This window comes from Pseudonocardia sp. DSM 110487 (genome assembly GCF_019468565.1).
Lineage (GTDB): Bacteria > Actinomycetota > Actinomycetes > Mycobacteriales > Pseudonocardiaceae > Pseudonocardia.
The window spans coordinates 5,157,021-5,269,884 of sequence record NZ_CP080521.1; the positions used below are offsets into that span (position 1 = coordinate 5,157,021).

The following is a 112,864-nucleotide window of genomic DNA, read 5'->3' on the forward strand; positions in this document are numbered from 1 at the left end:
GCGTTCCGGGTGCGGGCACTGCCGTCCTACAAGGCGCACCGGGTGCCCGGCGAGCCGGACGTGGCGCCCGCCGGGCTGCCGGAGATCGTGCCCGACACCCTCGAACCGCAGATCCCGGTGCTGCTCGAGGTCCTCGCCGCCGCGGGCATCGCCACCGCGGGCGCGGAGGGCTACGAGGCCGACGACGTGATCGGCGCGCTCGCCGCGGGCGAGCGCACCGACCCGGTGATCGCGGTGAGCGGCGACCGCGACCTCATGCAGATCGTGCGTGACGAGCCGGTGCCGGTGCGGCTGCTCTACGTCGGGCGCGGGCTGGCCAAAGCCGAGCACCTCGGGCCGATCGAGGTCGCCGCGAAGTACGGGGTGCCGGTGGAGCGTGCCGGCGACGCCTACGCCGAGATGGCGATGCTGCGCGGCGACCCCTCCGACGGGCTCCCGGGCGTGCCCGGGATCGGCGCCAAGACCGCTGCCACCCTCGTCGGCCGCTTCGGTTCGTGGGCCGAACTGCGGGGCGCCGTGATCGACAAGGCCGACGGCAGGCTGAGCCCGCCGGTCCGCAGCAAGCTGGCCGCGGCCGCGCCCTACCTCGCCGTCGTCGAGCCGGTGGTGCGCGTGGCCGTCGACGCGCCGGTCGAGCTGGACCGCCCCGACACCCTCCCGGCAGGCCCGGCCGACCTGGACCGCCTGGCTGCGCTCGGGGAACGCTGGGGAGTGGGGAGCTCGATCGAACGCCTCTGCGTGGCGCTGGTGAAGAACGCGCGCTGACAGGCAATGCGCGTCGTCGACTGGCGTGGCAAACGAGGAAGGGAACCTGCCGCATTCGTTCGTAGCGTTGCTCCCATGACCGAGATCAAGCCCTTCCGCATCCACGTCCCGCAAGCCGACCTCGACGACCTGCACGACCGGCTCGCCCGCACCCGCTGGCCGCACGAGATCGCGGGCATCATCGGCTGGGAGCGCGGGATCCCGCTGGGCTACCTCCGGAAGCTCGCCACGTACTGGGCCGAAGGCTACGACTGGCGCGCCCATGAGGCGCGGCTGAACGAGATCCCGCAGTTCACCACCGACATCGACGGCCAGCGCGTCCACTTCCTGCACGTCCGCTCGCCCGAACCCGACGCCCGCCCGCTCGTCCTCACGCACGGCTGGCCGAGCTCGTCGGTGGAGTTCCTGCGGGTCATCAACCCGCTCACCGACCCACGCTCCCATGGTGGCGATCCGGCGCACGCATTCCACGTGGTCGTCCCCACCTTGCCCGGCTACGGGTTCTCCACACCGATGCGCGAGACGGGATGGGGCAACCTGTTCCGCGTCGCCACGGCGTGGGCCGAACTGATGACCCGGCTCGGGTACGAGCGCTACGCGGTGCACGGCACGGACGCCGGGTCCGGACTCGCCTTGCTGCTGGGCATGGTCGACGCGGCCCGCGTCATCGGCATCCACGTCAGCGGCACGTCCGCGGCGTTCCCGTTCGGGCCCCCGATCGAGCTGGACGGCCTCGAGGGCACCGACCGGGAGCGCGCGGAACGCTTCAACCAGCTCCAGCAGGACGGGCTCGGGTACCTGCACATCCAGGCCACCCGCCCGCAGACGATCGGCTACGGCCTGCACGACTCCCCGGTGGCACAGCTGGCCTGGATCGCCGAGAAGTTCCGCGACTGGACCGACCCCACGCACGACCTGCCCGAGGACGCGGTCGACCTCGACCAGATGCTGACGACGATCAGCATCTTCTGGTTCACCGGGGCAGGCGCGTCCGCGGCGCACGCCGTCTACGAAGGCATGCAGGCGTACCGTGCGATCGTCGGCCAGCAGCAGAGCCGCGACCAGGAGAGCGGCGACCAGGACTGGCCTGCTGGCCCGCCCACCGGGTACGCGGTCTTCGCCGGTGACACCGCCATCCGCGGCCTCGTCGATCCGGCCGGCCGGCTACGGCACTGGTCGGAGTTCGAACGCGGCGGGCATTTCCCGGCCATGGAGGTGCCGGACCTGCTCACCGCCGACATCAGGGCGTTCTTCGCCGACCTGGGCTGAGACTCAGAAGTAGGTGCCGCACCACGGAGTCCCGGCCGTCGCGAACGCCGCGTCGGCCCGGGACACCGCTTCGGGGTCCGGCGCGCTCCACCAGCCGGTCGCCACGAGCTCGGACGGGCGGCGGTCACCCAGGTAGGCCATCGCGAGCGCGTCCACCGTGCACTCCAGCTCGGGTCGCACCTGGCCACCGAGCGGGCCCACGCGTTCCGCGGAACCGTCGGCGATCCGGTACACGCCCGAGTTCGCCTCCAGGAGGCCGTCGTGCACGGCGAGCAGCACCGGTTCCGCGGCGCCGTAGCTGCGAGCCGCGAGCGCAACGGGCACGTCCACCAGCCGCAGCCAGGTCTCGTCCTCGTTGCCGGTCACGACGGACGCCCGCGGATCGGCCAGCAGCAGCTCCATGGGCTCGTCCAACGGGCGAAGGTGCGCCTGCACGCTCTCGACCAGGTCGACGCCCATCAGGAACCGCCACAGCGACGCGGTGGCGCCGACATCACCGTGCAGGTCGACCACGTCGAGCGAACGTCCGCTGACACCGTTCGCGTCGGCGAGGTAGGCGATCGCGAACCCGTCGTCACCCTGCTGGCCGGTGTGCACGGCGGCGAGGACGTGCTCACGCTCCACGTCCACGCGCCTGCCCGTTCCCACCGCCCACCAACCCTCGGTGCGGGTGATCCCGCCGGGTCGCCGCAGCGCGATGCGCGCGTGGATCTCCCGCAGCACCGGCACGATCTCTCCGCGCTCCAGCAGCCGCACGGCCCCGCGGGGAGCCTCGGGGCGGAACAGGGTCGCGTCGGCGCGCACCCGCACCGACCGGCCGCGGGTCGCGACCCCGTAGCCGAAACGGCCGTAGATCCGGGCCTCGCTGGCCCGCAAGGTCGCGACCGGCTCGCCGCGGGCCGCCGTGTCGTCGAGCTGCGCCCGCATCATCGCGGTCAGCAGGCCGCGCCGGGTATGGTCCGCGCGCACGCCGACCCGGGTGACCGCGGCCATCGGGAGCACCGCCCCGCCGGGCACCGCCAGGTCGCTCGGGAACGAGGTGGCCGTGGCGACGAGCATGTCGCCCGCGTGCACCCCGAACGTCCGGCCGGGCGAGTAGAGGCGCGCGGACGCCGCCCAGCCGGCGTCGTTCGCGGGCGGGCGGTGGATCGCCGCGGCGAACAGCGTGTGCGCGGCGCGCAGCTCGTCGGCCTCGAGTCGGTGGACGGCGAGCGTCACCGTCAAGCCGGCCGCCCGACCTCGTAGTTGCCGTCGGTGCTGGTGATCCTGATCGGAACGGTGACCTGGTCGCCGTCGACCAGTGCGGTGCACTCGAATGTGGTGTCAGGCACGACCTGCTGCCCCGCAGGGCAGGTGACCGACTGGACCTCGAGGTCGTAGTCCTGCGTGAGGACCTGCTGCACCCCGTTCTGGACGGCGGCCGAGTCGAGCACCCGGGTGTTGAAGAAGCCGGGGCTGACGAAACCCAGCACCCCAACCAGGGCGAGCACGACCACCGCGGCCACCGCACCGATGATCAGCGGCAACCGGTTCTTCGCACCGCCTCGTGCCTCCGGCGACGGGTAACCCTGCGCCCACGGCTGCTGGGCGTCCTGAGGGCCACCCCACTGCTGGGCGGGCTGCTGGCCGGCACCGGGCTGCCCCCACGCGCCCTGCTGGCCCGCCCACGGCGCCTGCTGCCCCGCCTGCTGCCCGAAGGCGGCCTGCCCGTACGGCTGCTGGCCGGGCTGGCCGTGTTGCGCCTGCCCGTGTTGGGCCTGCTGGCCCTGCTGCCCGTACTGCGGCTGCCCGAACTGCTGCGTGGGCTGCTGGCCGTACGCCTGGCCCGGCTGGGCGCCGTACGGCTGCCCGTAGGGCTGCTGACCGTAGCCCGGCTGGCCCGGCTGCGCCGCCCCGTACGGACCCTGCTGGCCGGCGTAGGGCTGCTGGCCGGGAGGCGCGTACGGCGAGGCCTGCTGGCCATGGTGCGCCTGCTGCGGCTGCGTGTGCTGAGCCGTGTCCTGCTGCCCGGGATACTGCTGGCCCGGCTGGGACTGCTGGACGCCGTAGTGCTGCTCTGGCGACGCGTAGGGTGCGGCGACCTGCGTCTGGTCAGCGGGCCCCCACGCCTGCTGCTGGGCAGCATCACCCTGCTGTGCGCCGTGCGCCGGGACCGCGGTTGTGGCCTGGTCGGCATCGTCCGCCTGCTGCTTCTCCGGTGCCTGCTCCTCGGCGGGGGACTTGAACAGGTCGGCCCCGCCACCATCCCCATCGCCCTCGCCCTCGGCCTGCTGGGCAGCAGGCGGCGCGGCGTCTTGCTGGGGCACCTCGCTCGTTTCGGGCGCGTTCCACTCCTGCTGCGGGACAGCGCGGGTCTCCTCGCCGGGCCGCTGCTGCCCCTCCGGCGGGGCCCCCCACCCGCCTTGCGGCTGCTGCTGGCCCCAGGCGGGCTGCTCGGCAGGCTGCTGAGGCGCACCATGTGGTGGCTGCGGTCCCTGTGGCGTACTCATCGCGGGCCTTCCCCCTGGAGACGTGCGGTCGGGCGATCAAAGCACAGGCGGCGCGGCGGGCACAGAGCCGGTCGGCCCTTCGCCCACTCACGCGGTACCGACGGCTACCACCCCGCGGCGAATCGTCGAGATCGCCGTGGCCGCGGCCCTTCCGACGCCGCTCCCCCGTCCCGCGACCGCTGCGACCTGGTCGAGGAGGTCCAGAACCTGCCGGCACCAGCGCACGAAGTCCCCCGCCGAGAGCTCCACACCGTTCTGCTCGGCGGCGGTGAGCACGGCGGCGAGGGACTCCCCGCGCGCCCAGCGGTGCATCGGCCACGCGAAGCCGAGGTCCGGTTCGCGGGTGCGCTCGACCTTGTGCCTGCGCTCGTCCCCCTCGAGCTCGGCCCACAGGCGCACGGTGGTGGCCAGCGCATCGGACACCACGCCCGATGGCACGCGCGGCATCGACCCGTGGTCGCGACGCGACTCGTACACCAGCGCCGACACGACCGCGGCCAGCTCGGCCGGCTCGAGGCCGTCCCACGCGCCGTGGCGCAGGCACTCCGCCGTCAGCAGGTCGGACTCGCCCCACAGCCGGGCCAGACTCTCGCCGTACCCGGTGACCTGCTCCCCGTCGAGGTAGCCGCGCTCCGCGAGGAGCGCCCGGATCCGGTCGAACGCGCGGGCGAGGGAGTGGGTGGTGGCGCGCACCTTCTGGCGCAGCTGCTCGGTGTCGCGCTCCAGCCGCGCGTACCGGTCGGCCCACCGGGCATGGGCCTCGCGGTCGGTGCAGCCGTGGCACGGATGGGCGCGCAGCGCGCGGCGCAGCGTGGCCAGCTCCGGGTCTTCTGCGGCACCGCCGCGCGATCGCCTGCGCTGGGTCGGCGGCGCGACGATCCCCGTGCTGCGCAGCGACGAGGCCAGGTCGCGCCGCACCCGCGGGGCGCGGTGGTCCACCCGCTTGGGCAGCCGCATGCGGCCCAGCGGCTCGACGGGCGCCGGGAAGTCGGCCGCCGAGAGCCGGCCCGCCCAGCGGTCCTCGTTGAGCACGAGCGGCCGCGGGTCGCCGTCGGTCCCGATCCCGGGATCGAGCACCACGGCGAGCCCGGCGCGACGCCCGCCGGGCACGGCGATCACGTCTCCTGGACGCAGCGTGCGCAGCGAGTCGACAGCGGCCTCGCGCCGCTGTGCCACCCCCTGCCGCGACAGCGACTTCTCCCGCTCCGCCACCCGCCGGCGCAGCCCGGCGTACTCCCGGAAGTCGCCCAGGTGGCATTCCAGGGACTTCGCATACCCCTCGAGCGCCTCCTCGTTGCGCTCGATCCGCCGGGCGAGTCCCACGACCGACCGGTCGGCCTGGAACTGCCCGAACGACAGCTCCAGGAGCTCCCGCGCGTTCTCCGTGCCCAGGCGGCCCACGAGGTTGACGGCCATGTTGTAGCCGGGCCGGAACGAGCTGCGCAGCGGGTAGGTGCGGGTGGAGGCGAGCCCGGCCACCTGCTCGGGATCCACCCCCGGCTGCCAGACGACGACCGCGTGGCCCTCGACGTCGATGCCGCGGCGGCCCGCCCGGCCCGTCAGCTGCGTGTACTCGCCGGGTGTGAGCTCGGCATGGGACTCGCCGTTGTACTTGACCAGCCGCTCCAGCACGACCGTGCGGGCAGGCATGTTGATCCCCAGTGCGAGGGTCTCCGTGGCGAACACCGCGCGGACGAGCCCGCGGACGAACAGCTCCTCCACGGTCTCCTTGAACGCGGGCAGCATCCCGGCGTGGTGGGCGGCGATGCCGCGCTCGAGGGCGTCGCGCCATTCCCAGTACCCCAGCACGGCGAGGTCGGCCTGGGGGAGCTCGGCGGTGCGCCGCTCCACCGTGCGCCGGATCTCCTCGGCCTCCTGCTCGGTGGTCAGCCGCAGCCCCGAGCGCACGCACTGGCCGACCGCGGCGTCGCACCCGGCGCGGCTGAACACGAACGTGATCGCCGGGAGCAGGCCCGCTCGGTCGAGCCGGTCGATCACGGTCGTGCGCGACGGCGGGCGGAACCCGGACCGCCGTGGCGGCCCGGTGCGTCCCCGCCCGCGGCCACCGCGATCCCACTGGGTCATCGAGCTCTGGCGGTCCAGCTCGCGGGTGTGACGCACGAGGTCCGGGTCGACCTCGAGCTCGCCTGCGGAGGTCTCGCCCGCGAACAGGTCGAGCAGCCGGTTGCCCACCATCATGTGCTGCCACAGCGGCACCGGCCGATGCTCGTCCACGACGACGGTGGTGTCCCCGCGCACGGTGACCAGCCAGTCACCGAACTCCTCGGCGTTGCTGACGGTGGCCGACAGGCTCACGAGCGAGACGTGCTCCGGGAGCTGGAGGATGACCTCCTCCCACACCGCGCCGCGGAAGCGGTCGGCGAGGTAGTGCACCTCGTCCATGACCACGAAGCCGAGGTGCTCCAGCTGCCGGGACCCCGCGTAGATCATGTTGCGCAGCACCTCGGTGGTCATCACCACCACCTGCGCGTCGCCGTTGATCGCCTGGTCGCCGGTGAGCAACCCGACAGCGGACGCCCCGTGCCGCTCCACGAAGTCGGCGTACTTCTGGTTGGACAGCGCCTTGATCGGCGTCGTGTAGAAGCACTTCTGCCCCTGCGCGAGCGCGAGGTGCACCGCGAACTCGCCCACGACGGTCTTGCCGGCACCGGTCGGGGCGCACACGAGCACGCCGTGACCGTCCTCGAGGGCGGCACAGGCGGTGTGCTGGAACCCGTCGAGCTCGAACGGAAGCGTCTGCGCGAACTCGGCGAGCCGGGGACGGGCGGCGCGGCTCCGCGCGGCGGCATATGCGTCCGCGGGAGCAGACTTGCTGCTGGCCACGATGCCAGGCTTCCATACGGCCGCCGCACCGACCGGAGTGCCTGCTCACAACGGTAGCCCGAGCACGTGACGAGGCCCCCGGCGTCGCGGACCGGGAGCGCATCGACACCGCGACTGCTTACCTCCGACGTCATCGACCAGCCGCACCCGGCGGGCGAGGGTTGCGACATGACCACCTACGCCGTCGCCCACGTGCAGACCGTCGACATCGGACCCGCGATCGTCGAGTACCTGCAGCGGATCGACGCCACACTGGCGCCGTACGAGGGCCGGTTCGTCGTCCACGGGGCAACGCCTGACGTGCTGGAAGGCGAGTTCCCCGGCCATCTCATCGTGATCGCATTCCCGACCCGCGAGCAGGCCGAGAGCTGGTACGGCTCGCCCGCCTACCGGGAGATCCTCCCGCTGCGGCTGGAGCACTCGACCGGCGCGGCGTTCCTCGTGGACGGGGTCGGGGCCGACCACCGGGCCACCGACATACTCGGATGACGGAGGGCTGGGCTCGGCCAACATTTCCATTCCGACCCGATTGCGCCTCGTTCCTGCCTAACCTGCTGCGTACGAACGTTACGAGGGCGACCGAACGGGGCGGGTTGGTGAATCTCGTGGTCCAGGTGCTCACGACAGCTGGGATCGGACTGGTTCTGCTCATCGTGCTGTGGCCGCGTCCCGCGCGCGCAGCCCTGCTGCTGGAACGGTGGGGCGTTTCGGAGCCGGACCCGCTCGAGACGAACGAGGCGCTGCGCTACCTCAAGCTGCGGCGGATCCTGTACCCGGGGCTGGTCGTGACGATCTCGCTCGGTACCTCGCTGTACCACCTGCCGGGAGACGCACCGTTGTCGTCGACGGTGCTCGCCAGTTTGCTTGTCGGTGGCCTACTCGCGGAGACGGCCGCCGACAGCCCATGGCGGCCGGCAAGACGTGAAGCGTCTGTTGTTCGACGACGGATGCGTGATCTGGTCCCGGTGTGGTCGATCTGGATGGCGGGCCTGCTGCTGGGCGCACTCGTGGTCCTGGCAGCGGTGGCTGGGGACGAGTCCGAACGCGGACTGCCGCTCTGGTCGGCGCTGCTTCTCGGGTTCGGATCCGCCGCAGCGGCGGCAACGATCGTGTGGTTGGCCGGGCGGCGACCATCGCCTCGCCGAAGCCGGGCGGACGAGGCGCTGCGTCTGCGGAGCGCTCGGGTCGGGATCGGGCTCGCGATGGCTGCCTTCGGCGCGATCGCTGCCTCTGTCGGTGCAGCAGTCGGGCTGGCCCTCGGCGTGCTGGGAATCGTCGGCTGGCTCGCCGTGACCGCCCCGGTGCGGGCCCGTGCCCGGCCCGCCCGGGGCACCGACGTGCTGACGTGAACGAGTCGTCAGGTCACGTCGTCCAACCGCTTGGCATCGGCCGCGGGCGCCGGGTCGAGCCGGCTGGGGCTGGCATCGATGTCGCTGGGCGCGGTGTCGATCGCGCTCGGGGTGGTGTCGATCGGGCTCGGGGCGTCGGGGTCCCAGTCGTCCCAGCCCTCGGCGGCCCGCCGTCGGGTGCGGCGCCGGTCGTTCAGGCGGCTGATCTGGATCGCCAGCTCGAACAGGAGCACCAGCGCGACGGCGAGGGCGATCATCGAGATCGGGTCCTGGCCGGGCGTGGCGATCGCGGCGAACACGAAGAGACCGAAGGTCAGCCCACGCCGCCAGGCCTTGAGCTTGGCGTAGCTGATCACGCCTGCGATGTTGAGCATCACCACGAGCAGGGGCAGCTCGAAGCTCACGCCGAAGATCAGCAGCAGCGCGATGACGAACGAGAAGTACAGGTCACCCGACAGCGCGGTGGTTTGGATCTCCGAGCCGATGGTGAGCAGGAAGGCGAGGCCCTGGGTGATCACCGCGTACGCGAGCACGGCGCCGGCGACGAAGAGCACCGACGCGACCGAGACGAAGGACATCGCGTAGCGCCGCTCGTTCGCGTGCAGTCCGGGAACGATGAACGCCCAGATCTGGTAGAGCCAGATCGGGCAGGCCAGCACGACACCCGCGGTGGCGCCGACCTTGAGGCGCAGCGAGAACTGGTCGAACGGCCCGGTGCCGAGCAGCGTGCAGGATCCGTCCGCGGTGAACACCGCGCGGGACGACGCGGGCAGCGCACAGTAGGGGGCCTTCAGCACGTCGCCGAGGCTGGGCAGGCCGAAGAACGGGACCGCGAACCAGATGTAGCCGAAGACCGTCGTGATCAGTATCGCGACCAGCGCAATCGTGAGCCGGTTGCGCAGCTCGTACATGTGCTCGACGAGCGACATCGTGCCGTCGGGGTTCTTCGGCCTCTTGCCGGCCCGACGGAGCGGGATTCGAGCCACCGCGCCGGGACTACTGGGCCGAGGTGCTGCCCGAGCCCGGCTGGGAGGCACGGGTCGTCTCAGGGGCCTTTTCGGTGGCCTTGGCCTGCCCCTCGGGAAGCGACTTCGGCTCCGGCGAGGCGGGCTGGTCGGCCGGCGCGTCGCTCTTGGCGGCCTCGTCGTTCTTCATGCCCTTCATCTCGCCCCTGAACACCCGGGCGGACTGACCGATGGACCGGGCCATGTCCGGCAGGCGCTTGGCACCGAACAGGAGCACCAGGATCCCGATGAGGATCACAAGCTCCCAGCCGCCGAGGTTCGGCATGGTTATCGTCCTTCCGCCGTGAGCAGTCGTGGGAAGTCTACGCGGACCCCGCTCAGGCCGATCCGTCTCGTCGCTCGCCCGCCAGTGCGCGAAGCACGGCCACCCGCTCCGCCACCCCAGCTCGCAGCGCAGCTCCCTCGCGCGCGAACCGCCGCACGGGTGGCAGCGCGAGGACGAGCAGCACCACGAGCAGCACGACCCCCACCCCGGCCGTCAGCATCACCAGCAGCACGTCACCCATCCCCTCGCTCCCGATCGACCGCGTCGAGCGCCTCGCGCGCCCTCGTCGCCACGGATTCCACCAGATCCGGCGGCTCCAGCAGCCGCGCCCCGCCGCCGAGGCCCAGCACGAGCCGGACCAGCCACGCGGGATCGGCGTAGCGCATGAGCACCTGTACCCGCTCGTCGCCGAGCTCCACGACCTCGTCGACGGGGTAGTACTCGGCCACCCAGCGCGCCTCGCGCTCCAGCAGCAGCACCGCCGACCGGTGCTCCGCGCTGGGCCGGAACAACCCCTCGGACACGTCCGTCGGCTCCGCGTCCGGCGGCGGCGCCGCCGGCTCGTCGAGCACCGCGACGTCCTCGACGCGGTCGAGCCGGAACAGCCGCACCCCTTCCGCCCGCCGGCACCAGGCCTCCAGGTAGCCGCGGCCGTCGACGATGAGCAGCCGCATCGGGTCGATCGTGCGCTGCGAGACCGCGTCGCGGCCCGCCGTGTAGTAGACGATCCGCATGGCTCGCCCCGCCACGAGCGCGTCGCGCACTGCGGCCGTGGTGGCGGCCTCTTCCCGCGTCGGGCCGTCCATCGCGACGCCCGCGAGCCCGGCGTCGCCCACGGCGCGCTCCACCTTCGCCGCAGCCCGGCGCACGGCCTCGGTGTCGGCGACGCCCGGTACGTCGGCGAGCGTGCGCAGCGCCATCAGCAGCGCCGTGGCCTCCGCGGTGGTGAGCCGCAACGGCCGGCGCATACCCGCATCGTGGGTGACGGTGACGGTGTCGCCGGAGAAGGACAGGTCGACCAGGTCGCCAGGGCCGTAACCGGGCAGCCCGCACATCCAGAGCAGCTCGAGGTCGCGGCGCAGCTGCTTCTCGGAGATGCCGAAGTCGGCCGCCGCCTCGGCGACCGGGATGCCGGGGCGGGCCAGCAGGTAGGGCACCAGGGAGAGCAGCCGCGGCAGGCGCTCGGTGACGCCGCCCGTACTCACTGCCGGCCCCGCTGCGCTCGGATGAAGGTCAGTACGGACTGCGGCGACATCGATGTGCTCGCAGGTTCGCTCATGTGCGCGCCAGCGGCTCGGTGTGGGCCGCCACCGCCGCCGCCCAGTTCGCCCGCACGGCATCGGCGAGGCGCTGCGGGCCCAGCACGGCGACGTCCGGGCCGTGGCCCGCGACCCAGCGGGCGAGGGTCTCCACGTTGCGCAGATCAAGCTCCACCGCATCGCCCGCGCGTCCGGCGTGGGCGTGCCGTCCGACGACGCGGCCGAGGCGGCGCAGCCCGTGGGCGCGACCGTCGGCGATCCAGACACGCGCGGTGTCGGTGGCCGGGGGCGGGTCGACGCCCATGCGGACCATCTCCATCAGGTCGACGCCCTCTGGCACCCGCACCGCTCCGGCCGGCCCGACCGGGGTGACCGGCTCCATGATCCGGGAGATGCGGAAGCAGCGCGGGGCCTCGCGGTCGCGGTCGTAGCAGCACAGGTACCAGCGCCCGCGCCACGACACCACACCCCACGGCTCCACCGTGCGCCGCTGGACGGGCCCGCCCACGCCGCCCCGCTGGTGGTCGAACGTGACGGCACGACCGGCCCGCACCGCGGCGAGCAGCGGCGCGAAGGCCGGGTCGGCGGCGCGCACCCGCGGCTGCACGCGTCCCTGTTCCTCGTCGACCTCGACACCGGCGGCGCGCAGCTTGACCAGCGCGCTGTGGGCGGGCATCGCCAGCTCGGGCGAATCCCACAGCCGCGCGGCCAGCGCGACGGCCGCGGCCTCGTCCGGTTCGAGGTCGATCTCACCGAGCTCGTAGTCCTGGCGGGCGATCCGGTAGCCGTCCACCGTGTCGAAGGTGGACAGCCGCCCGGTCTCGAGCGGAACGCCGAGCTCGCGCAGCTCGGCCTTGTCGCGCTCGAACATCCGGAAGAACGCCTCGTCGCCGCGCGCGTCGGCGTACCCCGGCACGATCTGCCGGATCCGTTCTGCGGTGAGGTACTGCCGGGTGGACAGCAGGCAGAGGACCAGGTTCACCAGCCGCTCGGCCCGGGCAGAGGACACCACGGCATCGTACGACCGGGCGGCCGTGCTTCGTGGCCGACCGGCGCAAACCCCGGCCCGGACGCTCGGTTACAGCGACGCGATCAGGCGCTCCACCCGCTCGTCCACGGCCCGGAACGGGTCCTTGCACAGCACGGTGCGCTGGGCCTGGTCGTTGAGCTTGAGGTGCACCCAGTCGACGGTGAAGTCGCGGCCTGCGGCCTGGGCGGCGGCGATGAAGTCGCCACGCAGCTTGGCGCGGGTGGTCTGGGGCGGGGTGTCCTTGGCCGCCTCGATCTCGCCGTCGTCGGTGACGCGGTCGACCATGCCCTTGCGTTGCAGCAGGTCGAACAGCCCGCGCCCGCGGCGGATGTCGTGGTAGGCGAGGTCGAGCTGGGCCACCCGGGGGCTCGCGAGGTCGAGGCCGTTGCGCTCGCGGTACCGCTCGACGAGCCGGTGCTTGATGGCCCAGTCGATCTCGCGGTCGATGCGCGACAGGTTCCCGCTCTCGACGGCGTCGAGCGTGCGCCCCCACAGGTCGAGCACGCGCGGGATGGTGGGGTCGGCGCTGCCGCGCGTGCGGACGTGCTCGACGGCCTTGGCGTGGTACTCGCGCTGGATGTCCAGCGCGCTGGCCTCGCGCCCGCCCGCGAGGCGGACGGTGCGGCGGCCGGTGAGGTCGTGGCTGATCTCCCGGATGGCGCGGATCGGGTTGTCCAGCGTGAAGTCCTTGAACTGGACGCCCGCCTCGATCATCTCGAGCACGAGGGTGGCCGACCCGACCTTGAGCAGGGTGGTGACCTCGGACATGTTGGAGTCGCCGACGATGACGTGCAGCCGCCGGTAGCGCTCGGCGTCGGCGTGCGGCTCGTCGCGGGTGTTGATGATCGGCCGCGACCGGGTGGTGGCGCTGGAGACGCCCTCCCAGATGTGCTCGGCCCGCTGCGACAGGCAGTACACGGCGCCGCGCGGCGTCTGCAGGACCTTGCCCGCGCCGCAGATGAGCTGCCGGGTGACGAGGAAGGGCAGCAGCACGTCGGCGATCCGGGAGAACTCCCCGGCCCGTGCCACCAGGTAGTTCTCGTGACAGCCGTAGGAGTTGCCCGCGGAGTCGGTGTTGTTCTTGAACAGGTAGATGTCGCCACCGATGCCCTCGTCGACCAGCCTGCGTTCGGCGTCGACGAGGAGGTCCTCGAGGATCCGCTCCCCCGCCTTGTCGTGGGAGACGAGCTGGGCGAGCGAGTCGCACTCCGCGGTGGCGTACTCGGGATGGCTGCCCACATCCAGGTAGAGCCGGGCGCCGTTGCGGAGGAACACGTTCGACGAGCGCCCCCACGACACCACCCGGCGGAACAAATAGCGTGCCACTTCGTCGGGCGACAGGCGTCGCTGCCCGTGGAAGGTGCACGTGACCCCGAACTCGGTCTCGACGCCGTAGATCCGCCGCTGCATCCAGCAAGCGTAAGCGGAGAGAGCCGAGTCGTGTTACGCCTGTGACCGACTGGCCGTGTCGTGTCCTTCCTCCGGCCGTCGTCACTCGGCCATGTGCGTACTGTCAAGTCGTGCTGCCCTGGATTCGGCGGGCCACCGACGAGGTGGTCGACGCCGATCGCGCGATCTCGCGCAGGATCTCGGCGATCCCGCCGAGCCCGTTCGACACCGCCATGAAGATGGTGTCGGTCGCCGCCAACCACAGCGTTCTGTGGTTCACCATCGCCGCGATCCTCGCGGCGCGGCGCGGGGCGAGCCGCAAGGCCGCCGCGCGCGGCGTGCTGGCCATCGCGGGCGCGAGCGCCACGGCCAACAGCCTGCTGAAGCCGATGCTGCCGCGCAGGCGCCCCGCCGCGGCCGAGCTGCCCGCCTATCAGACCCTGCGCAACCCGCCGAAGTCGTCGTCGTTCCCGTCCGGGCACGCCGCATCGGCGGCCGCGTTCGCCACCGCCGTGGCCCTGGAGAGCCCGAAACTGGGGCTCGCCGTCGCGCCGCTCGCGGTGTCCGTTGCCTACTCGCGGGTACACGTCGGCGTCCACTGGACCACCGACGTGCTGGTGGGTGCCGCCGTCGGCAGCGGGATCGCGCACGCCACGCGGCGGTGGTGGCCGGTCCGGCGCTCCGACGAGGCGAGGGCCCGCCCGCTGGACACCGTGCCCGAGCTGCCGGACGGCGAGGGCCTCGTGCTGATCTCCAACCAGCGCTCCGGCGACGCGGCCTACGACCCGGCGGACGACCTCGAGAAGGCGCTGCCGGCCGCCGTCGTGCTGCGCGCAACACCTGACCAGGACATCGACGCCCAGCTCGAGGCCGCCGTCGCCGAATGCGACGGGTGGGCGCGGGCGATCGGCGTCGCGGGCGGCGACGGGTCGGTGGCCGCGGCCGCGACGGTGGCGGGCCGGCGGAACCTGCCGCTCGTGGTGGTGCCGACGGGCACGCTCAACCACTTTGCGCGGGACGTCGGCGTGTACGACATGCAGGAGGCGGTGGACGCCACCGGCGCGGGCGAGGCCGTCGCCGTCGACCTGGGTGTGGTGGACGTCCACCCGGGCCACGGCGCCGACCCGGCGAGTGAGGCCGTGATGCGCCAGCGCTACTTCCTCAACACCGCGAGCCTCGGCTCCTACCCCGACCTGGTGCGGCTGCGGGAGAAGTGGCAGGGCCGCTGGGGCAAGTGGCCCGCGTTCGCCGCGGCTCTCGTGGTGGTGCTGCGTCGGGCGGAGCCGGTCCGCATCAAGGTGGACGGGCGCTGGCTCGCGGTCTGGCTGCTCTTCATCGGCAACGGGCCCTACCACCCCCGCGGCATGGTGCCGGCCTGGCGGCCTTCGCTCGACTCCGGCCTGCTCGACGTGCGGTGGCTGCGCGCCGACATCCGGTTCTCGCGCCTGCGGGCCGTGGTCGCGCTCGTACTGGGCGCGCTCGGGCACAGCCACGTCTACCACCAGCGTGAGGTCGGTGAGCTGGACGTCGAGCTGGCGGTGCCCGGCATGCTCGCCACCGACGGCGAGGTGGTCGAGGAGGCCGGGCGCTTCACGTTCCGGGTGGCCGAGCAGCGGGTGCCGGTCTACCGCCGCCACGAGGACAACTGGAGCGGCAGGGACCGGCCCTTCCTCGGCTGAGGGCAGGATGAGGGCACGAACGGGCGGCGGTGTGGCCGTCCGCGTGTCGACGGGGGATGACGACGGTGCGTGCACTCGCGGTGACGGTGGCGGTCATGTGCCTCGGTGCCGGCTCGGCCGCCCCGGCGGCTGCCCAGCCAGCCGGGCCGGACGCGGCGGCGATCGCGGCGGTCGTACAGGCCCACGTCGGCGCCACCCGGCTGCCGGGCGTGGCGGTCGCGATGATCAAGGACGACAGGGTTCTGCACCTCGCCGGGTACGGTCACGACTCCCGCGGCGAGCGCGTCACCGAGAAGACGCCGATGTGGCTCGGCGGGGTGTCGGAGTCGTTCACCGCGATGGTGTTGTCGCAGCTGGCGGGACCGGGGTTCGTCCCGCTGGACGATCCGGTCGTCGCACACCTGCCCGAGTTCACGACGGCCGACCCGCGCTCCGCGCAGATCACCGTGCGCCAGCTGCTGAACCACACCTCGGGCCTGCCCGCCACCCACGACGGGTCGGAGGGCCGCCCGCGATCGCTGCAGGAGGCCGTGGCCGGGCTGCGCGGCGTCACGCTCGCGTCCGTGCCCGGGGAGCGACGGGTGCGCAGCGAGGTCGGCTACCAGGTCGCGGCCCGGCTCGTGGAGGTGGCGACGCGGCGTCCGTTCGACACGGTTCTCTGGGACCGCGTGCTGTTCCAGGTGGGCATGGCCGCCACCACGGCCGTCGCAGGCACCCGGGACCTCGTGCCGGGCCTCGTGGACGGGCACGACCGGTTCCTCGGCGTGAGCCGGCCGCAGGCGGAGCCCGACCGGTTCGTCGACGGATCCGGCGGCATCGTGAGCCCCGCGGAGGACGTCGCCACCTGGCTGCAGTTCAACGCGGGCTGGGGCCTGCGCACGGTCATGGCGGGCGACGGGCTGCGCGAGGTGCAGCGGATCGGTTGGGAGGAGCGCACTGGCGGGGAGCTGGTACTGCGCGGGCGCACGGCCACCGCGTCGGCCACGCTGGTGCTGATGCCCGGGCCGACGCCGGAGGAGCGCTACGGCGTCGCGGTGCTCGCGAACAGCCGCGAGCCCCTCGACGGCGGGGACGGGACGGGGCCGAGCGATGTGGACGACCTCGCGGACGAGCTCGTCGCCCTCGTCCGCGGGACGACGCCACCCGCTCCCGCCCTGCCACTGGCGTTCCTCGCCGAGCTGCTCCTCGTCGCCGCCGCGGTGGGGGCGATGGTCGTCGCGGCCGTGGCGGTGCCGCGGTCCCGGAGGTGGGCGCTGCGTCGGCCGGGCAGCCGAGCGCTGCGGCTCGTCCCGTACGCCCTGCCGCTGCTGCTGCTCGCGGCTTTGCCGCGCGCCGCGGGGCCGCTCGTCGGCGGCGTCACGTTCCGCGACCTCGCCGAGGGGTGGCCGACGGCGCTCGTCGCGGCCGAAGTGGTCGCCGCCGCCGGTGCGGTGGTGCTGGCCTCGCGGCTCTCTCTACGCGCTGGCCCGCGTGCGCTCCGTCAGCCCCCGTACGGAACCGTGAGCACCTCCAGGTTGTGGCCTTCCGGCGAGTCGAAGTAGAGCCCGCGCCCGCCGTCGTTCGTGTTGAAGCCGGGGCTGCGCCGGCCCGGGTCCGCCCAGGTGGGCAGCCCGCGCTCCCGTAGGCGTTCCGCGACGGCGTCGAACTCGTCCTCGCTGATCAGGAACGCGTAGTGCTGGCTGACGATCTCGCCGTCGACGTCCATGAAGTCGAGGCTCACGCCGTTGGCCAGCTCCACGACGGCGAACGGACCGAACGTCCCCGGCTCGGGCAGGCCGAGCACGTCGCTGACGAAGCGGGCGCCGGCGCGCTTGTCGTGGGTGTAGACGATGGTGTGGTTCAGCTCGATGGCCATGCGCCCAGGATGAAACCTGAAGCGGGGTTCACGTCAAGGCCGGCGGGTGCGGCGGCCACGAACTCAGGAACCGGACGCCGGGCTGTCCCCGTTCACCGCTCCACTGCCCGCCGGGGCCTCGTCGCCACCCGCCTCGGCCCCGCGGCCGCCGCTCACGGCCCGGTTGGCCTCGGGGAGCAGGTCGCGCAGCACGTTGCCGGTGATGCGGCGGAAGGTTCGCCGCGAGCGGGTGCGGTCGAGCACTGCGACCTCCAGCGTGCCGGCCCCGAGCACCTCGTGGGCGCCCCCGTTCGCGGTGGTCCCCGACTGCAGCGCCTCCACCGCGATCGCGATGGCCTCCCCCAGCTCCAGCCCGCTGCGGTAGGTCTCCTTGAGCTTGGTGCTGATCGGCTCCGTGGTGCCGCCCATCACGACGAACTGCGGCTCGTCGGTGATGGAGCCGTCGTAGGTGATCCGGTAGAGCTGGTCGGACCCGGGGTCGGGGCCGACCTCGGCGAGACACAGCTCCACCTCGTAGGGCTTCTGCTGCTCGACGAACGATGTGCCCAGCAGCTGGGCGTAGCCGTTGGCGAGCCCGCGCCCGGTGACGTCGCGGCGGTCGTAGGTGTAGCCGCGCAGGTCGGCGTGGCGGATGCCGGCGGTGCGCAGGTTGTCGAACTCGTTGTAGCGGCCCACCGCGGCGAACCCGATGCGGTCGTAGATCTCCGACACCTTGTGCAGCGCGGTGGAGCGGTTCTCGGCGACGAACAGCACGCCGCCGGTGTAGGTGAGCACGACGACGCTGCGGCCGCGGGCGATGCCCTTGCGCGCCAGCTCCGACCGGTCGCGCAGCAGCTGGTCGACCGACGAGTAGAACGGCATCGTCACGGCAGGGACTCCTGGTACGTCGAGGGGGAGCGGATCACGGGGATGATCGTCATCCTCCAGGGTTCTCGGTGCGGGCCGCCACGACGTCGCGCGCGATCGCCTCGATCTCCTCCTCGGGCCGGCGCACGGCACCGTCCGGGCCGGTGATGGTCGCGACCACGGGGAAGATCCGGCGGGTGAGGTCGGGCCCACCCGTGGCGGTGTCGTCGTCGGCGGCGTCGTAGAGCGCCTCGACGGCGGTGCGGACGGCGCCGGCGAGGTCGGCGGTGGGGTCGTGGCGCTTCTTCAGCGCGGACTTCGCGTACACGGAGCCGGACCCGATGGCGTGGTAGCCCAGCAGCTCGTCGTAGCGCCCGCCCGCGGCGTCGTAGGTGATGATCCGGCCGGCTTTCGCCGGCTCGGCGTCGACGTCGTAGCCGACGAGGATCGGCACCACGACGAACCCCTGCATCGCCGCGGGGAGATTGGCCTGGACCATGCCGGCCAGCTTGTTGGCCTTGCCGTCGAGGGAGAGGGACACGCCCTCGGTCTTCTCGTAGTGCTCGAGGTCGACGCTGAACAGGCGTACCAGCTGCAGGCCGTTGGCGGCCGTGCCGGCGAAGCCGACCGCGGAGTAGGTGTCGGTGATGAACACCTTCTCGATGTCGCGCTGGGCGATCACGTTGCCCTGGGTGGCGCGCCGGTCACCGGCGATCACGACGCCCTCCGAGAACGTGAGCGCGACGATCGTGGTGCCGTGCGGGACGTCGAGCGTGCTCGCCGCGCCCGCGCCTGCGGCCGGCACAGCGCCCGGCGGTACCCGGCCGGGCATCAGGTGCGGCGCGGTGGCGGCGACGAAGTCGGTGAACGACGTGACGCCGGGCGCGAGGTACGCGCCAAGGCCGGTGGGCACGCCGAGGGGCGGACGCTCGGGGAACGTCATGGTCAGGTGAGAGCCTCTCTCCGGGCGGGTGCGGTACGGGTGTGGCGACTGCGGTGCTCGGGGCGGCTACTCGCCACCCTTCTGCACGTAGGCCCGGACGAAGTCCTCGGCGTTCTCCTCGAGCACGTCGTCGATCTCGTCGAGGATCGTGTCCACGTCCTCGCCGAGCTTCTCACGCCGCTCCTGGCCTGCCGCAGCGGCGTCGGCACCCTCTTCGTCGTCGCCGCCGCCACCGCCCTGGCGCTTGGTCTGCTCCTGGGACATGGTGAATCCTCCTCGCGCCTGCCCGACCACCGCTGCCGTCCTGCATGCGGCGTGCCGGATCGGTGTAGATGAACACTACCTAGCGGATGGGCGACACGCCCGGGTTTGCGGCCGGGTCGGTGGGCGCGTCGGGCGCGCCTCGCCCGATCAGCCGCGGGTGAGTGCCTCGACGAGCTCCTCGGCGGTGCGGGATCGATCCAGAAGCTCCCCGACGTGGCGGCGCGTGCCGCGCAGGGGCTCGAGCGTGGGGATCCGCACCAGCGACTCGCGGCCGAGGTCGAAGATCACCGAGTCCCACGACGCGGCGGCGACCTCGGCCGGATAGCGCTCCAGGCAACGACCGCGGAAGTACGCCCTGGTGTCCTCGGGCGGACGTCGCATCGCCGCCACGACGTCGTCCTCGGACACGAGGCGCTTCATCGACCCGCGCGTCACCAGGCGGTTGTAGAGGCCCTTGGCCATGCGCACGTCGGTGTACTGGAGGTCGACCAGCGCGAGGCGCCCGGAGTTCCAGTTCAGGCCGTCGCGCTCGCGGTAGCCCTCGAGCAGCCGCAGCTTCGCCGTCCAGTCCAGGCGGTCGGCCGTGCTCATCGGGTCGCGGGTGAGGTCGTCGAGCACCTCGCCCCACAGCGTCAGCACCTCGGCCGTGGCGTCGTCGACGTCGGCGCCGAGGGTGTTCTCGACGTGCTTCTGCGCCTTCTCGAAGTACGCCCGCTGCACGTCGAGGGCGGTCATCTTCCGGCCGTCGGTGAGGTCGAGCAGCGTCTTGAGCGAGGGGTCGTGGCTGATCCGGTGGACCGAGCGCACCGGCTCGGACAGGCGCAGCTCGTCGAACCGGACCCCGGACTCGATCATGTCCAGCACGAGCGCCGTGGTGCCGACCTTGAGCAGCGTGGAGTACTCGCTCATGTTGGCGTCGCCGATGATGACGTGCAGGCGGCGGTACTTGTCGGCGTCGGCGTGTGGCTCGTCGCGGGTGTTGATGATGCCGCGCTTGAGCGTGGTCTCCAGCCCGACCTCGACCTCGATGTAGTCGCTGCGCTGGGAGAGCTGGTAGCCCGCCTCGTCGCCGGTGGCCCCGAGCCCGACCCGGCCCGCCCCGCAGATCACCTGGCGCGTGGCGAAGAACGGCATCAGGCCGGCCACGATCGACGGGAACGTGGTCTGGCGCGACATCAGGTAGTTCTCGTGCGAGCCGTAGCTCGCGCCCTTGCCGTCGACGTTGTTCTTGTACAGCTGGATCCGGGGCGCCCCTGGCACGGTGGCTGCGCGTTCCGCGGCCTCCTCCATCACCCGCTCCCCCGCCTTGTCCCAGACCACGACGTCGCGTGGAGTGGTGACCTCCGGCGTGGAGAACTCGGGGTGGGCGTGGTCGACGTAGAGCCGTGCGCCGTTGGTGAGGATGACGTTGGCGGCGCCCAGGTCGTCCAGCTCGGACTCGGCGGGGTTGTGCATCGTGGGCGCCGAGAGGTCGAATCCGCGGGCGTCGCGCAGGGGCGACTCCACCTCGTAGTCCCATCGGGCGCGCCGGGATCGCGGGATGTCGGCGGCCGCCGCGTAGGCGAGCACCACCTGCGTTGAGGTGATCACCGGGTTGGCGGTCGAATCGCCCGGGACCGAGATCCCGTACTCGACCTCGGTGCCCATGATCCGGCGGGCGGTCATCGGCCGACCTCGACGTGCGTCATGGGGGCGAGCGTAGCCGCGTGCAGAGGTCATGATGAGGGGGTGCGGCCAGTCGATGAACCCGTGGCGATCTACGACGAGGGCGGCCGGGTCGTCGGCGTGGCGCCCCGCGGTGTCGTGTACCGGGAGGGTCTCTGGCACGCCAGCACCGGCGTGCTCGTGCGCAGCGGGGACGGCGAGCGGGTCTACCTGCACCGCCGTTCGCCCGACAAGCTGATCTTCCCAGGGTGCTATGACTGTTGGGCGGGCGGCGTACTGGGGCCAGGAGAGACGCCCGACGACGCCGCCGCCCGCGAGCTCGACGAGGAGCTGGGCGTGCGCGGCGTCCCGCTGACGCCGATCGACCGCTTCGCCTACGACGACGGAAACGTGCGCTACCACGTCTTCCTCTACGAGGCGCGGTGGGACGGGCCGATGCGCCACCAGCCGGAGGAGGTCGTGTGGGGCGGTTGGGTGACGGTGGCGGAGCTGCGTGATGTGCTCGCCGACCCGGCACGCCCGTTCGCCCCGGACGGGCGGGCCGGGATCGAGCGATGGTTGGCGGGGGACGCTTTGGAGGTGGGAGATGGGTGAACGGTCCTATCGGAGCGCGACGGAGCTCGTCGGCGCGATGGCAGGGGGCGAGGTCTCGGCGGTGGAGCTCGCGGAGGAGGCGATCGCGCGGATCGAGCGGTACGAGCCGACGCTGAACGCGGTGTGCGTGCGGGACTTCGAGCGAGCCCTCGACGCCGCGCGCGCCGCCGACGCGGCGCGCGCCCGGGGCGACGGCCGGCCGCTGCTCGGGGTGCCGATGACCGTCAAGGAGTCCTTCCACGTGGCAGGCCTGCCCACGACGTGGGGAATCCCGGAGTTCACGGACTTCGTGGCCGACGAGGACGCCGTCGCGGTGGAGCGGGTCAAGGAGGCAGGCGCCGTCGTCCTCGGCAAGACGAACGTGCCGCTCGTCCTCGGCGACATGCAGAGCTACAACGCGATATACGGGACCACCGGCAACCCGTGGGACCCGGAGCGGATCCCCGGCGGGTCGTCGGGCGGGTCGTCCGCGGCGCTTGCGGCCGGGTACGGCGCCCTGTCCATCGGCTCGGACATCGGCGGCTCCCTGCGCAACCCGGCGCACTACTGCGGCGTCTACGCCCACAAGCCCACGCTCGGGCTGCTCCCGCTGCGCGGGCACACGGCACCGGGGATGCCCGTGCTGCCGGTCGAGAGCGACCTGGCGGTGATCGGCCCGATGGCGCGCACCGCGTCGGACCTGGCGCTCCTGCTGGACGTCCTCGCCGGGCCCGACCCGCTCGGCAGCGGCATCGCCTACCGGCTCGCGCTGCCGGCGCCACGGCACACGGTGCTGGCCGACTTCCGGGTGCTGGTCGTCGACACCCACCTGCTGATCCCGTCGGCGGAGAGCGTGCGCACCGCGATCGGCAACTTCGCCGACGCGCTGACCGAGTCGGGCGCGAAGGTGGAGCGGGACAGCCGGCTGCTGCCGGACCAGGCCGACAACGCCCGGCTGTACATGCACCTGCTGATGTCGACGCTCGGCGCGCGGTTCCCGGCGGAGATCTACGAGCACACCCGAGCGGCCGCCGCGCAGCTGGATCCCGCCGACACGAGCCTCGACGCCGAACGGACCCGCGGCACGGTGCTCAGCCACCGCGACTGGCTCGCGGCCGACGGCAGGCGCGCGGTGCTGCGGCAGCGCTGGAGCGAGCTCTTCACCGAGTTCGACGTGGTGGTCTACCCGGTCATGCCGACCCCGGCGTTCCCGCACGACCACAGCCCCATGGGAGGCCGGACGATCAGCATCGACGGGGCCGACCACGACTACCTGGACCAGCTCGCGCTCGCCGGCGCGGCGACGGTCCCCGGCCTCCCGGCCACCGCGCTGCCCATCGGCCGCTCCGACGAGGGACTGCCGATCGGCGTGCAGGCCATCGGGCCGATGTTCGGGGACCGCACCACGATCCGGTTCGCCGAGCTCGCCGAGCGCGAGTTCGGCGGCTTCACACCACCCCCGCTGGACAGCTGACGCGCGATCCCTCTCGGCCTGCAACAGGCGACTTCACACACCCAGTAGCCACTTCACACAAGGCCGGCCTTGTGTGAAGTCCGTACCAGGTGTGTGAAGTCGCCTGTTGGCGGCGAGACACCCGCGCGCCGGGGCGCTAGAGGTTGATCATGTGCCCGGTCAGGCCGTGGAACGCCTCCTGCAGGCCCTCGGACAGCGTGGGGTGGGCGTGCACGTTGCGGGCGAGCTCGTGGGCGGTGAGGTCCCACTTCTGGGCCAGGGTGAGCTCGGGCAGCAGCTCGGTGACCTCGGGACCGATGAGGTGGCCGCCGAGCAGCTCACCGTACGTCTCGTCGGCCACCAGCTTGACGAACCCACCCGGCTCGCCGAGGCCCTGCGCCTTGCCGTTGGCGGTGAAGGGGAACTGGGCGACGGTGACCTTCCAGCCCTTCTCGTCGGCCAGCTCACGGGCCTGTGCCTCGGTGTAGCCGAAGCTCGCGACCTGGGGGTTGCAGAAGGTGGCCCGCGGCATCATCACGTACTCGAGGGGCATGGTCTCGGCACCGGCGATCGTCTCCGCCGCCACAACGCCCTGCGCCTCGCCGACGTGGGCGAGCATCAGCTTGGCCGTGACGTCACCGATCGCGTAGATGTTCGGCACGTTGGTGCGCATGTGGTCGTCGATGGCGATCGCGCCGCGATCGGTGAGCTGCACGCCGGTGTTCTCGAGGCCGTAGCCCTTCACGCGGGGGGTGAACCCGATGGCCTGCAGCACCTTGTCGGCGTACAGCTCGCGGGTCTGCCCGTCCTTGCCGGTGACGGTGACGGTGACCTGGTCGCCCGAGTCGTCGATCGACTCGACGCGCGTGGAGGTGAGCACCTGCACGCCCAGCTTGCGGTAGCGCTTGGCGAGCTCCTTGGACACGTCGATGTCCTCGAGCGGGAGCAGCCGGTCCAGGAACTCGACGATCGTGACCTCGACGCCGTAGTTGCGCAGGACGTAGGCGAACTCGACGCCGATCGCGCCCGCCCCGGCGATGATGATGCTGCGCGGGAGATCCCGCGTGAGGATCTGCTCCTCGTAGGTCACCACGCGCTCGGAGAGTGACGTGCCGGGCAGCAGCTTGGTCTCCGCCCCGGCGGCGATGATCGCGTTGTCGAACGTGATCCGCTCGCTGCTGCCGTCGCTGCGCTTCACCTCGATCGTGTTGGCGTCGACGAACGAGCCCCACCCGTCCACCTCGGTGATCTTGTTCTTCTTCATGAGGTAGTGCACGCCCTTGACCCGGCCGTCGGCCACGGTGCGGCTGCGGTCGAAGGCGGCGCCGAAGTCGACCGAGATGTCGCCGGAGATGCCGAACGTCTTCGCCTCGGCCGTGACGATGTGGGCGAGCTCGGCGTTGCGCAGGAGCGCCTTCGACGGGATGCAGCCGACGTTCAGGCACACCCCGCCCCAGTACTTCTCCTCCACCACCGCGACGCTGCGGCCGAGCTGGGCCGCGCGGATCGCCGCCACATACCCACCCGGACCCGCTCCGAGGACCACGACATCGACGTGAGTTGCCATGGGAACGACTCTAGGAGTCCGAAGTTCCCGTGCGCTTACCGGACGGCCACCGCGACGAACTGGGTGACCTGTGTCTCGGAGAAGTTGTCGTCGCTGACCAGCACCAGCGTTCGGGAGCCGTCGGGGCGGTCGGGGCCCCACGCCATTCCCTCGATGTTGTCGACCGACGCGAGCGGGAGATCCGCCAGGTCGAGGAGCAGCCGCTTGGTGACGGGGGTGGCGCCGCTGACCTGCTGCCCGCCCGCGATGTCGGTGGCACCTGCCGTGTCCACCTCGTAGAGACGGATCTTGTTCCCGACGCCCGTCACGAACGACCGTTCGACGACCAGGTAGTGGGCTGGGTCGGCGTCGTCGACGGCGAGCACGGCGGTCACGCCGCTGTTCGCGAACCCGTCCGCGGGCACCGGGTCGGCGAAGATCGGCTCCTGCGGGTAGACGAACTCGGAGACGATCTCACCGGCCCTGGTCTGCAGCACGATCCGGGACAGGGCGCCGACCGTGCGGGTCGGCAGCGGGCCGTCTTGCAGCAGCGGACCTTCCAGCGCGGTGACGACGAGGTTGCCGCGGTCGGCGAGGGTCAGGCCTTCCGGACCCTGGTTCTGCCGGATGCCGCGATCGCCCGCATCCGCCCGTTGCTCCGGCGGCACCGCCAGCTCGGCGCCGACGCGTCCGTCGCGCTGTGCGAATCGGACGCCGGGGTCGATCAGCGTGGGTGCCGTGCCGTCGCCCGGCACGAGGCGCTCGCCCTCCTGGCTCCAGATGAGCTGGTGGGTGGCCGGGTCGACGCGGATGTCCTCCGGGTCGACGGTGGTGCCGTCGCCGCCTTCCAGCGGCGGGTACGGAGTGCCGTCGGGGCGCAGGAACGGGGTGGTGCCGGTGAGTTCGACGGCCGAGAGCGCCGCGTCCGGGCCGTCGAACCGCAGGTTCGCCGTGTAGAACCGGGCAGGCTGCAGCGACGAGCGGTCGTCGCTGACGATGACCCAGCTCTCGCTCTCCGGATCGCGGTCCAGACCCGAGAACCCACCGACGGTGGTGCCGCCGTACTGCGTGCCGGGCGGTATGCGGTGTTCACCGAGGAAGGCGCCGACCTCGAGCGTCGTCGAGGCCGGTGGCGCCTCGGGCGGGGATGCGGTGGGCCCGCACGCGGCAACCGTCAGGACGAGAGCCGGCGTTGCCATGGCGGCGAGCAGGCGGGGGACGGCCGGGCGGCGACGAAACGACATGGGCCGCATCCCACCCGGACGGGACGACCGAAAGGTGACACCGAGGTGACCGGACGGCGACCCGCACACAGCGACGGGGCCGCTATTCGCCCGTCGCCGCCTCGGAGCCGGAATCGTCTGCCGCCGGCCACACCGGTTCGTTCGACAGGTGCGCGACGAGGGTGTCACTGACGTCACGCAGGGCCGCCACCTGCTCAGGGGAGAGCGCGTCGAACAGGCCCCGCCGCACGGCCTCGACGTGCCCGGGAGCGGCCGCCTCAAGGCCTGCCATGCCCGATTCGGTGAGCTCGGCGAGCTGGCCGCGCTTGTCGTGCTCGCACGGCCGCCGCCGTACCCAGCCGGACTCCTCCAGCCGGGCCACCGCGTGCGAGATGCGGCTGCGGGAGGACAGCGAGGTACTGGCGAGCTCGCTCATCCGCAGCGTGCGCTCTGGCGCCTCGGACAGCCGCACGAGGATCTCGTAGTAGGTGTGCGGAATGCTGGAGTCCTGCTGCAGCTGCCGCTCGATGCCGTCGAAGAGCAGCCGCTGGGCGGTCAGGAAGCTGCGCCACGTGTGCTGCTCGTGCTCGTCGAGCCATCGCGTGTCGGACACCACACCTCCGGAATAGTTGAACGCTCATGCGCCTTACGCTAGTGTCCCTCTCAACAAGTGAGAGTTCAACTAACCCTGGGAGCTCCGATGACCAGCGCAACCACCACCTCGATCCCGGGCTACCTCGCGGGAACCTGGGACATCGACACGAGCCACTCCGATGTCTCCTTCACGGTCCGCCACATGATGGTGAGCAAGGTACGCGGCCGTTTCGGCGCGTTCTCCGGCGAGATCGTCACCGGCGAGAACCTGGCCGACTCCTCCGTCGTCGCGACGATCGACGCCACCTCGATCGACACGAACAACGAGCAGCGCGACGGGCACATCCGCTCGGCCGACTTCTTCGACGTCGAGAACCACCCGGAGTGGACCTTCCGCTCCACGGGCGTGCGCGCCAGCGGCGATGACCTCGTGGTCGACGGCGAGCTGACGATCAAGGGCGTGACCAAGCCGGTGTCCCTGGCACTCGAGGTCAACGGCTTCGGTCCGGACGCATGGGGCGGCACCCGCGCCGGGTTCTCCGCCTCCACCACGATCGACCGCAACGACTTCGGCGTCGACATCAAGATGCCGCTCGACGGCGGCGGCGTGGTCCTGAGCGACAAGGTGCAGATCCACCTCGAGATCGAGGGCGTGCTCCGCCAGGCGTGAGCCACCCGTGAACTACGGCCCGGCCCATTCCCGTGGGGCCGGGCCGTTCCGCATTCAGGTCGCGTCCAGCCAGCGCGCCTGCTCCGGCAACTCGGGCCGCGTCAGCGCGGGATCGGTGAGCGCCGCGACGAACGCCGTCGCGATGGGCGAGAGCGGGCGCGCGGCGGCCCGCACGACCGCCATCGTCCGGTGGGCGGCCGGCTCGTCCAGCACGACGTGGCGCACCCCGGCGAACCTCATCAGCGGGAGGACGAGGCCGGGCACCACCGAGACGCCGAGGTCGGCCGCCACCAGGCCCGCGACCGCGGCGATGTTGCGGGCCGCCACCACCTGCCGCGGCGTGACGCCCGCCGCGGCGAGGGAGGCATCGACGTGCTGGCGGATGCTCGTGGTGCGGTCGAAGGCGATGAACGCCTCCCCGGCGAGCTCGCTCCACGAGAGCACGTCCCGGCCGGCGAACCGATGCGCGGGTGGCACCACGCAGCAGAACCGGTCGGTGGCCACCGGCGTGACCGTGAGGCCGTCCAGGGGGTCGGGCGTCTGCGACACCACCGTGACCGCCAGGTCGACGAGGCCGCCGCGGACCCGTTCGAGGACCTCGTCCGACAGCGCGTCCTCGATCGAGAGCTCCACCTGCGGGTGCTCGGCCCGGAACGCCGAGACCACCCCGGGCAGCAGGATCGCGGCGAGCGAGGGCAGCGTCGCGATGCGCACCCGCCCCGTTCGCCCCGCGAGGTAGCCCTCGACGTGGCGCATCTCGGCGTCCACCGCATCGACCGCGCGCCGGGCCGCGGCCACGATCTCCCGACCGGCCGGGGTCGGCTCCAACCGCCGGGTGGTCCGTTCGAAGAGCGGCGCGCCCAGCCGCCGCTCCACCTCGGCCACCGTCCGGCTGAGCGAGGACTGCGCCACCAGTAGCTGCTCGGCCGCCGCCGTGAAGCTGCCGGCCTCGTGCACCGCGACCACCACGCGCAACTGCTGGAGCGTCAGATTCGTGCTCACAGTTATGACTTTAGGGCATGAATCTATCGGAAATTGGTGTTTGACCTGCATTGCTCCTGTCGCGGAGGGTGACCGGAACTCGACGCCGGAGGTCAACGATGCTCGCCGCGACCGGTTTCCTGACGATCGCCGCCTTCCTGGTGGCCGTGCTGTCCCAACGTGTGTCGGTGTTCGTCGCGCTCACCGTGCTGCCGATCCTCGCGGCCATCGTGGTCGGCGCGGGAGGCCGGCTCGGTGAGCTGATCCTCGGCGGGTTCGAGACCGTGGCCCCGGTCGCGATCATGATCACGTTCGCGGTGCTCTACTTCTGCCTGATGGTCGACGCCGGGCTCTTCGACCCGGCGGTGCGCCGCGTGGTGCGCTGGGCGGGCGGCGACCCACTGAAGATCACCGTGGGGACGGCGGTGCTCACGCTCCTCGTCGCGCTCGACGGGGACGGCGCGTCCACCTTCCTGATCATGGTGTCCGCCATGCTGCCGATCTACCGACGGCTCGGCATGCGCCCGCTCGTGCTCACCGCGGTGATCTGCCTCGCCGCCGGCGTGATGAACATGATCCCGTGGGGCGGGCCAACCGCACGCGCGATGGCCGCCCTCGACCTGACCAGCGGCGACGTCTTCGTGCCGGTGCTGCCCGCGATGGGCGCCGGCATCGTGTGGGTGCTGGTGGCGGCCGTGCTGATCGGGCGCGCCGAACGCAAGCGGATCGGGACGGTCACCGAGCCCGGCGCCGCCGTACCCGCCGATGCGCCGGGCGCGGCTCACGCGCCCGCGGAGGCGCCGGTCGACCGCATCCGGTTCTGGCTCAACGTCGCGCTCACCCTCGCGCTCGTGGTGGTCCTGCTGGCCCAGCTGGCCGAGCTGCCCGTCGTGTTCGTCGTCGCGTTCGTGCTGGCGCTGCTGGTGAACCGGCCCGGCTGGGAGGCCCAGAAGGACCTGTTCACCCGGCACGGCCACAGCGTGGTGCTCGTCACCACGATGATCTTCGCCGCCGGGGTGTTCACCGGCGTGCTCGGCGGCACCGGGATGATCGAGGCGATGGCCAGGGCGGTCGTCGGTCTCGTGCCCGAGGGCGCAGGCGGCGCACTCCCGACGCTCGTGGCCGTGACCAGCATGCCGCTGAGCCTCGTGTTCACGCCGGACGCGTACTACTTCGGCGTGCTCCCGGTGCTCGCCGAGACCTCGGCCGCGCTCGGCGGCGACCCGGCCGAGGTCGCTCGAGCCGCGATCCTGGGCCAGATGACCACGGGCTTCCCGCTCAGCCCGCTCACCGCATCGACGTTCATCCTGGTCGGGATGGCCGGGGTGCAGCTGGGCGCCCACCAGCGGTTCGTGTTCGGCTGGGCGTTCGGCACCACGCTCGTCATGACGGCGGTCGCGCTCGCCACCGGGGCGATCGTATGAGGACCGTCCGGATCGGAGCAGGCGCCGGGTTCGCGGGCGACCGGCTCGAACCCGCCGTCGAGCTGGCCGAGCGGGCCGGGCTCGCCGACATCGTGCTGGAGTGCCTCGCCGAGCGCACGATCGCGCTCGGGCAGCAACGTCGCCTCGCCGACCCCGCCGCGGGCTACGACCCGCGGCTCGTCGCCCGGTTCGAACGGCTGCTGCCGGTGGCTCTCGCGCGCGGCGTGCGGGTGATCACGAACATGGGTGCGGCCAACCCGCTGCGCGCAGGCGAGGTCACCAGGGACCTGCTGGCCCGGCTGGGCTCGACCGCGCGCATCGCCGTCGTGACCGGCGACGACGTCCTCGACCGGCTCGATCTCGACACCCCCGCACTCGAGGACGGGCGGCCGCTGGTCGCCCACGGCGAGGTGGTCGCCGCGAACGCGTACCTGGGGGCCGACGCCGTGCTGCCCGCGCTCGAGGCGGGGGCCCACGTCGTCGTCACGGGGCGGGTGGCCGACCCCTCGCTGTTCCTCGCGCCCCTCGCCCACCGCCTCGACCGCGACCTCGCCGACCCGGGCTTCGCGGCGGCCGGCACGCTCGTCGGGCACCTGCTCGAATGCGCGGGCCAGCTCACCGGCGGATACTTCGCCGACCCTGGCGTCAAGGACGTGCCGGGCCTCGCCGACCTCGGCTTCCCGTACGCGGACGTCGCGGCGGACGGCACCGCCGAGTACGCCAAGCTGCCCGGCACCGGCGGTGTGCTCGACCGGGCCACGGTGCGGGAGCAGCTGCTCTACGAGATCACCGATCCCACCGGCTACCGCACCCCCGACGTCGTACTCGACCTGCGCGGCGTGACCGCCGTGCAGGTGGGGCCGGATCGGGTGCGGGTGGCGGGCGCGCTGGGGCGGCCGCGCCCGGACCAGCTCAAGGTGAGCGTGGGCTACCGGGCGGGGCACAAGGTCGAGGCCGAGATCTCCTACTCCGGCCCGCGGGCCGACCGGCGCGCCGCGCTCGCCGCCGACGTCCTCGCCGCACGGCTCACAGGCCTGCCGGTGCGCCCGCGGATCGACGTGCTCGGCGTCGCACCCCCGGACGGCGACGAGCACGCGGAGTGCCGGGTGCGGGTGGCGGCGCTGGCAACCGAGAGGTCCGTGCTCGACGTCATCGGGCACGAGGTCGAGGCCCTCTACACCAACGGACCGTCGGGAGGCGGTGGCGTGCGCGTGTTCACCGGGGAGGTCATCGGGGTGGTGTCCACGCTCGTCCCGCGGGCGGCGGTCGCGCCGACCGTCACGATCGTGGAGGCCTCGGATGCCCGTCCGGCTGCATGAGCTCGCCCACTGCCGGGCGGGCGACAAGGGCAACGTCGCCACCCTCTCGGTGATCCCCTACTCCGACGGGGACTACCCGCTACTCGTCCGCGAGCTCACCGCGGAGCGGGTGCGCGCTCACCTCGCCGGCCACGTGGGCGGGCAGGTGCGCCGTTACGAGCTCCCGCTGCTGCAGGCACTGCAGTTCGTCTGCACCGAGGTCCACGACGGCGGCGTGACGACGTCGCTGGCCCTCGACACGCACGGGAAGTCGCTGAGCTCGCGGCTGCTCGCGCTGGAGCTGCCGGAGGGGTGAGAGCGTGCCCAGCCGATGTCGGGGGGTGGAGCTACCGTTGATGACGTGGGCTACCGGGAGATCCCGCCACCCCGTCAGCTGCGGGGTGAGATCGAGTGCGCGTGGACGGCCGGGGTCGCCGCCGGTTCCCCCGCTGAGTCCGTGCACGTGCTGCCGGACGGGTGCATGGACCTGGTCTGGACGGGGCAGGAGCTCCTCGTCGCCGGGCCCGACACCGGGCCGCAACCGGCTCGCCGGCAGCCCGGCGTCCTGAGTGCCGGCCTGCGCTTCGCCCCCGGCCGGCTCCCGGCACTGCTCGGGATCCCGGCGGCTGAGGTACGCGACCAGCGGGTGCCGCTTGCCGACCTGCAGCCCGCCCTCGCGCGGCGAGCGCTCGCCCGCCTCGAACAGGGCGAGCGTCCCCTTCCGGTACTCCTCGGCCTCACGCTCGCGCTGCCGGGCGACCCGGCCGAGCTCGCTGTCCGCACGGTCGCGGCGCAGCTGGCCGACGGCGCATCCGCCAGGGCCACGGCCGACCGGCTCGGCTGGACCGAGCGCTCCCTGCACCGCCGCTGCCTCACCGCCTTCGGGTACGGGCCCGCGGTGCTGCGCCGAGTGCTGCGTTTTCGGCGGGCCGCACTCCTGCTCTACGACGGCGTCCCGATCGCGGAGGCCGCCGCCGTCGCCGGCTACGCCGACCAGCCGCACCTGTCCCGGGAGATGCGGGCGCTGGCCGGCGTCGCCCCGAGCCAGATCTACGGCGGTCAGCGATCCAACGGCGCGTAGAGGTCCACGCCGTTGCCGTCCGGGTCGTTCATGCTGGCGTAGCGCTGCCCCCACGGAGCGTCGAACGGCTCCAGCTCACCGTGGTGGCCTGCGGCGGTCAGCTTCGCGTACATCGCGTCCACCGCGGCCGCGTCCGGGAGCGACACGGCGAGGCCGATCCGCCCGGCACCGACGGCAGGGCTCCACGACGGGTGGAACGAGCGCACCGTCTCCTCGGTGTCGAACATCAGCCGCATGCCGCCGCCGAGCTGCACTTCGACGTGCGGCTCGTTCTCGGCGCCGTCGGGCACGGCGAGCCCGAGCGCGCGGTAGAAGGCCAGTGACTTCGCCAGGTCGGCCGCGACGATGCCGATGGCGTCCAGCTTCGCTTCGATCGTCATGGGCGAGACGCTAGGCGCGGTGCCGGCGTCGGGTCGTGAACGAATCGGACAGGTGCGTGCCGGGGGTGTGGCCGTACGCGCGGCGGAAGACGTCGATGAACGCGCTGGTGGACGACCAGCCGCAGGCGTGGGCCACGGTCGTGACCTGGGAACCGTCGGCGAGCATGCGCAGCGCGTTGTAGAGGCGCAGCTGGGTGCGCCACTGCGGGAAGGTCATCCCGAGCTCGGCGCGGAACAGGCGCGTGAGCGTGCGCTCGCTGACCCCGGCGTCGGCGGCGAGGGCGGCGAGCGTGCGGGCGTCGGCGGGATCGCGGCGAAGGGCCGCGCACACGGCCGCAAGCCGCGGGTCGGTGGGCTCTGGAAGGTGGACCGGTCGCTGCGGGGACGCGTGCAGCTCGTCGAGCAGTACGGCACGGAGCCTGCGGCGCTCGGGGCCGTCGTCGTGCGGGGCCCCGGTGTACGCGCGGATCAGCTCGCGCAGGAGCGGGCTCACCACCAGCACGGTGGGGCGGTCCAGGCCGAGCGGGTTGGTGGCCGCCGGCAGGCCCAGCATGTGGAGCTCGAGATCGCCGTATGCGCGGTGGGCGTGCACGGTGCCGGCCGGGACCCAGATCGCGCGGGTTCCGGGGGCGAACCAGGTGCCGGCGTCGGTGGTGATCGCCAGGACACCGGAGCCCGCGTAGAGGATCTGGTGGTCGTCGTGCCGGTGTGGGTCGATGCTCTCGCCGCTGGCAAGGGGCTGCTGCCGGGTCGGCGCCACCGGGTCGTGGCGGATGTTCGGCATGTGTCGGCACTTTATCGGAAGCGGGACACGCCACGTCGCGGCGACGATCGAGGCGTGACCCGACAGCTCGTCAACCGCACCGGACCGATCGCCCTCATGGCCGCCGGGCACGCCTGTGTCGACGTCTACCAGGGTGCCGTGGCCGCCCTGGTGCCGTTCTTCGTGTCCGAACGCGCCTACACCTACGCCGCGGCGGCAGGCCTCGTCCTCGCCGCGTCTCTGCTGTCGTCGGTGGTGCAGCCCGTGTTCGGCGCGCTCACCGACAGGTGGCCGATGCCGTGGCTGCTGCCGGTGAGCACACTCCTCGGCGGCGTCGGTGTCGCCTTATGCGGCGTCACCGACTCCTACGCCATGACGCTGGCGCTCGTGGCGCTGTCCGGTATCGGGGTCGCGGCCTACCACCCCGAGTCCGCCCGCGTGGCGCGCGCCGCGAGCGGTGGGAGCCACACCGCGATGAGCTGGTTCTCACTCGGCGGCAACCTCGGCTTCGCGTTCGCACCGCTCATGGTCGCCGGGGTCGTCGCGCTCGGCGGCCTCGCCGCGTCGCCGCTGTTGATCCTGCCGGCCGTGGTGGGCAGCGTGCTCTGCGTGGCGGCGGTGCGGGCGATCCCGGCGCCCCGGCCCACCGCCGGCCACGCCGCCTCCGCGGCTGGCTCCGACGACTGGGCGTCGTTCGGCAGGCTCTCCGGCTCGATCGTCTGCCGCTCGATCGTCTTCGTCGGGCTGAGCGCGTTCATCTCCCTCTACGCCGCGGAGCGCACCGGCGGTGGCGCCGCCGCGGGCACCGCCGCGCTGTTCGTGCTGTACCTCGGCGGCGCCGTCGGCACCGTGCTCGGCGGGACGCTGGCCAACCGGTTCGGCCGCGTCACGGTGGTGCGCTGGTCGGGCGCCCTCGGCGTGCTCGCCGTCGCGGGCGTGGTGTTCGTCCCCGGCCCGCTCCTGCTCGTCTGCGTGGCCCTGACCTCGGCCTGCCTGTACGTCCCGTTCTCGCTCAGCATCACGCTGGGCCAGGACTACCTGCCCCGTCGCGTCGGTACCGCGAGCGGCGTCACCCTCGGCCTCACCGTCAGCGTCGGCGGCATCGCGAGCCCGCTCATCGGTGCGGCCGCCGACCACACGTCCCTGCAGGTGGCACTCGCACCGCTGATCGCGCTCCCGGGCGTGAGCTGGCTGCTGCTGCGGACGTTGCGAGAACCGTGATCAGGGGGGCCTGGGGGCCATCCCGGATGGCGCGGTGCGTCCGTCGCGGCACGCTTCGGGGGTGATCTCACGTGATCTCGGATCCGACCGCAGGACCCGGCTGCTCGTCGGCGGCGGCGCTGCCATCGGCACGGCGGCGGTGCTGGGTGCCGTCGTGCGTGACCGGTGGTCCCCCCTCGACACGTGGTTCGTGCGCGAGTTCCGGCCGCCGGTGGCCGCGCCGGTCGTCGAGGCGGCCGCCGGGGTGGGGATGCTGCTCGCGGTGGCCGGTCTCCTCCTCGCCGTCGCCGCGGCGTTGCGCCGGCCCGCCGTTCGGGCAGGGCTCTGGCGCCACGGCATCCTGCTCGTCGCCTGCGCCGCCGTCGCCGGCACGCAGGTGCTCTTCCAGCGGCCCGGCCCACCGGGCGCTGGGCAGGACTGGACCTACCCGAGTGGGCACGCCGCCGTCATCACCGCCGTCGCGGTCACCGCGGTGGTCCTGTGCCGCCGGTCGGCGCCGACGTGGGGGCGAGCCGTGCTGGTGGCCGAGGTGCTCGCCGTGGCCGTCGCGACGGCGAGCCGGGTGGTGCTCGGCGAGCACTTCCCGACCGACGTCGTGGGCGCGGTGGCCGCGGTCGTCGGCGTCGGGCTCGTCGTGACGGCGTTGATCGACACCGCGTTGATCGACACACGCGAACGGCCCGCCGATCCGGTGTGATCGGTGGGCCGCTTCGCGATGAGGGCTACAGGTACTGGCCGGTGTTCGACGCGGTGTCGATCGCGCGGCCCGTCTCGGCGTTCTTGCCGGTGACGAGGGTGCGGATGTAGACGATCCGCTCCCCCTTCTTGCCGGAGATACGCGCCCAGTCGTCGGGGTTGGTGGTGTTGGGGAGGTCCTCGTTCTCGGCGAACTCGTCGACGATCGCGTCCAGCAGGTGCTGCACGCGCAGCCCCGGCTGGCCGGTCTCGAGCACCGACTTGATCGCGGCCTTCTTCGACCGGTCGACGATGTTCTGGATCATCGCGCCCGAGTTGAAGTCCTTGAAGTACAGGGTCTCCTTGTCACCGTTGGCGTAGGTGACCTCGAGGAACCGGTTCTCCTCCGTCTCGTCGTACATCCGCTCGGTGACTCGCTGGATCATCGCGTCGATGCACGCCTTGCGGTTGCCGCCGAACTCCGCCATGTCGTCGGCGTGGATCGGCAACGTGTCGGTGAGGTACTTGGAGAAGATGTCCTGCGCCGCCTCGGCGTCCGGCCGCTCGATCTTGATCTTCACGTCGAGCCGGCCCGGCCGCAGGATCGCGGGGTCGATCATGTCCTCGCGGTTGGAGGCGCCGATGACGATGACGTTCTCCAGGCCCTCGACACCGTCGATCTCCGCAAGCAGCTGCGGCACGATCGTGGTCTCGACGTCGGAGGACACGCCCGAACCGCGGGTGCGGAAGATCGAGTCCATCTCGTCGAAGAACACGATCACCGGGGTGCCGGCCGAGGCCTTCTCCCTGGCCCGCTGGAAGATCAGGCGGATGTGCCGCTCGGTCTCGCCGACGAACTTGTTGAGCAGCTCGGGGCCCTTGATGTTGAGGAAGAACGCGCGGCCGTCCTCGGGGTTGTCGCCGCGGACGGCGGCCACCTTCTTGGCCAGCGAGTTGGCCACCGCCTTGGCGATGAGCGTCTTGCCGCAGCCGGGAGGGCCGTAGAGCAGGACACCCTTCGGTGGGCGCAGCTCGTACTCCTTGAACAGCTCGGCGTGCAGGAACGGCAGCTCCACGGCGTCGCGGATCTGCTCGATCTGCCGGAACAGGCCGCCGATGTCCTCGTACTCGACGTCGGGCACCTCCTCCAGCACGAGGTCCTCGACCTCGGCCTTCGGCACCCGCTCGTAGGCGTAGCCGGCCTTGGTGTCGACCAGGAGGGAGTCTCCGGGCTTGAGCGCGACGCCGTCAGGGTCGTCCGGGCCGGGGAACAGCGGCGCGGCGAGCCACACCACGCGCTCCTCGTCGGCGTGCCCGATCACCAACGCCCGGCCGGCGAGGCCGTCCTCGGTGGGCTCGGACAGCACCTCGCGCAGCCCGCAGACCTCCCCGATGCGCTCGTAGTCGCCCGCCTCGACGACGGTGAGCGCCTCGTTGAGCCGCACGGTCTGGCCGCTGCTCAGGTCAGCGGTGTCGACCGCGGGGGACACGGCGACGCGCATCCGCCGCCCGGACGTGAACACGTCGACCGTCTCGTCTGGGTAACGAGAGAGGAAGACGCCATAGCCGCTCGGTGGCTGCGCCAGCCGGTCGACCTCCTCACGGAGCGCCACGAGCTGGCCGCGGGCCTCCTTGAGGGTCTCGGTGAGCTTCTCGTTGCGGGCCGAGAGCTGCGCGAGCCGGCTTGCCGACTCCGCCAGGCGCTGCTCGAGGACACGTGCGTGCCGCGGGGACTCGGTGAGCTTGCGGCGGAGCAGAGCGACTTCCTCTTCGAGGAACCGGATCTGCGCGGCGGCCTCACTGGGGCTGAGTTCGCCACGATCACCTGGTTCGCGCCTGCCGGGACCGTCGTAGGGGTTCACGGCATCCTCCCTCCGTGTTCCGTTTCCATACGGTACCTGCCAATGGGCGGTTCCCACCTTGCGGCGAACCGGTGATCCACCACTCCACCGGACGGCACCTTGACGCCAGGCGATCGTCCTGATCCGGTTACCAGCGGGCCGTACCCCGTTAAGCCGGTCGAGGTCATCGCTCGTCCGCGCTGACGCTCGGACAGCACTTCGCGAGCGCTGCGTCGATTTTCGCTCGCTGACGCTCGCTCATCGACTGGTCGGTCTGCGCTGCGGGCGGGGCGGAACGACACCCTCCGCGAGACGGCGCGCCGTCACGAGGAACGCCGTGTGACCCTGCATGCGGTGTTCCGGACGTACGGCGAGGCCCACGACGTGCCACGGGCGCATGAGCGTCTCCCACGCCTGCGGCTCCGTCCAGCACTGCTGGGAGCGCAGGTCCTCCACGAGCCGGGACAGCTGGGTGGTGGTCGCGACGTAGCCCACGAGGACACCGCCGGGCACGAGCGCCTTCGCGACGGTGTCCAGGTGCTCCCATGGAGCGAGCATGTCCAGGACCACGCGATCGAAACACTCGGCGAGCGGCTGCTCGGCGAGCGCGGCGAGATCAGCGACGCGCAGGCTCCAGTGCTCCGGGAGCTCGCCGAAGAACTGCCGCACGTTGCGTTCGGCGTGCTCGGCGTGGTCGGCGCGGACCTCGTAGGACACGACCCGGCCTTCCGGCCCGACCGCCTGCAGCAACGAGCACGCGAGTGCCCCCGACCCCGCGCCCGCCTCCAGCACGCGGGCCCCCGGGAACACATCGCCCCACATCAGGATCTGCGCGGCGTCCTTCGGGTAGATCACCTGAGCCCCGCGCGGCATCGACAGCACGTAGTCCGCCAGCCGCGGCCGCAGCGCCAGGTAGGGCGTGCCGACCGGCGAGACGATCAGGCTGCCCTCCGGCTTGCCGATCAGGTCGTCGTGGGCGAGTCCGCCGCGGTGCGTGTGGTACTCGGCGCCCGCCTGCAACGTGATCGAGTAGTGCCGGCCCTTCGGGTCGGTGAGCTGCACCCGGTCCCCCGCACGGAACGGGCCGCCGCGGGCGGGCAGGTCGATCTCGGCGGGTCGGGGCTCGGGCACGAGGCGTAACGCTAACGGTCCCGGTCGGACGGCCCGCACGGCGGTCGGCGGCCGCGGCGCCGCCTCTTCCGTGTTGCAAAACGGACATTCGGCATGTTTTGGCCCACTTGGGCCGATCGGGTGATCGGGCGAGCCGGATTACTCCATCCGATCGAGGACCGTCTCCGCGTCGGCCTCCGCGGCCGGCTCCGGCCAGCCGGGATACTCGGGCGGAGTGCCGTCCCATGCGGGGCAGAACGCCTTGTGGCTGCACCAGTCGCACATGCGGGTGCGGTTGGGGCGGAAGTCGCCCGTCTCCCCCGCCGTGCGGATGGCCGCCCAGATGGCCTCGAGAGTGCGCTCGAAGCGGCGCAGCTCGGGCTCGTCGGGCTCGTAGGTGAGGTACTCGCCGTCGGACAGGTAGAGCAGCCGCAGCTGGGTGGGCACCACACCGCGCTCCTGCAGGAGCGCGAGCGCGTAGAACTTCATCTGGAACATCGCCGCGACCTCGCCCGCCTCACCGGGCGCCGAGCCTGTCTTGTAATCGATCACCCGAATCTCACCCGATGGAGTGATGTCGAGGCGGTCGATGTAGCCGCGCAACAACAGGCCAGAGCCCAGCTCCGTCTCGACCAGCAGTTCACGGGCGGCGGGCTCGAGCCGGCGCGGGTCCTCGAGCCGGAAGTACGCATCGAGCAGCCCGCCCGCGGACTCCAGCCACACCGGCAGCTCGGGGTCGTCCGCGCCCTCGAACAGCTGCCCGACCAGCTCGGGCAGCTCGGCGCACAGCTCCTCCCAGACCGGCCCGACGAGCCCGCGGGCGCCTTCGGGAGACCGTTGCGCCGCGGGCAGGTCGTAGAGCCGCTCCAGCACCGCGTGCACCAGCGTGCCGCGCACCTGGGCGCGGGAGGGCTGCTCGGGCAGCCGGTCGATGGCGCGGAAGCGGTACAGCAGCGGGCACTGCTTGAAGTCACCGGCCCGCGAGGGCGACAGCGCAGGGCGGCGCCGCGGGGCCAGTTCGACCGCGGGCGCGCCTGCGGTTTCCATGCCCGCGGTGTCCGTCACGCTCCGTAGAGTAGGCGAGACCCCTGACACTCCCGGGCGGCGCGGCCGGCACGGAAGCGGCTGCTCTAGGTTGAACCCGGTGAAGACGATCCGCACCGCGGTGGCCGCCGCCGCGCTGGTCGCCGCCCTCGCCGGGTGCGGCAACCCGGTCGCCGGGATGCCTGCCGCGCAACCAGCCCCTCCTCCGGCCCCGACGACGCCTCCGCCCGACCCGGCCGCCGACCGGCAGGCGATCGAGACCGTGTTCCACGACTACTACCGCGCCCTCCGCGCACGGGACTTCACCGCGGCGTGCGGCTACAACGCACCGGAGACGACCAGCAGGCTGCTGGCCGACCTCGGCGCCCGCGGCGTCGACGCCAACACCTGCGAAGAAGGCATGACCGCGGTCTACGCGATCCCGGAGAACGCGCGGATCGTGGAGCAGGTCGGGCAGAACGCCACGATCGACGACGTCACGGTGAACGGCAACGAGGCCACCCTCAACTGGACCTCCAAGGTGAACGGCAGGAGTGGGCAGGGCGCCACCCACCTGCGTCGGGTCGACGGCCGGTGGTTGCTGTCCGGCACGGGCACCGCGACGGGCATCAACTCGCGCGCCGGCACATGAGCGAGTTTGCGAGCGAATCAACGGCACAGCACCCGCGCCCAGCGACGCCGGCCGAGCTCGAGCCGTTCTACCTGCCGCTCGACGGGCCCGACAGCGCCCGCTTCCAGGCCACGTCGTCGACGACGGGGCCGTGGTTCGCCGACGCCCAGCACGTGGGGCCGCCGTCGGCACTGCTGGTCAGGGCCCTCGAGCGGCTGCCCGACGGGCCTGCCGTGCAGCTCACCCGCATCACCGTCGAGGTGCTCGGGCCGGTTCCGGCGGGCGAGGTGCAGGTGTCCGCCGCGGTGGAGCGCCCTGGCCGGTCGATCGAACTGGTAGCGGCGGAGATGACCGCGGCCGGCCGCCCGGTGCTGCGTGCCCGTGGCTGGCGGGTCGCCGCGGGCGACACGACGGCCGTGGCCGTCGGCGGGACGGAGACCATGCCGCCGCCCGAGCAGGGCACGTTGCAGACGAGCTGGAGCGAAGGATGGCTCCCCGGCTTCATCGATGCCGTCGAGTGGCGTTGGGTGGCAGGCGGGCCGCCGGGTGCGGGCCCGGGAACGGCGTGGCTCCGGCAGCGGGTGCCGCTGGTGGCGGGCGAGAAACCCACCTCCGTGCAGCGGCTCATGGTGGCGGCCGACTGCGCGAACGGCGTCGGCGCGCCGCTGGACCTGCGTGACTGGCTCTTCGTCAACACTGAGCTCACCGTCCACCTGCACCGCCAGCCGGTGGGCGAGTGGATCGGGGTCGACGCCACCACGGTGGTGGGCCCCGCCGGTGCCGGCACGGTGTCGGCACTCCTGTACGACGAGGACGGCCACACCGCCCGCGGCGCGCAGGCCCTGATCGTGCGCCCGCGCCGTCCGGTGGTCGAGTAGGGCCGCCGCTCGCCGGCCTGTGGCCTAGCTCGGGTACGGCTGGATCGCAGCCCCGTCGACGGCGCGGCAGGAGCGGATCTCGGAGGTGAGGATCGCGCGCACGCCCAAATCGGCGAGGTCGTCCATCACCTTGTTGGCCACGGTGCGGCGCACCATCGACCGCACCGCCGACCAGCCGGGCTCGGTGAGCGGGGAAACCGTTGGTGCCTGCATGCCGGGCGTGATCCGCTTCGCCTGCTCGAGCACGCGGTCGGGGCAGTCGTAGTCGAGCATCAGGTACTGCCGCGCGTAGACGACACCCTGCAAGCGGCCGGTGAACACGACCTTGGCCGCCTTGGTCTCGGCCGTCTCGGGGCGGTCGGGGCGCGGCTCGCGCTCGATCAGGGTGGCCTGCGAGACCGCGATAGCGTCGTCGAAGGCGACGAGGCCGTGCTGGCGCAGTGTGCGGCCGGAGGACACGACGTCGGCGATGGCGTCGGCAAGGCCCAGCTGCACGGAGATCTCGACGGCACCGTCGAGCTTGATGATGTCGGCGCGGACGCGGTTGCGCGCGAGGTGGGCGCGGACCAGGCGGGGGTAGGAGGTGGCGATCTTCTTGCCCTCGAGGTGCTTGATCGTCCACTCCTCCCCGGTCTCGGTGAGCGGAGGTGCGGCGAAGCGGAACTTGGAGGCCCCGAAGCCCAGCTCGATGACGCGCTTGACCTGGCTGCCCGACTCCTCCATGAGGTCGGCGCCCGTGATGCCGAGGTGCAGGTCGCCGGAGCCGACGTAGGTGGCGATGTCCTTGGGGCGCAGGTAGAAGAACTCGACCTCGTTGTCCTCGTCCAGCATGCTGAGGTCGCGCGAGTCCGTGCGCTGCCGGTACCCCGCTTCTCGCATCATGGTCGCGGCGGGCTCGGCCAGCGTTCCCTTGTTCGGGAGTGCGACGCGGAGCATGGGGCTCTCCTCAAAAGCTACGTGCAGTGCCGTTCACAAATGCAGTGCCGTGCAAGATGCACTGTGGTTCAGAGATGCACAGGGGTTCAAAGGTACTTGTAGACGTCCTCGAGCGTGATCTTGCGCCCGATCATGAGGACCTGGATCCGGTAGAGCAACTGGGAGACCTCCTCGGCCAGCGCGTCGTCGGCCTCGTGCTCGGCCGCGAGCCAGACTTCCCCGGCCTCCTCGAGGACCTTCTTGCCCTGCTCGTGGACCCCGGCGTCGAGCGCGGCGACCGTGCCCGAGCCCTCTGGCCTGGTGGCGGCGCGCTCGAGCAGCTCGGCGTACAGCCCGTCGAAGGTCTTCACGTGCCCTTCTCCTCTCCTGGTCAGTGTCATATCTTCCTCGAGAGCGACGCGAACGGGACCCGGCCTGGTGCTGCGCCCGGTCAGCGCGGTGCGCCGGACGGTCTCAAGCCTCGCATCACTGGTGGCGGCCCCGGCGACCGGACCCCGGCCGCGACGAGCGGTCACGCCACGCGCTCGCCCCGTGCCTGCGCGTAGCTGAGACGTACGTCATCCGATGTGAGCCCGAGTAGCGAGCCTCGATGGACCCGCCGCGGTCCGGCCGGCACCGCCACGTCGCACGGCACGACGAGCACGGCGCATCCGGCCCGCTCCGCCGCGATGGCACCCGTCGGCGAGTCCTCCACTGCGAGGCAGGACTCGGGGGCGACGCCGAGCAGCTCGGCGGCCCGCAGGTAGGGGTCGGGGTCGGGCTTGCCGCGCGGGACCTCGTCTCCGCAGACCGTGACGGTGAAGTGCTCACGCCCGATGCTGTCCAGCGCGTTCTCGGTGAGCGAGCGCAGCGTGTTGGTGACGAGCGCGGTGGGCCAGCATGCGGCGCGAACCATGCGCAACGCGTCGAGGGCACCCGGTCGCCACTCCAGCCCGGCCGCGAACAGTTCGCCGGTGCGGTCGGTCAGGTACTGCTCGGCTTGCGCCATCCGCATCGCGTCCCGCTCCAGGCCGAGGTCGTCGAACATCAGCCCGAGCGAGCGCGCCATGTTCGAGCCGACCATCGCTTCGCGTGCCTCGGCGGAGAGCTCGCCACCCAGCCACCGGCTGGTGTCGGCGAGGGAGATCGTCCAGACCTTCTCGGAGTCGACGAGGGTGCCGTCCATGTCCCACAGGACCGCGGCCGGACCGGACGGGTTAGCCAGCATTGAAGTACTTCGCCTCCGGGTGGTGGGCCACGAGCGCGTCGGTCGACTGCTCGGGATGCAGCTGCAGCTCATCGGACAGCTGCACGCCGATCCGGCCGGGTTCGAGCAGCTCCACGATCTTGCTGCGGTCCTCGAGGTTCGGGCAGGCGCCGTAGCCGAGCGAGTACCGCGCGCCCCGGTAGCCGAGCTTGAAGAACTCCTCGACGTCGTCCGGGTCCTCGGCGGCGACCACACCGCCCTCTGCGAACACCAGCTCCTCGCGGATGCGCCGGTGCCAGTACTCGGCAAGCGCCTCGGTGAGCTGCACGCCGAGGCCGTGCACCTCGAGGTAGTCGCGGTAGGCGTCCTTGGCGAAGAGCTCGTTCGCGAAGTCGGCGATGGGCTGGCCCATCGTCACCAGGTGCAGCGGCAGCACGTCGACCTCGGCCTCGGCGATCGCCCGGTCGCGGGGCCGCCAGAAGTCGGCGAGGCACAGGTGCCGGTCGCGGCGCTGGCGTGGGAAGGTGAACCGGAAGCGCTCGTCGGCGTCCGGTTTCGGCTCGGCGAGCACGACCAGCGAGTCGCCCTCGGCGACGGCCGGGAAGTACCCGTAGACGACGGCGGCGTGCGCGAGGACCCCCTCTGTGTGCAGCCGCTCCAGCCAGTACCGCAGCCGCGGGCGCCCCTCCGTCTCCACCAGCTCCTCGTAGCTGGGGCCGGCACCGGCCTTCGCACCGCGCAGGCCCCACTGGCCCAGGAACAGCGCGCGCTCGTCGACCATGCCGGAGTACTCGGCCACGGCCACGCCCTTGACCACCCGGGTGCCCCAGAACGGCGGGGTGGGGATCGGGTTGTCCAGCGCGACGTCCGAACGTGCCGGCAGCGGACCCGCCACCTCCGCCTCGGCGGCCCGGCGCTTGGCCGCTATGCGCTGTGACCGCTCGTGGCGCGCCTTGCGCTCGGCCTGCTTCGCTTCCTCTTCCGGGTCGACGGCCGGGGCGAGCCCGCGGGCGCGGGCCATCGTGGCGTCCATCAGCCGCAGGCCCTCGAACGCGTCGCGGGCGTAGGAGACCCGGCCCTCGTAGACCTCGGTGAGGTCGTTCTCCACGTAGGAGCGGGTGAGTGCGGCGCCGCCGAGCAGCACGGGGAGCTTCTTCGCCACCCCGCGCGCGTTCATCTCCTGCAGGTTCTCCTTCATCACCACCGTGGACTTCACCAGCAGCCCGGACATGCCGACGGCATGCGCTCGGTGCTCCTCCGCGGCGGAGACGATCGTGGAGATCGGCTGCTTGATGCCCAGGTTCACGACCGTGTAGCCGTTGTTGGTGAGGATGATGTCCACGAGGTTCTTGCCGATGTCGTGGACGTCGCCCTTGACGGTGGCGAGCACGATGGTGCCCTTGCCGTCGGAGTCGGTCTTCTCCATGTGCGGCTCGAGGTGGGCCACCGCGGCCTTCATCACCTCGGCGGAGGCGAGCACGAACGGCAGCTGCATCTGCCCCGAGCCGAACAGCTCGCCGACCGTCTTCATCCCGGACAGCAGCGTGTCGTTGATGATCTCCAGGGCCGGCCGCGACTTCAGCGCCTCGTCCAGGTCCTCGGCCAGGCCGTTGCGTTCGCCGTCGACGATCCGCCGCTCCAGCCGTTCGAACAGCGGCAGGCCGGCCAGCTCCTCGGCGCGCCCAGCCCTTGCCGAGCTCGCGGTAACCCCTTCGAACAGCTCCATGAACCTGTTCAGCGGGTCGTAGCCGGGGCGGCGGCGGTCGTAGACGAGGTCGAGCGCCACCGAGCGCTGCTCGTCCGGGATCTTCGACATCGGCAGGATCTTCGCCGCCGAGACGATCGCGGTGTCCAGGCCTGCGTTCACCGCCTCGTGCAGGAACACCGAGTTGAGCACCTGGCGCGCCGCGGCGTTCAGCCCGAAGGAGATGTTGGAGACGCCCAGCGTGGTCTGCACGTCCGGGAAGCGGCGCTTGAGCTCGCGGATGGCCTCGATCGTCTCCAGGCCGTCGCGGCGCACCTCCTCCTGCCCGGTGGTGATCGGGAAGGTGAGCGTGTCGACCACGATGTCCTCGACGTGCATGCCGTGGTTCTCGGTGAGGTCGCGGATGAGCCGCTCGGCCACCCGCACCTTCCACTCCGCGGTGCGGGCCTGGCCCTCCTCGTCGATGCACAGCGCGACGACGGCGCAGCCGTGCTCGCGGACCAGCTCCATCGCGCGCTGGAACCGCGACCCGGGACCGTCGCCGTCCTCGTAGTTGACCGAGTTGATGATGCAGCGGCCGCCGAGGCGCTCCAGCCCGGCGCGCAGCACGGCGGGCTCCGTGGAGTCCAGCATGATCGGCAGCGTCGACGCCGTGGCGAGCCGCCCGGCCAGCTCGTTCATGTCGGCGACGCCGTCGCGGCCGACGTAGTCGACGCACAGGTCGATGAGGTGGGCGCCGTCGCGGGTCTGTTCGCGGGCGATCGCGACGCAGTCCTCCCACGCCTCCGCGAGCATCGCCTCGCGGAACTTCTTGGACCCGTTGGCGTTGGTGCGCTCGCCGACCATCAGCACGGAGGTGTCCTGCCGGAACGGCACCGCGGCGTAGAGCGAGGAGACGCCCGGCTCGGGGCGCGGTGCTCGCCGCGCGGGCCGCAGGTCGCGGATCGCGTCGGCGACGGTGCTGATGTGTTCCGGCGTGGTGCCGCAGCAGCCGCCCACGAGGCTCAGCCCGTAGTCGCGGACGAACGTGGCGAGCGCCTCGGCGAGCTCGTCGGGCGTGAGCGGGTACTCCGCGCCCTTCGGGCCGAGCCGCGGCAGGCCGGCGTTCGGCATCACCGAGAGCGGGATCCGCGCGTGCTTGCTCAATGTGCGCAGGTGCTCGCTCATCTCGGCGGGGCCGGTGGCGCAGTTGAGCCCGATGAGGTCGACCCCGAGCGGCTCGATGGCCGAGAGGGCGGCGCCGATCTCGCTGCCGAGCAGCATCGTGCCGGTGGTCTCCACCGTGACCTGGGTGATCAGCGGGATGCGCCTGCCCTCGGCCGCCATCGCCCGCTGCATGCCGTGGACCGCGGCCTTCACCTGCAGCAGGTCCTGGCACGTCTCCACGACGAATGCGTCGGCGCCTCCGGCGAGCAGCCCGCGGCCGCACTCGGTGTAGGCGTCGCGGAGCCTGCCGAAGGTCTCGTGGCCGAGCGTGGGCAGCTTCGTGCCCGGCCCGACCGAGCCGAGGACGAACCGGGGCCGGTCCGGGGTGGACAGCTCGTCGGCGACCTCCCTGGCCAGCGCCGCCCCCTTCTCCGCCAGCTCGCGGATCCGGTGGGCGATGTCGTACTCGGCGAGGTTGGGCAGGTTGGTGCCGAACGTGTTGGTCTCGACGGCGTCGGCGCCCGCCTCCAGGTACGCGCGGTGGATGTGGCGCACGACGTCGGGCCGGGTGTCGTTGAGGATCTCGTTGCAGCCCTCGAGGCCGTCGAAGTCATCGAGGGCCAGGTCGGCCGCCTGCAGCATCGTGCCCATGGCGCCGTCGGCGAGCACCACGCGCTCGGCGAGCGTGTCGAGGAACGTCGAGTGGAGATCGGACCGCACCCGTCCACGGTAGCCGCCCGCGGGGGATACACCGGTGGGGCCGCAGCGCGGGCCGTAGGCTGGACCGATGACCGATCGCGATCCGCGAACCGGAGCGTCGGGCGACCTGCCGCGTCTGGTCGATCCGGTGATGATCGCCGCCTTCGAGGGGTGGAACGACGCAGGGGAAGCCGCCAGCACCGCGCTGGAGCACCTCGAGCTGAGCTGGGACGCCGCGCCGCTGGCGTCGATCGACCCCGAGGAGTACTACGACTTCCAGGTCACGCGCCCGCACGTCCGGCTGACCGACGGGGTCACCCGGAAGATCGAGTGGCAGACCACCCGGCTCTCGGTGGCCCAGCTACCGGGCACCGAGAGGCACGTCGTGCTCATCAACGGCATCGAGCCCAACCTGCGCTGGCGCAGCTTCTGCCGCGAGCTCCTCGGCTACGTCGAGAAGCTCGGCGTGACGAAGGTCATCACGCTCGGTGCGCTGCTCACCGACACCCCGCACACCCGCCCCACCCCGGTGAGCGGCATCTCATACGACAAGTCCTCGGCAGGCGAGCTGCGGGTGGAGCCGTCGAGCTACCAGGGCCCCACCGGCATCGTCGGCGTCTTCCAGAACGCGTGCGTCGAGGCAGGGATCCCGGCGGTGTCGTTCTGGGCGTCCGTGCCCCACTACGTGTCGCAGGCCCGCGTGCCGAAGGCCGCCGTCGCGCTACTGCACCGCGTGGAGGAGGTCCTCGACGTCGAGGTGCCCCTCGGCGGGCTGCCGGAACAGGCCGAGGAGTGGGAGCGCACCGTCTCGGAGATGGCCGAAGCCGACGACGAGGTGCGCGAGTACGTGCGCCAGCTCGAGGAACAGGCGGAGGCCGAGGGCGACGCGCTGCCCGAGGCCGACGGGGACGCGATCGCCGCCGACTTCGAGCGCTACCTCCGCCGCCGCGGCACAGGGGGTTCGGGCAACTGAGTCCGCCGCTCGCGCGAGCGGGGCTTTACGCGGGAGCGTTCCTCGGGCCGTTCGGGGCCGGGATCACCGTCGCGATGCTGCCCGAGCTCGGGGCGTCGTACGGCGTGTCGCCGGGGTCGGCGTCGCTGTCGGTCACGGCCTACTTCCTGCCGTTTGCGGCGGTCATGCTCTTCTCGGGCACCCTCGGCGAGCGCTGGGGTCGGCGGCGGACGGTCGTCGTCGGCTACGCCGGTTACGTGCTGGCGTCGCTGGCGTGCGTCCTCGCGCCGACGTTCCCGCTGTTCCTCGTGGCGCGAGCGCTCCAGGGCGTTGCCAACGCCTTCACCACGCCGCTGCTGCTGTCCGCCCTCGGGGCCGCGGCGCCTCGGGACCGGCTGGGGCGCGCGCTCGGCTGGTTCGGGTCGCTGCAGGCGGCAGGGCAGACGTCCGCCCCGTTGCTCGGGGGCATCGCCGCGGAGGCCGACTGGCGGTTGGCGTTCGGCGGTGTCGCGGTCGTCGCCGCTGCGCTCGCCCTGATCGGGATCCCCGCCGACGAGACCGCCGACGGTGCGCGGCACGAGCGGCTGGCCACCGCGTTGCGCGCCGCGCTGCGGCCCGAGGTCCTTCGCGTCGGCACGGCCGCCGCACTCGGCTGGGGCTGCCTCACCGGGCTGAGCTTCATGGTCGCGCTGCGGCTGGAGGAAGGGTTCGCGCTCGGCGCAGGGCCGCGCGGGCTCGTGCTCACCGCCGCGGGCGTCGCGGGTCTGCTCACCGCACGGCTCGTCGGTGGCAGCGTCGACCGGATCGGGCGGCGCCGCAGCGTGCTCATCGGTGCGGCAGGCGGCGCGCTCGTCGTCGTGGGCGTCGGGACGCTGCCCGCCGTCTGGACGGTTGCGCTCGCGTGGGCGCTCGGCGGGGTCGCCACCCAGTTCCTGCTCGTCGGCGTCAACGCGCTCGTGCTGGGATCTGAGCGCAACCGCAGCGGGGCGGTGTCGGTGGTGCAGTCGCTGCGCTTCGGCGGTGGCGCCCTGAGCCCGGTGGCTTTCACCCCGCTGTACCACGCCGACCCCGTGGCCGGCTTCCTGGTGCCCGCGGCGCTCCTGGCCGTCGCGGTCCCGGCGGTCCTCCCCCGCCACCCCTCAGGTTCAGGAACGCCACGTTCATGAACCTGCAGGACAGAAACGCCACGTTCCTGAACTTGCAGGTGCCGCTGCCTACCGGGTCAGGAGCGTGAGGAGGGCGCGGGCGTAGGCGCGTTCGGCGTCCACGTCCACGTGGCGCTCCTCCGAGCCGTCCGCGCCCTCGATCACCACCGCGAAGCCGTCACCGATCGGCTCGAGGCGCCGGAACCGGGCGCCGAGCGCCGCGCGCAGCTGGCCTTCGCGCGGCAGCCAGACGACCGCTTCCTGCGGCACGCTGTCGAGCGCCCACTCCGTGGTGCCGTTGAAGCGGATCAGGGGGCCGGTGGGCGCCTGGTGCACGTCGATCGTCAGCTCGCTCACCACGAACACGTCGGCGTCCATCTCCCGGGCAGGGATGACGAAGCGGTCGCCGGATGCGGGCGTCCACTCCAGCCCAGCGGCCCGCAGCCGCAACGCCAGCTCGACAGAGATCATTTCGCCGCGATCACGTGCCGGATCGCACGGCGTGCTCGCGCAGGTCGGCGAGGTCCACCCAGTCCAGGGTGCGGGCGTGCGTCGCCTCCAGCACGATCGGCGGCGCGACCCCGGCCGCGAGCGCCTCCGCCCAGCGGTCGGCGCACAAGCACCACCGGTCCCCCGGCTGCAGCCCGGAGAAGCCGTACTCCGGTCGCGGGGTGGACAGGTCGTTGCCCCGCTCGACGCTGAACTCCAGGAACTCGGCTGTGACCTGCGCGCAGACCGTGTGCACGCCCGCGTCCTCGGCGCCGGTGTCGCAGCAGCCGGTGCGATAGAAGCCGGTCATCGGGTCGGTGCCGCAGGTCTGCAGCTCACCCCCCAGGACGTTGCGCGCCATGTGCTCCACCCAACCAGAACGGGTAGCCCGCGCGCATGACCGAGCCAACCGCGATGCCGCCCGATCCGGAGCCGCCGCCCGGCACGCCCGACCTGGACGTCGACCTGCCCGCAGACGAGGGCGACGACGATCAGCCGGGCAACGTGCCCGCGGACGACGACGTGGACCCGGACGCCGGAGCCATGGAGCCACCCGACTGATCCGGCACGCGCTCACCCCGCCGGTTCGGCTCCCGACTGCTGTCGTGTCGGTGTTCCACGCGGCCGGACGACGGCGCTTTGGGAGCGCCAACCGACCGGGGCGTTCGCTACGGGGATCCGGGTCCTGTCCCGCAAGGGCGACCGTTTGCACCAGAGGGCTGGCTCCGGGGCCGGGAGGGTAGCCAGTGGTGGTCGTTCGAGGAGTGCCGTGGCGCCACGATCCACCCGCGTCCTTCCGGGAGGTGAGGCACGGCACCGACCCGGAGATCAGTCGTGGAGGTATGTGAGACGCCACGACTCCCCGATGTGGTTCATCGTGTTCATTCGCTTTTCCGGCGGGTAGAGCGGGGCGTACCCTGTACCGACGCTCCAGTTCCCCGGCGCCAACGACGTGAGCGCGGTCTGACCACCGAGGCTCGTCACCCGCCAGAGCTGATGGTCGTCACCGGTCTTGCACGGATCGATGTCGGTCACTGCATTCCCGTGCCTGTCGACCATCCAGCTGAGGCAGAAGTGGCCCTTTAGGGCCAAATTCTGGAGCTGCAGCACGGAATCACCCTGAACGCGGTTGATCCGCCATCGATCCAATTCTCTCTTCGGCTCGTGGCACCCGGAGCTCGAAGGGTAGAGATCCGGTACAAGTTGCCCATTGATAGACACCATCCGCGTCACCATGTGCAGGCAGCCTTGCCCGCCATCGATGCCGTAGACGCCGCCGGGGGCCGCCGACGCTGACCCGGTACCGACGGTCATCGCAATCAGTGCAAGGCCCACCGCCGTGAGCGCCCCGGCCAGCTTTATCCGCAGGCACGACCCGCCTCGCCGTGACGACTTCATCGCTGTCCACCCCGTTCCGATCCGCAATATCCCTCCCGGCGGGAGGAACGGCCGCCAGCATCGGAGCTTGACGTTTCACCAGCCTTTCAGCTGCGCTTCGCCCGGTCAGGCGGGTGCGGCGCCGCAATTTGGCAACCAACACAATCGCTGGTCGGCTACCGCGAGAACCGTAGCGGCACCGACCCGCCGCCGAGCCCTAGCGACATCCCGTTCGTCGGCAGTCGCGCCCAACACCCATAGACGGTCTACTCGGTGCATTGCCCCTTCCTCGGCTATGTACAGCACGTCGGTGGACCGTCGCGAGCGCGGTCGGCCCCGGAGGTTCTGCCACGGCGTGGGCCGTTCGTCGCGGCGCGGGTTGGTGTTCGACGCGACCGGCCGGCCGCTGAGAGCTGAATCGGCTTTGCCGCGTGTCCATCGTCACCGGATGGGAAGAGAGACCCCGTAGCAATGCTTCGCCGCCGAAGGCCTGCAACAGCCGCCTCGGCTCATGCCCGCTCGCCGCCCATACCGACTGTTTCCGCTGGTAGAGAGCCTGGTCCCCGGTGTTACAAGAACAGCCCGTGCTGCAGTCGGTGTGGGGTAGCAGATGTCGATGCGAGCGGGCCGGCGGCGCTAGAGCACCACTCCGAGCAGCGCGTCGGCCGCGTCGCGGGCGAGCGCCGGGGCCCTCTCGTCGCGGCCGCGGCGGTCGAGGGCCTCCCCCGCCCACGCGTCGACGGCGGCGAGCGCGGCGGGTGTGTCCAGGTCGTCGGCGAGGTGGGTGCGCAGCCGGGCCACCATGTCGTCGGCGGGCGGGGCGGCGGGGAGCGCCACGGCGGCGCGCCAGCGGGCGAGCCGGGCCTCGGCGGTGGCGAGCAGGTCGGCGGTCCACGCGCGGTCGGTGCGGTAGTGGCCGGCCAGCAGCGCGAGCCGCACCGCGTTGGGGTCGACGTCCTGCGCGCGGAGCTTGGAGACGAACACGAGGTTGCCGCGCGACTTCGACATCTTCTCGCCGTCGAGGCCGATCATGCCGGTGTGCACGTAGTGCCGGGCGAACGGGTGCACGCCGGTGAACGCCTCGGCGTGGGCGGCGCCGAACTCGTGGTGCGGGAACACCAGGTCGGATCCGCCGCCGTTCAGGTCGATCTGGTTACCGAGCCGGTTGAGCGCGATCGCCGTGCACTCGACGTGCCAGCCCGGGCGGCCCGCTCCGAGGTCGGACTCCCACTGCGGCTCCCCCGGCCGCGCCATCCGCCACAGCAGGGCATCGGCCGGGTGGCGCTTGCCCGGGCGGTCCGGGTCGCCGCCGCGCTCCCGCGACAGCGCGATCATCGTGGCCTCGTCGTAGTTCGACTCGTAGCCGAAGTGGCCGCTCGCGCTCGAGTCGAAGTAGACGTCGGGGTACTGCGGGTCGGGCACCCGGTACGCGGCGCCTGCCGCGAGCAGCTTGCCCACCAGCTCCGCGATCTCCCCCATCGCCTCCACCGCGCCGACGAACTGGCGCGGCGGCAGCACCCGCAGCGCCTCCATGTCCTCCCGGAACAGCGCCGTCTCGCGCATGCCGAGCACCACCCAGTCGTCGTGGTCGCGGGCGGCGCGCTCGAGCAGCGGGTCGTCGATGTCGGTGACGTTCTGCACGTAGTGGACGTCGTGGCCCAGGTCGCGCCACACGCGGTGGACCAGGTCGAAGGCCAGGTAGGTGGCGGCGTGGCCGAGGTGGGTGGCGTCGTAGGGGGTGATGCCGCAGACGTACATCGTGGCGGTGCTGCCCGGCGCCGTGGGGCGGATCCGGCCGGATGCGGTGTCGTGCAGCCGAAGCGGCGGGCCCCCGCCTTCGAGCCGAGGGACGTCGACGGATGCCCAGGTCTGCATACCCAACAACTTACGTGATGCTATCCTTTGGGCAATCGCCCAAGGCGAACGCCCTAGAGAGGTGCACGTGGCCGAGACAGCGGCGGCCAGGGGTCGTGAGGTGCGGCTCCGGCTGATGCGCGCAGCACGGGAGCTCGTGCCCGCGCGCGGGTGGACGGCCGTGAGCACGCGCACCCTTGCCGAGCATGCGGGCGTCGCGCCCGGACTCGTGCACTACCACTTCGCCTCACTGCAGGCGCTGCTCGTCGAGGCGGCCGTCGGCGCGCTCCGGGACGCGCTCGGTGGCGTCGACGCGCTGCTGCGCCAGGCCGCTACGGCCGGCGAGCTCGTCGAGCTCCTCGTCGCCGAGGTGGACCGCTACACCGGCACCGACCCGGCGTCGCTGCTCGCCACGGAGACGTACCTGGCCGCCACCCGCGACCAGGACCTGCGCCGTGAGCTGGTTGTCGTCCTGGAGGACTTCCGGGACCGGATCGCCCGCGGGTTGCGCGAGCACGGCGTACCCGATCCCGACGCGACGGCGGCCGTGCTGGCCGCCGTGATCGACGGGGTGTTGCTGCACCGCGCGCTCACCCCGCTACCCGGCGGTGCGGTGGCTCCTGTCCTGCGCAGGATCGTCGAGGGGGGAGGACGGTGATGAAGGTCGCGATCTGCGGTGCCGGGATCTCCGGGCTCGCGCTGGCACACCAGATGCACGCCCACGGCTGGGACGTCGTCGTGCTGGAGCGTGCGGCGGGCCCGCGCGAGCAGGGCTACATGATCGACTTCTTCGGCCCCGGCTTCGACGCGGCCGAGGCGATGGGGTTGCTGCCTGCGCTGCGCGAGCGGGCCCATCCGATCGACGAGGCGAGCTACGTGGACTCCTCCGGGCGCACGACGGCCCGGCTCACCTTCGCCCGGTTCGCCGCCACGGAGAACGGCGGACTGCTGAGCCTGTTGCGTTCCGAGCTGGAGGCGGTGTTACGGGAACAGCTGCCCGATGCGGTCGAGCTGCGGTTCGGAGCGGGTGTGGCGGAGGTGCGCAATGGGCCCGATGCCGTGGACGTCGGGCTCACCGACGGCACCCGGGTCACCGCCGACCTCCTCGTCGGCGCGGACGGGATCCACTCCACCGTGCGGCGGCTGGTCTTCGGGGAGGAGCAGCGGTTCCTGCGCTACCTCGGGTTCCACACGGCGGCCTACCAGTTCCACGACCCGGTCGTGGAGGAGGTGACCCGCCGCCGCATCTGCCTGACCGACACCCCGCGGCGCCAGATGGGGATCTACGGCCTTGGCGCCGGCCGGGTCGCGACGTTCACCGTGCACCGCACGCCCGACCCCACGCTCCCCGCCGACGCACGGGAGGCGGTCCAGGAGGAGTACGGCTCGCTCGGATGGCTCGTCCCCCGCGCGCTCGCGGCCTGCCCGCCGTCGCCCGAGGTCTTCTACGACCAGGTGGCGCAGATCGAGATGCCGCGGTGGAGCCGTGGGCGGGTGACCCTGCTGGGCGACGCGTGCGCCGCCGTGTCGCTACTGGCCGGTCAGGGCGCATCGCTCGCCGTCGGCGGCGCGTACGTCCTCGCCGAGGAGCTCACCGCCGCCCCGACGCTCGAGTCGGGCCTCGAGCGGTACGAGCGGGCATGGCGCCCGGTCGTCACCGATCGGCAGGAGGCCGGACGGCGAGCGGCGCGGTGGTTCCTGCCTGCCTCGCGGCGGCAGGTTCTCCTGCGCAGGGCCGTGCTGAAGCTGGGCCGCCTGCCCTGGCTGGATCGCGCGATCGTCAGGACCGTCGCGGGCGACCCGACGCCGGTGCTCGCGCGGTTGACCGCTCGATAACCGCGGCGTCAGGCCCACCACTCGTGCGGCAGCTTCGCCTCGATGTCACGCACGTGCCGGCGCGCGCAGGCCGGGCACAGCCAGTGCTCCCGGCCGTCGGGGTCGCGTTCCCGCACCCAGGCGATGGCGTCCGCCACGCCGGCATCACGGTGGGTATCGCAGTGCCGGCAGGTGTCCACGCGCACAGCATGACGAACACCATGGCGACTTGCCCGCGCCCCTGCCGCGTGACAACCTGAGTCAAGTCATCTAGACCAAACGTCTACTGTGAGGGTGCGCGTGCGGACCGTCATCGGGGTCGACATCGGCGGCTCCAAGACGCACGGGATCCGGGCCGTCGGCGGCGAGCCGGTCGCCGAGGCGGTGGCCGGCAGCGCCAACGTCGCCGCCGTGGGCCTCGCAGAGGCCGGGCGCCAGCTCGACGCCCTGTTCGCCCAGCTGGACGTCCGCGGGGTCGACGCCGTGTGCGCGGGGGCTGCGGGCGCCGACGGCACCGAGTCGATCGCCGCCGTCACGCGCCTGTTCGCCGACCGGGTGCCGGGCGCGCAGGTGAGCGTGGTGCACGATGCGCGGCTCGTGCTCGGGGCCGAGGGCCTCGACGAGGGTGTCTCCCTGATCGCCGGCACCGGCTCGGTGGCGTGGGGCAGGCGCGTCGACGGCACGGAGGCGCGCGCCGGCGGATGGGGCCACCTGCTCGGCGACGAGGGCAGTGGCTACCGCGTGGCGATCGACGCCGTGCGGCACGCGCTGGATCGGATGGACGCGGGCGCGCCCGTCGACGCGCTCACCGCCGCGCTGCTGTCGAGCTGCGGCCTCGCCGACCGCACAGAGCTGATCGACTTCGTCTACGTCCGCCAGGACCGCCGGTACTGGGCGGAGCGCGCCGCCGTCGTCACCGGGCTGGCCGCACGGGGCGACCCGGCCGCGGCCGGGATCATCGACGTCGCCGCCGACGCCCTCGCCGCGCTCGCAACGCGTGTCCTCGACCGGCTGGACCTGCCGGGCCCCGTGGTGCTCGGCGGCGGGTTCGCCGTGCACCAGCCGCTGCTGCAGCGGGCCGTGCGCGAGCGGCTCGACGGCAGCGAGGTGCGGCTGCTGACCCACGCCCCCGCCGTCGGTGCGGTGCGACTCGCCACCGCCCTCCCCGAGATGGAGATCCTGTGACACCCGCTCTCACGTCCCGGCCGGGCCACCTGATGGCGGCGGAGATCCGCGAGCAGCCCGCCATCTGGCGCAGCCTGCTCGCCCATGCCGGGGAGGCGGGCATCGACGCGGCCGCCGAGATGATCCGCGCCAGGCGCCCTCGCGCCGTGCTGTTCGTCGCCCGCGGCACGAGCGACCACGCCGCGCTCTACGCGAAGTACCTCGTGGAGATCCGCCACGGCCTGCCGGCGGGGCTCGTCTCCCCCTCCACGATGACCGCCTACGGCGCCCGCCCGGACCTGCGCGACGTGCTGATGATCGGCGTGAGCCAGTCGGGCGGCTCGCCCGACCTCGTCCGCTCGCTCGCGGTGGCACGGGAGCAGGGCGCGCTCACCGTGGCTGTCACCAACGACGTGTCCTCGCCGTTGGCCCAGGTCGCGCACGCGCACGTCAACGTGCTCGCGGGCCCCGAACGCTCGGTGGCGGCCACCAAGTCCTACACCGCACAACTGCTGGCGCTGTACCTGCTGCTGGAGCGGGTGCGCGACGTCGACGGCCGCGTGGCAGCCGCGCCGCTGCCGGACCTCGGCGACGCGCTGCTCGCGCGGGGTGACGAGATCACGGCGCTCGCGCAGCGCTACCGGTTCGCGCAGCGGATGATCACCACGGCGCGTGGCTACTCCTACCCCACCGCGCGCGAGGCCGCGTTGAAGCTGATGGAGACCTCGTACGTGTCGGCGCAGGCGTTCTCCGGCGCCGACCTGCTGCACGGCCCGCTCGCGCTCGTCGACCCGCAGGTGCCGGTGCTCGCCGTCGTGGCGTCGGGGGTGGGCGGCGCGGCGATGGGCGACGTGCTGCCGCGGCTCGCCGAGCGCAGCGCTGACGTGTGCTGCGTGGGCCACCGGGCCGCGGTGGCCGACGCGGCGGTCGGTTTCACGCTGCCCGATGGGGCGCCCGAGGAGCTGTCGCCGCTGCTGGAGATCCTGCCGTTCCAGCTGCTCGCGCTGCACGTGGCGGTCGGGCGCGGCGGCGACCCGGACGCCCCGAGGGGGCTGAGCAAGATCACGGAAACCCTGTAGATGGGCACTGGGATCCTCGCGGCGCGCACGCTCGTCGCCGACGGCCTCCCCGTCGGGCCGGGCTGGGTGCAGATCACCGGCGACCGGATCATCGCGACCGGGACCGGTCTGCCCGCCACGCCTGATGTCGATCTCGGAGATGCCGTGCTCGTCCCCGGCTTCGTCGACATGCACGTGCACGGTGGCGCGGGTGCCGCCTTCCCGGACGGCGACACGGAGGCGGCCATGCGGGCCGTCGCGTTCCACCGCGGGCACGGCAGCACGACGATGGTCGCGAGCCTCGTCGCCGCCGGGCCGGACGAGCTGCTGAAGACCGTCGACGCGCTCGCCGACCTGGTGACCGACGGTGAGCTGGCCGGCGTGCACCTGGAGGGCCCGTGGCTCGCCGAGGGCCGCTGCGGCGCGCACGACCCCCGCCAGCTGCGCGACCCCGACGCGAGCGAGCTCGACCGCCTGCTGGGGGCCGGGAACGGCGCGGTCCGGATGGTGACGCTCGCCCCCGAACGGCCCGGCGGCCTGGACGCGGTGCGCCGGATCGTCGGCGCGGGGGCGGTCGCCGCGCTCGGGCACACAGACGCCAGCTACGCGCTCACCCGCGAGGCGATCGACGTCGGCGCGCGCGTCGGCACGCACCTGTTCAACGCCATGGCGCCGGTGCACCACCGCGAGCCCGGCCCCGCCGTCGCGCTGCTGGAGGACGACCGCGTGACGGTCGAGCTCGTGACCGACGGCCTGCACGTGCACCCGGCCCTGTGGGAGCACGTCGTCCGGACCGCCGGCACCGGGCGAGTCGCGGCGGTCACCGACGCGATGGCCGCGGCCGGCATGCCCGACGGCGACTACCACCTCGGCGCGATGCGCGTGACCGTGGCCGGCGGGGTGGCCCGGCTCGCAGCGGGCGGCGACGGCAGGGTGGGGGCGATCGCGGGCAGCACGGCCACCACGGACGCCCTCTTCGCGAAGGTCGTGCGGCACGCGGCGGTACCGCGGGCCGAGGCGCTGCGGCGGGCCGTCGCGCTGACCGCCACCTCCCCCGCGCGGGCGCTCGGCCTCACCGACGTCGGAGTGATCGCGGCGGGTCGGCGCGCCGACCTCGTGGTGCTCGACCCGCAGCTGCGAGTTCGCGAGGTCTACCGGGCAGGTACGCCACTCGCGGGTTGAGGAGGACGCCTCAGCGCTTGCGGGTGCGTAGGTAATCGCTCACCACCTCGGCACCCAGGCCGTCCAGCGTCGGGGCCACCACCCTTCCGCTGCAGCGTCTCGCCACGTCGTCGACGAACATCGCCAGGCGCGGGTCGTCGCCGAGCATGAAGAAGGTGATCGACGGCCGGAGGGTCGTGATCTTGTCAAGGGCGCCGATGGTGGCCCGCAGGGTCTCCGGGCTCGGCGGCCAGTCGAACACCGACTCGCCGTCGGGCTCCAGGTGAGCCGTGGGCTCGCCGTCGGTGACGATCAGGACGACGGGCTGCGCGTCCGGGTTGTGGCGCAGGTGCTCGCCCGCCAGCAGGAGCGCGTGGTGCAGGTTGGTGCCCTGCTCCCACACCCCCTCCAGGCCGACCAGCTCCCCCAGCTCCACGGTCCGGGCGTGGCGGCCGAACGTGATCAGCTTCAGGTCGTCGCCGCGGAACCGCGTGGAGATCAGCTGGTGCAGCGCCAGCGCCGTGCGCTTCATCGGCACCCAGCGCCCGTCCTGCACCATCGACCATGAGGTGTCGACGAGCAAAGCCACCGCCGCGCGGGAGCGCTGCTCGGTCTCGACGATCTCCACGTCGGTGACGTCGAGCGGGCGGTCGTCCCCACCTGCCCTGCGCAGCTGGGCGTTGAGCAGCGTGCGCGGCACGCTCCACGCCTCCGTGTCGCCGAACGCCCACGGACGGGTGGCCCCGGTGGCCTCGCCCGCGGGCCCGGACCTGCGGTCCTCCCGCTCGCCGCGCCGCGCACCGACCTTGTCGACGATGTCGCCGAGCGCCGACTCCCCGAGGCGCCGCAGCGCCTTGGGCGACAGCTGCAGCGACCCGTCCGGCGCCCGCTCGAACAGGCCCTGCCGCTCCAGTTCGCGCTGCAGCTCGGCCAGCGCACGGGCGTCGACTCGCGCCTGGTCGCCCAGGTGCTCGCCGAGCGCGTCGAGGTCGATGTCCTCCATGCGCGCGCCGGGGTAGCTCTGCGACAGCTGCTCGGCCAGCGCGTCGAGCTGCCCGAGCTGCTCCATCGCGCGGGTGGCCTCGCCCATGCCGAGCGGGTTGTCGCCGCGGAAGCGGCCCTGGCCCTCCCAGTCCTCGCCGGGCCGCAGGCCCTGCAGCTGGGCGTCCAGCTGGGAGAGGGCCTGCGCCAGCCGGGGATCACCGAACGCCTGCTGCGCGAGCTCCATCAGCTCGGCCCGCTGCTCGGCCGACATCGAGTTGAGCATCCGCTGCGCCGCGGCGGCCCGCTGGGCGAGCAGGTCGATCAGTTCCTCGGTGTTCTGCGGGTTCTCCGGGAAGAAATCGCCATGCTGCTGCATGAACTGCTGGAACTGCTCGGTGGTGTCCTGCCCCGCCGCATGGTTGGCGAGCAGGTTGTTCAGGTCGTCGAGCATCTCCCGGATCCGCTCGACGTCCTCCGGGGTGGCGTTCTCCATCGCCTGCTTCATCCCGGCGAAACGCTGGTCCAGCATTTCCCGGCCGAGCAGGTCGCGGATCTCCTCGTACGCCTCGCGAGCGTCGGAGGACTGCCAGTCGTATTCGTTGAGTTCCCGGACGGCTCCGCCGGTGTCCGACGGCAGCGCGTCGAGCTGCATCTCCCGGAACCGGGCGTCGTCGGTGTCCTCGCGGCCCAGCAGGTCCCGCTCGGCGTCGAGCGCACGTTGCAGCAGCTCGCGGACCTGCTGCAACGTGCCGTCGAGCCGGTTCTCCCGCTGCAGCCTGCTGCGGCGCTGCCAGATCTCGCGGGTCAGCTCGTCGAGGCCGCGTCGCTCGCGCGTGCCCTGGCGCAACAGCTCCTGCAGCGCCGACCGCGGGGAGGAGCCCTCCATGACATCGCGGCCGATCGAGTCGAGGGCCTCCCGGATGTCGACGGGCGGGGCGAGCGGATCGGGCCCGTCGACATAGGGCCCGTATGCGAAACGGCGACTACGTCGCGCCACGACGCCCTCCTTCCCGGCGTTGATTCCGACGAACGGCGCGTTCGTCGGATAGGTACCGACGAACGCGCCGTTCGTCGGAATGGGGGCGGCTCATTCGTAGATCACCTTGTCGTCGTCCGACTCGCTCTTCGTCAGGCGCCTCGTCAGGTACAGGAGCTCCAGGGCCAGTTCTGCTGCGCTCGCCATCGGGCCCGGGTCCTCGGTGCCGGCGGCGTCGAGGCGCTTGGCCACCTCGGTGAGCTCCTCGACGGCCGGCAGGGCGGCCACCACCTCCACCGCGGGCACCCGCTCACCGGTACGCACCGGCGACTCGGCCACGGCCTCGGCGAGGGGGTTGAGGTCGATCCCGCGCAGGCGGGCGCGGGCGGTGTCGGCGGTGGCGCGGCGCAGCAGGTGGTCGAGGTGCTCCATCTCGCGCCCCTCCTCACCGGAGGCGAACTCCAGCTTGCCGCGCAGCACGGCCGCCACCGACTCGAGGTCGATCGGCCGGGCGACCGGGCGCTCCTCGCCGGTGATCGCGGCTCGGCGCAGCGCCGCCGCGGCGACGGTCTCGGCGGCCGCAACAGCGAACCGCGCCGAGACGCCCGATCCCTGGTCGACCGCGCTGGACTCGCGCAGCGACCGGGTGAACCGGGCGACCACCTCGACCAGGTGGCGCGGGACGTCGGCGACGAGCTCGGCCTCCTGCTGCACGAGCGCGATCTCGTCGGACAGCTCGAGCGGGTAGTGGGTACGGACCTCGGCGCCGAACCGGTCCTTGAGCGGGGTGATGATCCGCCCGCGGTTGGTGTAGTCCTCCGGGTTGGCGCTCGCCACGAGCAGTACATCGAGGGGCAGCCGCAGCGTGTAGCCGCGGACCTGGATGTCGCGCTCCTCCATGACGTTGAGCAGCGCCACCTGGATGCGCTCGGCCAGGTCGGGCAGCTCGTTGATCGTGACGATGCCGCGGTGAGCGCGCGGCACCAGGCCGTAGTGGATGGTCTCGGGGTCGCCGAGCGAGCGGCCCTCGGCCACCTTGACGGGGTCGACGTCGCCGATCAGGTCGGCGACGGCGGTGTCGGGGGTGGCGAGCTTCTCGGTGTAGCGCTCGTCGCGGTGCCGCCAGGCCACCGGCAGGTCGTCGCCCAGCTCGGCGGCGCGGCGGCGGGAGGCGGGGGTGATCGGGTCGTAGGGGTGCTCGCCGAGCTCGGAGCCCTCGATGACGGGGGTCCACTCGTCGAGCAGGTTGACCAGGGTGCGCAGCAGCCGGGTCTTGCCCTGGCCGCGCTCGCCGAGCAGCACGACGTCGTGCCCGGCGATCAGTGCGCGCTCCAGCTGCGGGAGCACGGTGGACTCGAACCCGACGATGCCGGGCCACGGGTCGCGTCCCTCGCGGAGCGCGGCGATGAGGTTGAAGCGGATCTCGTCCTTGACACCACGGAGCTCGTGGCCGGACGCGCGGAGCGCGCCCAAGGTTCGGGGGAATCCAGAAGGCACGTAATCAACGTTACGCCGGGCACCCCGCCACGGCGCGAGCGAGATCCATTGACCTCGACCTGACTTCAACTCTTAACGTGCCGTCGACAAGGTCGACACCAGCGAGGAGAACGACGTGAAGGCGATCCGGCAGTACGAGTTCGGGCCCGCGGAGACGCTGCGCTACGAGGAGGTCCCGGACCCGGTCCCCGGCGAGGGTCAGGTGCTGATCGAGGTCGCCGCGGCGGGCGTGCACCTGCTCGACACCACGATCCGGAACGGGACGAGCGGCGGGCCGTTCCCGCTCCCCCAGCTGCCGATGACGCCCGGCCGGGAAGTGGCGGGCACCGTCACCGCGACGGGGCCCGGCGCCGACCCGAGCTGGACGGGCAAGCGCGTGGTCGCCCACCTGGGCATGGCGAGCGGCGGGTACGCCTCCCTTGCGGTCGCCGCCGAGACCTCGCTGCACGAGATCCCCGGCTCGCTCACCGCGGAGGCCGCCGTCGCGATGATCGGCACGGGCCGCACCGCGGTCGGGATCCTCGACGCCGCCGGGATCGAGGCGGGCGACGTCGTGCTCGTGCCGGCGGCGGCGGGTGGGCTCGGGAGCCTGTTCGTGCAGGCGGCGCGCGGAGCGGGCGCCGTGGCCGTCGGGCTCGCGGGCGGGCCGGAGAAGGTGCGGCAGGTACAGGCGCTCGGCGCCGACATCGCCGTCGACTACCGCGAACCGGGCTGGCCGGACCGCGTCCTCGCCGCGCTCGACGGGCGCAAGCCCACCGTCCTGCTCGACGGCGTCGGCGGCGAGGTCGGGCGCGCCGGGGTCGAGATGCTCGACATCGGCGGGCGCATCGTGATGTTCGGTTGGACCTCTGGTGAGGTCACGCCGTTCACGAGCGCCGACATCGCCGCTGGTTCGCTGTCGGTCGTGTGGATCACCGGGCCGCGGATGCTGAAGCGCTACGGCGGCCTGCGCGGTCTCGAGACGCAGTCGCTCGCCGAGGCCGCCGCGGGACGGCTGACGCCGCTCGTCCACCCGCCGTTCCCGCTCGCCGACGCCGGGGCGGCGCACCGGGCACTGGAGAGCCGGGCGACGACGGGCAAGGTCGTCCTGGTGCCCTGACCGGCGCGGTCCACGCGATGTCCGAATACCGCAAGACCGCGGCCGGCAGCGTGAGCAACGGTGGCCGCATGCGATCGTCGGGAATTCCCCGCGCCGCCGCGCGGTTCCCCGTTCACGTGCGGTCTCCCGGGCGGTCTGCCGCCCTGCTCGGTCTCCTGTTCGGGCTCGCCGGCATGTCGACGTCGGCGGTCACCGTCGCGCTGCCGGAGCTCGCGAGCGAGCTCGACATCAGCGCGCACACGGCCGCCTGGATGGTGAGCGGCTACACGGTCGCGCTGGCCGTCGCCACTCCTGCGCACGGGCGGATCGCCGACATGGTCGGCATCCGGCTCCCCCTCGCGCTGGGCACCGGGGCGATGGCGCTGGGCGCGCTGGTGGCGGCGCTGGCACCTTCGTTCCCGGTGCTCTTGGTGGCCCGGGTGGTGCAGGGCGCGGGGGCGGCCGCCATCCCGGTGCTCGCCACGGCGCTCATCAGCGCGCGGTGGAGCGGGGCGGACCGCGGAACCGCGCTCGGCCGCATCGCGGGCGTGGCCGCCACGCTCGGCTCGCTCGGCCCGCTGGTCGGGGGTGGACTGGAGGCGCTCGGCGGGTGGCGGTGGGCCGTGGCGCTGCCGGTGCTCGGGGTCCTCGCGATCGTGCCGCTGTGGCGGGTCGCCCCTGCCGAGGGCACGGGTGAGCGCATCGACGGCGTCGGCGCCGTGCTCGTGGCGGTCGCGGCCTCCGGGTTGGTGCTGCTGCTCCAGTCCCCGTCCGCAGGCGTGGTGGCAGGGGCCGTCGGTGCCGTGCTGCTGGTCGCGGGCGCGCCGCTGCTCGCCCTGTGGGTCCGCGCGCGGCCGCACGGGTTCCTGCCACGCGAGATCGTCACCAACACCACGGTGCTCCGCAGCGCCTTCGCGGCGGCCGCGGTGCCGGCGAGCTGGTTCGCCCTGCTCCTCGGGGTGCCGCTCACGGCCGCGTCGTGGGGCTGGACACCGTTTGCCACCGGCGCCCTGCTGGTGCCGTCCGCGGTGGTGGGGTTCGTGTCCCCCAGGATCGCCCGCATCCTGCTCGCCCGGCTCGGCCCGCGCCGCTCGATCGCGCTGGCCTGCCCCACGGCCGTGCTCGCGCTGCTCGTGGCCGCCCTCGGTGCGTTCGTGCACGCGCCGGTGCTCCTCGCCGTGGCGGTGATGCTGGTCAGCGGCGCCTTCGGCGTCGGGCAGCCGGCGATGATCTCCTCGGTGGGGGCGGCGGTCCGCGACGCGCAGCGCGGCGTGGCACTAGGCATCGCGACGCTGGTGTTCCTCACCGGCGCCAGCGTCGGGGCCGCGCTCGTCGGTGGGCTGGCCGGGGTGATCGGGGTGCCGGGGGCGTTCTGCCTGCTCGTCGTGCTGCCGATCGCCGGCCTCACCACGCTGCTGCTCGGCGGGCCGGACCGGGTGGAGGCCGACCCCGTTCCCGCCTGACCCGGTCGCCGATCAGGACTGAACGGGCCAGTTCCGCACGGCGTGCGTGACGCCGTGGGCGTCCACGAGCAACGCGGGCAAGCCCAGGTCTGCCAGCCACGCGGGCGCACCGGCACCGCGCAGCAGCGCACCCGTGCACGCGGCGCTCGCGGCGGGCGCGTCGGCCGCTGCCACCGCCACCGACCGCCACGCGGGCACGACCGTGCGCCCGGTGGCCGGCACCACGAGCGGCTGCAGCCGGTCGGGTCGTCCGGGCCGCACGCAGCTCACCGACGAGATCGCGCCGCCGTCGATCGCCACGAGCGTGGTCGAGGCCGTCGGCGCGTCGCGCAGCTGCACCCGCCAGCCACCGACGGGCGCGAGCCCCGAGGTCGCGACGTGGTCGCCGAACGCCACGAGAACACCGCAGGAGAACTCCTCGGCCACCAGCTCTGCGCACCGCTGGGCGAGCAGGGCCTGCGCGGCCGGGCCGGGCGCGACGGACCACCCGTGGCGGGCGCGCGTGGCGGCCGTGAACGCCTGCTGCCACGGCGCGGGGGCGGCGCGGTGGACATCGGCCTCCGCGGGCGCCGCGGCGATCCCGTAGGGGAAGGGGCGCGGCGGGCCGGCCAGAGCTTCGCCGAGCATCTCGGCGAGGCGCTCGTCACGCCGCGCCACGGGGAGCCGCCGATCGACGGAGGCCGCGAGCGCGGCGACGAGGTCGGTGACCCTCAGCCGGGCGTGGTGCATGGCCCACGGGTCGGTGACCACCAGACGGAACGGCGCGTCCCACGCGGTCCACTCGGTGCTGACCGTCGCGGTGCGGATACCGGTGTGCAGCGAGATCGTCATCGTGCCTCCGGAGGTCGTGCAGGGGGGAACCACAATTTCGCAGACGGTCGCTGTGACGACGCTGTGAGCTGATCACCTGATCGGGGGGTCACCCCCACCCCCGGGTCGGGGGCTCACCGGCTCATCATCGGCGGGCTGCTCGCGCAGGGTCGGAGCATGACCAGCAGCACGATCACCGACACCCCGGCGGGCGCCGCCGGGAGCGACTTCGCCCGCCTCTCCGCGCGGGTGGCCGCCGCGGGCCTGATGCGCCGCCGTCCCGGCTACTACGTGGCCCGGTTCCTGCTCGTGGGTGCCTTCGCCGCGGCTACCGCAGGCGCCTTCGTCCTGCTCGGCGACTCGCCGTGGCAGCTGGCCGTGGCGGCGGCGGCCGCCGTGCTGTACGGCCAGATCGCGCTGCTCGCCCACGACGTGGCCCACCGCCAGGTCTTCCGTACCCGCGGCCCCTCGGCGATCGTCGGGCGGATCCTCGGCAACCTGGGCATCGGGATGTCGTACGGCTGGTGGCAGGACAAGCACACGAGGCACCACGCCAACCCGAACCACGAGGGCCTCGATCCGGACGTCGAGGCGGGCGCCCTGGTGTGGACCGGCGAACAGGCGCGGGCGAGCAGCGGCCTCAACCGGCTGATCAACCGCCACCAGGCGGTGTTGTTCTTCCCGCTGCTCACGTTCGCCGGACTCGACCTGCGTCGCGCGAGCCTGCAGGGCCTGCTCGGCGCGAACGGCGCGAAGGTTCGCCGGCGCGGGCTCGAGCTCGCGCTGCTCGCCACGCACGTGGTCGGCTACCTCGCGGTGCTCTTCGTGGTGCTGCCGCCGGGGCTCGCGCTGGCGTTCTTCGCCGTGCACCAGGGTCTCTTCGGCATCTACCTCGGCTCGATCTTCGCGCCGAACCACAAGGGCATGGATATGCCGACGACGACCATGGACTTCCTGCGCAAGCAGGTGCTCACCTCGCGCAACGTGGCAGGTGGGCGCCTGACCGACGGGCTGCTGCACGTCGCGATGGGCGGGCTGAACCACCAGATCGAGCACCACCTCTTCCCCAGCATGCCGACCCCCAACCTGCGGCGGTCCCGGAAGCTGGTGCGCGAGTTCTGCGCCGAGGTCGGGGTGCCGTACCACGAGACCGGTCTCGTGCGGTCGTGGTCGGAGTCGCTCGGCCAGCTGCGCGAGGCGAGCGCACCCCTGCGCGGCTGAATGCGGTGCGTCCGCCGCCCCGGCCCGGTTCAGGAGAGCAGGAGCAGGACAGTGGGGATCGCGACGAGCCCGACGGCGGCGAGCCGTACCAGCAGACGGACCGCCGACGGCAACGGCGCCGGCGGTCGGATGATCCGCAACAGGCGCCGGTCGAGCGCGTCGGTGAAGGAGCTGAGCGCGGCCGCGGGGGCGGCGCCGCCGACCGTGCGCAGCGCGCCCGTGAGCTGCTTCGGGGTGACCGCTGCCGAGGCGACGTCGTCGGCGCGCATCTCCACGAGCGCCGCCACCGCCACCTGCGCGCACACCATCCCCCGCACGAACGGCGCGGTGGCCCCCCACGCGACGAACGGCAGCACGACCAGGTCGTGCCGCTCGCGCAGGTGTGCCTGCTCATGGGCGAGCACGGCCTTCACGGCGGGCGGGTCGAGAGCGTCCAGCACGCCTGCCGAGACGACGAGCCGCGAGCGCAATCCGGGAAGGCAGTACGCCACGGGCACCGAGTGGTCGAGCACCTGGGCGTGCGGCACGTCCGGCCACGGCGTGGCGAGCAGGTCGAGCAGGTCCCGGTGCCGCCGCCGGGCGCGCAGCGTGCGGATCGTCACTGCGGCGAGCACCCCCACGAGCCGCAGCGCCAGCACCAGCGCGGCGGCCAGGGCGAGCACGCGGCTGTAGCCGAGTTCCGGCACTCTCCCCGCGGCGAGGGCGTCTGCCGCGTTGCGCGCCGCGGCGGGGAGGGTGGGGCCGAGCGGCGCGAGGCCGTAGACGATCCCCGAGCCGAGCAGCGCGAGCCCTCCGGCCAGGCCGATGGCCTGCCAGACGAGCAGGGCACCGACCGGGTCGCGCGCGGGCCAGTGTGCGCGCGCCAGTGAACGGCTGACCGGCTCGGCGAGCAGGACGCCGAGCACGAGCAGCAACAGCGCCGCACCCTCCATGGAACAAGAATGTCAGTCGAGCAGGTCGCGCAGCGCGGCGCGTTCGTCCTCGGGGATCGAACCGAGGAACCGGGCCAGCGCCGCACCGCGGTCGGGGGCGGCGTCGAGGGCGTCGCGCATGAGCTCGGCGACGTGGTCCTCGCGGCTCGCGACGGCCCGGTAGCGGTGGGCGCGACCCTCCCGCTCCCGGGTGACGAGGCCCTTGCGCTCCAGCCGCCCGAGGACGGTGAGCACCGTGGTGGTGGCGAGGTCACGGCCCGCGAGAGCGTCCTGCACGTCGCGGGCGGTGACAGGTGCGGTGGCCGACCAGAGGGTCTCCATGACAGCGCGTTCCAGCTCACCCAGTGTCGGCACGGACGCCATTCTACTGGAGGTAGAAGCCCCGACACCAGCTAGTGGATCTGGACTTCGTCACCCTTCTGCAAGAAGTAGAAGAACGCGCTGGCGTCCTCGCGGTCGAGCTTCACGCAACCCGCCGACGGGGTGTCCTGCGTGCCCTCGTGGAACGCGATGCCGCCGTCGGCGAAGAACACCGAGTACGGCATCTGGGTGAGGTACTCGCGGCTGGTGTACTGCTCGGCCTTCCACTGCACCTTGAAGGTGCCCCTCGGCGTGGGGTCCGCCGCGTCGCCGTGCTGGATCGGGACCGGTCCCCTGACCACGTTGCCGCCGTCGAGCAGCCAGGCCAGCCGCTCGCCCAGCGCCACACATGCGCGCGCGGCGGTCGTGCAGGGGGTGCCCGCGACGGGGGCGGGCCCCGGCGGGGCCGGGTGCGGGGCCGGCTTCGAGCCTGCGGGCTGACTGGGGTCGGCGGGCGGCGCCGCGCGGCGCGGAGTCGTGTGCGGGGCGTTCGGCGCGGCGGCGCGCAGCCGTCCAGGGGCCTCCCCGTCGGCGTCGGCGTCCCCGCGGCCGACGTCATCGGCATCCTCGTCGGGGTCGGCGGCGGGCGCGCGCTCCGCGGGCCGGGCCGGGGCGACCGCGGCCGGGGCAGTCGGCAGGTCGGGGGCGGCGAGCTGCGGGTTCGCCTGCGCGTACCCGAGTCCCAGCAGCCCGGTCGCCACGGCCACCGCCAGTGCTCCCGCAGCCACACGGGCGGCCGGTAGCCGCCGCGCGCTTCTTCCCATGTCGCCTCCCGGATTCCTGCACCGTCAACGATCGCGCCCTGCCGAGGTGACGGGCAGTCATCCGTCGTGCACGGGGAGTTGTTCGATCAGTGGTGACGACAGCCACGAACGCGGACTCGCAGGCCGTAGGCTGCGGCGCATGGTGGCGGGGGAACTGCGGATGGGCACCACGGCGGGGCGGTGGGTGCTCACCACGACGGTGTTGGGATCGGGGCTCGTGTTCATCGACGGCACCGTCGTGAACGTGGCGCTCGAGCGCATCGGCACCGAGCTCGACGCGGGGTTCACCGGCCTGCAGTGGACGGTGAACGCATACACGCTGTCGCTCGCCTCGCTCATCCTGCTCGGTGGCTCACTCGGCGACCACTTCGGGCGCAGGCGGGTGTTCGTCATCGGAGTCGTGTGGTTCGCGCTGGCGTCGCTGGCCTGCGGGCTCGCCCCTGACGTCGGCACGCTGATCGCCGCGCGGGCGCTGCAGGGGGTGGGTGGCGCCCTGCTCACGCCCGGCAGCCTTGCGCTGATCTCGGCCTCGTTCCACGGGCCGGACCGCGCCGCGGCCGTCGGGGCATGGTCCGGCCTGGGTGGCATCGCGGGCGCGGTAGCCCCGTTCCTGGGCGGCTGGCTCGTCGAGTGGAGCTGGCGCGCGGTCTTCCTGATCAACCTCCCGCTCGCCGTGGTGATCATCGTGCTCGCGCTTCGGCACGTGCCGGAGAGCCGCGACACGGAGTCGGCGCCCGGGCTGGACGTCACCGGCACGGTGCTGGCCGTGGTGGGGCTCGGCGCGCTGACCTACGGCCTCACCGGCCTCGGCGAGCGCGGCGCCGGCCCGCTCTTGCTGGGCGCCATCGCCGTCGGGGTGCTGGCACTGGTGGCGTTCGTGGTGGTGGAGCGGCGCTCACCCCACGCGCTGGTGCCACCGGCCCTCTTCCGGGACCGGACGTTCAGCGCCGCCAACATCTGCACGGTCCTCATCTACGGCGCGATGGGCGCGGTGTTCCTGCTGCTGGTGCTGCAGCTGCAGACCGTCGCCGGCTTCACGCCGCTCGGGGCCGGGGCAGCCCTGCTGCCGGTCACGGCCCTGATGCTGGCGTTCTCCGCACGAGCGGGCTCCCTGACCGGCAGGATCGGTCCCCGGCTCCCGATGACCGTCGGCCCGCTGGTGAGCGCGGGAGGACTGCTCCTGCTCCTGCGCGTGGACGCCACGACGTCGTGGCTCGTCGACGTGCTGCCGGCGATGCTCGTGTTCGGCGCCGGGCTGACGCTCACCGTCGCCCCGCTCACCGCCACCGTGCTCGACTCCGCGCCTGACCGGTACGCGGGCGCCGCGTCCGGCGTCAACAATGCGGTGGCCAGGGCCGCGGGCCTCCTCGCGGTGGCCGTCGTGCCCGGCCTCGCGGGCATCGCGGGCGAGGACTACACCGACCCGGCCGCGTTCGACGCCGGCTTCCGGATGGCGATGGTCATCGGTGCGGGCCTCCTCGCGGCGGCGGCGCTGGCCGCGTTCACGCTGATCCGCGCGCCACTGCAGGCGGCGAAGGCACCGGATCGCGAGGGCATCCGAGTGGAGGAATGCGTCCACTGCCCGATGACGGGTCCTCCCCTGCACCCCACCGGCACCCCGCGCTAGTGCCCCGGTTCGGGACACTAGGGGCGGCTCGCGCTACACGTTCCGGCTCGCGCACCTGGTTTGGGTTCGCGCTGCCAGTCGACGGGATGCGTCGCCCGAGAAGGGGGGCGTCGCCGTCCCGCGGGGGCCTCCTGGCGGCGTCGCGGGGAGCTTGTTGCCCTCGCACACCCGGTTGGGGCTGGCGCACCCTGTCTGGCTTCACGCAGCCGGTCGACGGGCCGCGTGGGCCGACAACGGGTGCGTGAGCTGGGAAGATCGTTCCGAGTAGTACGTGACAGCCCCGCCGGGGACCGTGAGGTGCACTTCGCACCGATCATGAGCCTGTTCTGGCCCATGATCAGAGGTTCGGCGCGTTCCCGGGCGGTTTTCGCCCGTTTTCGCGCCGAAGCCCCGATCATGTCCGTGGGACCGGCCTTCGGTGGCGCCGCGCGCGCGAGGGGCAGGCCCTCGGCCTGCCCGCGTAGGTATGCCCCGCCCCGCACGATGCGCGGCGCCACCGAAGGCCCTAACCAGACGCGCCACTGAACGCCAGATCAGGCCCGGCGAACGCATGTGGTCGCCGCATCACCGGCTCCCGAGCTGCGGGGCGTTCGCCTCCGCGAGCCGGCCGACGAGGTAGGCCCGCTCGGCCTCGTTCGCGGTCAGTGCGATCGCCTGCTTATAGGCCGCCGCGGCATCCGCGGAACGGCCGAGCCGGCCCAGCAGGTCCGCCTTGGCTGCGGGCAGGTAGCGGTATCCGGCCAGCCGCGGATCGCCGTCCAGAGCGTCGATCTCGGCCAGCCCCGCGGCGGGCCCGTGGACCATCGCCACCGCCACGGCCCGGTTCAGCGCCACCACCGGTGACGGCCAGCGCCGCAGCAGCTCGTCGTAGAGCACGAGGATCTGCGGCCAGTCCGTGTCCTCGTAGGCCGGGGCGACGGCGTGCAGCGTCGCGATCGCGGCCTGCAGGGCGAACCGCCCCGGGTCGCCACCCCGCATCGAGCGCACGACGAGGCCGTCCGCTTCCGCGATGGCCTCCCGGTCCCACGCCGCGCGATCCTGCTCGTCGAGGCGCAGCAGCCGCCCGTCGGGGGTGGTCCGGGTCGCCCGCCGGGCGTGGCCGGCCAGCAGCAGCGCGAGCAGCCCGCCCACCTCACGTTCCCTCGGCAGGAGAGCGTGGAGCATGCGGGCGAGGTCGAGTGCGCGTTCGGTGAGGTCGTTGCGGGTGAGAACCCGACCGGCGGGGGCCGTGTGCCCTGTCGTGAAGAGCAGGTGGATCACCGTCAGGACGGCGTCCACGCGGCCGGGGAGCTCGCCCGGTGGGGGCATGCGGAACGGGATGCGGCTCGCGGCGATCTTCTTCTTCGCCCGGGTGATCCGGGCTGCCATGGTCGGTTCCGGCACCAGGAAGGCCTGCGCGACGTCCGGGGTCGGCACGCCGCAGACCAGCCGGAGAGTGAGCGCCACCTGGGCCTCCGGCGCCAGCGCCGGGTGGCAGCACAGGAACACCAGCCGGAGCCGGTCGTCGGCCACCGCCGGAAGCGCGGGCGGCTCCACCAGCAGGTGCAACTTCGCCTGCTGCGTGCGGGCCCGCCGGACGACGTCGAGCGCGTTGTGCCGGGCCGCCGTGGTGAGCCATGCCCCCGGGCGGGACGGCACGCCGCCGCGCGTCCACGACTCGAGCGCGGCGGCGTACGCGTCCTGAACGCACTCCTCGGCCAGGTCCAGGTCACGCGTGACGCGCACCGTCGCGGCGAGCACGGTGGCCCACTCGCGGCGGTGCGCGTCGGCCACGGCGCGCCGGACGTCGGAGATCACAGCAGCGGACGCACCTCGACCGCCCCGTCCATGATCGGGAGGAGCTTGCCGACGGCGAGGGCCGTGTCGAGGTCAGGGGCCTCCACCACGAAGAACCCGGCGAGCACCTCCTTGGTCTCCATGAAGGGGCCGTCCGTGACGAGTCCGTCCTTGTGGATCGTGCGGGCGGCCGCGGCCGGCTGCAGGCCCTGCTCGTGGACGACGCGCACGCCCATCGCGGCGATCTTCTCCCCCGCGGCGATGTTCGCCTCCATGACCTCCGGCGGGATGTCGGCCACGCCGCCGGGCAGTTCCTTCTCGTAGATGAGCACCGCGTACTGGGGCATCGCTCGTCACCAGTTCCCTGTCTCGGGGCCAACCGCACCGTAGGTGATGTCGCCCGCGCGCACGTACCGTCCGACGACCACACCGGACCGGGTGGTCCCGGCCGAGAGCAGGGCGAAGCGGGCCGGCACCGTCCCGCTCCCGAACAGCCGCTTCCCGGACCCGACGAGCACCGGCATCACGGCCAGGTGCAGCTCGTCGACGAGGTCGTGCGCGAGCAGCGTCTGCACGAGCTGAATGCTGCCGTGGACCTGGATCTCGCCGCCGTCGGACTTCTTGAGCTCCGCCACGGCGTTCACGACGTCACCTTCGAGCAGTGTGGAGTTCTCCCAGCTCACCGCGGTGAGGGTCCGGGACGCGACGTACTTGCGCACCGCGGCCCAGCGGGAGCCGATCGGGTCGTCGGCCGGGGCCAGCGGCCATGTGGCGGCGAACTCCTCGTACGTCCGCCTGCCCAGCAGGAGCGCGTCGGCCCTCGCGGTGACGCCGATCGCTCTGGCGAGCACGTCGTCGTCGATGAACGGGGCGGCCCAGCCGCCGTGGACGAACCCGCCGTCGCGGTCCTCGTCGGGACCACCGGGGCCCTGCACGACGCCGTCCAGCGAGATGAACTCCGTGACCATCAGAGTGCGCATCACCGTCTCCTCCGCACGCAGGGCGGGCGTCGCCTGCCGGCGCCCGTCACCTGCCCGGCGGGCGAGCAGAAGGTGAATCGACAGTCTTCGGTGTGATGCCGGTCACGGCGCGGCGGACGGCCCGGCCCGTCGCGGACACGACCGCCTCCAGCGGACCGCGGAGCCCGGCGAGCCGCAGACCGAGGCCGATCAGCGTGGCGACCAGCACGTGGCTCAGCCACAGAACGAGGTCGTCCGACCCGCTCCCCGCGTACACCGCGAGGGCGATCACGTGGAGCGTGTAGAGGGTGAACGGCGCCGAGCCGAGCGCGGCCGGCACCAGCACCAGCCGCCGGGACCACCGCGCCAGTAGCAGCATCGTGCCGAGCACGGCCAGCGCGGACCCGGTCGTTGCGGCCAGGTCGAGCGGGCTGCCGGAATGCGGGGAGTCCACGGCGAGCCACCACCAGTTCCCCGTTGGAGTGGTGCCGTAGCGCCGCGCCGCTGCCTCGGCGCCGAGCACCCACACCCCGTTGCCCGGGCCGAGCAGCAGCGCCGACGCGGTGTGCGCGGCCACCGCCAGCGCGACCCCTCCGGCGAGCAGGCAGCCCGCCACCTGCGCGCGGCGCAGGTCGAGCCGGCCGACCGCCATCCCGGCGAGCAGGTACGTCGTCCACGTCAGCACCGGGTAGTAGCCGGTGAGCACGAGCGTGACCAGTGCGTCGCCTGGCTCGGCGAACGCGGGCCACCCGACCTGATCGTCCGTGCCGTCCGGGAGCCCCACCCGCAGCAGCTGGCTCGCCACCGGCGTGAGGACGCACGCGAGCACCGCACCCACCGCGAGCACGCCGCGCGGGGCCCGCAGCAGGAAGGCGGCCACGACGAACAGCACCCCGTAGTAGGCGAGGATGATCGCGACCGGGGCCTCGAGCGCCACCAGCGTGAGGCCGACCGCGCCGACCAGCAGCCCGCGCACGACGAGGGCGGCACCGGCACCGAGGTGGGCCCGCGCCCCGCGCGGCCGCTGCGTGCCCCCGGTCGCGAGCGCCACCCCGACCCCCGCCAGCACCGCGAACAGCGCCGACGCCCGCCCGGACGCGATCAGACCGGTGAGCGTCGGCTCGCGGCCATCGCGGATGGGGAAGATGTGCGTGGCGAACATCCCGACGAGCGCTACGGCGCGCGCCGCGTCGACGCCGAGGATGCGTCCCCGGCCGGACGTGGGGACGTCCGGCACGACGGCCGTTGCGGGGGCTCCCGTCACCGGGCCGGGGCGCCCGCGCCGACCGGGCCGTCCGGGCGCTTCCCGGCCCGGCGCAGCCACTCCTCGAGCGTGCTCTGCACAGCCCGCAGCTGCGGCCTGCGGCGCGGGTCGGTGTCCATCGCCGCACGCAACAGGTTCAGGTGCGCCGACCGGGGCGGGAGGTGGCTGAGCGGGGCCCCGGTCGCCGCGGCGCGCAGCCCGGACACCGCGTCGGGGTGCCCACCGCGCGGCGGATGCCCGGTCAGGGCGTAAGAGATCGTCGCGGCGAGCTGCCACGAGTCCGACGCGGGCGTGGCACGCTCGCCGCACGCCACCTCCGGGGCCAGGAAGTCCGGTGTGCCCAGCACGAAGCCCGCCATCGTCAGCGTCGAGTCACCGGTCTTGCGGGCGATCCCGAAGTCGATCAGGTGCGCCAGCCCCGCCTGGTCGACGACGACGTTGCCCGGCTTCACGTCACGGTGCAGCACGCCGCGGGAGTGTGCGGCGCCGAGCGCGCCCGCGAGGCCGACCCACACGCGGGCGGCGGTGATGTCGTCGAGTGGGCCGCGCGTGCGCACGAGGTCCCCCAGCGGGGCTCCCTCCACGTACTCCATCACGATGACGAGGCCGTCGAGCTCGCGGAGGCCGGGGTCGGCCGTGGCCGGCAGCAGGTCGTGGATCCGCACGCAGTGCGGGTGGCGGACGGCAACGAGTGCGCGCGCCTCGCGCCGGATCCGCTCCTCGGTCTCCGGATCGGGCGCGTGCGCTGCCTTGAGCGCGACCGGATGCCCGAGGCGGGCGTCGTGGGCGAGCCACACCCGGCCGAACCCGCCGGAGCCCAGCCTCCGGATCAGCCGGAACCGCGGCGCGCCCGCCCCGGCCGGAGGCGAGGGCGCGACGAGCGTGGGTCGCGGGCCGGACGGTCCGCGTGGCGACTGCGCCAGTGGCCGGGGCGGCGGCTGGTGCGCCGACGCCGTACGGGGCTGCGGGATCACCACCGGAGGCTCGGGCTGCCGCGCCGCGAACCGCCGCGCGAGCCGGTCGGCAAGGGACGTCTGCGGCCCGGCAGGAGCGGGGGGACGACGAGCCGCGACCGGCGGGCGCATCGACTCCATCCGCGGCGGTTGCCGTGGCGCGGGAGCGGGCGCGGCGAGCGAACGGCGCACGACCTCCCGTGGCGGGGTCCCGACCGTCAGCACGACGGCGATACCCAGGAACGCCCCGATCGCGACCCCGATCCACAGATGGCCCGTCGACCCGGCGGGAGTCCGTCCCGTGAGCAGGGTGAGCACCAGCAGCGGCACCCAGAAGAACTTGGCAGGCCAGCTGGGCCCGCGACGCAGCGCCAACCGCGCCTGGGTGGCCACGCAGACCGCCGCCACCAGCGGGAACCCGACGAGCAGGACGACGGCGAGGCCGAACCGCACCGGATAGGACGGGTCGAACGCCGCGGCAACGGTATAGCCGCCGAGGTAGGCCGACTGCGGGGTGAAGCACACGGTGGTGCCGAGGTCGGCGAGCTGGTCCGAGGTGAGGCCGTCAACCTCCCGGCCAAGGGCCACTGCCCGGAACACACGCCCGGTGGCGTTGAACACGGCCAGCGGCAGCAGCCCGGCGCCGACCACCCCCGCGAGGACGATCAGCACGGACTCGCCCGCCCCGTAACGGGACCCGATCCGCTTGCGCAGCACCGCCACCAGCACCGCACCCGCGGTGGGAAGCAGCCCGACCCCGATGCCCAGCACCGTGACCGCCCACGGCCATCCGCCGGGGCAGACGTCGGCGGCCAGCGCCGTGCGCAGGCTCGCCACCAGGCCGGCGACGAGCGCGGTGAGCGCGTCCACGCCGTGCTCCCCTTCCTTCGGCCCCACGGCGGCGCGCCGGGGGAATCCCGGCACCCACTATGGCATCACCGGGTCACGCGCCGGTGTAGGCGAGGTTCTTCACCCGTACGTCGTCATGCGTCCCTTCGTCACCCGTGCTTCGTCACCCGTGTTTCGTAACGGCGTCCTTCGCGGCGCGCAGCTGGGCGAGGTCGGCGAAGCCGGAGAGCGCGAGGGTGAGGTCGAGCTCGGCGAGCACCGAGCGCAGCACGTGCCGGACCCCGTCCTGCCCGCCGAGCGCGAGCCCGTACACGTACGGGCGGCCGAGCAGCACCGCGTCGGCGCCCAGCGCGAGCGCGACGGCGGCGTCGGCGCCGGTGCGGATCCCCGAGTCGAACAGCACCGCCGCCCGCCCGTCGACGGCGGCCACGATCCCCGGCAGCGCGTCGAGCGACCCGATGGCCCGGTCGACCTGGCGCCCGCCGTGGTTGGACACGACAATCCCGTCGATGCCGACGTCGAGCGCGTGCAGGGCGTCGTCCACGTGCTGCACGCCCTTGAGGACGATGGGCCCGTCCCAGTGCTCGCGCAGCAGGTCGAGCCGGTCCCAGCGCACGGCGGTGCCGGTGAACATCGGCACCCAGCGCCCCACCGCGGCCATGAGGTCCTCCTCGGGCGGCGCGGCGAGGCCCGCCCGGAACGCCGGGTCGGAGAAGGGGATCGCGGTGCCGACCCCGCGCAGGAACGGCAGGTAGGACAGATCCAGGTCGTGCGGGCGCCAGCCCAGCGTCCAGGTGTCGAGCGTGACCACCAGCACGCGGTAGCCGGCGGCCCGCGCCCGTTCGAGGATGCTCACGGTGACCGCGTCCTCGGTCGGCCAGTACAGCTGGTACCACCGAGGACCATCGCCCGACGCGGCCGCGACCTCCTCGATCGTGTGCGACGACGCCGTCGAGAGCACCATCGGCAGGCCCAGCTCGGCGGCGGCGCGGGCCACCGCAGGCTCCCCGTCGGGGTGCACGATCGACATCACGCCGATCGGTGCGACCAGCAGCGGCGCCGGCATCGGCGTGCCGAGCACGGTGGTGGACCAGTCCCGCTCCGTGGTGTCGCGCAGCATCCGCGGCACCATCCCGTACCGGTCGAACGCGGCCCGGTTCGCGCGCATCGTGGCGCCCGTGCCCGCGCCACCCGCGACGTAGCCGAACGGTCCGTCCTCGAGCACGGAGCGGGCGGCCGCCTCCAGCCGGGACGGGTCGGTCGGCACCGCGGGCCGCCCGTCGGCGAGCCCCTGCAGGTAGATCTCGGCGCCGTACGCGCCGAACGGAACGCCCATTCCGGCGAACCTACTGACTCATGCAACCGATCCCGTGGATGCTCCGTCCTTGAGGCATGCACCGCGCCACGATCCCGCTGCTCGCCGTCACGTTCGCAACGGCCGCGCTGGCCCTGTCGGGCTGCTCGGCGGCCGCGGCGGCCCCGCCCGGGTCGGCGGCACCGCCCGCCATCACCGCCCGCGCGGTCGGCACCGTCGTCGCCGCGCCGGACACCGCCACCGTTGTGCTCGGCGTCGAGACCCGCGACCGGAGCGCGACCGCGGCGCTGACCGCCAACTCCGAACGCGCGAACGCCGTGATCGGCGTGCTGCAGGGTGCGGGCGTGGCGGCCGCCGACATCCGCACGAGCCAGCTCACCGTGTACCCCACCACAGCGCCGGAGACCGGCCGGATCACCGGTTACGAGGTGAGCAACCAGGTCACCGCCACCCTGCACGACATCGCGGCGGCCGGCGCGGTGATCGACCAGGCCGCCGCGGCCGCCGCCGATGCCATCCGCGTGCAGACGATCCAGTTCTCCATCGCGGACGAGAGCACCGCGCGGGCCGAGGCACGTGCCGACGCGGTGCGGAGCGCGCTCGCCCAGGCGCGGCAGCTCGCCGACGCGGCGGGCGTCGGTCTGGGCCCGGTCCGCTCGATCGTCGAGCTGTCGGGCGAGCAGCCGCCGACGCCCTACAAGGCCGAGGCCGACCGCGCTCAGCTTGCGGTGCCGATCCAGCCCGGCACGCAGGAGCTGACTGTCACGGTGGAAGTGGTGCACGACATCGCGTGAGAGGCCCGGCCACTCTCCGGTGGTCGAGTAGCGCAGGCCCGCCAGGGCCGGCGCGTATCGAGACCACGTGCCGATCTCGGGGTGGTGGTCTCGATACGGGCCGGCGCTGGGGCGCCGGCCCTACTCGACCACCGGGGGCTGGAATGCGCGACCGCGCGGGGCGTTGGGAGTGGCATGGCTCTCACCCGTGCCGACGGTCCGCTGTCCGCGGCCGCGCCCGCCACCGTCAACTACCGGATCGACGGGCCGGCCCACAAGCTGCTCATGCACCCGTTCCCGCGCCGCGTGCGCGCCGAGTTCGCCGGCCGCACGGTGCTCGACACCCGCGGCGGCGTGCTCGTCCACGAGACGAACCTCCTCCCGCGGCTGTACGTGCCGGAGGAGGACATCGACCAGACCTTGTTCGTGCCCAGCGACCACACCACGCACTGCCCGTTCAAGGGCGACGCCACCTACCGCACGCTGCGCGTGGACGACCGGGTCGTCGAGAACGCGCTGTGGGCGTACCCGGACCCGCTGCCCGACGCGAAGTGGCTCGCCGGGTACGCGTCCCTCTACTGGGAGGCCGCCGACGCGTGGTTCGACGAGGACGAGCAGGTGTTCGCGCACCTCACCGACCCGTACACCCGCGTGGACGTGCGGCCCACGAGCCGGCACGTCCAGGTGCTCGCGGGCGACACCCTCGTCGCCGAGTCGCACCACCCGCTCGTGCTGAACGAGACCGGCCTGCCGGCCCGCTGGTACCTCGCCCCCGAGGACGTGCGCGTGCCACTGGAACCCACGGCAACCCGCACCCGCTGCCCGTACAAGGGCGAGGCGAGCTACTGGTCGGTGCGGCTGCCGGACGGCCGGGAGCTCACCGACGCCGTCTGGTCGTACCCGGAGCCGCTGCCGGAGTCCACCCGCATCGCCGGGCGGCTGAGCTTCCTGCACGAGGGCCTGACCGTCCTCGTGGACGGCGAACCCGAGTAGGGCCGGCGGGTGGACGTCAGTCGTCGTCCACCAGGAGCGCTTCGAGGGCGGGGAGCGCGGCGACGATCCGCTGCCGCTCCCCGTCACCGAGGCGGACGAGTCGGCGGGCCACCAGCGCGGTGCGGTGGCTGCGCACCTCGGCCAGCCGCGCGGCGCCCTCGTCGGACAGCACGATCTGCACTCCCCGCGCGTCGTGCGGGTCGGGGGTGCGGATCACCAGGCCCTGTTCGTCGAGCGCGGCGAGGACCCGGCTCATCGTCGGTGCGGTGACGGCCTCCCGGCGGGCGAGTTCGGACAGCCGCAGTGGGCCGTGTTGCTCCACCGTGACCAGCGCCGACAGCTGCAGCGGCGGGATCGACTCTCGTCCATCGATGCGAATGCGACGGTGCAGACGGCCGACGACGAGCCGCAGCCGAGCGGCGAGCTCGGTCAGCTCCTCGGTTGCCCCGGCCGGCCCGATGTGCTCGGTCTCCATGGACCCGGTGGTCATCGACACATGGTGCCAGGTGCCGTCAGAACACGTTCTCAGACCTTCCCCCCATCACACTTTCCGCAGCCTGATCCCGGTGACGTTGTGCTTCGGGCCCTTGCGCAGCACGAGCGAGGCACGCCCGCGGGTGGGAAGGATGTTGCGCTCCAGGTTGGGGCCGTTGATCTCGGCCCAGATGCTCTCGGCCCGCGCGGTCGCGCCTGCCTCGTCGAGCGCCGCGTACCGGCGGAAGTAGGACTCGGGGTTGCGGAACGCGGTCTCACGCAGCCGCAGGAAGCGCTCGACGTACCAGCGGCGGATGTCCTCGGTCGAGGCGTCCACGAACACCGAGAAGTCGATGAAGTCGCTCACCGCGAGCGCGGGTCCGCCCTCGCGCGACGGCTGGGCGGGCTGGAGCACGTTGAGTCCCTCCAGCAGCAGGATGTCCGGGCGGTGCACCGTGGAGCGCGCCCCTGGCACGATGTCGTAGGTCAGGTGCGAGTAGACGGGGGCCGACACCTCGGCCCGCCCCGCCTTGACCTCCGTGACGAACTCCAGCAGCGCCCGCCGGTCGTAGGACTCCGGGAACCCCTTGCGGGTCATCAACCCGCGCCGCTCCAGCTCCGCGTTGGGATGCAGGAACCCGTCGGTGGTGACGAGCGCCACGCGCGGGTGCTGCGGCCACCTGGCGAGCAGCAGCCGCATGAGCCGGGCGGTCGTGGACTTTCCCACTGACACCGACCCCGCGATCCCGATGACGAACGGCGTGCGCGCGGTCGTGGCGCCGAGGAACGTCCGGTAGGCGCGGTAGAGCCGCCCGCCCTCCTGCACGTGCAGGGTCAGCAGCCGCGACAGCGGCAGGTAGACCTCCCGCACCTCGTCGAGGTCGACCTCGTCACCCAGGCTGCGTACCTGGTCGAGCTCCTCCGCGGTGAGCGGGAGCGGCGTGTTCGCGCCGAGCCGGGCCCACGACTCACGGTCGAAGTCGACGAACGGCGACGAATCGTGGGATGTCTCCCCGTTCATCGCCTCTGGTCGGGCCCACGTCTCAGGCAACGCACCGATGCGAGTGCCGCTCATGACCCGTCAACCTAGATCCCGCGCGGCCGGATCGCCCCTCTTCGTGACCGGCGCGACTCCGGCGGGAACCGAAACCGGAGCGCACATACACTGAGCTCTCCGCTCCAGGAGGAACACGCCGTGCCCAGCGCGAGCCCCACCGAACCGGGCTGCAGTAGCCGGCCGGGTCCGACCCGGCTTCCCGTCACCTGCCCTGCTCGCTCCCCCGCCATCTCCCGGCGAGGCCCTGGATGACCGTCCTGCTCTCGGTCCTCGGCCTGGTCGCGGTCGCCGCCCTCACGCTCGGCACCGCGATCTCGGTGGCGTCGGAGTTCGCGCTCACCGCCCTGGAACGCAGCCAGGTCGACGCCCACGTCGCCGAGGTCGGGGACCGGCGCGCGAGGGCCGTGCAGCGGGCCCACCGCGGCCTGTCGTTCCAGCTGTCGGGCAGCCAGCTCGGCATCACGGTCACCACGCTGGTCACCGGCTACATCGCCGAGCCTGCCATCGCGACGCTGTTCCGGCCAGGTCTCGAGGCGATCGGGTTCTCCCCCGGCCTCGCCGCGGGCACCGCCACCGTGCTCTCCCTCCTGCTCGCCACGACCCTGTCGATGGTGTTCGGGGAGCTCGTGCCGAAGAACCTCGCCATCGCGGGGCCGCTGCGCACCGCCCGCGCCGTCGTCTGGCTGCAAAGCGGTTTCGCCCACGCGTTCCGGTGGCTCATCAACGGTCTCAACAGCGCCGCAAACTCGGTGGTGCGCAGGCTCGGGGTGGAGCCCGCCGAGGAGCTGCGATCGGCCCGATCGGCACGCGAGCTCAGCTCGCTCGTCCGCACGAGCGCGCAGCACGGCACGCTCGACGCGGGCACCGCCACGCTGCTGGATCGGTCCCTGCGCTTCACCGACCGGGTGGCAGAGGACCTCATGACACCGCGCGTCCGCGTGGAGTCGCTCGACGCCGACGCCACGGTCGCGGACATGGTGGCGCTCGCCCGGCGCACCGGCTTCTCCCGGTTCCCGGTGCACAACAGCGACCCGGACGCCGTGCTCGGCGTCGTGCACGTCAAGCAGGCATTCGGCGTCCAGCCCGCGCACCGCGGCTGCGTCACGGTGGGCGAGATGGTGCAAGAGGTGCCGACGGTGCCCGCGTCCCTGGACGGCGACGAGCTGCTCACGCGGCTGCGCAGTTCCGGGCTCCAGCTCGCCGTCGTGGTTGACGAGTACGGCGGCACGGCGGGCATCGTCACCCTCGAGGACCTCGTCGAGGAGATCGTCGGTGACGTCCGCGACGAGCACGACCGCGCCGAGCAGTCCACCGTGCGCCCGCTCGGCCGCGACAGCTGGCTGGTGTCGGGCCTCCTCCGCGACGACGAGGTGGCCGACGCCACCGGCTTCCAGATGCCCACCGGCGCGTACGAGACCCTCGCGGGCCTCGTGCTCACCCGGCTCGGGCGCATCCCCGACGTCGGCGACGAGATCACCGTGGACGGGTGGCGGCTGACGGTCATGCGGCGCGACCGCAACCGGATCGCCGAGCTGCGCCTGGCCCGGGCCGGCGCAGAGGAGGCGACATGACCTCCGACCTGCTGGCGCTGCTCGCCGCCGTCGCGCTGCTCGGGGCCAACGCGTTCTTCGTCGGCGCCGAGTTCTCGCTGATCTCCGCGCGGCGGGACCGCCTCGAGGCGATGGCCGCCGCGGGTACCGCGGCGGCCGGCACCGTGCTGCGCGCACACGCCGACCTGTCCCGGATGCTCGCGGCGTCGCAGCTGGGCATCACGATCAGCTCGCTTCTCCTCGGCAGGCTCGGCGAACCCGCCGTCGCCCACCTCATCGAGCGCCCACTGGGGTGGCTCGCCGTCCCCGAGGCGCTGCTGCACCCGATCGCGTTCACGATCTCCCTCGCGATCGTCGTGGTCGCGCACATCCTGCTCGGCGAGATGGTTCCCAAGAACATCGCCATCGCGGGGCCGGAGCGCACCGCGATCCTGCTGGTCCCGCCGTTCCTCGTCTTCACAACGGTGATGCGGCCGCTGATCGAGCTGTTCAACCTCATCGCCAACGGCGTGCTGCGGCTGCTGCGGGTGGAACCGCGCGACGAGCTGGAGTCGTCGTTCACGTCCGGCGAGCTCGCCGACCTCATCGCCGAATCCGGCCGTGAAGGCCTTCTCGACGACGACGAGTCGCGCCGGCTCACCCGCGCGCTCAGCTCAGCGGAGGCCACAGTGGCCGACGTGCTCGTCCCGGCCTCCGAGCTCGTGACGCTCCCGGCCGAGCCCACCGTCGGTGACGTCGCCCGCGCCGTCGCCGAAACCGGGTTCTCCCGCTTCCCCGTGCGCGCAGCGACCGGTGACCTCGCCGGCTACCTGCACGTCAAGGACATCCTCGACCTCGTCGACGACCCGGCGACCGCCGTACCGGGCCCTCGCGTGCGCACGCTGCCCGAGGTACCGACGTCCGTGCGGCTCGACGAGGCGCTCGCCGTGCTCCGCCGCGCGAGCGCTCACCTCGGCCGCGCCGTCGGCCCCCGCGGCGAGACCGCGGGCCTCGTGGCGATGGAGGACCTCGTCGAGCACTACGTGGGCGAGGTCCGCGACGCCACCCACGCCCGCGAACGGCGGGCCTGACCAGCCGTACCGGCCGCTCCCCCGGATCCGGCGGCGGCTCTGCGGTCGATGCCGTTCGAGATGGTCAATCTGTGATTGACCATCTGTAGGCGTCAATGATTCATTGACACAAGAATGGAGATGCCCGGATCAGGCCGGCTCGCCACCATGCCGGGGGTGTTCGTTCCCGGTCTGCAGCTCTGCCGCGCCTTCTACGCCGAAGCCGTCCGCCCGCTCCTCGGCGACGTCCCGCACTCCGGCGCCCGCATCGGCCCCGGCTCCGAGGTACTCGGCTTCGACACCCCGCGCTCGGCCGACCACGATTGGGGCCCGCGCCTCGAGGTCTTCGTCTCCCCCGCCGACGCCGCCCGCATCCCCGAATTGGACCGCAGGCTCGCCGAACACCTCCCCCGCACCTTCCACGGCTGGCCGACGCATTTCGCGCGCATCGAGGGCGACGGCTCCGGCCGCATGACCCCCACCGACGGCCCGGTCCGGCACCGGGTCGGGATCGCCACCCTCGACGGATGGTGCCGCGACCGGCTCGGCGTGACCTCCGGCACCGTCCTGCGCCCCACCGACTGGCTGACGCTGCCCACCCAGGCCCTCGCCGAGGTCACCGCGGGCGCCGTCTTCCACGACGGGCTCGGCGAGCTGGAGCCGCTCCGAGCCGCGCTGGCCTGGTACCCGCCCGACGCCTGGCGGTACGTGCTGGCCTGCCAGTGGCAGCGCATCTCGCAGGAGGAGGCGTTCGTGGGCCGCGCGGGCGAGGTCGGCGACGAGCTCGGCTCCGCGGTCGTCGCCGCCCGCATCGTCCGCGACCTCATGCGGCTGGCCCTGCTCCTGCACCGGCGCTACCCGCCGTACAGCAAATGGCTCGGCAGCGCGTTCGCCGCCCTCCCCCTCGCAACCGACCTCGACCCCGTCCTGCGCGGCGCCCTCCGCGCCACCACGTGGCGGGAGCGCGAGTGGCACCTCAGCACCGCCTACGAGGCCCTCGCGGCCGTCCAGAACGACGCCGGCCTCGCCGAACCGGTCGACCCCACGACCCGGCCCTACTTCGATCGCCCCTTCCAGGTCCTGAAGGCCGACCGCTTCGCCGACGCGCTCCTCGCCGCCGTCACGGACCCGGCGATCGCCGCGCTCCCCCGCGTCGGCGCCATCGACCAGCATGCCGACAACACCGACCTCCTCATCGATCCCCCGCGCAGGCAGGCCGTCGCGCACGCCGCCCTCTCCTCCGAGGTGGGCTCAATCCTCCCGGTCGTCGAGTAGCACCGGTCTAGTCGACCACCGGGAGCCGTCATCGAGTCGTTGGCATTTCGGAGGCGTCAATGATTCGTTGACAGCGGTGGTGGTGATCACATGTATCAGAACGCTGTCAGCGCCCTCCTTGCTGCGGACGGGTGGGGCGGAGGGGACCCGCCCGTCCGCTCCACCCTGTCCGCGGCAAGCCCGGATCAGGCCCTGCTCAGGAGGAGAACGCCTCCACCGGAGGGCAGCTGCACACCAGGTTCCGGTCGCCGTAGGCGCCCTCGATCCGGCGTACCGGCGGCCACACCTTTCGGTCGTGCACGCCCGGCGTCCCACCCATCGGGTACGCGGCGATCTCGCGCGAGTACGGGTGGTCCCACTTGTCGGCGAGGCAGGCGGCGGTGTGCGGGGCGCCGCGCAACGGGTTGTCGGTGGCGGGCCACTCCCCCGCGGCCACCCGCTCGATCTCCTGCCGGATGCCGATCATGGCGTCGACGAAGCGATCGATCTCGGCGAGGTCCTCGCTCTCCGTGGGTTCCACCATGAGCGTGCCCGCCACCGGGAACGACATGGTGGGCGCGTGGATGCCGTAGTCGGCCAGCCGCTTCGCGACGTCGTCGACCGTGACCCCGGTCTCCTTCGAGATCCCGCGCAGGTCGAGGATGCACTCGTGGGCCACATGTCCGTCGGCCCCCGCGTAGAGCACCGGGTAGTGGTCGCGCAGCCGCGCGGCCACGTAGTTGGCCGCCGCCACCGCGGTGAGCGTGGCCCGCCGCAGCCCGTCGAGGCCCATGAGCCGCACGTACGCCCACGAGATCGGCAGCACACCCGGGCTGCCGTGCGGCGCGGCGGACACCGCCCCCACCGTCCCGCGTCCGGGCAGGAACGGTGCCAGGTGCTCGGCCACCGCCACCGGCCCGACACCCGGCCCGCCGCCGCCGTGCGGGATGCAGAAGGTCTTGTGCAGGTTCAGGTGGCTGACGTCGCCGCCGAACGCCCCCGGCCGCGCCAGCCCGACCAGCGCGTTGAGGTTCGCGCCGTCGACGTAGACCTGCCCGCCCGCCGCGTGCACCGCGTCACACACGTCGCGGACGCGGGCCTCGTACACGCCGTGCGTGGACGGGTAGGTGATCATCAGCGCGGCGAGCGTCGGCCCGTGCTCGGCGATCTTGGCGTGCAGGTCGTCGAGGTCGATGTCGCCGGTCGGCGCGGTGGCCACCACGACCACGCGCATGCCGGCCATCACCGCCGACGCGGCGTTCGTGCCGTGCGCGCTCGCCGGGATCAGGCAGACGTCCCGGTGCCCCTCGCCGCGGCTGCGGTGGTAGGCCGCGATCGCGAGCAGACCGGCGAACTCGCCCTGGCTGCCCGCGTTGGGCTGAAGCGACACCGTCGCGTAGCCGGTGAGCTCTGCGAGCCACCGCTCCAGGTCGGCGATCAGCTCGAGGATGCCGGCCGCGTCGGCCTCGGGTGCGAACGGGTGCAGGTTCGCGAACTCCGGCCAGGTGATCGGCTCCATCTCGACGGCCGCGTTGAGCTTCATCGTGCAGGAGCCCAGCGGGATCATCGTGCGGTCCAGCGCGAGGTCGGCGTCGGCGAGGCGGCGCAGCCAGCGCATCAGCGAGGTCTCGCTGCGGTGCTCGTGGAACACCGGGTGCGTCAGGTACTCCGATGCGCGGCGCAGACCTGCGGGCAGCGCGTCGTCCGTGCTCGCGTCGAGCGCCGAAGCATCGGCCGACACCCCGAATGCCGACCACACCGCCTCCAGGTGCGCGACCGTGGTGACCTCGGAGCACGCGACACCGAGGGTGTCGGCGTCGATGTGGCGCAACGCGATCCCCGCGGCGTGCGCGGCGTCCGCCACCTCCTCCGCCCGGCCCGGCACCCGCGCCTGCACGGTGTCGAAGAACTCCCCGTGCCCGACCTCGACGCCCCCGGCGCGCAGCCCCGCGGCCAGCACCGCGGCCATCCGGTGGGCGCGCTGCGCGATCCGGCGCAGGCCGTCGGGGCCGTGGTACACGGCGTAGCAGGCGGCGACGACGGCGAGCAGCACCTGCGCGGTGCAGATGTTGGACGTGGCCTTCTCGCGGCGGATGTGCTGCTCACGGGTCTGCAGCGCCAGTCGCAGCGCCGGGTGGCCGTCGGCGTCCCTCGACATGCCGACCAGGCGCCCCGGCAGCTGCCGCGCGTGCCTCTGCTGCACGGACAGGTAGCCGGCGTGCGGCCCGCCGTACCCGAGCGGCACGCCGAACCGCTGGGTGCTGCCGACGACGGCGTCCGCGCCGAGCTCCCCTGGCGAGGTGAGCAGGGTGAGCGCCAGCAGGTCGGCGGCCACTGCCACCAGGCCGCCGCGCTCGTGGGCGGCCGCGATCAGCGCGGACGGGTCGCGGACGGCACCGGAGGCGCCCGGGTAGCTCAGGAGCAGGCCGAAGAACTCGCCGTCGGGCAGCCCGGCCTCGAGATCGGCCACCTCGAGCTCGATGCCCAAAGGCTCGGCCCGGGTGCGAAGCACCTCCAGGGTCTGCGGGAGCGTGTCGGCGTCCACGACGAAGCGTGGCGAGCGCACCTTCCCTGCACGCCGCAGCAGGGTCATCGCCTCGGCGGCCGCGGTGGCCTCGTCCAGCAGCGACGCGCCTGCCACGGGGAGTCCGGTGAGGTCGGCCACGACCGTCTGGAACGTCAGCAGCGCTTCGAGGCGGCCCTGGCTGATCTCCGGCTGGTACGGGGTGTACGCGGTGTACCAGGCCGGGTTCTCCAGCACGTTCCTGCGGATCACGGCAGGCGTGATGGTGCCTGCGTAGCCAAGGCCGATCATCGGGACGGTCACGGTGTTGCGCGCCGCGAGGGCCCGCAGCTCGGCGAGCACCTCGGTCTCGGTGGCCGCGGGTGGCAGCGTGGACGCGACCGGGCCCTGATCGCGGATGCTGTCGGGCACGGCCGCGGCGGCGAGCTCGTCGAGGGAGGAGGCGCCGATGGCCGCGAGCATGGTGTCGAGCTCAGCAGCGCGGGGCCCGATGTGGCGGTCGGCGAACGGGGTGCCGCGCTCCAGCTCGGAAAGACTGGGTCGGTCGGTCGCTTGTCGATCTGGCACGACGTCCTCCGGGGCAGCGCGGGCGAGCGGGCAGGGTGGAACCGCCCTCCCCCTCTGTCCCGCCCGGCGGCCGGGCACCTGAGAGATTCACCCTGATGCGCCTTCGGCACATCTGGGCTTTCCCCGTCGGCGGACGGGCATGCCCGTCGCTTTCCAGAGGCGTCTCACCCACGCGGTCCTGCTGCCTGAGAGGTTCCGGGGAGGAGTTGCTCCTTCGGCGCCCGGCCTTGACCGGGACTCTCCCGCACGAGATCGGCGACTACCGGGCAATGCTACCGCCGCGACCCGCCCGCGAACCGGCGGCTCGCGCAGCGCGAGCCACGATCACAGCTAGGAGGGGTGCCCCTGGGTGGCTGGTGTCTTTCGCGTGGCGGTCCGGCCTCCGGAGGTGGTCTTCGGTAGGGCCTCCGGTGGCGCCGCGCAGTGTGCGGGGCCGCCCCTCAGAGTTCACGGGTGGAACCGGCCGTGACCGGGGATGGTGCTGGCGCCGTGATCACCAGAAGTGGTGCCAGAGCGACGGATCTGACGTTCTGCCACCACTTCCGACGATCATGAGCCACGGTACGGGACGGCACCGGGAGATCCGTGAGACCGCCAGGAGGTCGGGGGTGCGGCCGGGTGCCGGACACTTTCATGGGCGCGCCGTTCCCGGCACCGGATAGCCCCCGGGCCGCACCACCAGCCCCCGGCTGCCGGCGTGCTCTCACCGGTTCACCTCAACCCCCTCACGATGGGGAGATGGCTGAGTGGGGTGCACTACCGAATCATGTGGTTGCTCGGGCGGCCGTCCCCGACGCGGGGGCACGCCCGTCCTCGACGAGACCACCGCGGTCTGGGTGCCACGCATCTGGCTGTGGTCCCGTCGGCGCCCCTGACCACGCCTGGAATCTGGGGGTGTGATCAGCCGAATCGGGACCTGGCCTGCACCCCTGCAGCTGATGTGTTTCGACCGAGCAGACACCCTGCAGCGGGTGCCCCGTTCCTGCTGATCACGGACCTGCGCGTAGGGCCCTGACCCTGGAGTGGTATCCACGAGAAGGGCTGGGCGGGGAGGGTCGGGACCACAGCCAGTCGCGTGGCACCCGGCAGGACGGTCTCGTCGCAACAGGCCTGTGCCCGCGTCGGGGACGGCCGCCCACGCAACCCCACTAATCGGTAGTGCACCCAACCCAGCCACCCCGGCAAGGCGACGGTCCAAGCAACCGGTGGAACCACGCCCGAAGCCCGGATCACGGGGCGGGCGCCGGGCCGCCCGGGCCGGGAACGGCGCGCCCACCGGCAGATGCCCGACCAGACCGACCCGACGGACCGACACGAGCGCCCCGACCGCCACGCGCCCGACCGGCGGCGGGCAAGATCCGAACTACCGGGTGCCCACGGCTGCCCCCACGACCATGAGCACCCGAAACTCCAGATCATGGACGCGAAGATCGCGAATGGCGGTTGTCCATGGCTGCCGACACAGCCATGAGCAACCGATACTTCGGATCATGGGCGCGGCCACCGCCGAACGGGACCAAGCAGCAGCGCCGAACACCCATGATCACAAAATCCGGCTGTAGGGCACCTAGGACGTGACCCCGAGGATGCGCCCCACGTTCTCGTCCGAGAAGAACTCGGCTGGCGAGGTCAGCCCGGCGGCAACCCGCACGAACCCGTTCATCGCCTCCTGGTCGGTGCTCGCGGCCGCGAGCAGCCTCTGCAGCTCGGGAGGGGGCGGTTCGAGGGACGCGACCTCGGCGGTGAACTCGTACATCGCCCCGACGTGCGCGTCGCGCGCGGCCTGGTAGTCGTGCAGCGCGTCGTCGAACGGCCGGTCCCCGGTGAGGGCCTCGTGGAGGGCGGCGGCGCACCGCTCGGCGTCCCGGAACGCGTCCTGGATCCCCTGCCCTGTGATGAAGTCCGTGTTGTACCCGGCGTCGCCGATGAGCGCCCATCCCGGCCCGTAGGGCTTCCGGAAGTAGTTCGGCACGGCCGTCCCCACGATGCGCGTCTCCCGCCGGGCGTCCCTCAGCCGCTCGGCGAAGGCGGGGACCGTGCCGATCGTGGCGAGATAGTTGCCCTCGAGGTCGGTCCGGTTCGCGGCGAACTCCCGGAACGGCCAGCCCGCGATCACGAGGGTCAGGTCGTCGTTCGTCGGCCACGCCGCGAACCCGCGGGCCGGGCGGTCGTAGGTCTCGAAGCGGCCGTCCATCGGCAGGCCGCTCCAGTAGGCGTAGTAGCCGCAGAGCAGCCGCGGCTTCTCCCGGTACTGCTCGGGCCGCACGGCGCGGGCCACGAGCGAGCGGAGCCCGTCGGCCCCGACGACCACGCGCGCCCGCTCGGTGACGCCGCCACCGCCCGCGTCGTGGCCGCGGATGCCGGTCACCCGGCCGTCCTCGACGAGGACCTCGGACACCGTGAACCGCTCCCGCACCTCGGCCCCCGCCGCCCTCGCGGCCTCGACCAGCACCGTGTCCAGCACGGTCCGCCGGGGGGCGAACGCGGTTCCGGGCGACCCGGTGATGGTGAACGGGCCGAAGTCGAAGACGTACGTGTCGATCGGCGGGCAGCCCGCGACCGCGCGGTCCAGCAGGCCCCAGCGCCGCAGTGCGGCCACGCCCGGCGCGTGCACTATGTGCGTCGAGAGCGTGTCGCTCGGGAAGCTCGCCCGGTCGACGACCAGCACGTCGTGTCCCGCGCGGGCCAGAAGCATCGCCGTCGGCGATCCCGCGCACCGCGCGCCGACCACGATCACGTCGTAGCCGTTCATCCGACAGCCACCGATGCCGTCGCCGCCCGCAGCGCGTCGAGGAACGCGTCGGGCCGGTCGAGCGGCGGGTCGTCACCCGCGTCCTCGATGACGTGCAGCGGCCAGCCGTAGCGGGCGCTCGCCTCCTCGGCGACGTGCAGCGGGGTCGCGAGGTCGTGACGTCCCCAGATCAACGCGGTGGGCACGGTGATCCCGGCCATCTCCTCCGGCGGGATCGGCACGGCGCCGAACTGCCCGATGAGGCTTCCGAGCGCCGCCTGCACCCCGGCGTCGCCCACCAGCTCGACCGCGTAGGCCGCGTACGCCTCCCACCGCGGCCCCAGCTGCTCCCGGACGCGGTCGAGGTCGAAGGCGCAGAACTCCATCACCCGGTGGTAGCTGTGGTCGGTCGGTTCGGCGAAGAAGCGCTGCAACGCGATCCAGAAGCGGGGATCGGGCCGGAAGGGCGCGAGCCCCAGGGTGTCGACGAGCACGAGCGCGGCGATCCGGTCGCCGTGCGCGGCCGCGAACCGCGCCGCGATCGCCCCGCCGGCCACCCTGCCGACCAGCACGGGTGGCTCGGGACACGTCTGTTCGACCAGCTCGGCGAGCCATCGCAGCACCTCCGCCGCGGCCAGCGGACCTCCGGCGGTCGGCGACGCTCCGTGGCCGGGCAGGTCGGGTGCGATCACGCGGTGGCTGTGGGTCAGCCGCGGGAGCACCGGGAGCCAGCCGGCCGCGAACTCGCCGGGGCCGTGCAACAGCACCATCGGCGGCCCCTCGCCGCCTTCGAGCACCGCGGTCGACACCCCCGCCACGTCCCGCCGGCACTCGGTGACCGGAAGCCCTGCCAGTAACAGCTCGCGCGCTGATGGCTCGTGCATCGCTCTCTCCCCGGAGTTCGTCGGTCCGGCGACGGTAGGGAGAGCGGGCGGACCGGGTCGTCGGGAGAAGGCCCCATCTCGAGCGGATGGGTAGTTCTGTGTAGCCCGGGGCTGGGCGCCGCCGCCTGCACCAGGAGTTCTAGACGAGCGCGTGCTCGTAGGCGTACGCGGTGGCCGCGGCGCGGGACGACACGCCGAGCTTGGTGAAGATGTTGCTCACGTGCCGCGCCACAGTCTTCTCGCTGAGGAACAGCTCGGCCGCCACCGCGCGGTTGGTCATGCCGGTCGCGACCAGACGCAGCACCTGCACCTCGCGGGCGGTCAGCGGACCGGCCCCACCCGCCTGCGGCCCCGCCCGCATGAAGGCCCGCACCCGGGTGACGTCCGGCACGGCGCCGAGCTGCTCGAACACCAGGCGCGCGGCGTCGAATTCCATGTCCGCCGAGTCGGGGTCCTCGAGCTCGCGGCACGCGAGTCCCATGAGGACGCGGACGCGCGCCGCCTCGTACGGCGCGTCGAGGTCCTGCCATGCGCGCCACGCCCGGCGCAGCACCTCCGCGGCATCGGGATCGTGCTCGGCGACGCGGATTGCGCCGGTCGCGTGCAGGGCCATCGCCCGCAACAGCAGAGCACCGACGTGGTCTGCGATCGCAACCAGCTCGTGGACGCCTGCCCGCGCCGCGACGAGGTCTCCTGCGGCGATCATGACCTCGACGTTCGCCGCGAGCAGGCGGGACCGGACCGCGGCCGGCGGCGCGGGCTCGATGCCCGCCGGCCGCGGCGCCACGAACCCGACGGCACCCTCCAGCGCACGGCGCAGCATCGCCGCGGCGGCGTCCACATGGCCCTGCGCCATCCGCAGCAGGGCCATGCCCGGCTGCGGTTGCGGGATCCAGCGGCTCGCCTGCCGGTATGCGTCCTCCGCCTGCCCGAACTCCCCGCGCAGCCGGTGCACCTCGGCGAGCTGGTAGAACGCCGCGCCGGCGGCGGGCCGGCCGGCCAGGCTCTCGCACGCCCGGCGCGCCTCGTCGAGGGCGTCGGCCCACACGCCCTGCACGAGCATGATCTCGGACCGGTGGACCATGCACTGGCCGCGGTAGGGCACCAGGTCCGGCTGCGCCTCGCACCAGCGGGTGAGCGCCACCGTCCATTCCCGGGCCCGGCGCAGGTCGAGGGCCTCCTGGCACGTCTCGATCACGGCGCAGTAGACGATCCCGGCGAAGATCGGCGAGACCTCGTCAGCGGTGACCGCGACCATCACCTCGTCGAGCAGCGCGAGCGCCGGCGTGATTCGGCCCGCGGCCACCAGCGCCTGGCCCACGCCGAGCCTCCCCAACGCCAGCAGGTCGAGATCGCTGAACCGTTCGGCGATCGCGGCCGCCTCGGCGGACGCGGCTTCCGCCGATGCGGGGTCACCCTCGACCAGATGCTCAAATGCCGCCGGCACGAGCAGGTACCCGCGCTCCGCGCAATCCCCGCCCCGATGGTCGAGCAGGCGTCGCGCGCGGGTGAGCCAGCCGCCGCTGCGGGCGGCCTCGCCGCGCAACAGCAGCAGGATGGCCAGCCGGAGCGCGTACCGCGCCGCGCGGGCCGGGTCGCCGTCCGCGCATTCCCGGCATGCGCGCGCGGACAGGTCGTCCCCTACGTCGTCGTGACCGGTCAGGTAGGCCGTGGTCACCCACAGCTCGAGGTCGTCCGCCTCCAGCGGCGACTCCCGGTCCGCCGAGGACAGCAGCGCGTACGCGTCCGCCCAATCCCGGAGCCGGTACGCACAGCGACCCCGCTCCCGCAGGTCCGCGCTCTCGGCCATCGGACCCGGTGGAGGTCAGCTGATGGCGCGCCGCGCCCTGCGCCGGGACAGCTCGTCCTCCGGCGAGTCGTCGACGCTGCCGCCGTCGGCCCGCTCCACCGGGAAGTCCTTGATGGAGCCGCTGATCTCCTTCATGGCGCCGCCGACCGCGATGCCGAACACGCCCTGGCCGCCGCGCAGCAGGTCGACGACCTCCTCGGGCGAGGCGCATTCGTAGACGGTGGTGCCGTCGCTGAACAGCGTGATGCCGGCCAGGTCCCGGATGCCGCGCCGGCGCAGGTGCTCGACGGCCACGCGGATGTTCTGCAGCGACACACCGGCGTCCAGCAGTCGCTTGACGACCTTCAGGACGAGCACGTCCTTGAAGGAGTACAGCCGCTGCGACCCGGAGCCCGCAGCGCCGCGGATCGACGGGACGACGAGGCCGGTGCGCGCCCAGTAGTCGAGCTGCCGGTAGGTGATACCGACGACCTGGCAGGCGGTAGGCCCGCGGAAGCCGACGAGCTGATCGGGCAGGCCTTCGAAACCTTCTCCGAGCAGCGGGTCGGGGAAGAGCTCGCCCTGCTCGGGCGCGCCGTACGGCGGCTGCTCCACCGAACTCCTTCCGCCGGTGCCCGGCTCCGACCACCGGGGGGTCTGTCGGAGCCGACGGGCTTAAGAGACATCCGACGATATGAGCCTGGGAGCGCCCGGTCAACGCGGCGCGCCGCCGGTGGTGGGGCGGGGCTAGGGCTGGGCGCCCCTGAAGTCCTCCGGCGAGATCGAGTCGAGGAACTCGCGGAACTTCTCGACCTCGTCCTCCTGCTCGTCCGGGATGATCAGCCCGGCCTCGGCGAGCACGCTCTCCTCGGCGTGGATCGGCACCCCGATCCGCAGCGCGAGCGCCACCGAGTCGCTCGGGCGCGCCGACACCGTGATGCCGCCGTCGAACACCAGCTCCGCGTAGAAGGTGCCTTCCTGCAGGTCGGTGATCCGGACCTGCTCGAGGCGGCGCCCCAGCGCGTTGATCACGTCCTTCAGCAGGTCGTGGGTGAGCGGCCGGGCGGGCTTGACGCCCTGCTGCTCCAGCGCGATGGCGGTGGCCTCCACCGATCCGATCCAGATCGGCAGGTAACGATCACCCGAGGTCTCCCGCAACAAGAGGATCGGCTGGTTGGCGGGCAGTTCGACCCGTACCCCCACGACGCGCATCTCGCTCATCGCACTGCTCCTCCTCGCGATCCTGCGCTTCCCGACGCTACACGGCGCACCCTGCCGGCGCCCGACTCCGGACGGGTCGCGACGCGAGGTTCGGCGGGCGGACCGGAGCTAGTGGACCACCGGTGCTTCCCGCCCGGCGGGCGGCACTAGTGCCTCGCCCCGGACTCGCGCGGCCCGGTGAGGAACACCAGACGGAACTTCCCGATCTGCACCTCGTCACCGTTCGCCAGCACGGCGGTGTCCACCGGCTCCCGGTTGACGTAGGTGCCGTTCAGGCTGCCGACGTCCACGACGACGAACTCGCCTGCGTCGCTGCGGAACTCCGCGTGGCGGCGCGAGACGGTGACGTCGTCGAGGAAGATGTCGCTGTCGGGGTGGCGCCCCGCGCTCGTGGACGGCCGGTCGAGCAGGAAGCGCGAGCCCGCGTTGGGGCCGCGCTTGACCACCAGCAGGGCGGAGCCGGCCGGTAGCGACTCGACACCGGAGACCGGCTGGTCCTTGGCCGTGGGCTCGGCTTCGGAGAGGAAGTCCGCACGGAAGACCGAGGTGGTCTCCGGGGAGCGCTCCGGGGGCACGCCGGGCCCGTCGTTCGTGGTCACCTCGGGGTCTCCTCCTGATGGTGGGCGGGGTCTAGTGCCCTGTTCTTCACGTGCAGTAAGTGTGACGCGGTACGGGCTGACGCGCGCGCCGGCGCCGGATCTCGCAAACCTACCGTGCGGCAGTGGGACCGGGTGGTGCGGTCAGCTCCCGGTGAGCTGCTGGTAGGCGGCCGCGTCGAGCAGGTCGTCCGGTATGCCGGGTACGTCGCCCGCGAGCCGGACCTCGATCATCCAGCCCGCCTCGTACGGACCGGAGTTGACCAGCTCGGGATTGGCGTCGAGGGCGTCGTTGACGGCCGCGACCGTGCCCGCGACGGGCGAGTAGATGTCCGACACCGACTTCGTGGACTCGACCTCGCCAACGGCCGCCCCTGCCGTGACCTCGTCGCCGACGGCGGGCAGCTGCACGAAGACGACGTCGCCGAGCTGGGACTGGGCGTGGTCGGTGATACCGATCCGGACCACCCCGTCCCCCAGGTCGCGCACCCACTCGTGGGCTTCGGTGTAGCGGAGGTCCTCGGGGATCACGCGGGAAGACTAGTCCTCGTGCCGGAGGCCGCCCGCGACCCCCGCCCGATCAACCGGTGTGCGCAGCGCGCGGACGAACTGCGCCATGTAGAGGGCACCCGTGTACAGGTAGAGCGTGGTGCCCCACACCGCGAACGCGTAGGCGAACGGCCGGGCGAGGTCGGCGAACCACCCCTGCGCCTGCGCGGCGAGCAGCAGCGGGAACGCGTACAACAGCAGGAACGTGGCGCCCTTGCCGAGGTAGGTCACCTGATACGGCCCGTAACCGCGGGCGCGCAGCACCGGCAGCGTCGCGGCGAGCACGAGGTCGCGGGCCACGAGCGCGATCACCGCCCACCACGGCACGACGTCGCGCACGCCCAGCGCCACCAGCGCGGCGAGGATGTACAGCCGGTCGACCGCGGGGTCCAGTAGCGCGCCGAGCGCGCTGTACTGGTCGAGCAGCCGGGCGAGCTTGCCGTCGAGCCAGTCGGTGATGCCGCCCAGTGCCAGCACGACCACCGCCCAGATGTCCGCGCCCCACGCCGCGCCGCCTGGCACCAGCAGGAGGTACAGGAACACCGGCACCCCGGCCAGCCGCACCACGCTGAGCAGGTTGGGCACCGTGAGCACCCTGCCGCGGCGGACCTCGGCCCACACGCTGCTCAGCGACAGTTCGACCACGCGCCGAGCCTACTGACCCCACCCGCCACATCGCGCCTCACGACGGCGCGGGGCACGATGCAGCGATGGACGCCACGACCCTCAGAGAGCTGCAGACCCCGCTCAAGGAGCGGTACCGGGAGGACCCGGCCGCCGCGGTCGTCACGCTCACCGCGGACGGCGAGCTGGACGGCACCGGCGTGGCCTGCCGCGTGCGCACGGCGACCGCGCTCGCCGAGGCCGGCCTGCACCCCGCCACCGGGGGCGACGGCACCCAGCTGTGCTCCGGCGACATGCTGCTCGAGGCGCTCGTCGCCTGCGCGGGCGTCACGCTGCGGGCCGTGGCCACGTCGCTCGGGCTGGCGACATCCGGCAGCGTGCACGCCGAAGGCGATCTGGACTTCCGCGGCACGCTCGGCGTCGACAGGGAGGCCCCGGTCGGATTCCGCGAGATCCGGCTGAGGTTCGACCTCGACACGGGAGCGAACGAGGACGAGGTCGCCACCCTGATCCGGCTCACCGAGCGCTATTGCGTGGTGCTGCAGACCCTCAAATCCTCCCCCGCCACGTCGGTGAGCGTGCAGGCGTGATCGGCGCCCACGCGCTCCTGCGGTCACTGCTCGCGAGCGGGGTCGACACCTGCTTCGCCAACCCCGGCACCTCCGAGATGCACTTCGTCGCCGCGCTCGACGGCGTGCCGGAGATGCGGGCGGTGCTCACCCTGTTCGAGGGCGTCGCCACCGGCGCGGCCGACGGCTACGCCCGGATGGCCGAGCGCCCCGCCGCCACGCTGCTGCACCTCGGCCCCGGCCTCGGCAACGGACTGGCCAACCTGCACAACGCCCGCAGGGCGGGCACGCCCGTCGTCAACGTCGTCGGCGACCACGCCACGACCCACGCGAAGTACGACGCGCCGCTGCAGTCCGACATCGCCGCGATCGCGGGCGCGGTGTCCGGATGGGTGCGCGAGAGCACCCTCACCGCCGAGATCGGCGCCGACGCGGCGGCGGCGGTCGCCGCGGCCATGGCCGGGCAGGTCGCGACGCTCGTGCTGCCCGCCGACGTGAGCTGGAGCGAGGGGGGTGAAACCGCGCCCGGGCCGGATCCGGTCGCGGCCGCGCCCCAGGCCGGCCCGGACGCGATCCGGGAGGTCGCCGCCGCGCTCACATCGGGGGAACAGTGCGTGCTGCTCGTCGGCGGGGACGCCACTCGCGCCGCAGGCCTCGCCGCCGCGGACCGGATCGCCGCCGCCACCGGGGCGCGGGTGCTCGCCGAGACGTTCCCCACCCGCCTCGAGCGGGGTGCCGGCGTCGCGCCGGTCGACCGGCTGGGCTACGTCGTCGACGTGGCCGTGGGGCAACTCTCGGGCGCACGCCACCTCGTGCTGGCCGGGGCGCGCTCGCCGGTGTCGTTCTTCGCCTACCCCGGGAAGGCCTCCGACCTCGTGCCTGCGGGCTGTCACGTCCACGCCCTCGCCCCGCGCGAGGGCGCCGTCACCGGTGGGACCGCCACCGCCGCACTCGAGGAGCTGGCCGACCTGCTCGCCCCCGGCACCGCAGCGCGGCCGGCCCCCGCCGCCCGGCCGGGGCTCCCCACCGGCGCCCTGACCGTCGAGAGCGCCGCCGCGGTGGTCGGCGCCCTGCTGCCGGAGGGGGCCATCGTCGTGGACGAGTCGGTGACCTCCGGTCTCGGCCTCCCCGCGGTCACGGCGGGTGCCCCGCGCCACGACTGGCTCACGCTCACCGGCGGCTCGATCGGCTACGGCCTCCCGGCCGCCACCGGGGCCGCGGTGGCCTGCCCCGACCGGCCCGTGTGGTGCCTGCAGGCCGACGGCAGCGCGATGTACACCATCTCGGCGCTGTGGACGCAGGCCCGCGAGGGACTCGACGTGACCACGGTCGTCTATCACAACAGCGCATACGCCATCCTCCGCATGGAGCTGCTGCAGACGGGGGCCGCGGCGCACCTCGCAGGCGACGGAGCACGGGCCAGGGCGCTACTCGACCTCGGCAGGCCCGAGCTCGACTTCGTGGCGCTCGCCGCCGGCATGGGCGTGCCCGGCGAGCGCGTCACCACCGCGGAGGAGCTCGCCGCCGCGCTGCGCCGCGCCGCTGCGGAACCGGGGCCGCACCTCATCGAGGCGATGGTGCCGCCACTCGTGCCCTGATCTGCTGTTTCAGGTTCCCGCGGCGTCCGCTCATCGCGGCGATCACGCGGTTCGTCGTTCCCGCCCGACCGGCGGGCCCACCGCTCGACCCGCCGACGTACAGTGTCCTCCGCGTGACGCTGTGTTCGAGTGATGCCGTGTTCGATCGGGTGACCTGCTCGGTCGGAGCCTGTGTTCGATCCGACACCGATGCCCCAGTTCGCTCGTCCCGGGATGCGTGATGACGACAACGGTCGAGGACTGCCGGTCCGTCGACCATGCCATCGCGGTCCCGGTGAGCGACGAGCAGCTGTGGCAGGTCTCCGCCGAGTTCCTCGCCCACGGCCTCGTCCGCGGTGAGCACGTCATCTACTTCGACGACGGCTCATCCGACCGGGTTCTGGAGCGCATGACCGACGACGGCGTCGCTGTCGCGGGGCCGCTGCGCGAGGGCCGGTTCACCATCGTCCCGAGTGACCACCACACCTCGCCCCACGAGGTCGCGGAGACGGTGCGCGCCACGGTCGACGCCGCCCTCGCCGCGGGTTACCCGGCCGTGCGCATCACCGGCCGGCTCACCTTCGTGGAGCGGCACGCCGCCGGCGGGTACGACATGGCCGACTACGACCGGGTCATCGAGGAGGTCGTCCGCCACCGGCCGGCGCACGTCCTGTGCATCTACGACCGCGCCCGCTACTCCGAGGAGGTCTTGGAGGTGATGCGGGCGGCACACCGCACCGAGGTGGTCGCCCCCGCGATCTACGACGACGGCCTGCTCCGGATCACCGCCATCGGCCCCGGTGCCGCCCGCGTCGCGGGCGAGTGCGACCACAGCAACCGGCCACGCATCCGCAGCTTCCTCGAGGCTGCCCTCGACAGGGCGCTGCGCCAGCCGGAGGCCCCTGCCGACATCACCCTCGACCTGTCGTCGCTGCGCTTCCTCGACGTCGCGGGCGCCGTCGGGCTCGTCCACGCCGCTGAGGAGTTCCCCAACGCCCACCGGCTGGTCCTCACCGGTGTCCGGCCTCGGGTGCAGCGCGTCCTCGACCGGTGCGGGGCACCGTTCGCCACCCAGCTCGACGTGCGCGCACGCAACGACCTGCCTCCCGTCGACAGACCTCCGGCCGACCAGTTGCCCACCGACCGGCCCTTCCAGGAGCAGACGCCGGCATGAGGATCGAGACCACCCGCTCGGCCAACGCGGTCCGCCTCGAGCACGCCGCAGGCTTCCACGGCTCCACCACGGAGCTCCTCGACCAGCTCGTCCCGCTCGCGGAGCAGGCCCTCGAACGCGACGAACCCCTCGCGATCGCGCTGCAGCCCGCCACGGAACACGCCGTTGCCGACCGGCTCGGCGGTCGGCTCGCCTCCGCGGACGGGCTGGTCCACCTGCGGCGCCCGGACAGCGGCCCCGCGGGCGCGTCGGCCCAGACGCTCGCCGCGGGGTGGGCCCTCGAGCTCCGCGCGCTGAGCGTCGCGACGGCCCGCCCGGTCACGGTCCTCAACGAGCACGCCGCCGACCTCGACGGCGCCGATGGCCGGTTCTGGACCGAGCTCGACGCGGCCCTCAACGTCGCGCTCGCCGACCTGCCGGTGCGCATCACGTGCTTCTACCCGGAGCTCCCACTCCACCTGGAGATCCTCGACGGCGCCCGGCGCAACCACCCGCTCCTGCTCGCCGACGGCGAGCTGCGCCACAACCCCGGGCACCACGACCCGCGCGCCGTCCTCACCGCGCGGCCCGCCGCCCGGCCGCCCCTGCTCGGCCCACCGGACGTGCGGCTGTCGTTCAGCGCATGGCAGCTCCACGACGTGCGCACCAGCGTCGAGCGGGCGCTCACCGGGCGCGGCTACGAGCGCGAACGCCTCGAGGACATCGTCCTCGCCGTCAACGAACTGGCCACCAACGCGGTGGAGCACGGCACGCCAGAGGCGCAGCTGTCGCTGTGGACGGGCGAGCACGGGCTGCTGTGCGAGATCGACGACGGCGGCACCCTGCGCGACCCGTTGCCCGGGCTACAGGCCCCGCACCCGGCCGAGCCCCGCGGGCGGGGAGTCTGGATCGCCCGGCAGCTGTGCGACTCGCTCCACGTGTGGGCAGACGCCCGAGGAACCCACGTTCGGGTGCACGCCACCCCATGAGTAAGATGCCTGATGACTCGCACGTCACCCGGACGGCCGCAGAGCAGCCGGAAGTGTGACGAACATGCCCCTTGGCAACGCGGTCGCTCGGGAGAACACTCTTTCGCGGACTCGGGCGCTGTCGTGCTGCCGACGGGTCCCCGCGAGCTCCATCCGGGCACTCCACACATGGGACGATCATGTCTGACGATCAGCGACGATCTCGCACGACTCAGGCGCACCCAGGCGCCCGGCACGCGGTACGCGTGCTGGGGTCCTTCACGCTCGTCGCGGACGGCAACCCCGTCCCGCTCGGGGTCGATTCGCGAAGGCTGGTCGCCTACCTCGCCGTGCACCCGCGGCCGCAAGAGCGCGCCATGCTCGCCGCCGACCTCTGGCCCGGCGTCCCCGCCGCTGCGGCGCAGCGCCTCCTCGCCGAGGCGGCCACCGGGGTCGGCGTACCCACGCTCTTCACCGACGGTGACCTCACCGGCCCGCTCTCGCTCGCCGCCGACGTGCAGGTCGACCTCGCCGACGCGCTCGGTCTCGTACGGGCGCTCCCCGAGATCCCGGCCACCGACAGCCCCGACATCGGGCTGCTGTCGGCCGACATCCTGCCCGGCTGGACCGCCGCCTGGATCGTCATCGAACGCGAGCGGTTCCGCCAGCTGCGGCTGCACGCCCTCGAGGAGCGCAGCCTCCGCCTGTCCGCCGCCGGCAGGCACGCCGCCGCCGTCGCGCTCGCCGAGATGGCGGTGCGTGCCGCACCGAGCCGCGAGAGCGCCCGCAGGGCCCTCATCGAGGCCCACCTCGCACAGGGCAACATCGCAGCGGCCGTCGCCGAGTACGACGCGTACGAAGAGCTGCTGCGCTCCAGCGTCGGCGGGCCCGCCTCCAGTGGCCTCGACGCGCTCTTCCCGCCGTCGCCGGTGTGGCCGGTGCTGCGCGCCCGCCACCCGATGCCCCGCTCGGCCGTCCAGTTGCCTGGGCTGCGTGCGGTCCGCGGCGCGGCAGGCGGCACCCGCAGGCTCGTGTCGGGTGGCGGGGCGTCCCGCCCCTACTGACAGCACTGACCGCCATTTCCGGTGTTCGGAGCCCGGATGGTCGGGTACCCGCACTGCATGCACAGGACCTCCGAACCGGACGTCGAGGTCGACCCGCAGGTCGCGCGCAGCCGCGAGGTGGGCGGGGTCGACCCGGACCGCAAGGACCGCGCCGACGCGCGCCACGGTTCTCCCGACGGGCCGAGCACGACGGGCACCGACGAGAACGAGGAGTTCGTCGGCCGCGTCGCCGGTGAGGACTCCGGATCCGGGGGCGAGACCGGTGCCGAGGCGCGAGCGGAGCGCGAGTCGTGAACCGGCGGGACGGCAATGAGCTGAGCGGCCTCGCGAAGCTCGCCTACAAGCCGATCGGCCTGTTCTTCGGGCTGATCGGGGGCCTGCTCGCGGGCAAGGTCTTCGGGATCGTGTGGAAGAAGATCTCCGACGAGGACGAGACCCCGCAGCCGCTGTCCGACGACTACAGCACCCGCGAGGTGCTGCTGGCCGCCACGCTGCAGGGCGCCATCTTCGGACTGATCAAGACCGCGGTGGACCGGTACGGGATGAAGGGTGTCCGTCGTTTCCTGGACACGCCGCGCCCGCCGGCGCACCGCAGAGCGGAGGTGTAACGAGATGCCGGGCAAGGATGCGATGCCGAGCACCGTGGAGCGCTCCGACGCGAAGGCGAAGCGCACCTGGGTGGAGACCTACGACTCGGCGATGGAGACCTACGGCGACGAGGGCGGCCGCGCCCGCCGCGTCGCGTTCGCCGCGCTCAAGCACACCCACGAGAAGGTCGGCGACCACTGGGAGCCGAAGGACGGCAAGGGCCCTTCCGACAAGCAGTCCTCCGGCCCCGGCCGCCGGACCAGCCGACCGACCGCGGCCGGCGTGGACGCCAACGCCTCGAAGTCGCACCTGATGGACGTGGCGAAGAAGCTCGACATCCCCGGGCGCTCGTCGATGAAGAAGGACGACCTCGTCAAGGCCATCCAGAAGGCGAACAACCGCAAGACGGACAAGGCCCGCGGCAAGAAGTAGCGCTCGTGAGTGGATACGCGTGCCCGGGCACGCGTATCCACTCACGACCCTGGGTCAGGCAAGCGCGCGCAGTCGCGGGAGCACGTCCTCGGAGAACTGGGCGAGGAAGCGCTCCTGGTCCTGGCCGGGGCCGTGGAACACGAGGTGGTTGAGCCCGGCGTCGACGTAGGGCTTGATCTGCGCGACGGCCTCGTCCGGGTCGGAGGCCACGATCCAGCGCTTCGCCACCTGCTCGATGGGCAGCTCGTCGGCGAGGCGCTCCATCTCGACGGCCGAGCCGACGCTGTGCTTCTGCTCGGCCGAGAGCGAGAGCGGCGCCCAGAACCGGGTGTTCTCGAGCGCCTGGTCCGGGTCACGGTCGTAGGACATCTTGATCTCGATCATGCGGTCGACATCCGCCGCGTCGCGCCCAGCGGCCGCCGCGCCCTCCTCGACGGCGGGGATGAGCTTGTCGGTGTAGAGCTCCATCCCCTTGCCAGAGGTGCAGATGAACCCGTCACCCGAGCGTCCGGCGTACTTCGCGACGACCGGGCCGCCCGCGGCCACGTACACCGGTACGGGCTGCTCGGGGCGGTCGTAGATGGTGGCCCCGACGGTGCGGTAGTACTCGCCCTCGAACGTCACCTCCCCCTCGGTCCACAGCGCCCGCATCAGCCGGATCGACTCCCGCAGCCGCGCGAACCGCTCCTTGAACTCCGGCCACTCCCGGCCGGACACCGCGATCTCGTTGAGCGCCTCGCCGGTGCCCACACCGAGCATCACGCGCCCCGGGTACAGCAGCCCGAGGGTCGCGAACGTCTGGGCGAGCACCGCCGGGTTGTAGCGGAACGTGGGCGTGAGCACGGAGGTGCCGATCAGCACCCGTGACGTGCGCTCCCCCACGGCCGCGAACCACGCGAGCGACGATGGCGCGTGCCCGCCCTCGTGCCGCCACGGCAGGAAGTGGTCCGACGTCACGACGCTGTCGAGGCCCACCTCCTCCGCCCGCACGGCGTACTCCACCAGCTCCCGGGGCGCGAACTGCTCCGCGGACGCCTTGTAGCCGATCCTGAGTTGTCCTGCCGCCACGACCGTTCCTTCCCCATGCGATCTTCTGCTCGTCCCAGCCTGCCACTTCGGCGGGACTGGACTTCAACCCGAGTGGAGGTGGTTCCGTCGGACGCGTGAGAGAACTCGGGTGCGCGGGCCGCCGCGCCCTTCTAGCGTCGATCGAGCCATGACGGAGCCGCCGCCCGAACGGGCCACCCTCTCCACCCTCCGCCGTCTCGCCCCCTACGTCCGTCCACACCGCTGGACGCTGCTCGCCGGCGGGGCGGCGGCGCTGGCCGGCACCCTCGCGGGCCTGACGATCCCGCTGGTCACCCGCGCGATCGTGGACGGCCCGATCACCCGCGGCGAGCGCGACACCCTGCCGTGGCTGGTGCTGGGTGTGCTCGCGCTCGGCGCCGGAGAAGCCGTCCTGATGTTCCTGCGAAGGCGCCTCGTGGCGCGGCCCAGCACCGGGATCGAGGCCGCGATGCGCACCGACCTGTACGCGCACCTGCAGCGGCTGCCGGTGTCCTTCCACGACGGGTGGCCGTCCGGTCAGCTGCTCTCCCGCGCCACGGGCGACCTCAACACGATCCGCTGGTTCGTCGCGTTCTCCGGCATCTTCCTCGTGGTCAACGTCCTCACCGTGCTGGTCGGCATCGGCGTGCTGCTGTGGCTCTCCGTGTCGCTCGGGGTCGTGATCGCGATCACCGCCGTGCCGCTGCTGGTTCTCACGCTGCTGCTGGAGCGCAGGTTCTCGGTCGAGGCCCGCCGCGCCCAGGACCAGGCGGGCGACCTCACCACCGTCGTCGAGGAGTCGGCGCTCGGGATCCGCGTGCTCAAGTCGCTCGGCCGGGGACGGCGGCTCAGCCGACGCTTCGTGGCCGACGCACGTGGCCTGCGGGGCACCGAGCTGCTCAAGATCCGCCTCATCGCGGCGCTGTGGGCGGTGCTCGTGATGCTGCCGGAGTCGGCGATCGCGGTGGTGCTCGGGCTCGGCGCGTGGGGGGTCGCAGCCGGTTCCCTCACGATCGGCACGCTCGTCGCGGCCGTCACGGTGATGACCTACCTGTACTGGCCGATCGCGTCGATCGGGTGGTTGCTCGCCGAGGCGAGCAACGCCGCGGCCGCGACGAAGCGGTACTGGGAGGTCCGCGACGTCACGCCGGAGATCCTCGATCCCGCCGATCCCCAGCCGATGCCGCGGCCGGTGCGCGGCGCGCTCGAGCTGCGCGACGTCCGGTTCCGCTACCCGGGCGGCGACCGCGACATCCTGCGCGGCGTCGACCTCAGCGTGCGGCCAGGCGAGACCCTCGCCCTGGTCGGGGCCACCGGGTCGGGCAAGACCACCCTCACAGCGCTCGTCACCCGCCTGCACGACGTCACCGGCGGCGCGGTACTGCTCGACGGTGTCGACGTGCGCCTGCTGCGCCTGTCCGACCTGCGCGCCGCCGTCGCCACGGCCTTCGAGGACCCGGTGCTGATCTCGGCGAGCGTGCGCGAGAACGTGCTGCTCGGCTCGCCCGGCCACTCAGACGACCAGGTCTGGGAGGCCCTCCGGATCGCCAGTGCCGACGGCTTCGTCGCCGCATTGCCGTGGGGGCTCGACACCCGCATCGGTGAGCAGGGCATGTCCCTGTCGGGCGGGCAGCGCCAGCGGCTCGCCCTGGCAAGGGCGGTGGTCGGGCACCCGCCGGTGCTGGTGCTCGACGACCCCCTCTCCGCCCTCGACGTGCACACCGAGGCCGAGGTCGAGGCGGCGCTGCGCCGGGTGCTGGGCGGGGTCACGGCGCTCGTGGTGGCGCACCGGCCGTCCACGGTGCAGCTCGCCGACCGCGTGGCGCTGCTCGACGGTGGGCGCATCACCGCTGTGGGCACGCACACCACGCTGCTCGCGACGGTGCCCGAGTACCGGAGGCTGCTGGCCAGCCCAGCGGTCGACACGGCCGGCGACACGGTGGAGGACCGCGAGGGGGTGGAGGCGTGACCGCGGCTCTCGACGACGAGGCCTGGCGCGGGATCGCCGCGGAGGACGAGGAGGAGCCCGACTCGGTCGACCGCCGCACCGGGCTGCGTCTGCAGGCGCGGGCCCGCAGGCTCGTCGCCGAGCTGCTGCGGCCGCACCGGCGTGCGGTGGTGCTGGCCGCGGTGCTGCTCGTGGCGGAGAACGCGGTGATGCTCACCGGTCCGCTGATGGTGGCGCTCGCCATCGACAGCGGCGTGCCGGCCGCGCTCGACGGGCGGCCCGGCCCGCTCGCCGCGGCCATCGGCGGGTACGCGACGGTCGGGATCGCAGGCGCCGGGCTGCGGGCGGCGTTCCTGCTGCTGTCCGGGCGCATCGGCCAGGACCTGCTGCTGGACGTGCGCAAGCGCCTGTTCGCCCACGGCCAGCGGCTGTCGCTCGACTTCCACGAGTCGTTCACATCGGGCAGGCTCATCTCGCGGCTCACCAGCGACGTCGACGCGCTCTCCGACCTGCTCGAGAAGGGCCTCGACGGCCTGTTCGGCGCGCTGCTGTCGCTGGTCGGCATCACGGTGCTGCTGGTGTGGATCGACCCGCTGCTCGCGGCCGTCGTGCTGGCCGGGTTCGTCCCGCTGCTGCTGCTCACCCGCTGGTTCCAGCGCCGCTCCCGGGCGAGCTACCGGCGCACCCGCAGCACGGTGGCGCGGGTGATCGTGCACTTCGTCGAGTCCGTGAACGGGATCCGCGCGGTGCAGGCGTTCCGCAGGGAGCCCCGCAACGACGAGATCATGCAGGGGCTGACGGACGCGCACCGCGACGCCAACACCGCGGCGTTCCTGACCGTCGCCTGGTTCATCGCGGCGGTCCGGCTGGTGGGCAACTGCACGCTCGCGCTCGTGCTGCTGCTCGGTGGCCTGCGCGTCGCCGACGGCACCCTCGCCCTCGGCGCCCTCACCGCGTTCGTGCTCTACCTGCGCCGCTTCTACGACCCCCTCGACGATCTCGCGCAGTTCTTCAACGCCTACCAGTCCGCGGCGGCGGCGCTGGAGAAGATCGCATCGGTTCTCGACACCCCGGTCGGCGTGCCCGAGCCGGCGCATCCGGTGCCGCTGCCCCAACCGGTGCGCGGCGAGCTCGAGTTCGACCGGGTCCGGTTCGCCTACCAGCGGGCGCCCGACCGCACGGTGCTCCCGGAGTTGTCGCTGCGCGTCCCGGCCGGGCAGACCGTCGCGCTCGTCGGCGCCACCGGAGCAGGCAAGTCGACCCTCGCGAAGCTCGCGGCGCGGTTCTACGACCCCACCGAGGGTGCCGTGCGCCTCGACGGGGTCGACCTGCGCGACGTCACCGATGCCGACCTGCGCTCGGCCATGGTGATGATCACCCAGGAGGCGTTCCTCTTCTCGGGCTCGGTCGCCGAGAACATCGCGATGGGAAGGCGGGCGGACGGCTCACCCCCGCGCGCGGACATCGTCGCCGCGGCAGAGGCCGTCGGCGCCCGCGGGTTCATCGAGGCGCTGCCGGAGGGCTTCGACACCGACGTCCGCAAGCGCGGCGGACGGCTGTCGGCGGGCCAGCGCCAGCTGATCGCGCTGGCCAGGGTGGTGCTCGCCGACCCCTCCGTCGTGCTGCTCGACGAAGCCACCTCCTCGCTGGACATCCCCTCCGAGCGGGCGGTGCAGGCGGCCCTGGAGACGGTGCTCGCCGGCCGCACGGCGCTGATCATCGCCCACCGCCTCTCGACGGTGCTCATCGCCGACCGGGTGCTGGTGGTGTCGGAGGGCAGGGTCGTGGAGGACGGCCCGCCGCAGGCCCTGCTGGCCGATGACGGCGAGTTCGCGACACTCCACGAGGCGTGGCGGGCGAGCCTGGCCTGATGTCGGGGGCTACTCGGCGACCACCCGGTTCGTCAGGGCACCCAGGCCCTCCACCTCCACCGTGATCGTGTTGCCCGGCTCGACCGCGCGGACGCCCTCCGGGGTGCCGGAGAGGATCACGTCGCCGGGTTCGAGCGTGGTGAACCGGGTGATGTACTCGATCAGGAACGGGATCGGGAAGATCAGGTCCTTCGTGCGGCCGTCCTGGCGGCGCTCGCCGTCCACCGTGCACGAGACGCCGACGTCGGCCGGGTCGAACTCGGTGTCCACCCACGGCCCGATCGGGCAGAACGTGTCGAAGCCCTTGCCGCGGGTCCACTGGCCGTCGGACCGCTGGATGTCGCGGGCGGTGACGTCGTTGCCGCAGGTGTAGCCGCCGATCACGGCCCATGCGTCGGCCGCTGGGACGTTGCGGGCCGTGCGCCCGATCACGAGCACCAGTTCGGCCTCGGGGTCGACGCGCCCCGACAGCGCCGGATACACCACGTCGGCGCCGGGCCCGACCACCGCGGCGGGCGGCTTGAGGAACAGCAGCGGCTCCTCCGGGACCGGGTTGCCGAACTCCTCGGCGTGGGAGCGGTAGTTGCGCCCGACGCAGAGCACGGTGCGCGGGGTCACGGGAGCGAGGAGGGACACCTCCTCCAGCCGGCCCACCACCTGCCCGCCGGGCCGCAGGTCGACGAACGGTGTGCCCTCGGCAGCGCGGACCACGCCGTCGTCGAGGACGCCCCACGCGGCGCCGTCAGGGCTCGAGTAGCGAACGATCTTCACCGGGTTTCCTTCCGAGTCAGCACTCGTTGTACGCGTTGGTCCACAGCACGCCCTCCGCGGGGTCGCCCGCCGTGTCGGTGAGCTCCACCTCGTGCATCACGGCGAGCGTGCTCTGCACGGCGGCTGCGTCGAAACACCCGTCGGCGGACAGGGCGGGCGCCAAGGCGTCGAGGGTCTGCTGCAGCACCGGGAGATCACCCGCCGACATCCGGTCCACGATCTTCGCGGCCGCGGCGTGCGGGTCGGCCAGCACCTGCTGCATGCCCGCGTTGAGCGCCCGGTTGAACGCGCGGGCGGCCTCCGGGTTCGCCTCGGCCCACTCGCGGTTGGCCGCGAACCCGGTGTAGGCGAAGTCGGCGAAGCGGGGCACGTCTCCGGAGGGGCCGTCGATGATCACCGTTCCGAAGCCCCCGGCCTGGGCCACGTACGGCGTGGGCGGCGAGAGCTGGTAGGCGTCGATCTGGCGGGTCTCGAGGGCCGCGAGCAGCGAGGCGCCGTCGCCGATCGCGATGATCTCGGCGTCGCGCTCCGGGTCGAGGCCTGCCTCGCGCAGGTAGTAACGCATGTACTTGTCGCTTGCTGCTCCCGGCGAGGTCACGCCGAGCCGCAGGCCCTTCAGCGCCGCGTAACGGGCCTCGATCGGCGACTCGCGGGTGACGCCGCGCTCGCGGGCGACGTCCGGGTTCATCACGAGCGTGAACGTCACCCGGCGCACCAGGTTGTGCACCATCACGAGGCTGTCCTCGCCCTCGGCCGCGAGGGTGGCCAGGTCGTCGAACCCGAGGTCGGCGTACTGCGAGCTGCCCGAGATGGCGGCCGGCACGCCGTCGGCGCCGCTCTGCAGCTCCACGATCGTGACGTCGAGACCCTCGCGCTCGAACAGCCCGTCCTTCTCGGCGATGTACATCGGGGCGAGGAACGCGCTCGGCAGCGACGACACCGTGATCGCGGTCCGCCCACCCTCCCCCGGCGCTCCGCCGCCCGCGTCCCCGCCGCACGCCGCGAGGGTCAGCGCGAGTGCCAACGCGCCACCCATGACCGCGGAACGCCGTCGTCCTCGCATGATCACTCCTGTCGCTCCGGTTAGCGTCCGTCCGCTGCCTGCGGCACGTCGACGTCGGGCTGCCAGCGCAGCGCGTGCCGCAACGGGCGCAGCAGCAGGTTCATCACCAGCACGATCACGGACAGGCAGAGCACGCCTGCGAGCACACCCGCGGTGGAGTAGCTCGCGGCGGCGGCGCGGGTGAGGTAGCCCAGCCCGCGGTTGGACGAGATGAACTCGCCGGTGACGGCGCCGATCATCGCCGCGGGGAGGGTGATCCGCAGCGCGGCCAGCACGAAGGGCAGGGCGCTGGGCAGCAGGATCGTCCGCAGCTGGTCGCGGCGCGACGCCCCCATGACCCGCGTGACGTCGAGCAGGCCGGTGGGCACCTGCTGGAACCCGGCGACCGTGTTGATGAAGACGATGAAGAACACGAAGTAGGCGGCGATGAGGACCTTGGGCGTCAGCCCGATCCCGAACCAGAGGATGAACACCGGGCCCATCGCGACCGCGGGGATCGAGTACGCCACCAGGAAGTACGGCTCGGTGATCCGGTACGCGGTGCGCAGCATGGCCAGTGGCCATGCCACCAGCACGGCCGCCACCGCGCCGAACACGTAGCCGAGGAACGCCGCCGTGACCGTGAAGGCGCCGTGGTAGACCAGCTCCCCCGAGGTGACCCACTCCGCGAGCGTCTCGGCCACGGCACTGGGCGAGCTCACGTAGAACGAGCGGATCAGGGTGCCGGAGGCGAGCTCCCAGGCCACCAGCGCGACGATCACGATGCCGGCCCGCGTGGCCAGGAGGAACCGCCGCTCCGCGGTGCGGGCGGCGCGGTGCGCGCGGCGGGTGGCCTCCAGGACGGCCGTCCCCGCCGACGTGGGCTCGTTCATCCGTGCACCTGCCCGTTGTGCCACGGCGCGAGCCGGGCCTGCAGGACCCGGAGCAGCCCGTTGGCCGCCATCACGACCGCCGCGATGATCACGATTCCGGCGAACACCGTGGCGATGTCGAACTCCCGCGACGCCCGCGCGACCAGGTAGCCCAGCCCCTGCGTGGAGGCCACGAACTCCGAGAGCAGCGCGCCCTCGATCGCGCGGGTGACCGTGATCCGCACGCTCGCGACGATCGCGGGCGCCGCCGAGGGCAGCGTGACCTTCAGCAGCAGGTCGCGGCGGCTCGCGCCGAGCACCCGGCACACCTGCAGCAGCCCCGGCCGCACCTCCCTGATCCCGGTGGCGGTGTTGACGAAGACGACGAAGTAGACGAGCAGCGCGGCCATGATGATCTTCGGCGCGGTGCCGAGGCCGAACCACAGGATGAACAGCGGTGCCAGTGCGATCTTCGGGATCGAGTAGAAGCCGACCAGGAACGGCTCGAACACCGCGTACCCACGGCGGGTCTGCGCCAGCCCGAACGCGCTCGCGAGGCCCAGCACCGAGCCGATGACGAACCCGGTGGCCGCCTCGCCGATCGTCACGCCGACGTGGCGGAGGATCTCCCCCTCCGCCGCGAGCTCGACGATCCGGCCCGCGATCGTGGCCGGGTCGCTCACGTAGCGCGGGTTCACGATGTGGCCGAGGCCGAACTGCCAGAACAGCAGGATCGCCGCCCCGAACGCCGCGGTGCCCGCCCACAGCACCGCCCGCTCCGACTGCCTGCGCCGCCTGTCGGCCGCGGCGGCGCGGGCCAGCACGGCTTGCCCGGTGGCGGGCGGGGCGGCCGCGATCGTCACGGGGCCTCGCCCCCGATCTCGGCGCGGATGTCCGCCCACAGCGCCTCGTGCAGCTCGGAGAACCCGGGCGTCTCGTGGATGCGGAACGGGTCGCGCGGGCGTGGGATGTCCACCGCGTACTCGCGCTTGATCGTGCCGGGGTTCGCGGTGAACACCAGGATCCGGTCCGACAGGGCGATCGCCTCGACCAGGTCGTGCGTGACGAACAGGACGGTGGGCCTGGACCGCTGCCACAGCTTGAGCAGTTCGGCCTGCAGGATCACCCTGGTCTGGGCGTCGAGCGGGCCGAACGGCTCGTCCATCAGCACGACGTCGCTGTCGTACGCCAGCGTGCGGATGATCCCGGCCCGCTTGCGCATGCCGCCGGACAGCTCGTGCGGGTAGTGCTCCTCGAACCCGCCGAGCCCGACCAGGTCGATGAACTCCTTCGCCCGCGCGCGGCGATCGGCCCGCGCCACGCCCCGCAGCTCCAGACCGAGCTCGACGTTGCCCGAGAGGGTGCGCCACGGCAGCAGGTTGTCCTCCTGCGTGATGTAGCCGACCGCGGTGTTCACCCCGCGGACCGGGCGGCCGTGGTGGGTGACCGCGCCCTCGGACGGGGTCGAGAGCCCGGCCACGAGGTTCAGGCAGGTCGACTTCCCGCAGCCGGACGGGCCGACAAGGCTCACGAACTCGCCAGGCCGCGCGTCGAACACCACGTCCTGCAACGCCAGCACCGGCTCACTGCGCCGCCCGCGTGCGACGAACGCCTTGTAGACGTGGTCGAACCCCACCGCGGCGGTCTGCACGTTCTCGGTGACCTTCTCCACGGTGCTCACGCCGTCTCTCCGCCCGCCGCGCGCTCGTCGTCCGCCCGCTCGTCGTCCAACAGGGTGCTGACCGTGTCGCCGACCGAGCGCTTGTGCCACAGCGCGAGCGCCGCGGCGCGCTTGGGATCCCGCGCCCGCAGCGCGTCCATGATCCCTTCGTGCTCGGACTGGGAGGCGGCGAGCCGCTCCGGCACCATCCGGAAGACCCGCTGGAAACCGGAGTGGCGCTGCCAGATGTCCATGGTCAGCTCGCGGAGCATCTCGTTGCCGCATGCTCCGACGATCGTCGCGTGGAACTCGCGGTTGAGATCGGAGAAGCCCGGCCCGTCCCCCGCCTCGACGGCGGCGCGCATCCGCATCATCAGCTCGTCGAGGGTGTGCAGCTCGGCGTCCGTGATGCGCTCGGCGGCGAGGCCGGTGGCGATGCTCTCGAGGTGACCGCGGATGAAGTAGGTCTCCTCGATCTCGCGCGCCGTGAGCGTGGTGACCCGCGCCCCGCGGTACGGGACCATCTCGACCAGCCCGTCGCGCTCGAGCATCCGCAGCGCCTCGCGCACCGGGATGTCACTGGTGTCGTACTCGTTCGCCAGCTGGCGCAGCACCAGACGGGTGCCGGAGAGGATCTCGTTCGACAGGATCCGCTCGCGCAGCGCGCGGTAGATCGTCTGCGACTTCAGGTCGGACACGAACCACCCCCTTGTGGCCTCCGTCACTCCGACGATATCAGATATTTGGAGCGAGGCACGCTGCGTTCCGGCCCGGTTCGCCTCGGTAGCGCTTACGCTGTGCGGATGTCCGCGGAGCTGCTCGGGCGCGCCCCCGCCCTCGAACGCCACCGCGGCGTGCCGGTGCACGCGCAGATCGAACGGTGGCTCATGGAAGAGATCACCGCTGGCGCGATCTCGACTGGCGACCGCCTGCCCGGGGAGCGCGAGCTGGCCGCGGCGCTGCGGGTGAGCCGGATGACCCTGCGCCAGGCCCTCGACGGGCTCGCGCGCCGCGGCGTGCTCGTCCGCACACCAGGGCGTTCGGGAGGCGCGTTCGTCGCCGAGCCCCGCATCGACTGCGATCTCACGGGCGTCGCGGGCTTCACCGAGCAGATGCGACGCGCCCATCGGCGGGCCGGCGCGGTGGTACTCGGCGCGCGGACCGTGGAGGCCGAAGGTCCTGCGGCGCAGGCGTTGCGGCTCGCGGCCGGAGCCCCGGTGTACGAGCTGGTGCGCGTTCGCTCCGCCGACGGCGCCGCGCTCGCCCTCGAACGCTCGTGGCTGCCCGCCGACCGATTACCCGGCCTGCTCACCCACCCCCTGACCGGGTCGATCTACGAGCTGCTCGCCGACGAGTACGGGCTCGCCCCGCACACCGCCGTGGAGTACCTCGAGCCCGTGAGCGCCGACCCGGCCGAGGCTGCCGCCCTCGGCGTGATCCGGGGCACGGCGCTGATGGGCGTGGAACGCACGGCGCTGTCGGTCGGCGGCCTGCCCGTGGAGTACGCCCGCGACCTGTACCGCGCCGACCGCGTGCGGCTCATGGTGCGCACCGCGGTCCACCGCTGACGGGAGCGGAGCCCCGTCCACAAGCCATGACCGCACCACGGCGCGGACCGCTGAACGGCATCCGATACGGTTCGCCGGATCGGAAGGGTGCGGGGGGACCATGGAGCGTGGTGACCTGATCGCCGGGCAGTACCGCCTCGACGGCGAGGTCGGTTCCGGCGGGACGGCCGAGGTGTGGCGCGCCACCGAGCAGGGGTCGAACGCGGCCATCGCGCTGCGACGGGTACGCCTGTCCCACCTCGCGCCCGACGAACGGGAACGCGGAGCTCAGCGGCTGCGCGCGGAAGCGGCGATCGCCTCGCTGCTGGATCACCCGAACATCGCCTCCGTGTACCGGATGGTGGAGCACGGCGGCGAGCCGTGGCTGGTCATGAGGTACGTGTCGGCGCCGGACCTGGCCGATCTCACGGCCGCAAGGCCGTTGACCCCGCGCCGGGCCGCCGGTCTCGGCGCACAGGTTGCCGGTGCGCTGGCCTACGCCCACTCGCCCGGCCTCGGCGTCGTGCACGGGGCGGTGACACCCCGGGACGTCCACGTCGGCCAGGGCGACCACGTCACGCTCACCGGCTTCGGGATCTCCTCGCGCGAGGGCGATGACCCCGCGCGAGCCGCGTTCCTCGCCCCCGAAGTGGCGAACGGGCTGGAGGGTGGCCCGCAGGCCGACGTCTTCTCGCTCGGGGCCACGCTGTACGCGGCGGTGGAAGGCCGTTCCGTGTGGGGCGACGGAGACCCCGAGCAGATGCACAGGGCGGCGATGAAGGGCGTCGTCGAGCCGCCGCGCCAGGCCGGCGCGCTCGGCCCCGTGCTGATGCGCATGCTGGAGAGCAGGCCGCGCGAGCGGCCCACCGCGGCAGAGGTCGCTCGGCTGCTCGCGGAGGTGGCGGGCAGCGAGTCCACCGACGGGCGCGTCGAGCGCACAGGCGGGCGGCGGTGGCTCTGGATCGCGGTCGCCGCCGTCGCCGCTGTGGCGGTCGCGGCGGGGCTGGTCGTCTGGCTGCGCCCGCCGACGGGGGTGGCGGTCGGCGCCGCGGCAGCCGGTCCCGTGCTCGGCGATCCCGCCACCGCCGACCCGTGCTCACTGCTGCGTCCCGAGCCGCTCGACCGGTTCGGCCAGACCCTCCTGGAGGCCGACGCCGGGAATTTCGACCGCTGCGACGTGACCATCGACTCCGGGCAGGACCGCTCCACGGTGCAACTGCAGTTCGCCCAGGCCGGCACGGCCCTGCCGGAGGGCGTGCCCGAGGAACGCGACGGCATGGTCATCGTGCGCGGCACGCCCGTCA

Annotated in this window: 108 protein-coding genes and 1 riboswitch (2 of these 109 only partly in view); of the genes, 46 read left to right on the forward strand and 62 right to left on the reverse strand. The window is 72.9% G+C overall.

The window, feature by feature from the left end; all coding sequences use genetic code 11:
* Both K1T35_RS24125 and K1T35_RS24130 read left to right on the forward strand, forming a co-directional pair.
* On the forward strand, positions 1–765 hold the 3' portion of the coding sequence (locus K1T35_RS24125; protein WP_220262810.1) for a 5'-3' exonuclease H3TH domain-containing protein. It extends 180 nt beyond the left edge of the window; only the last 765 of its 945 coding nucleotides appear in the window; its start codon lies off the left edge, out of view; it ends in the stop codon at positions 763–765.
* Between the two features lie 75 nt (positions 766–840).
* Positions 841–2,034 carry an epoxide hydrolase family protein gene (locus K1T35_RS24130; RefSeq protein ID WP_220253974.1) on the forward strand — a complete coding sequence of 398 codons (1,194 nt, stop codon included), beginning with the start codon at positions 841–843 and terminating at the stop codon, positions 2,032–2,034.
* Positions 2,035–2,037: 3 nt separating this feature from the next.
* On the opposite strand, the gene K1T35_RS24135 is transcribed toward K1T35_RS24130, so the two are convergent.
* The 3 genes from K1T35_RS24135 to K1T35_RS24145 form a co-directional block, all read right to left on the reverse strand.
* Positions 2,038–3,252, reverse strand: a complete 1,215-nt coding sequence (locus tag K1T35_RS24135) for a GNAT family N-acetyltransferase (protein ID WP_220262811.1) — start codon at positions 3,250–3,252, stop codon at positions 2,038–2,040.
* Positions 3,253–3,254: 2 nt separating this feature from the next.
* The gene (locus K1T35_RS24140; RefSeq protein ID WP_220253975.1) at positions 3,255–4,523 is read right to left on the reverse strand and encodes a DUF4333 domain-containing protein; all 1,269 of its coding nucleotides are present in this window, start codon (positions 4,521–4,523) and stop codon (positions 3,255–3,257) included.
* Positions 4,524–4,610: 87 nt separating this feature from the next.
* The gene (locus K1T35_RS24145; protein WP_220253976.1) at positions 4,611–7,367 is read right to left on the reverse strand and encodes an RNA helicase; all 2,757 of its coding nucleotides are present in this window, start codon (positions 7,365–7,367) and stop codon (positions 4,611–4,613) included.
* 168 nt (positions 7,368–7,535) lie between these two features.
* Between K1T35_RS24145 and K1T35_RS24150 the strand changes: the two genes are divergently transcribed.
* Together K1T35_RS24150 and K1T35_RS24155 are read left to right on the forward strand one after the other, a co-directional pair.
* Positions 7,536–7,856, forward strand: coding sequence for a DUF1330 domain-containing protein (locus tag K1T35_RS24150; protein WP_220253977.1), 321 nt, complete (start codon positions 7,536–7,538; stop codon positions 7,854–7,856).
* A gap of 125 nt (positions 7,857–7,981) precedes the next feature.
* The gene (locus tag K1T35_RS24155) at positions 7,982–8,716 is read left to right on the forward strand and encodes a hypothetical protein (protein ID WP_220253978.1); all 735 of its coding nucleotides are present in this window, start codon (positions 7,982–7,984) and stop codon (positions 8,714–8,716) included.
* 8 nt (positions 8,717–8,724) lie between these two features.
* Here the strand turns inward: K1T35_RS24155 and tatC are convergent, their stop codons facing one another.
* The 6 genes from tatC to pafA all read right to left on the reverse strand — a co-directional run bounded on the left by tatC (position 8,725) and on the right by pafA (position 13,705).
* The gene (tatC, locus tag K1T35_RS24160) at positions 8,725–9,645 is read right to left on the reverse strand and encodes a twin-arginine translocase subunit TatC (protein WP_220262812.1); all 921 of its coding nucleotides are present in this window, start codon (positions 9,643–9,645) and stop codon (positions 8,725–8,727) included.
* Positions 9,646–9,712: 67 nt separating this feature from the next.
* Positions 9,713–10,006 (reverse strand): Sec-independent protein translocase subunit TatA, encoded by a 294-nt coding sequence (gene tatA, locus K1T35_RS24165; RefSeq protein ID WP_220253979.1) that lies wholly within the window; start codon positions 10,004–10,006, stop codon positions 9,713–9,715.
* Positions 10,007–10,058: 52 nt separating this feature from the next.
* On the reverse strand, positions 10,059–10,247 hold the full coding sequence (locus K1T35_RS24170) for a hypothetical protein (RefSeq protein WP_220253980.1): 189 nt from the start codon (positions 10,245–10,247) through the stop codon (positions 10,059–10,061).
* Positions 10,240–11,211: a YafY family protein gene (locus K1T35_RS24175; protein WP_255620648.1), complete on the reverse strand. Its 972-nt coding sequence runs from the start codon at positions 11,209–11,211 to the stop codon at positions 10,240–10,242. The genes K1T35_RS24170 and K1T35_RS24175 overlap by 8 nt, the downstream gene beginning before the upstream one ends.
* Positions 11,212–11,281: 70 nt before the next feature.
* Entirely contained in the window at positions 11,282–12,274 is a 993-nt protein-coding gene (locus K1T35_RS24180; protein ID WP_220253982.1) for a YafY family protein, read from the reverse strand.
* 69 nt (positions 12,275–12,343) lie between these two features.
* Entirely contained in the window at positions 12,344–13,705 is a 1,362-nt protein-coding gene (pafA, locus tag K1T35_RS24185) for a Pup--protein ligase (protein WP_220253983.1), read from the reverse strand.
* Positions 13,706–13,815: 110 nt separating this feature from the next.
* On the opposite strand from pafA, the gene K1T35_RS24190 reads away from it, so the two are divergent.
* Together K1T35_RS24190 and K1T35_RS24195 are read left to right on the forward strand one after the other, a co-directional pair.
* Positions 13,816–15,363 (forward strand): phosphatase PAP2 family protein, encoded by a 1,548-nt coding sequence (locus tag K1T35_RS24190; protein ID WP_370645126.1) that lies wholly within the window; start codon positions 13,816–13,818, stop codon positions 15,361–15,363.
* Positions 15,364–15,419: 56 nt separating this feature from the next.
* Positions 15,420–16,904 (forward strand): serine hydrolase, encoded by a 1,485-nt coding sequence (locus tag K1T35_RS24195; protein WP_220253984.1) that lies wholly within the window; start codon positions 15,420–15,422, stop codon positions 16,902–16,904.
* Here K1T35_RS24195 and K1T35_RS24200 read toward each other — a convergent pair.
* The 5 genes from K1T35_RS24200 to dop all read right to left on the reverse strand — a co-directional run bounded on the left by K1T35_RS24200 (position 16,844) and on the right by dop (position 20,936).
* Positions 16,844–17,218: a VOC family protein gene (locus tag K1T35_RS24200; RefSeq protein ID WP_220253985.1), complete on the reverse strand. Its 375-nt coding sequence runs from the start codon at positions 17,216–17,218 to the stop codon at positions 16,844–16,846. The genes K1T35_RS24195 and K1T35_RS24200 overlap by 61 nt on opposite strands.
* A gap of 63 nt (positions 17,219–17,281) precedes the next feature.
* Positions 17,282–18,085, reverse strand: coding sequence for a proteasome subunit alpha (prcA, locus tag K1T35_RS24205; protein ID WP_220253986.1), 804 nt, complete (start codon positions 18,083–18,085; stop codon positions 17,282–17,284).
* Positions 18,086–18,134: 49 nt separating this feature from the next.
* Positions 18,135–19,007, reverse strand: coding sequence for a proteasome subunit beta (gene prcB / locus K1T35_RS24210; protein ID WP_220253987.1), 873 nt, complete (start codon positions 19,005–19,007; stop codon positions 18,135–18,137).
* Positions 19,008–19,073: 66 nt separating this feature from the next.
* On the reverse strand, positions 19,074–19,271 hold the full coding sequence (locus K1T35_RS24215) for a ubiquitin-like protein Pup (RefSeq protein ID WP_220253988.1): 198 nt from the start codon (positions 19,269–19,271) through the stop codon (positions 19,074–19,076).
* A gap of 147 nt (positions 19,272–19,418) precedes the next feature.
* Positions 19,419–20,936, reverse strand: coding sequence for a depupylase/deamidase Dop (gene dop, locus K1T35_RS24220; protein WP_220253989.1), 1,518 nt, complete (start codon positions 20,934–20,936; stop codon positions 19,419–19,421).
* Positions 20,937–20,999: 63 nt separating this feature from the next.
* Between dop and K1T35_RS24225 the strand changes: the two genes are divergently transcribed.
* Positions 21,000–21,530, forward strand: a complete 531-nt coding sequence (locus tag K1T35_RS24225; RefSeq protein ID WP_220253990.1) for an NUDIX hydrolase — start codon at positions 21,000–21,002, stop codon at positions 21,528–21,530.
* Positions 21,523–22,983, forward strand: coding sequence for an amidase (locus K1T35_RS24230; RefSeq protein WP_220253991.1), 1,461 nt, complete (start codon positions 21,523–21,525; stop codon positions 22,981–22,983). The genes K1T35_RS24225 and K1T35_RS24230 overlap by 8 nt, the downstream gene beginning before the upstream one ends.
* A 136-nt stretch (positions 22,984–23,119) precedes the next feature.
* On the opposite strand, the gene lpdA is transcribed toward K1T35_RS24230, so the two are convergent.
* From lpdA to K1T35_RS24245, 3 genes are all read right to left on the reverse strand, one after another.
* Complete coding sequence (gene lpdA, locus K1T35_RS24235; protein ID WP_220253992.1) at positions 23,120–24,529, reverse strand: dihydrolipoyl dehydrogenase; 1,410 nt, start codon at positions 24,527–24,529, stop codon at positions 23,120–23,122.
* A 35-nt stretch (positions 24,530–24,564) separates the two neighbouring features.
* Positions 24,565–25,752, reverse strand: a complete 1,188-nt coding sequence (locus K1T35_RS24240) for an esterase-like activity of phytase family protein (protein WP_255620650.1) — start codon at positions 25,750–25,752, stop codon at positions 24,565–24,567.
* 82 nt (positions 25,753–25,834) lie between these two features.
* Positions 25,835–26,344 (reverse strand): MarR family winged helix-turn-helix transcriptional regulator, encoded by a 510-nt coding sequence (locus K1T35_RS24245; protein ID WP_220253993.1) that lies wholly within the window; start codon positions 26,342–26,344, stop codon positions 25,835–25,837.
* Positions 26,345–26,431: 87 nt separating this feature from the next.
* On the opposite strand from K1T35_RS24245, the gene K1T35_RS24250 reads away from it, so the two are divergent.
* Positions 26,432–26,995 (forward strand): YceI family protein, encoded by a 564-nt coding sequence (locus K1T35_RS24250; protein WP_220253994.1) that lies wholly within the window; start codon positions 26,432–26,434, stop codon positions 26,993–26,995.
* A 54-nt stretch (positions 26,996–27,049) separates the two neighbouring features.
* On the opposite strand, the gene K1T35_RS24255 is transcribed toward K1T35_RS24250, so the two are convergent.
* Positions 27,050–27,997 (reverse strand): LysR family transcriptional regulator, encoded by a 948-nt coding sequence (locus K1T35_RS24255; RefSeq protein ID WP_220253995.1) that lies wholly within the window; start codon positions 27,995–27,997, stop codon positions 27,050–27,052.
* A gap of 98 nt (positions 27,998–28,095) precedes the next feature.
* Between K1T35_RS24255 and K1T35_RS24260 the strand changes: the two genes are divergently transcribed.
* Genes K1T35_RS24260 through K1T35_RS24275 form a run of 4 tightly spaced genes read left to right on the forward strand, consistent with a single transcriptional unit; the run spans position 28,096 to position 31,779 of the window.
* Positions 28,096–29,400 (forward strand): CitMHS family transporter, encoded by a 1,305-nt coding sequence (locus K1T35_RS24260; RefSeq protein ID WP_220253996.1) that lies wholly within the window; start codon positions 28,096–28,098, stop codon positions 29,398–29,400.
* Positions 29,397–30,719 (forward strand): acyclic terpene utilization AtuA family protein, encoded by a 1,323-nt coding sequence (locus tag K1T35_RS24265; RefSeq protein WP_220253997.1) that lies wholly within the window; start codon positions 29,397–29,399, stop codon positions 30,717–30,719. The genes K1T35_RS24260 and K1T35_RS24265 overlap by 4 nt, the downstream gene beginning before the upstream one ends.
* Entirely contained in the window at positions 30,700–31,014 is a 315-nt protein-coding gene (locus tag K1T35_RS24270) for a hypothetical protein (protein WP_220253998.1), read from the forward strand. The genes K1T35_RS24265 and K1T35_RS24270 overlap by 20 nt, the downstream gene beginning before the upstream one ends.
* Positions 31,015–31,059: 45 nt before the next feature.
* A complete protein-coding gene (locus K1T35_RS24275; RefSeq protein ID WP_255620651.1) occupies positions 31,060–31,779 on the forward strand; it encodes a DUF6597 domain-containing transcriptional factor in 720 nt (239 codons plus the stop codon).
* Here K1T35_RS24275 and K1T35_RS24280 read toward each other — a convergent pair.
* Positions 31,758–32,159 carry a VOC family protein gene (locus K1T35_RS24280; RefSeq protein ID WP_220254000.1) on the reverse strand — a complete coding sequence of 134 codons (402 nt, stop codon included), beginning with the start codon at positions 32,157–32,159 and terminating at the stop codon, positions 31,758–31,760. The genes K1T35_RS24275 and K1T35_RS24280 overlap by 22 nt on opposite strands.
* A 10-nt stretch (positions 32,160–32,169) precedes the next feature.
* Positions 32,170–32,943: a helix-turn-helix transcriptional regulator gene (locus K1T35_RS24285; protein WP_220254001.1), complete on the reverse strand. Its 774-nt coding sequence runs from the start codon at positions 32,941–32,943 to the stop codon at positions 32,170–32,172.
* A 96-nt stretch (positions 32,944–33,039) separates the two neighbouring features.
* On the opposite strand from K1T35_RS24285, the gene K1T35_RS24290 reads away from it, so the two are divergent.
* Both K1T35_RS24290 and K1T35_RS24295 read left to right on the forward strand, forming a co-directional pair.
* Positions 33,040–34,143, forward strand: a complete 1,104-nt coding sequence (locus K1T35_RS24290; protein WP_220262815.1) for an MFS transporter — start codon at positions 33,040–33,042, stop codon at positions 34,141–34,143.
* Between the two features lie 61 nt (positions 34,144–34,204).
* Positions 34,205–34,840 carry a phosphatase PAP2 family protein gene (locus K1T35_RS24295; protein WP_220254002.1) on the forward strand — a complete coding sequence of 212 codons (636 nt, stop codon included), beginning with the start codon at positions 34,205–34,207 and terminating at the stop codon, positions 34,838–34,840.
* A 25-nt stretch (positions 34,841–34,865) separates the two neighbouring features.
* Here K1T35_RS24295 and arc read toward each other — a convergent pair whose 3' ends face one another.
* From arc to K1T35_RS24310, 3 genes are all read right to left on the reverse strand, one after another.
* Entirely contained in the window at positions 34,866–36,680 is a 1,815-nt protein-coding gene (gene arc / locus K1T35_RS24300) for a proteasome ATPase (RefSeq protein WP_220254003.1), read from the reverse strand.
* A 237-nt stretch (positions 36,681–36,917) separates the two neighbouring features.
* Positions 36,918–37,790 (reverse strand): tRNA (adenine-N1)-methyltransferase, encoded by an 873-nt coding sequence (locus K1T35_RS24305; protein ID WP_304940828.1) that lies wholly within the window; start codon positions 37,788–37,790, stop codon positions 36,918–36,920.
* Between the two features lie 138 nt (positions 37,791–37,928).
* The gene (locus K1T35_RS24310) at positions 37,929–38,816 is read right to left on the reverse strand and encodes a RecB family exonuclease (protein ID WP_220262817.1); all 888 of its coding nucleotides are present in this window, start codon (positions 38,814–38,816) and stop codon (positions 37,929–37,931) included.
* A gap of 97 nt (positions 38,817–38,913) precedes the next feature.
* Between K1T35_RS24310 and K1T35_RS24315 the strand changes: the two genes are divergently transcribed.
* Entirely contained in the window at positions 38,914–39,444 is a 531-nt protein-coding gene (locus K1T35_RS24315) for a hypothetical protein (protein WP_220254004.1), read from the forward strand.
* Complete coding sequence (locus K1T35_RS24320) at positions 39,441–40,301, forward strand: thioesterase family protein (RefSeq protein WP_220254005.1); 861 nt, start codon at positions 39,441–39,443, stop codon at positions 40,299–40,301. The genes K1T35_RS24315 and K1T35_RS24320 overlap by 4 nt, the downstream gene beginning before the upstream one ends.
* A gap of 24 nt (positions 40,302–40,325) precedes the next feature.
* On the opposite strand, the gene hisG is transcribed toward K1T35_RS24320, so the two are convergent.
* From hisG to metH, 4 genes are all read right to left on the reverse strand, one after another.
* Positions 40,326–41,237, reverse strand: a complete 912-nt coding sequence (gene hisG, locus K1T35_RS24325) for an ATP phosphoribosyltransferase (RefSeq protein WP_220254006.1) — start codon at positions 41,235–41,237, stop codon at positions 40,326–40,328.
* A gap of 86 nt (positions 41,238–41,323) precedes the next feature.
* Entirely contained in the window at positions 41,324–41,587 is a 264-nt protein-coding gene (locus K1T35_RS24330; protein ID WP_220254007.1) for a phosphoribosyl-ATP diphosphatase, read from the reverse strand.
* Positions 41,588–41,748: 161 nt separating this feature from the next.
* Positions 41,749–42,444 carry an HAD family phosphatase gene (locus K1T35_RS24335; protein ID WP_255620653.1) on the reverse strand — a complete coding sequence of 232 codons (696 nt, stop codon included), beginning with the start codon at positions 42,442–42,444 and terminating at the stop codon, positions 41,749–41,751.
* Positions 42,434–45,994 carry a methionine synthase gene (gene metH / locus K1T35_RS24340; protein WP_220254008.1) on the reverse strand — a complete coding sequence of 1,187 codons (3,561 nt, stop codon included), beginning with the start codon at positions 45,992–45,994 and terminating at the stop codon, positions 42,434–42,436. Before metH ends, K1T35_RS24335 begins: the two co-directional genes overlap by 11 nt.
* Before the next feature lie 67 nt (positions 45,995–46,061).
* Between metH and K1T35_RS24345 the strand changes: the two genes are divergently transcribed.
* Both K1T35_RS24345 and K1T35_RS24350 read left to right on the forward strand, forming a co-directional pair.
* The gene (locus K1T35_RS24345) at positions 46,062–46,946 is read left to right on the forward strand and encodes a PAC2 family protein (RefSeq protein WP_220254009.1); all 885 of its coding nucleotides are present in this window, start codon (positions 46,062–46,064) and stop codon (positions 46,944–46,946) included.
* On the forward strand, positions 46,943–48,091 hold the full coding sequence (locus tag K1T35_RS24350) for an MFS transporter (RefSeq protein ID WP_220262819.1): 1,149 nt from the start codon (positions 46,943–46,945) through the stop codon (positions 48,089–48,091). Before K1T35_RS24345 ends, K1T35_RS24350 begins: the two co-directional genes overlap by 4 nt.
* 48 nt (positions 48,092–48,139) lie before the next feature.
* Here K1T35_RS24350 and K1T35_RS24355 read toward each other — a convergent pair whose 3' ends face one another.
* Both K1T35_RS24355 and K1T35_RS24360 read right to left on the reverse strand, forming a co-directional pair.
* Positions 48,140–48,541: a hypothetical protein gene (locus tag K1T35_RS24355; RefSeq protein WP_220254010.1), complete on the reverse strand. Its 402-nt coding sequence runs from the start codon at positions 48,539–48,541 to the stop codon at positions 48,140–48,142.
* 10 nt (positions 48,542–48,551) lie between these two features.
* Positions 48,552–48,920 carry a DUF2237 family protein gene (locus K1T35_RS24360; RefSeq protein WP_220254011.1) on the reverse strand — a complete coding sequence of 123 codons (369 nt, stop codon included), beginning with the start codon at positions 48,918–48,920 and terminating at the stop codon, positions 48,552–48,554.
* 35 nt (positions 48,921–48,955) lie between these two features.
* Between K1T35_RS24360 and K1T35_RS24365 the strand changes: the two genes are divergently transcribed.
* Positions 48,956–49,120, forward strand: a complete 165-nt coding sequence (locus K1T35_RS24365) for a hypothetical protein (RefSeq protein ID WP_220254012.1) — start codon at positions 48,956–48,958, stop codon at positions 49,118–49,120.
* A gap of 267 nt (positions 49,121–49,387) precedes the next feature.
* Here K1T35_RS24365 and K1T35_RS24370 read toward each other — a convergent pair whose 3' ends face one another.
* Both K1T35_RS24370 and mshC read right to left on the reverse strand, forming a co-directional pair.
* Entirely contained in the window at positions 49,388–49,873 is a 486-nt protein-coding gene (locus K1T35_RS24370) for a hypothetical protein (RefSeq protein ID WP_220254013.1), read from the reverse strand.
* 699 nt (positions 49,874–50,572) lie between these two features.
* Entirely contained in the window at positions 50,573–51,811 is a 1,239-nt protein-coding gene (mshC, locus tag K1T35_RS24375; RefSeq protein WP_220254014.1) for a cysteine--1-D-myo-inosityl 2-amino-2-deoxy-alpha-D-glucopyranoside ligase, read from the reverse strand.
* 115 nt (positions 51,812–51,926) lie between these two features.
* On the opposite strand from mshC, the gene K1T35_RS24380 reads away from it, so the two are divergent.
* Positions 51,927–52,448 (forward strand): TetR/AcrR family transcriptional regulator, encoded by a 522-nt coding sequence (locus tag K1T35_RS24380; protein ID WP_220262820.1) that lies wholly within the window; start codon positions 51,927–51,929, stop codon positions 52,446–52,448.
* Positions 52,448–53,626: an FAD-dependent monooxygenase gene (locus K1T35_RS24385; RefSeq protein WP_220254015.1), complete on the forward strand. Its 1,179-nt coding sequence runs from the start codon at positions 52,448–52,450 to the stop codon at positions 53,624–53,626. Before K1T35_RS24380 ends, K1T35_RS24385 begins: the two co-directional genes overlap by 1 nt.
* A gap of 8 nt (positions 53,627–53,634) precedes the next feature.
* On the opposite strand, the gene K1T35_RS49045 is transcribed toward K1T35_RS24385, so the two are convergent.
* Positions 53,635–53,763, reverse strand: coding sequence for a hypothetical protein (locus tag K1T35_RS49045; protein WP_255622805.1), 129 nt, complete (start codon positions 53,761–53,763; stop codon positions 53,635–53,637).
* A 142-nt stretch (positions 53,764–53,905) separates the two neighbouring features.
* Between K1T35_RS49045 and K1T35_RS24390 the strand changes: the two genes are divergently transcribed.
* The 3 genes from K1T35_RS24390 to K1T35_RS24400 are packed head-to-tail and all read left to right on the forward strand — an operon-like array spanning position 53,906 to position 57,009.
* On the forward strand, positions 53,906–54,790 hold the full coding sequence (locus tag K1T35_RS24390; protein WP_220254016.1) for an N-acetylglucosamine kinase: 885 nt from the start codon (positions 53,906–53,908) through the stop codon (positions 54,788–54,790).
* Between the two features lie 32 nt (positions 54,791–54,822).
* Positions 54,823–55,848, forward strand: coding sequence for an SIS domain-containing protein (locus tag K1T35_RS24395; RefSeq protein ID WP_220262821.1), 1,026 nt, complete (start codon positions 54,823–54,825; stop codon positions 55,846–55,848).
* The gene (locus K1T35_RS24400; protein ID WP_220254017.1) at positions 55,849–57,009 is read left to right on the forward strand and encodes an N-acetylglucosamine-6-phosphate deacetylase; all 1,161 of its coding nucleotides are present in this window, start codon (positions 55,849–55,851) and stop codon (positions 57,007–57,009) included.
* 10 nt (positions 57,010–57,019) lie between these two features.
* Here the strand turns inward: K1T35_RS24400 and K1T35_RS24405 are convergent, their stop codons facing one another.
* Positions 57,020–58,969, reverse strand: coding sequence for a VWA domain-containing protein (locus K1T35_RS24405; RefSeq protein ID WP_220254018.1), 1,950 nt, complete (start codon positions 58,967–58,969; stop codon positions 57,020–57,022).
* A 90-nt stretch (positions 58,970–59,059) separates the two neighbouring features.
* The gene (locus tag K1T35_RS24410; protein ID WP_220254019.1) at positions 59,060–60,445 is read right to left on the reverse strand and encodes an ATP-binding protein; all 1,386 of its coding nucleotides are present in this window, start codon (positions 60,443–60,445) and stop codon (positions 59,060–59,062) included.
* A gap of 115 nt (positions 60,446–60,560) precedes the next feature.
* On the opposite strand from K1T35_RS24410, the gene K1T35_RS24415 reads away from it, so the two are divergent.
* On the forward strand, positions 60,561–61,544 hold the full coding sequence (locus K1T35_RS24415) for a zinc-binding dehydrogenase (RefSeq protein ID WP_220254020.1): 984 nt from the start codon (positions 60,561–60,563) through the stop codon (positions 61,542–61,544).
* A 17-nt stretch (positions 61,545–61,561) separates the two neighbouring features.
* Positions 61,562–62,986, forward strand: coding sequence for an MFS transporter (locus K1T35_RS24420; protein WP_220254021.1), 1,425 nt, complete (start codon positions 61,562–61,564; stop codon positions 62,984–62,986).
* Between the two features lie 12 nt (positions 62,987–62,998).
* Here the strand turns inward: K1T35_RS24420 and K1T35_RS24425 are convergent, their stop codons facing one another.
* A complete protein-coding gene (locus K1T35_RS24425) occupies positions 62,999–63,817 on the reverse strand; it encodes an FAD:protein FMN transferase (protein WP_220254022.1) in 819 nt (272 codons plus the stop codon).
* Positions 63,818–63,973: 156 nt separating this feature from the next.
* Between K1T35_RS24425 and K1T35_RS24430 the strand changes: the two genes are divergently transcribed.
* The gene (locus K1T35_RS24430; RefSeq protein WP_220254023.1) at positions 63,974–65,017 is read left to right on the forward strand and encodes an acyl-CoA desaturase; all 1,044 of its coding nucleotides are present in this window, start codon (positions 63,974–63,976) and stop codon (positions 65,015–65,017) included.
* Positions 65,018–65,046: 29 nt separating this feature from the next.
* On the opposite strand, the gene K1T35_RS24435 is transcribed toward K1T35_RS24430, so the two are convergent.
* Genes K1T35_RS24435 through K1T35_RS24445 form a run of 3 tightly spaced genes read right to left on the reverse strand, consistent with a single transcriptional unit; the run spans position 65,047 to position 67,073 of the window.
* Complete coding sequence (locus K1T35_RS24435) at positions 65,047–65,949, reverse strand: M56 family metallopeptidase (RefSeq protein ID WP_220254024.1); 903 nt, start codon at positions 65,947–65,949, stop codon at positions 65,047–65,049.
* Between the two features lie 12 nt (positions 65,950–65,961).
* Positions 65,962–66,312: a BlaI/MecI/CopY family transcriptional regulator gene (locus K1T35_RS24440; protein ID WP_220254025.1), complete on the reverse strand. Its 351-nt coding sequence runs from the start codon at positions 66,310–66,312 to the stop codon at positions 65,962–65,964.
* Positions 66,313–66,341: 29 nt separating this feature from the next.
* Positions 66,342–67,073 (reverse strand): L,D-transpeptidase, encoded by a 732-nt coding sequence (locus K1T35_RS24445; RefSeq protein WP_220254026.1) that lies wholly within the window; start codon positions 67,071–67,073, stop codon positions 66,342–66,344.
* Between the two features lie 139 nt (positions 67,074–67,212).
* On the opposite strand from K1T35_RS24445, the gene K1T35_RS24450 reads away from it, so the two are divergent.
* Complete coding sequence (locus K1T35_RS24450; RefSeq protein WP_220254027.1) at positions 67,213–68,700, forward strand: MFS transporter; 1,488 nt, start codon at positions 67,213–67,215, stop codon at positions 68,698–68,700.
* A gap of 564 nt (positions 68,701–69,264) precedes the next feature.
* Here the strand turns inward: K1T35_RS24450 and K1T35_RS24455 are convergent.
* The 6 genes from K1T35_RS24455 to K1T35_RS24480 all read right to left on the reverse strand — a co-directional run bounded on the left by K1T35_RS24455 (position 69,265) and on the right by K1T35_RS24480 (position 75,837).
* Positions 69,265–70,494, reverse strand: coding sequence for an RNA polymerase sigma factor (locus K1T35_RS24455; RefSeq protein WP_220262822.1), 1,230 nt, complete (start codon positions 70,492–70,494; stop codon positions 69,265–69,267).
* On the reverse strand, positions 70,494–70,823 hold the full coding sequence (locus K1T35_RS24460) for a YciI family protein (protein ID WP_220254028.1): 330 nt from the start codon (positions 70,821–70,823) through the stop codon (positions 70,494–70,496). The genes K1T35_RS24455 and K1T35_RS24460 overlap by 1 nt, the downstream gene beginning before the upstream one ends.
* Before the next feature lie 6 nt (positions 70,824–70,829).
* A complete protein-coding gene (locus K1T35_RS24465; protein WP_220254029.1) occupies positions 70,830–71,456 on the reverse strand; it encodes a dihydrofolate reductase family protein in 627 nt (208 codons plus the stop codon).
* A gap of 46 nt (positions 71,457–71,502) precedes the next feature.
* Positions 71,503–72,699, reverse strand: coding sequence for a heparan-alpha-glucosaminide N-acetyltransferase domain-containing protein (locus K1T35_RS24470; protein WP_220254030.1), 1,197 nt, complete (start codon positions 72,697–72,699; stop codon positions 71,503–71,505).
* A complete protein-coding gene (locus tag K1T35_RS24475) occupies positions 72,696–74,522 on the reverse strand; it encodes a serine/threonine-protein kinase (RefSeq protein WP_255620659.1) in 1,827 nt (608 codons plus the stop codon). The genes K1T35_RS24470 and K1T35_RS24475 overlap by 4 nt, the downstream gene beginning before the upstream one ends.
* Before the next feature lie 142 nt (positions 74,523–74,664).
* Positions 74,665–75,837, reverse strand: a complete 1,173-nt coding sequence (locus tag K1T35_RS24480) for a lactate 2-monooxygenase (RefSeq protein WP_220254031.1) — start codon at positions 75,835–75,837, stop codon at positions 74,665–74,667.
* A gap of 56 nt (positions 75,838–75,893) precedes the next feature.
* On the opposite strand from K1T35_RS24480, the gene K1T35_RS24485 reads away from it, so the two are divergent.
* A complete protein-coding gene (locus tag K1T35_RS24485) occupies positions 75,894–76,610 on the forward strand; it encodes an SIMPL domain-containing protein (protein ID WP_220254032.1) in 717 nt (238 codons plus the stop codon).
* A gap of 174 nt (positions 76,611–76,784) precedes the next feature.
* Positions 76,785–77,582, forward strand: coding sequence for a DUF427 domain-containing protein (locus K1T35_RS24490; RefSeq protein WP_220254033.1), 798 nt, complete (start codon positions 76,785–76,787; stop codon positions 77,580–77,582).
* 16 nt (positions 77,583–77,598) lie between these two features.
* Here the strand turns inward: K1T35_RS24490 and K1T35_RS24495 are convergent, their stop codons facing one another.
* Both K1T35_RS24495 and coaA read right to left on the reverse strand, forming a co-directional pair.
* A complete protein-coding gene (locus tag K1T35_RS24495) occupies positions 77,599–78,072 on the reverse strand; it encodes a MarR family winged helix-turn-helix transcriptional regulator (protein WP_255620660.1) in 474 nt (157 codons plus the stop codon).
* A gap of 51 nt (positions 78,073–78,123) precedes the next feature.
* Entirely contained in the window at positions 78,124–79,077 is a 954-nt protein-coding gene (gene coaA, locus K1T35_RS24500) for a type I pantothenate kinase (protein WP_220262825.1), read from the reverse strand.
* A 284-nt stretch (positions 79,078–79,361) separates the two neighbouring features.
* Here coaA and K1T35_RS24505 point away from each other — a divergent pair, with 284 nt between their 5' ends.
* From K1T35_RS24505 to K1T35_RS24515, 3 genes are all read left to right on the forward strand, one after another.
* Positions 79,362–80,684: a hemolysin family protein gene (locus tag K1T35_RS24505; RefSeq protein ID WP_220254034.1), complete on the forward strand. Its 1,323-nt coding sequence runs from the start codon at positions 79,362–79,364 to the stop codon at positions 80,682–80,684.
* Positions 80,681–81,733: a hemolysin family protein gene (locus K1T35_RS24510; protein ID WP_220254035.1), complete on the forward strand. Its 1,053-nt coding sequence runs from the start codon at positions 80,681–80,683 to the stop codon at positions 81,731–81,733. The genes K1T35_RS24505 and K1T35_RS24510 overlap by 4 nt, the downstream gene beginning before the upstream one ends.
* A gap of 120 nt (positions 81,734–81,853) precedes the next feature.
* Positions 81,854–82,987, forward strand: a complete 1,134-nt coding sequence (locus K1T35_RS24515) for a DUF4037 domain-containing protein (protein ID WP_255620661.1) — start codon at positions 81,854–81,856, stop codon at positions 82,985–82,987.
* A 196-nt stretch (positions 82,988–83,183) separates the two neighbouring features.
* Here K1T35_RS24515 and gcvP read toward each other — a convergent pair whose 3' ends face one another.
* The 9 genes from gcvP to K1T35_RS24560 form a co-directional block, all read right to left on the reverse strand.
* Positions 83,184–86,057 (reverse strand): aminomethyl-transferring glycine dehydrogenase, encoded by a 2,874-nt coding sequence (gene gcvP, locus K1T35_RS24520; RefSeq protein WP_220254036.1) that lies wholly within the window; start codon positions 86,055–86,057, stop codon positions 83,184–83,186.
* 163 nt (positions 86,058–86,220) lie between these two features.
* Positions 86,221–86,312: riboswitch (glycine riboswitch) on the reverse strand.
* Positions 86,313–87,624: 1,312 nt separating this feature from the next.
* Positions 87,625–88,809: an NAD(P)/FAD-dependent oxidoreductase gene (locus K1T35_RS24525; protein WP_220254037.1), complete on the reverse strand. Its 1,185-nt coding sequence runs from the start codon at positions 88,807–88,809 to the stop codon at positions 87,625–87,627.
* Complete coding sequence (locus K1T35_RS24530; RefSeq protein WP_220254038.1) at positions 88,806–89,672, reverse strand: alpha/beta fold hydrolase; 867 nt, start codon at positions 89,670–89,672, stop codon at positions 88,806–88,808. Before K1T35_RS24530 ends, K1T35_RS24525 begins: the two co-directional genes overlap by 4 nt.
* Positions 89,673–89,811: 139 nt before the next feature.
* The gene (locus K1T35_RS24535) at positions 89,812–91,482 is read right to left on the reverse strand and encodes a helix-turn-helix transcriptional regulator (RefSeq protein ID WP_220254039.1); all 1,671 of its coding nucleotides are present in this window, start codon (positions 91,480–91,482) and stop codon (positions 89,812–89,814) included.
* A gap of 15 nt (positions 91,483–91,497) precedes the next feature.
* On the reverse strand, positions 91,498–92,076 hold the full coding sequence (locus K1T35_RS24540) for a MerR family transcriptional regulator (protein WP_220254040.1): 579 nt from the start codon (positions 92,074–92,076) through the stop codon (positions 91,498–91,500).
* A gap of 132 nt (positions 92,077–92,208) precedes the next feature.
* Entirely contained in the window at positions 92,209–92,682 is a 474-nt protein-coding gene (locus K1T35_RS24545; RefSeq protein WP_220254041.1) for a bifunctional nuclease family protein, read from the reverse strand.
* Between the two features lie 146 nt (positions 92,683–92,828).
* Entirely contained in the window at positions 92,829–93,281 is a 453-nt protein-coding gene (gene garA / locus K1T35_RS24550) for a glycogen accumulation regulator GarA (RefSeq protein ID WP_220254042.1), read from the reverse strand.
* A 141-nt stretch (positions 93,282–93,422) separates the two neighbouring features.
* Entirely contained in the window at positions 93,423–93,809 is a 387-nt protein-coding gene (gcvH, locus tag K1T35_RS24555) for a glycine cleavage system protein GcvH (RefSeq protein ID WP_220254043.1), read from the reverse strand.
* Positions 93,810–93,818: 9 nt separating this feature from the next.
* On the reverse strand, positions 93,819–94,472 hold the full coding sequence (locus K1T35_RS24560; RefSeq protein ID WP_255620662.1) for a CDP-alcohol phosphatidyltransferase family protein: 654 nt from the start codon (positions 94,470–94,472) through the stop codon (positions 93,819–93,821).
* Positions 94,473–94,537: 65 nt separating this feature from the next.
* On the opposite strand from K1T35_RS24560, the gene K1T35_RS24565 reads away from it, so the two are divergent.
* From K1T35_RS24565 to K1T35_RS24600, 8 genes are all read left to right on the forward strand, one after another.
* Positions 94,538–95,041, forward strand: coding sequence for an OsmC family protein (locus tag K1T35_RS24565; protein WP_220254044.1), 504 nt, complete (start codon positions 94,538–94,540; stop codon positions 95,039–95,041).
* Complete coding sequence (locus K1T35_RS24570) at positions 95,038–96,618, forward strand: acetolactate synthase large subunit (RefSeq protein ID WP_220254045.1); 1,581 nt, start codon at positions 95,038–95,040, stop codon at positions 96,616–96,618. The genes K1T35_RS24565 and K1T35_RS24570 overlap by 4 nt, the downstream gene beginning before the upstream one ends.
* Positions 96,619–96,838: 220 nt before the next feature.
* On the forward strand, positions 96,839–97,771 hold the full coding sequence (locus K1T35_RS24575; RefSeq protein WP_220254046.1) for an MEDS domain-containing protein: 933 nt from the start codon (positions 96,839–96,841) through the stop codon (positions 97,769–97,771).
* A complete protein-coding gene (locus tag K1T35_RS24580; protein WP_220254047.1) occupies positions 97,768–98,739 on the forward strand; it encodes an ATP-binding protein in 972 nt (323 codons plus the stop codon). Before K1T35_RS24575 ends, K1T35_RS24580 begins: the two co-directional genes overlap by 4 nt.
* Before the next feature lie 245 nt (positions 98,740–98,984).
* Positions 98,985–99,782 (forward strand): BTAD domain-containing putative transcriptional regulator, encoded by a 798-nt coding sequence (locus K1T35_RS24585; RefSeq protein ID WP_220254048.1) that lies wholly within the window; start codon positions 98,985–98,987, stop codon positions 99,780–99,782.
* 57 nt (positions 99,783–99,839) lie between these two features.
* Positions 99,840–100,076, forward strand: a complete 237-nt coding sequence (locus K1T35_RS24590) for a hypothetical protein (RefSeq protein WP_255620663.1) — start codon at positions 99,840–99,842, stop codon at positions 100,074–100,076.
* Entirely contained in the window at positions 100,073–100,390 is a 318-nt protein-coding gene (locus K1T35_RS24595; protein ID WP_255620665.1) for a DUF4235 domain-containing protein, read from the forward strand. The genes K1T35_RS24590 and K1T35_RS24595 overlap by 4 nt, the downstream gene beginning before the upstream one ends.
* Positions 100,391–100,394: 4 nt before the next feature.
* Complete coding sequence (locus K1T35_RS24600) at positions 100,395–100,802, forward strand: ChaB family protein (protein ID WP_220254050.1); 408 nt, start codon at positions 100,395–100,397, stop codon at positions 100,800–100,802.
* Positions 100,803–100,856: 54 nt separating this feature from the next.
* On the opposite strand, the gene fgd is transcribed toward K1T35_RS24600, so the two are convergent.
* Positions 100,857–101,870 (reverse strand): glucose-6-phosphate dehydrogenase (coenzyme-F420), encoded by a 1,014-nt coding sequence (gene fgd, locus K1T35_RS24605; RefSeq protein ID WP_220254051.1) that lies wholly within the window; start codon positions 101,868–101,870, stop codon positions 100,857–100,859.
* A 148-nt stretch (positions 101,871–102,018) separates the two neighbouring features.
* On the opposite strand from fgd, the gene K1T35_RS24610 reads away from it, so the two are divergent.
* Positions 102,019–103,818, forward strand: coding sequence for an ABC transporter ATP-binding protein (locus K1T35_RS24610; protein ID WP_220254052.1), 1,800 nt, complete (start codon positions 102,019–102,021; stop codon positions 103,816–103,818).
* Complete coding sequence (locus K1T35_RS24615) at positions 103,815–105,668, forward strand: ABC transporter ATP-binding protein (protein WP_220254053.1); 1,854 nt, start codon at positions 103,815–103,817, stop codon at positions 105,666–105,668. The genes K1T35_RS24610 and K1T35_RS24615 overlap by 4 nt, the downstream gene beginning before the upstream one ends.
* A gap of 9 nt (positions 105,669–105,677) precedes the next feature.
* On the opposite strand, the gene K1T35_RS24620 is transcribed toward K1T35_RS24615, so the two are convergent.
* Genes K1T35_RS24620 through K1T35_RS24645 form a run of 6 tightly spaced genes read right to left on the reverse strand, consistent with a single transcriptional unit; the run spans position 105,678 to position 110,711 of the window.
* A complete protein-coding gene (locus K1T35_RS24620; RefSeq protein ID WP_220254054.1) occupies positions 105,678–106,439 on the reverse strand; it encodes a fumarylacetoacetate hydrolase family protein in 762 nt (253 codons plus the stop codon).
* A gap of 16 nt (positions 106,440–106,455) precedes the next feature.
* Positions 106,456–107,502, reverse strand: coding sequence for an ABC transporter substrate-binding protein (locus K1T35_RS24625; protein WP_220254055.1), 1,047 nt, complete (start codon positions 107,500–107,502; stop codon positions 106,456–106,458).
* 20 nt (positions 107,503–107,522) lie between these two features.
* Complete coding sequence (locus tag K1T35_RS24630) at positions 107,523–108,374, reverse strand: ABC transporter permease (RefSeq protein WP_220254056.1); 852 nt, start codon at positions 108,372–108,374, stop codon at positions 107,523–107,525.
* Positions 108,371–109,216 carry an ABC transporter permease gene (locus tag K1T35_RS24635; protein WP_220254057.1) on the reverse strand — a complete coding sequence of 282 codons (846 nt, stop codon included), beginning with the start codon at positions 109,214–109,216 and terminating at the stop codon, positions 108,371–108,373. Before K1T35_RS24635 ends, K1T35_RS24630 begins: the two co-directional genes overlap by 4 nt.
* Positions 109,213–110,034, reverse strand: coding sequence for an ABC transporter ATP-binding protein (locus K1T35_RS24640; RefSeq protein WP_220254058.1), 822 nt, complete (start codon positions 110,032–110,034; stop codon positions 109,213–109,215). Before K1T35_RS24640 ends, K1T35_RS24635 begins: the two co-directional genes overlap by 4 nt.
* A complete protein-coding gene (locus K1T35_RS24645) occupies positions 110,031–110,711 on the reverse strand; it encodes a GntR family transcriptional regulator (RefSeq protein WP_220254059.1) in 681 nt (226 codons plus the stop codon). The genes K1T35_RS24640 and K1T35_RS24645 overlap by 4 nt, the downstream gene beginning before the upstream one ends.
* A gap of 105 nt (positions 110,712–110,816) precedes the next feature.
* On the opposite strand from K1T35_RS24645, the gene K1T35_RS24650 reads away from it, so the two are divergent.
* Both K1T35_RS24650 and K1T35_RS24655 read left to right on the forward strand, forming a co-directional pair.
* Positions 110,817–111,581: a GntR family transcriptional regulator gene (locus K1T35_RS24650; protein WP_220254060.1), complete on the forward strand. Its 765-nt coding sequence runs from the start codon at positions 110,817–110,819 to the stop codon at positions 111,579–111,581.
* Positions 111,582–111,681: 100 nt separating this feature from the next.
* Positions 111,682–112,864 carry the 5' portion of a serine/threonine-protein kinase gene (locus tag K1T35_RS24655; RefSeq protein WP_220254061.1) on the forward strand. Its footprint extends 623 nt past the window's final position, so only the first 1,183 of its 1,806 coding nucleotides appear in the window; it begins with the start codon at positions 111,682–111,684; its stop codon lies off the right edge, out of view.

What these genes read in the sequence shown, in the direction of transcription:
- lpdA (WP_220253992.1), bottom strand. Translation starts at nt 24,529, where the DNA reads ATGGCAACTCACGTCGATGTCGTGGTCCTCGGAGCGGGTCCGGGTGGG.
- K1T35_RS24575 (WP_220254046.1), top strand. Translation starts at nt 96,839, where the DNA reads ATGACGACAACGGTCGAGGACTGCCGGTCCGTCGACCATGCCATCGCG.
- K1T35_RS24395 (WP_220262821.1), top strand. Translation starts at nt 54,823, where the DNA reads ATGGCGGCGGAGATCCGCGAGCAGCCCGCCATCTGGCGCAGCCTGCTC.
- K1T35_RS24290 (WP_220262815.1), top strand. Translation starts at nt 33,040, where the DNA reads ATGGCCGCCGGGCACGCCTGTGTCGACGTCTACCAGGGTGCCGTGGCC.
- K1T35_RS24580 (WP_220254047.1), top strand. Translation starts at nt 97,768, where the DNA reads ATGAGGATCGAGACCACCCGCTCGGCCAACGCGGTCCGCCTCGAGCAC.
- K1T35_RS24440 (WP_220254025.1), bottom strand. Translation starts at nt 66,312, where the DNA reads ATGGCGTCCGTGCCGACACTGGGTGAGCTGGAACGCGCTGTCATGGAG.
- K1T35_RS24435 (WP_220254024.1), bottom strand. Translation starts at nt 65,949, where the DNA reads ATGGAGGGTGCGGCGCTGTTGCTGCTCGTGCTCGGCGTCCTGCTCGCC.
- K1T35_RS24380 (WP_220262820.1), top strand. Translation starts at nt 51,927, where the DNA reads ATGCGCGCAGCACGGGAGCTCGTGCCCGCGCGCGGGTGGACGGCCGTG.
- dop (WP_220253989.1), bottom strand. Translation starts at nt 20,936, where the DNA reads ATGACCGCCCGCCGGATCATGGGCACCGAGGTCGAGTACGGGATCTCG.
- K1T35_RS24140 (WP_220253975.1), bottom strand. Translation starts at nt 4,523, where the DNA reads ATGAGTACGCCACAGGGACCGCAGCCACCACATGGTGCGCCTCAGCAG.
- K1T35_RS24365 (WP_220254012.1), top strand. Translation starts at nt 48,956, where the DNA reads ATGACCGAGCCAACCGCGATGCCGCCCGATCCGGAGCCGCCGCCCGGC.
- K1T35_RS24200 (WP_220253985.1), bottom strand. Translation starts at nt 17,218, where the DNA reads ATGGCCATCGAGCTGAACCACACCATCGTCTACACCCACGACAAGCGC.
- tatC (WP_220262812.1), bottom strand. Translation starts at nt 9,645, where the DNA reads ATGTCGCTCGTCGAGCACATGTACGAGCTGCGCAACCGGCTCACGATT.
- K1T35_RS24445 (WP_220254026.1), bottom strand. Translation starts at nt 67,073, where the DNA reads ATGGGAAGAAGCGCGCGGCGGCTACCGGCCGCCCGTGTGGCTGCGGGA.
- K1T35_RS24460 (WP_220254028.1), bottom strand. Translation starts at nt 70,823, where the DNA reads ATGCCCCAGTACGCGGTGCTCATCTACGAGAAGGAACTGCCCGGCGGC.
- K1T35_RS24250 (WP_220253994.1), top strand. Translation starts at nt 26,432, where the DNA reads ATGACCAGCGCAACCACCACCTCGATCCCGGGCTACCTCGCGGGAACC.
- K1T35_RS24130 (WP_220253974.1), top strand. Translation starts at nt 841, where the DNA reads ATGACCGAGATCAAGCCCTTCCGCATCCACGTCCCGCAAGCCGACCTC.
- K1T35_RS24230 (WP_220253991.1), top strand. Translation starts at nt 21,523, where the DNA reads ATGGGTGAACGGTCCTATCGGAGCGCGACGGAGCTCGTCGGCGCGATG.
- K1T35_RS24240 (WP_255620650.1), bottom strand. Translation starts at nt 25,752, where the DNA reads ATGTCGTTTCGTCGCCGCCCGGCCGTCCCCCGCCTGCTCGCCGCCATG.
- K1T35_RS24345 (WP_220254009.1), top strand. Translation starts at nt 46,062, where the DNA reads ATGACCGATCGCGATCCGCGAACCGGAGCGTCGGGCGACCTGCCGCGT.
- K1T35_RS24215 (WP_220253988.1), bottom strand. Translation starts at nt 19,271, where the DNA reads ATGTCCCAGGAGCAGACCAAGCGCCAGGGCGGTGGCGGCGGCGACGAC.
- K1T35_RS24400 (WP_220254017.1), top strand. Translation starts at nt 55,849, where the DNA reads ATGGGCACTGGGATCCTCGCGGCGCGCACGCTCGTCGCCGACGGCCTC.
- K1T35_RS24510 (WP_220254035.1), top strand. Translation starts at nt 80,681, where the DNA reads ATGACCTCCGACCTGCTGGCGCTGCTCGCCGCCGTCGCGCTGCTCGGG.
- K1T35_RS24270 (WP_220253998.1), top strand. Translation starts at nt 30,700, where the DNA reads ATGCCCGTCCGGCTGCATGAGCTCGCCCACTGCCGGGCGGGCGACAAG.
- K1T35_RS24480 (WP_220254031.1), bottom strand. Translation starts at nt 75,837, where the DNA reads ATGGGCGTTCCGTTCGGCGCGTACGGCGCCGAGATCTACCTGCAGGGG.
- K1T35_RS24535 (WP_220254039.1), bottom strand. Translation starts at nt 91,482, where the DNA reads ATGGCCGAGAGCGCGGACCTGCGGGAGCGGGGTCGCTGTGCGTACCGG.
- K1T35_RS24600 (WP_220254050.1), top strand. Translation starts at nt 100,395, where the DNA reads ATGCCGGGCAAGGATGCGATGCCGAGCACCGTGGAGCGCTCCGACGCG.
- K1T35_RS24320 (WP_220254005.1), top strand. Translation starts at nt 39,441, where the DNA reads ATGAGCGAGTTTGCGAGCGAATCAACGGCACAGCACCCGCGCCCAGCG.
- K1T35_RS24430 (WP_220254023.1), top strand. Translation starts at nt 63,974, where the DNA reads ATGACCAGCAGCACGATCACCGACACCCCGGCGGGCGCCGCCGGGAGC.
- K1T35_RS24420 (WP_220254021.1), top strand. Translation starts at nt 61,562, where the DNA reads ATGTCCGAATACCGCAAGACCGCGGCCGGCAGCGTGAGCAACGGTGGC.
- K1T35_RS24490 (WP_220254033.1), top strand. Translation starts at nt 76,785, where the DNA reads ATGGCTCTCACCCGTGCCGACGGTCCGCTGTCCGCGGCCGCGCCCGCC.
- K1T35_RS24590 (WP_255620663.1), top strand. Translation starts at nt 99,840, where the DNA reads ATGCACAGGACCTCCGAACCGGACGTCGAGGTCGACCCGCAGGTCGCG.
- K1T35_RS24360 (WP_220254011.1), bottom strand. Translation starts at nt 48,920, where the DNA reads ATGGCGCGCAACGTCCTGGGGGGTGAGCTGCAGACCTGCGGCACCGAC.
- pafA (WP_220253983.1), bottom strand. Translation starts at nt 13,705, where the DNA reads ATGCAGCGGCGGATCTACGGCGTCGAGACCGAGTTCGGGGTCACGTGC.
- K1T35_RS24195 (WP_220253984.1), top strand. Translation starts at nt 15,420, where the DNA reads ATGACGACGGTGCGTGCACTCGCGGTGACGGTGGCGGTCATGTGCCTC.
- K1T35_RS24630 (WP_220254056.1), bottom strand. Translation starts at nt 108,374, where the DNA reads ATGAACGAGCCCACGTCGGCGGGGACGGCCGTCCTGGAGGCCACCCGC.
- K1T35_RS24485 (WP_220254032.1), top strand. Translation starts at nt 75,894, where the DNA reads ATGCACCGCGCCACGATCCCGCTGCTCGCCGTCACGTTCGCAACGGCC.
- tatA (WP_220253979.1), bottom strand. Translation starts at nt 10,006, where the DNA reads ATGCCGAACCTCGGCGGCTGGGAGCTTGTGATCCTCATCGGGATCCTG.
- K1T35_RS24610 (WP_220254052.1), top strand. Translation starts at nt 102,019, where the DNA reads ATGACGGAGCCGCCGCCCGAACGGGCCACCCTCTCCACCCTCCGCCGT.
- K1T35_RS24355 (WP_220254010.1), bottom strand. Translation starts at nt 48,541, where the DNA reads ATGATCTCTGTCGAGCTGGCGTTGCGGCTGCGGGCCGCTGGGCTGGAG.
- K1T35_RS24465 (WP_220254029.1), bottom strand. Translation starts at nt 71,456, where the DNA reads ATGCGCACTCTGATGGTCACGGAGTTCATCTCGCTGGACGGCGTCGTG.
- K1T35_RS24565 (WP_220254044.1), top strand. Translation starts at nt 94,538, where the DNA reads ATGGACGCCACGACCCTCAGAGAGCTGCAGACCCCGCTCAAGGAGCGG.
- mshC (WP_220254014.1), bottom strand. Translation starts at nt 51,811, where the DNA reads ATGCAGACCTGGGCATCCGTCGACGTCCCTCGGCTCGAAGGCGGGGGC.
- K1T35_RS24370 (WP_220254013.1), bottom strand. Translation starts at nt 49,873, where the DNA reads ATGACCGTCGGTACCGGGTCAGCGTCGGCGGCCCCCGGCGGCGTCTAC.
- prcB (WP_220253987.1), bottom strand. Translation starts at nt 19,007, where the DNA reads ATGACGTTCCCCGAGCGTCCGCCCCTCGGCGTGCCCACCGGCCTTGGC.
- K1T35_RS24425 (WP_220254022.1), bottom strand. Translation starts at nt 63,817, where the DNA reads ATGACGATCTCGCTGCACACCGGTATCCGCACCGCGACGGTCAGCACC.
- K1T35_RS24450 (WP_220254027.1), top strand. Translation starts at nt 67,213, where the DNA reads ATGGTGGCGGGGGAACTGCGGATGGGCACCACGGCGGGGCGGTGGGTG.
- K1T35_RS24505 (WP_220254034.1), top strand. Translation starts at nt 79,362, where the DNA reads ATGACCGTCCTGCTCTCGGTCCTCGGCCTGGTCGCGGTCGCCGCCCTC.
- coaA (WP_220262825.1), bottom strand. Translation starts at nt 79,077, where the DNA reads ATGAACGGGGAGACATCCCACGATTCGTCGCCGTTCGTCGACTTCGAC.
- K1T35_RS24260 (WP_220253996.1), top strand. Translation starts at nt 28,096, where the DNA reads ATGCTCGCCGCGACCGGTTTCCTGACGATCGCCGCCTTCCTGGTGGCC.
- K1T35_RS24150 (WP_220253977.1), top strand. Translation starts at nt 7,536, where the DNA reads ATGACCACCTACGCCGTCGCCCACGTGCAGACCGTCGACATCGGACCC.
- K1T35_RS24265 (WP_220253997.1), top strand. Translation starts at nt 29,397, where the DNA reads ATGAGGACCGTCCGGATCGGAGCAGGCGCCGGGTTCGCGGGCGACCGG.
- K1T35_RS24625 (WP_220254055.1), bottom strand. Translation starts at nt 107,502, where the DNA reads ATGCGAGGACGACGGCGTTCCGCGGTCATGGGTGGCGCGTTGGCACTC.
- K1T35_RS24170 (WP_220253980.1), bottom strand. Translation starts at nt 10,247, where the DNA reads ATGGGTGACGTGCTGCTGGTGATGCTGACGGCCGGGGTGGGGGTCGTG.
- K1T35_RS24310 (WP_220262817.1), bottom strand. Translation starts at nt 38,816, where the DNA reads ATGGAAACCGCAGGCGCGCCCGCGGTCGAACTGGCCCCGCGGCGCCGC.
- K1T35_RS24285 (WP_220254001.1), bottom strand. Translation starts at nt 32,943, where the DNA reads ATGCCGAACATCCGCCACGACCCGGTGGCGCCGACCCGGCAGCAGCCC.
- hisG (WP_220254006.1), bottom strand. Translation starts at nt 41,237, where the DNA reads ATGCTCCGCGTCGCACTCCCGAACAAGGGAACGCTGGCCGAGCCCGCC.
- K1T35_RS24515 (WP_255620661.1), top strand. Translation starts at nt 81,854, where the DNA reads ATGCCCGGATCAGGCCGGCTCGCCACCATGCCGGGGGTGTTCGTTCCC.
- K1T35_RS24525 (WP_220254037.1), bottom strand. Translation starts at nt 88,809, where the DNA reads ATGAACGGCTACGACGTGATCGTGGTCGGCGCGCGGTGCGCGGGATCG.
- K1T35_RS24530 (WP_220254038.1), bottom strand. Translation starts at nt 89,672, where the DNA reads ATGCACGAGCCATCAGCGCGCGAGCTGTTACTGGCAGGGCTTCCGGTC.
- K1T35_RS24495 (WP_255620660.1), bottom strand. Translation starts at nt 78,072, where the DNA reads ATGACCACCGGGTCCATGGAGACCGAGCACATCGGGCCGGCCGGGGCA.
- K1T35_RS24385 (WP_220254015.1), top strand. Translation starts at nt 52,448, where the DNA reads ATGAAGGTCGCGATCTGCGGTGCCGGGATCTCCGGGCTCGCGCTGGCA.
- K1T35_RS24280 (WP_220254000.1), bottom strand. Translation starts at nt 32,159, where the DNA reads ATGACGATCGAAGCGAAGCTGGACGCCATCGGCATCGTCGCGGCCGAC.
- K1T35_RS24545 (WP_220254041.1), bottom strand. Translation starts at nt 92,682, where the DNA reads ATGAGCGAGATGCGCGTCGTGGGGGTACGGGTCGAACTGCCCGCCAAC.
- K1T35_RS24335 (WP_255620653.1), bottom strand. Translation starts at nt 42,444, where the DNA reads ATGCTGGCTAACCCGTCCGGTCCGGCCGCGGTCCTGTGGGACATGGAC.
- K1T35_RS24650 (WP_220254060.1), top strand. Translation starts at nt 110,817, where the DNA reads ATGTCCGCGGAGCTGCTCGGGCGCGCCCCCGCCCTCGAACGCCACCGC.